103 protein-coding genes, 8 tRNA genes and 2 pseudogenes (2 of these 113 only partly in view) are annotated in these 115,343 nt (G+C 54.2%); 30 read left to right on the forward strand and 83 right to left on the reverse strand.

Features of this window, described 5'->3' with window-relative positions; translation table 11 throughout:
* The 17 genes from gshA to mltB all read right to left on the reverse strand — a co-directional run.
* On the reverse strand, positions 1-339 hold the 5' end (the start) of the coding sequence (gene gshA / locus E2L00_RS13615; RefSeq protein WP_167612514.1) for a glutamate--cysteine ligase. It extends 1,218 nt beyond the left edge of the window; only the first 339 of its 1,557 coding nucleotides appear in the window; it begins with the start codon at positions 337-339; the stop codon falls past the left edge of the window.
* 76 nt (positions 340-415) lie between these two features.
* A complete protein-coding gene (locus E2L00_RS13620) occupies positions 416-844 on the reverse strand; it encodes a YqaA family protein (RefSeq protein ID WP_167612516.1) in 429 nt (142 codons plus the stop codon).
* Positions 841-1,407: a fructose-1-phosphate/6-phosphogluconate phosphatase gene (gene yqaB, locus E2L00_RS13625; protein WP_167612518.1), complete on the reverse strand. Its 567-nt coding sequence runs from the start codon at positions 1,405-1,407 to the stop codon at positions 841-843. Before yqaB ends, E2L00_RS13620 begins: the two co-directional genes overlap by 4 nt.
* A gap of 299 nt (positions 1,408-1,706) precedes the next feature.
* A tRNA-Arg gene (locus E2L00_RS13630) sits at positions 1,707-1,783 on the reverse strand.
* 196 nt (positions 1,784-1,979) lie between these two features.
* A tRNA-Arg gene (locus E2L00_RS13635) sits at positions 1,980-2,056 on the reverse strand.
* Positions 2,057-2,251: 195 nt separating this feature from the next.
* Positions 2,252-2,328, reverse strand: a tRNA-Arg gene (locus E2L00_RS13640).
* Positions 2,329-2,524: 196 nt separating this feature from the next.
* Positions 2,525-2,601: transfer RNA gene (locus E2L00_RS13645), tRNA-Arg, on the reverse strand.
* Between the two features lie 4 nt (positions 2,602-2,605).
* Positions 2,606-2,698, reverse strand: a tRNA-Ser gene (locus tag E2L00_RS13650).
* 324 nt (positions 2,699-3,022) lie between these two features.
* Positions 3,023-3,208, reverse strand: coding sequence for a carbon storage regulator CsrA (gene csrA / locus E2L00_RS13655; RefSeq protein ID WP_013574027.1), 186 nt, complete (start codon positions 3,206-3,208; stop codon positions 3,023-3,025).
* Positions 3,209-3,456: 248 nt separating this feature from the next.
* Positions 3,457-6,084, reverse strand: coding sequence for an alanine--tRNA ligase (gene alaS, locus E2L00_RS13660; RefSeq protein WP_167612520.1), 2,628 nt, complete (start codon positions 6,082-6,084; stop codon positions 3,457-3,459).
* A 139-nt stretch (positions 6,085-6,223) separates the two neighbouring features.
* Positions 6,224-6,736: a recombination regulator RecX gene (recX, locus tag E2L00_RS13665; protein WP_167612522.1), complete on the reverse strand. Its 513-nt coding sequence runs from the start codon at positions 6,734-6,736 to the stop codon at positions 6,224-6,226.
* Positions 6,737-6,819: 83 nt separating this feature from the next.
* The gene (gene recA, locus E2L00_RS13670; RefSeq protein WP_167612524.1) at positions 6,820-7,884 is read right to left on the reverse strand and encodes a recombinase RecA; all 1,065 of its coding nucleotides are present in this window, start codon (positions 7,882-7,884) and stop codon (positions 6,820-6,822) included.
* 83 nt (positions 7,885-7,967) lie between these two features.
* Positions 7,968-8,477 (reverse strand): nicotinamide-nucleotide amidase, encoded by a 510-nt coding sequence (gene pncC / locus E2L00_RS13675; protein WP_167612526.1) that lies wholly within the window; start codon positions 8,475-8,477, stop codon positions 7,968-7,970.
* 130 nt (positions 8,478-8,607) lie between these two features.
* Positions 8,608-9,486 (reverse strand): metal ABC transporter substrate-binding protein, encoded by an 879-nt coding sequence (locus E2L00_RS13680; protein WP_167612528.1) that lies wholly within the window; start codon positions 9,484-9,486, stop codon positions 8,608-8,610.
* Positions 9,483-10,367, reverse strand: coding sequence for a metal ABC transporter permease (locus E2L00_RS13685; protein ID WP_167612529.1), 885 nt, complete (start codon positions 10,365-10,367; stop codon positions 9,483-9,485). The genes E2L00_RS13680 and E2L00_RS13685 overlap by 4 nt, the downstream gene beginning before the upstream one ends.
* Positions 10,364-11,059, reverse strand: coding sequence for a metal ABC transporter ATP-binding protein (locus E2L00_RS13690; protein ID WP_167612530.1), 696 nt, complete (start codon positions 11,057-11,059; stop codon positions 10,364-10,366). The genes E2L00_RS13685 and E2L00_RS13690 overlap by 4 nt, the downstream gene beginning before the upstream one ends.
* Before the next feature lie 247 nt (positions 11,060-11,306).
* Positions 11,307-12,371 carry a lytic murein transglycosylase B gene (gene mltB / locus E2L00_RS13695; protein ID WP_167612531.1) on the reverse strand — a complete coding sequence of 355 codons (1,065 nt, stop codon included), beginning with the start codon at positions 12,369-12,371 and terminating at the stop codon, positions 11,307-11,309.
* Between the two features lie 271 nt (positions 12,372-12,642).
* Between mltB and E2L00_RS13700 the strand changes: the two genes are divergently transcribed.
* Positions 12,643-13,047, forward strand: coding sequence for a hypothetical protein (locus E2L00_RS13700; protein WP_236127748.1), 405 nt, complete (start codon positions 12,643-12,645; stop codon positions 13,045-13,047).
* Here the strand turns inward: E2L00_RS13700 and E2L00_RS21985 are convergent.
* Genes E2L00_RS21985 through E2L00_RS13730 form a run of 6 tightly spaced genes read right to left on the reverse strand, consistent with a single transcriptional unit; the run spans position 13,039 to position 17,613 of the window.
* Entirely contained in the window at positions 13,039-13,344 is a 306-nt protein-coding gene (locus E2L00_RS21985; protein ID WP_420808852.1) for a glutathione S-transferase N-terminal domain-containing protein, read from the reverse strand. The two genes, E2L00_RS13700 and E2L00_RS21985, sit on opposite strands and share 9 nt — an antisense overlap.
* Entirely contained in the window at positions 13,290-14,807 is a 1,518-nt protein-coding gene (locus tag E2L00_RS13710) for an FAD/NAD(P)-binding protein (RefSeq protein WP_167612533.1), read from the reverse strand. The genes E2L00_RS21985 and E2L00_RS13710 overlap by 55 nt, the downstream gene beginning before the upstream one ends.
* 22 nt (positions 14,808-14,829) lie before the next feature.
* On the reverse strand, positions 14,830-16,248 hold the full coding sequence (locus tag E2L00_RS13715; protein WP_167612534.1) for a CoA-transferase: 1,419 nt from the start codon (positions 16,246-16,248) through the stop codon (positions 14,830-14,832).
* Positions 16,249-16,254: 6 nt separating this feature from the next.
* Positions 16,255-16,653 (reverse strand): cupin domain-containing protein, encoded by a 399-nt coding sequence (locus E2L00_RS13720; protein ID WP_167612535.1) that lies wholly within the window; start codon positions 16,651-16,653, stop codon positions 16,255-16,257.
* A gap of 12 nt (positions 16,654-16,665) precedes the next feature.
* Entirely contained in the window at positions 16,666-17,058 is a 393-nt protein-coding gene (locus tag E2L00_RS13725; RefSeq protein WP_167612537.1) for a hypothetical protein, read from the reverse strand.
* Positions 17,059-17,613: an HPP family protein gene (locus tag E2L00_RS13730; RefSeq protein WP_167612539.1), complete on the reverse strand. Its 555-nt coding sequence runs from the start codon at positions 17,611-17,613 to the stop codon at positions 17,059-17,061.
* Between the two features lie 149 nt (positions 17,614-17,762).
* Between E2L00_RS13730 and E2L00_RS13735 the strand changes: the two genes are divergently transcribed.
* The gene (locus E2L00_RS13735; RefSeq protein WP_167612541.1) at positions 17,763-18,323 is read left to right on the forward strand and encodes a TetR/AcrR family transcriptional regulator; all 561 of its coding nucleotides are present in this window, start codon (positions 17,763-17,765) and stop codon (positions 18,321-18,323) included.
* Here the strand turns inward: E2L00_RS13735 and E2L00_RS13740 are convergent.
* Positions 18,314-18,412: pseudogene (locus E2L00_RS13740) on the reverse strand (hypothetical protein); the annotation flags it as partial. The gene E2L00_RS13735 and the pseudogene E2L00_RS13740 sit on opposite strands and share 10 nt — an antisense overlap.
* 86 nt (positions 18,413-18,498) lie before the next feature.
* Here E2L00_RS13740 and E2L00_RS13745 point away from each other — a divergent pair.
* Positions 18,499-18,686 (forward strand): annotated as a pseudogene (locus E2L00_RS13745) (hypothetical protein); the annotation flags it as partial.
* Between the two features lie 71 nt (positions 18,687-18,757).
* Here the strand turns inward: E2L00_RS13745 and E2L00_RS21655 are convergent.
* A complete protein-coding gene (locus E2L00_RS21655) occupies positions 18,758-18,952 on the reverse strand; it encodes an integrase arm-type DNA-binding domain-containing protein (protein ID WP_338031933.1) in 195 nt (64 codons plus the stop codon).
* Between the two features lie 300 nt (positions 18,953-19,252).
* On the opposite strand from E2L00_RS21655, the gene mutS reads away from it, so the two are divergent.
* Positions 19,253-21,820, forward strand: a complete 2,568-nt coding sequence (gene mutS, locus E2L00_RS13755; protein ID WP_167612543.1) for a DNA mismatch repair protein MutS — start codon at positions 19,253-19,255, stop codon at positions 21,818-21,820.
* A gap of 61 nt (positions 21,821-21,881) precedes the next feature.
* On the opposite strand, the gene rpoS is transcribed toward mutS, so the two are convergent.
* From rpoS to cysD, 12 genes are all read right to left on the reverse strand, one after another.
* The gene (rpoS, locus tag E2L00_RS13760; protein ID WP_167612545.1) at positions 21,882-22,874 is read right to left on the reverse strand and encodes an RNA polymerase sigma factor RpoS; all 993 of its coding nucleotides are present in this window, start codon (positions 22,872-22,874) and stop codon (positions 21,882-21,884) included.
* 58 nt (positions 22,875-22,932) lie between these two features.
* A complete protein-coding gene (nlpD, locus tag E2L00_RS13765) occupies positions 22,933-24,078 on the reverse strand; it encodes a murein hydrolase activator NlpD (RefSeq protein WP_167612547.1) in 1,146 nt (381 codons plus the stop codon).
* A 104-nt stretch (positions 24,079-24,182) separates the two neighbouring features.
* Positions 24,183-24,812, reverse strand: coding sequence for a protein-L-isoaspartate(D-aspartate) O-methyltransferase (locus E2L00_RS13770; protein WP_167612549.1), 630 nt, complete (start codon positions 24,810-24,812; stop codon positions 24,183-24,185).
* A complete protein-coding gene (gene surE, locus E2L00_RS13775; protein WP_167612551.1) occupies positions 24,806-25,567 on the reverse strand; it encodes a 5'/3'-nucleotidase SurE in 762 nt (253 codons plus the stop codon). Before surE ends, E2L00_RS13770 begins: the two co-directional genes overlap by 7 nt.
* Entirely contained in the window at positions 25,548-26,594 is a 1,047-nt protein-coding gene (gene truD / locus E2L00_RS13780; RefSeq protein ID WP_167612553.1) for a tRNA pseudouridine(13) synthase TruD, read from the reverse strand. The genes surE and truD overlap by 20 nt, the downstream gene beginning before the upstream one ends.
* A complete protein-coding gene (gene ispF, locus E2L00_RS13785; protein ID WP_167612555.1) occupies positions 26,594-27,073 on the reverse strand; it encodes a 2-C-methyl-D-erythritol 2,4-cyclodiphosphate synthase in 480 nt (159 codons plus the stop codon). Before ispF ends, truD begins: the two co-directional genes overlap by 1 nt.
* Positions 27,073-27,783 carry a 2-C-methyl-D-erythritol 4-phosphate cytidylyltransferase gene (ispD, locus tag E2L00_RS13790; protein WP_167612557.1) on the reverse strand — a complete coding sequence of 237 codons (711 nt, stop codon included), beginning with the start codon at positions 27,781-27,783 and terminating at the stop codon, positions 27,073-27,075. The genes ispF and ispD overlap by 1 nt, the downstream gene beginning before the upstream one ends.
* Before the next feature lie 20 nt (positions 27,784-27,803).
* Complete coding sequence (ftsB, locus tag E2L00_RS13795) at positions 27,804-28,118, reverse strand: cell division protein FtsB (protein WP_167612559.1); 315 nt, start codon at positions 28,116-28,118, stop codon at positions 27,804-27,806.
* A gap of 181 nt (positions 28,119-28,299) precedes the next feature.
* The gene (locus E2L00_RS13800) at positions 28,300-28,623 is read right to left on the reverse strand and encodes a DUF3561 family protein (protein ID WP_167612561.1); all 324 of its coding nucleotides are present in this window, start codon (positions 28,621-28,623) and stop codon (positions 28,300-28,302) included.
* A gap of 53 nt (positions 28,624-28,676) precedes the next feature.
* Complete coding sequence (gene cysC / locus E2L00_RS13805; protein WP_167612563.1) at positions 28,677-29,282, reverse strand: adenylyl-sulfate kinase; 606 nt, start codon at positions 29,280-29,282, stop codon at positions 28,677-28,679.
* The gene (gene cysN, locus E2L00_RS13810) at positions 29,282-30,709 is read right to left on the reverse strand and encodes a sulfate adenylyltransferase subunit CysN (RefSeq protein ID WP_167612565.1); all 1,428 of its coding nucleotides are present in this window, start codon (positions 30,707-30,709) and stop codon (positions 29,282-29,284) included. Before cysN ends, cysC begins: the two co-directional genes overlap by 1 nt.
* A 10-nt stretch (positions 30,710-30,719) precedes the next feature.
* Positions 30,720-31,628 (reverse strand): sulfate adenylyltransferase subunit CysD, encoded by a 909-nt coding sequence (gene cysD, locus E2L00_RS13815; protein ID WP_167612567.1) that lies wholly within the window; start codon positions 31,626-31,628, stop codon positions 30,720-30,722.
* Between the two features lie 272 nt (positions 31,629-31,900).
* Here cysD and E2L00_RS13820 point away from each other — a divergent pair, with 272 nt between their 5' ends.
* A complete protein-coding gene (locus E2L00_RS13820; RefSeq protein ID WP_167612569.1) occupies positions 31,901-32,941 on the forward strand; it encodes an aminopeptidase in 1,041 nt (346 codons plus the stop codon).
* 34 nt (positions 32,942-32,975) lie between these two features.
* On the opposite strand, the gene cysH is transcribed toward E2L00_RS13820, so the two are convergent.
* The 3 genes from cysH to cysJ all read right to left on the reverse strand — a co-directional run bounded on the left by cysH (position 32,976) and on the right by cysJ (position 37,331).
* Positions 32,976-33,707, reverse strand: coding sequence for a phosphoadenosine phosphosulfate reductase (gene cysH / locus E2L00_RS13825; RefSeq protein ID WP_167612571.1), 732 nt, complete (start codon positions 33,705-33,707; stop codon positions 32,976-32,978).
* Positions 33,708-33,813: 106 nt separating this feature from the next.
* Positions 33,814-35,526, reverse strand: coding sequence for an assimilatory sulfite reductase (NADPH) hemoprotein subunit (gene cysI, locus E2L00_RS13830; RefSeq protein WP_167612573.1), 1,713 nt, complete (start codon positions 35,524-35,526; stop codon positions 33,814-33,816).
* Positions 35,526-37,331, reverse strand: coding sequence for an NADPH-dependent assimilatory sulfite reductase flavoprotein subunit (gene cysJ / locus E2L00_RS13835; protein ID WP_167612575.1), 1,806 nt, complete (start codon positions 37,329-37,331; stop codon positions 35,526-35,528). The genes cysI and cysJ overlap by 1 nt, the downstream gene beginning before the upstream one ends.
* A 316-nt stretch (positions 37,332-37,647) precedes the next feature.
* On the opposite strand from cysJ, the gene queD reads away from it, so the two are divergent.
* Complete coding sequence (gene queD, locus E2L00_RS13840) at positions 37,648-38,007, forward strand: 6-carboxytetrahydropterin synthase QueD (RefSeq protein ID WP_167612577.1); 360 nt, start codon at positions 37,648-37,650, stop codon at positions 38,005-38,007.
* A gap of 32 nt (positions 38,008-38,039) precedes the next feature.
* Here queD and queE read toward each other — a convergent pair whose 3' ends face one another.
* The 3 genes from queE to E2L00_RS13855 all read right to left on the reverse strand — a co-directional run bounded on the left by queE (position 38,040) and on the right by E2L00_RS13855 (position 41,077).
* A complete protein-coding gene (queE, locus tag E2L00_RS13845) occupies positions 38,040-38,711 on the reverse strand; it encodes a 7-carboxy-7-deazaguanine synthase QueE (protein ID WP_167612579.1) in 672 nt (223 codons plus the stop codon).
* A gap of 114 nt (positions 38,712-38,825) precedes the next feature.
* Positions 38,826-39,524, reverse strand: coding sequence for an N-acetylmannosamine-6-phosphate 2-epimerase (locus tag E2L00_RS13850; RefSeq protein WP_167612581.1), 699 nt, complete (start codon positions 39,522-39,524; stop codon positions 38,826-38,828).
* On the reverse strand, positions 39,521-41,077 hold the full coding sequence (locus tag E2L00_RS13855; RefSeq protein ID WP_167612583.1) for a PTS transporter subunit EIIC: 1,557 nt from the start codon (positions 41,075-41,077) through the stop codon (positions 39,521-39,523). Before E2L00_RS13855 ends, E2L00_RS13850 begins: the two co-directional genes overlap by 4 nt.
* Positions 41,078-41,251: 174 nt before the next feature.
* On the opposite strand from E2L00_RS13855, the gene E2L00_RS13860 reads away from it, so the two are divergent.
* Positions 41,252-42,079: a MurR/RpiR family transcriptional regulator gene (locus tag E2L00_RS13860; protein WP_167612585.1), complete on the forward strand. Its 828-nt coding sequence runs from the start codon at positions 41,252-41,254 to the stop codon at positions 42,077-42,079.
* A 44-nt stretch (positions 42,080-42,123) separates the two neighbouring features.
* Here the strand turns inward: E2L00_RS13860 and adhP are convergent, their stop codons facing one another.
* The 6 genes from adhP to rlmD all read right to left on the reverse strand — a co-directional run bounded on the left by adhP (position 42,124) and on the right by rlmD (position 51,029).
* Positions 42,124-43,140: an alcohol dehydrogenase AdhP gene (gene adhP / locus E2L00_RS13865; protein ID WP_167612587.1), complete on the reverse strand. Its 1,017-nt coding sequence runs from the start codon at positions 43,138-43,140 to the stop codon at positions 42,124-42,126.
* Between the two features lie 155 nt (positions 43,141-43,295).
* Positions 43,296-44,591: a phosphopyruvate hydratase gene (eno, locus tag E2L00_RS13870; protein WP_167612589.1), complete on the reverse strand. Its 1,296-nt coding sequence runs from the start codon at positions 44,589-44,591 to the stop codon at positions 43,296-43,298.
* A gap of 83 nt (positions 44,592-44,674) precedes the next feature.
* Positions 44,675-46,312 carry a glutamine hydrolyzing CTP synthase gene (gene pyrG, locus E2L00_RS13875; protein ID WP_167612591.1) on the reverse strand — a complete coding sequence of 546 codons (1,638 nt, stop codon included), beginning with the start codon at positions 46,310-46,312 and terminating at the stop codon, positions 44,675-44,677.
* 225 nt (positions 46,313-46,537) lie between these two features.
* The gene (gene mazG, locus E2L00_RS13880) at positions 46,538-47,329 is read right to left on the reverse strand and encodes a nucleoside triphosphate pyrophosphohydrolase (RefSeq protein ID WP_167612593.1); all 792 of its coding nucleotides are present in this window, start codon (positions 47,327-47,329) and stop codon (positions 46,538-46,540) included.
* Positions 47,330-47,438: 109 nt separating this feature from the next.
* Positions 47,439-49,667: a GTP diphosphokinase gene (gene relA, locus E2L00_RS13885; protein WP_167612595.1), complete on the reverse strand. Its 2,229-nt coding sequence runs from the start codon at positions 49,665-49,667 to the stop codon at positions 47,439-47,441.
* Positions 49,668-49,715: 48 nt separating this feature from the next.
* Positions 49,716-51,029, reverse strand: a complete 1,314-nt coding sequence (rlmD, locus tag E2L00_RS13890) for a 23S rRNA (uracil(1939)-C(5))-methyltransferase RlmD (protein ID WP_167612845.1) — start codon at positions 51,027-51,029, stop codon at positions 49,716-49,718.
* Between the two features lie 59 nt (positions 51,030-51,088).
* Between rlmD and barA the strand changes: the two genes are divergently transcribed.
* Positions 51,089-53,845: a two-component sensor histidine kinase BarA gene (gene barA / locus E2L00_RS13895; RefSeq protein WP_167612597.1), complete on the forward strand. Its 2,757-nt coding sequence runs from the start codon at positions 51,089-51,091 to the stop codon at positions 53,843-53,845.
* A gap of 59 nt (positions 53,846-53,904) precedes the next feature.
* Here the strand turns inward: barA and E2L00_RS13900 are convergent, their stop codons facing one another.
* The gene (locus tag E2L00_RS13900) at positions 53,905-54,477 is read right to left on the reverse strand and encodes a TetR family transcriptional regulator (protein WP_167612599.1); all 573 of its coding nucleotides are present in this window, start codon (positions 54,475-54,477) and stop codon (positions 53,905-53,907) included.
* 240 nt (positions 54,478-54,717) lie between these two features.
* On the opposite strand from E2L00_RS13900, the gene E2L00_RS13905 reads away from it, so the two are divergent.
* The gene (locus E2L00_RS13905) at positions 54,718-55,800 is read left to right on the forward strand and encodes an MBL fold metallo-hydrolase (RefSeq protein WP_236127750.1); all 1,083 of its coding nucleotides are present in this window, start codon (positions 54,718-54,720) and stop codon (positions 55,798-55,800) included.
* A 31-nt stretch (positions 55,801-55,831) separates the two neighbouring features.
* Positions 55,832-56,173: a helix-turn-helix domain-containing protein gene (locus E2L00_RS13910; protein ID WP_167612601.1), complete on the forward strand. Its 342-nt coding sequence runs from the start codon at positions 55,832-55,834 to the stop codon at positions 56,171-56,173.
* A 49-nt stretch (positions 56,174-56,222) separates the two neighbouring features.
* Here E2L00_RS13910 and E2L00_RS13915 read toward each other — a convergent pair whose 3' ends face one another.
* The 8 genes from E2L00_RS13915 to syd all read right to left on the reverse strand — a co-directional run bounded on the left by E2L00_RS13915 (position 56,223) and on the right by syd (position 64,654).
* A complete protein-coding gene (locus E2L00_RS13915; protein ID WP_167612603.1) occupies positions 56,223-57,371 on the reverse strand; it encodes a glycerate kinase in 1,149 nt (382 codons plus the stop codon).
* Between the two features lie 63 nt (positions 57,372-57,434).
* On the reverse strand, positions 57,435-58,775 hold the full coding sequence (gene gudD / locus E2L00_RS13920) for a glucarate dehydratase (RefSeq protein ID WP_167612605.1): 1,341 nt from the start codon (positions 58,773-58,775) through the stop codon (positions 57,435-57,437).
* A 27-nt stretch (positions 58,776-58,802) separates the two neighbouring features.
* A complete protein-coding gene (locus E2L00_RS13925; RefSeq protein WP_167612849.1) occupies positions 58,803-60,143 on the reverse strand; it encodes an enolase C-terminal domain-like protein in 1,341 nt (446 codons plus the stop codon).
* Positions 60,144-60,148: 5 nt separating this feature from the next.
* Entirely contained in the window at positions 60,149-61,501 is a 1,353-nt protein-coding gene (locus E2L00_RS13930) for an MFS transporter (RefSeq protein WP_167612607.1), read from the reverse strand.
* Positions 61,502-61,874: 373 nt separating this feature from the next.
* Positions 61,875-62,324, reverse strand: a complete 450-nt coding sequence (locus E2L00_RS13935; protein ID WP_167612851.1) for a flavodoxin — start codon at positions 62,322-62,324, stop codon at positions 61,875-61,877.
* Between the two features lie 16 nt (positions 62,325-62,340).
* Complete coding sequence (truC, locus tag E2L00_RS13940) at positions 62,341-63,123, reverse strand: tRNA pseudouridine(65) synthase TruC (protein WP_167612609.1); 783 nt, start codon at positions 63,121-63,123, stop codon at positions 62,341-62,343.
* Complete coding sequence (locus E2L00_RS13945; protein WP_167612853.1) at positions 63,123-63,452, reverse strand: YqcC family protein; 330 nt, start codon at positions 63,450-63,452, stop codon at positions 63,123-63,125. The genes truC and E2L00_RS13945 overlap by 1 nt, the downstream gene beginning before the upstream one ends.
* Before the next feature lie 653 nt (positions 63,453-64,105).
* Positions 64,106-64,654 (reverse strand): SecY-interacting protein, encoded by a 549-nt coding sequence (gene syd, locus E2L00_RS13950; RefSeq protein WP_167612855.1) that lies wholly within the window; start codon positions 64,652-64,654, stop codon positions 64,106-64,108.
* 68 nt (positions 64,655-64,722) lie between these two features.
* Here syd and queF point away from each other — a divergent pair, with 68 nt between their 5' ends.
* The 4 genes from queF to E2L00_RS13970 all read left to right on the forward strand — a co-directional run bounded on the left by queF (position 64,723) and on the right by E2L00_RS13970 (position 70,250).
* Positions 64,723-65,565 (forward strand): NADPH-dependent 7-cyano-7-deazaguanine reductase QueF, encoded by an 843-nt coding sequence (gene queF, locus E2L00_RS13955; RefSeq protein WP_167612611.1) that lies wholly within the window; start codon positions 64,723-64,725, stop codon positions 65,563-65,565.
* Positions 65,566-65,679: 114 nt separating this feature from the next.
* The gene (gene ppnN / locus E2L00_RS13960; protein ID WP_167612613.1) at positions 65,680-67,044 is read left to right on the forward strand and encodes a nucleotide 5'-monophosphate nucleosidase PpnN; all 1,365 of its coding nucleotides are present in this window, start codon (positions 65,680-65,682) and stop codon (positions 67,042-67,044) included.
* A gap of 467 nt (positions 67,045-67,511) precedes the next feature.
* Complete coding sequence (locus E2L00_RS13965) at positions 67,512-68,801, forward strand: HAAAP family serine/threonine permease (RefSeq protein ID WP_167612615.1); 1,290 nt, start codon at positions 67,512-67,514, stop codon at positions 68,799-68,801.
* An 84-nt stretch (positions 68,802-68,885) separates the two neighbouring features.
* Positions 68,886-70,250, forward strand: a complete 1,365-nt coding sequence (locus E2L00_RS13970) for an L-serine ammonia-lyase (protein WP_167612617.1) — start codon at positions 68,886-68,888, stop codon at positions 70,248-70,250.
* 151 nt (positions 70,251-70,401) lie between these two features.
* Here E2L00_RS13970 and kduI read toward each other — a convergent pair whose 3' ends face one another.
* Both kduI and E2L00_RS13980 read right to left on the reverse strand, forming a co-directional pair.
* Positions 70,402-71,238 carry a 5-dehydro-4-deoxy-D-glucuronate isomerase gene (gene kduI, locus E2L00_RS13975; RefSeq protein WP_167612619.1) on the reverse strand — a complete coding sequence of 279 codons (837 nt, stop codon included), beginning with the start codon at positions 71,236-71,238 and terminating at the stop codon, positions 70,402-70,404.
* Positions 71,239-71,438: 200 nt separating this feature from the next.
* Positions 71,439-72,623, reverse strand: a complete 1,185-nt coding sequence (locus E2L00_RS13980; protein ID WP_167612621.1) for an aminotransferase-like domain-containing protein — start codon at positions 72,621-72,623, stop codon at positions 71,439-71,441.
* Positions 72,624-72,805: 182 nt separating this feature from the next.
* On the opposite strand from E2L00_RS13980, the gene xni reads away from it, so the two are divergent.
* The gene (gene xni, locus E2L00_RS13985; protein WP_167612623.1) at positions 72,806-73,579 is read left to right on the forward strand and encodes a flap endonuclease Xni; all 774 of its coding nucleotides are present in this window, start codon (positions 72,806-72,808) and stop codon (positions 73,577-73,579) included.
* 30 nt (positions 73,580-73,609) lie between these two features.
* On the opposite strand, the gene rlmM is transcribed toward xni, so the two are convergent.
* From rlmM to E2L00_RS14005, 4 genes are all read right to left on the reverse strand, one after another.
* A complete protein-coding gene (gene rlmM, locus E2L00_RS13990) occupies positions 73,610-74,713 on the reverse strand; it encodes a 23S rRNA (cytidine(2498)-2'-O)-methyltransferase RlmM (protein WP_167612625.1) in 1,104 nt (367 codons plus the stop codon).
* Positions 74,706-75,101, reverse strand: a complete 396-nt coding sequence (locus E2L00_RS13995) for a DUF423 domain-containing protein (protein ID WP_167612627.1) — start codon at positions 75,099-75,101, stop codon at positions 74,706-74,708. The genes rlmM and E2L00_RS13995 overlap by 8 nt, the downstream gene beginning before the upstream one ends.
* A 48-nt stretch (positions 75,102-75,149) precedes the next feature.
* Positions 75,150-76,067: a glycine cleavage system transcriptional regulator GcvA gene (gene gcvA, locus E2L00_RS14000; protein WP_167612629.1), complete on the reverse strand. Its 918-nt coding sequence runs from the start codon at positions 76,065-76,067 to the stop codon at positions 75,150-75,152.
* A 343-nt stretch (positions 76,068-76,410) separates the two neighbouring features.
* On the reverse strand, positions 76,411-76,638 hold the full coding sequence (locus E2L00_RS14005; protein ID WP_167612631.1) for a YgdI/YgdR family lipoprotein: 228 nt from the start codon (positions 76,636-76,638) through the stop codon (positions 76,411-76,413).
* Positions 76,639-76,834: 196 nt separating this feature from the next.
* Here E2L00_RS14005 and csdA point away from each other — a divergent pair, with 196 nt between their 5' ends.
* Positions 76,835-78,040, forward strand: coding sequence for a cysteine desulfurase CsdA (csdA, locus tag E2L00_RS14010; RefSeq protein ID WP_167612633.1), 1,206 nt, complete (start codon positions 76,835-76,837; stop codon positions 78,038-78,040).
* On the forward strand, positions 78,041-78,484 hold the full coding sequence (gene csdE / locus E2L00_RS14015; RefSeq protein ID WP_167612635.1) for a cysteine desulfurase sulfur acceptor subunit CsdE: 444 nt from the start codon (positions 78,041-78,043) through the stop codon (positions 78,482-78,484).
* Here the strand turns inward: csdE and tcdA are convergent, their stop codons facing one another.
* Positions 78,485-79,291: a tRNA cyclic N6-threonylcarbamoyladenosine(37) synthase TcdA gene (tcdA, locus tag E2L00_RS14020; protein WP_167612637.1), complete on the reverse strand. Its 807-nt coding sequence runs from the start codon at positions 79,289-79,291 to the stop codon at positions 78,485-78,487.
* 223 nt (positions 79,292-79,514) lie between these two features.
* Complete coding sequence (gene mltA, locus E2L00_RS14025) at positions 79,515-80,621, reverse strand: murein transglycosylase A (RefSeq protein WP_167612857.1); 1,107 nt, start codon at positions 80,619-80,621, stop codon at positions 79,515-79,517.
* A gap of 208 nt (positions 80,622-80,829) precedes the next feature.
* On the opposite strand from mltA, the gene E2L00_RS14030 reads away from it, so the two are divergent.
* The 3 genes from E2L00_RS14030 (at position 80,830) to E2L00_RS14040 (ending at position 81,182) form a co-directional block, all read left to right on the forward strand.
* Positions 80,830-80,906, forward strand: a tRNA-Met gene (locus tag E2L00_RS14030).
* A gap of 61 nt (positions 80,907-80,967) precedes the next feature.
* Positions 80,968-81,044 (forward strand) — tRNA-Met (locus E2L00_RS14035).
* 61 nt (positions 81,045-81,105) lie between these two features.
* Positions 81,106-81,182, forward strand: a tRNA-Met gene (locus E2L00_RS14040).
* Positions 81,183-81,259: 77 nt separating this feature from the next.
* Here the strand turns inward: E2L00_RS14040 and amiC are convergent.
* Positions 81,260-82,510 carry an N-acetylmuramoyl-L-alanine amidase AmiC gene (amiC, locus tag E2L00_RS14045; RefSeq protein WP_167612639.1) on the reverse strand — a complete coding sequence of 417 codons (1,251 nt, stop codon included), beginning with the start codon at positions 82,508-82,510 and terminating at the stop codon, positions 81,260-81,262.
* Positions 82,511-82,745: 235 nt separating this feature from the next.
* Between amiC and argA the strand changes: the two genes are divergently transcribed.
* On the forward strand, positions 82,746-84,077 hold the full coding sequence (argA, locus tag E2L00_RS14050; RefSeq protein WP_167612641.1) for an amino-acid N-acetyltransferase: 1,332 nt from the start codon (positions 82,746-82,748) through the stop codon (positions 84,075-84,077).
* A gap of 36 nt (positions 84,078-84,113) precedes the next feature.
* On the opposite strand, the gene recD is transcribed toward argA, so the two are convergent.
* The 12 genes from recD to rppH all read right to left on the reverse strand — a co-directional run bounded on the left by recD (position 84,114) and on the right by rppH (position 102,525).
* Complete coding sequence (gene recD / locus E2L00_RS14055; RefSeq protein ID WP_167612643.1) at positions 84,114-85,949, reverse strand: exodeoxyribonuclease V subunit alpha; 1,836 nt, start codon at positions 85,947-85,949, stop codon at positions 84,114-84,116.
* A complete protein-coding gene (gene recB, locus E2L00_RS14060; protein WP_167612645.1) occupies positions 85,946-89,488 on the reverse strand; it encodes an exodeoxyribonuclease V subunit beta in 3,543 nt (1,180 codons plus the stop codon). The genes recD and recB overlap by 4 nt, the downstream gene beginning before the upstream one ends.
* A 15-nt stretch (positions 89,489-89,503) precedes the next feature.
* Positions 89,504-92,392 (reverse strand): pitrilysin, encoded by a 2,889-nt coding sequence (gene ptrA / locus E2L00_RS14065; RefSeq protein WP_167612647.1) that lies wholly within the window; start codon positions 92,390-92,392, stop codon positions 89,504-89,506.
* A 155-nt stretch (positions 92,393-92,547) separates the two neighbouring features.
* Entirely contained in the window at positions 92,548-95,922 is a 3,375-nt protein-coding gene (gene recC / locus E2L00_RS14070; protein WP_167612649.1) for an exodeoxyribonuclease V subunit gamma, read from the reverse strand.
* A 7-nt stretch (positions 95,923-95,929) separates the two neighbouring features.
* Entirely contained in the window at positions 95,930-96,271 is a 342-nt protein-coding gene (locus E2L00_RS14075) for a prepilin-type N-terminal cleavage/methylation domain-containing protein (RefSeq protein WP_167612651.1), read from the reverse strand.
* The gene (locus E2L00_RS14080) at positions 96,253-96,681 is read right to left on the reverse strand and encodes a DUF2509 family protein (RefSeq protein WP_167612653.1); all 429 of its coding nucleotides are present in this window, start codon (positions 96,679-96,681) and stop codon (positions 96,253-96,255) included. The genes E2L00_RS14075 and E2L00_RS14080 overlap by 19 nt, the downstream gene beginning before the upstream one ends.
* Positions 96,678-97,238, reverse strand: a complete 561-nt coding sequence (locus tag E2L00_RS14085; RefSeq protein ID WP_167612655.1) for a prepilin peptidase-dependent protein — start codon at positions 97,236-97,238, stop codon at positions 96,678-96,680. The genes E2L00_RS14080 and E2L00_RS14085 overlap by 4 nt, the downstream gene beginning before the upstream one ends.
* Positions 97,229-97,702, reverse strand: coding sequence for a prepilin peptidase-dependent protein (locus tag E2L00_RS14090; protein ID WP_167612657.1), 474 nt, complete (start codon positions 97,700-97,702; stop codon positions 97,229-97,231). Before E2L00_RS14090 ends, E2L00_RS14085 begins: the two co-directional genes overlap by 10 nt.
* Positions 97,703-97,887: 185 nt before the next feature.
* Entirely contained in the window at positions 97,888-98,682 is a 795-nt protein-coding gene (gene thyA, locus E2L00_RS14095; protein WP_167612659.1) for a thymidylate synthase, read from the reverse strand.
* A gap of 6 nt (positions 98,683-98,688) precedes the next feature.
* A complete protein-coding gene (gene lgt / locus E2L00_RS14100) occupies positions 98,689-99,564 on the reverse strand; it encodes a prolipoprotein diacylglyceryl transferase (protein WP_167612859.1) in 876 nt (291 codons plus the stop codon).
* A gap of 171 nt (positions 99,565-99,735) precedes the next feature.
* Positions 99,736-101,982: a phosphoenolpyruvate--protein phosphotransferase gene (gene ptsP, locus E2L00_RS14105; protein WP_167612661.1), complete on the reverse strand. Its 2,247-nt coding sequence runs from the start codon at positions 101,980-101,982 to the stop codon at positions 99,736-99,738.
* 12 nt (positions 101,983-101,994) lie between these two features.
* Positions 101,995-102,525, reverse strand: a complete 531-nt coding sequence (rppH, locus tag E2L00_RS14110; protein WP_167612663.1) for an RNA pyrophosphohydrolase — start codon at positions 102,523-102,525, stop codon at positions 101,995-101,997.
* 453 nt (positions 102,526-102,978) lie between these two features.
* Here rppH and E2L00_RS21990 point away from each other — a divergent pair, with 453 nt between their 5' ends.
* From E2L00_RS21990 to E2L00_RS14130, 5 genes are all read left to right on the forward strand, one after another.
* On the forward strand, positions 102,979-103,113 hold the full coding sequence (locus E2L00_RS21990) for a hypothetical protein (RefSeq protein WP_420808853.1): 135 nt from the start codon (positions 102,979-102,981) through the stop codon (positions 103,111-103,113).
* A gap of 97 nt (positions 103,114-103,210) precedes the next feature.
* Positions 103,211-103,897: a DNA mismatch repair endonuclease MutH gene (gene mutH / locus E2L00_RS14115; RefSeq protein WP_167612665.1), complete on the forward strand. Its 687-nt coding sequence runs from the start codon at positions 103,211-103,213 to the stop codon at positions 103,895-103,897.
* Between the two features lie 71 nt (positions 103,898-103,968).
* Positions 103,969-104,682, forward strand: a complete 714-nt coding sequence (locus E2L00_RS14120) for a TerC family protein (RefSeq protein WP_167612667.1) — start codon at positions 103,969-103,971, stop codon at positions 104,680-104,682.
* A 126-nt stretch (positions 104,683-104,808) separates the two neighbouring features.
* Positions 104,809-105,027, forward strand: coding sequence for a YgdI/YgdR family lipoprotein (locus E2L00_RS14125; protein WP_167612669.1), 219 nt, complete (start codon positions 104,809-104,811; stop codon positions 105,025-105,027).
* Between the two features lie 144 nt (positions 105,028-105,171).
* Positions 105,172-106,212 carry an NADP(H)-dependent aldo-keto reductase gene (locus E2L00_RS14130; protein WP_167612671.1) on the forward strand — a complete coding sequence of 347 codons (1,041 nt, stop codon included), beginning with the start codon at positions 105,172-105,174 and terminating at the stop codon, positions 106,210-106,212.
* Positions 106,213-106,255: 43 nt separating this feature from the next.
* Here E2L00_RS14130 and lplT read toward each other — a convergent pair whose 3' ends face one another.
* Together lplT and aas are read right to left on the reverse strand one after the other, a co-directional pair.
* Entirely contained in the window at positions 106,256-107,452 is a 1,197-nt protein-coding gene (gene lplT, locus E2L00_RS14135; protein ID WP_167612673.1) for a lysophospholipid transporter LplT, read from the reverse strand.
* Entirely contained in the window at positions 107,445-109,595 is a 2,151-nt protein-coding gene (gene aas, locus E2L00_RS14140; protein ID WP_167612675.1) for a bifunctional acyl-ACP--phospholipid O-acyltransferase/long-chain-fatty-acid--ACP ligase, read from the reverse strand. The genes lplT and aas overlap by 8 nt, the downstream gene beginning before the upstream one ends.
* A 58-nt stretch (positions 109,596-109,653) precedes the next feature.
* On the opposite strand from aas, the gene E2L00_RS14145 reads away from it, so the two are divergent.
* The 3 genes from E2L00_RS14145 (at position 109,654) to E2L00_RS14155 (ending at position 112,278) form a co-directional block, all read left to right on the forward strand.
* Positions 109,654-109,821: a hypothetical protein gene (locus tag E2L00_RS14145; RefSeq protein WP_167612677.1), complete on the forward strand. Its 168-nt coding sequence runs from the start codon at positions 109,654-109,656 to the stop codon at positions 109,819-109,821.
* Positions 109,822-110,081: 260 nt separating this feature from the next.
* Positions 110,082-111,089 carry an HTH-type transcriptional regulator GalR gene (galR, locus tag E2L00_RS14150; RefSeq protein ID WP_167612679.1) on the forward strand — a complete coding sequence of 336 codons (1,008 nt, stop codon included), beginning with the start codon at positions 110,082-110,084 and terminating at the stop codon, positions 111,087-111,089.
* A 157-nt stretch (positions 111,090-111,246) separates the two neighbouring features.
* Positions 111,247-112,278 (forward strand): LacI family DNA-binding transcriptional regulator, encoded by a 1,032-nt coding sequence (locus E2L00_RS14155; RefSeq protein ID WP_167612861.1) that lies wholly within the window; start codon positions 111,247-111,249, stop codon positions 112,276-112,278.
* Here E2L00_RS14155 and lysA read toward each other — a convergent pair.
* Positions 112,270-113,532, reverse strand: a complete 1,263-nt coding sequence (gene lysA, locus E2L00_RS14160; protein WP_167612681.1) for a diaminopimelate decarboxylase — start codon at positions 113,530-113,532, stop codon at positions 112,270-112,272. The genes E2L00_RS14155 and lysA overlap by 9 nt on opposite strands.
* A 142-nt stretch (positions 113,533-113,674) precedes the next feature.
* On the opposite strand from lysA, the gene E2L00_RS14165 reads away from it, so the two are divergent.
* Complete coding sequence (locus tag E2L00_RS14165; RefSeq protein ID WP_167612683.1) at positions 113,675-114,598, forward strand: LysR family transcriptional regulator; 924 nt, start codon at positions 113,675-113,677, stop codon at positions 114,596-114,598.
* Between the two features lies 1 nt (position 114,599).
* Here the strand turns inward: E2L00_RS14165 and E2L00_RS14170 are convergent, their stop codons facing one another.
* Positions 114,600-115,343, reverse strand: partial view of an MFS transporter gene (locus tag E2L00_RS14170; protein WP_167612685.1) — the 3' portion only. 423 nt of this gene lie beyond the right edge of the window; only the last 744 of its 1,167 coding nucleotides appear in the window; its start codon lies off the right edge, out of view; it ends in the stop codon at positions 114,600-114,602.

A 115,343-nucleotide genomic window follows, 5' to 3' on the forward strand; every position in this document is an offset into this window, starting at 1 on the left:
ATTCTGACCGTCGTCGATATAGCACGGCATACTCAGCGGCCACATGCGCTCTTCACCCAACTCGCGGGCTACATGGCGATGGATATCGCGCATAAAAGTCAGCATATGGTCGATATCACCATCCACCGGGGTAATAAATTCCAGCAGGGCTTCGGCGAAGTCTGTTGTGATCCAATTATGTGTCAGCGCTGAGCCGAGGCTTTCCGGGTGCCCTGTCGTTGCCAGTTCGCCCGTTGGCGTAACCCGCAATGTTTCGCGTTCAAGTCCGCGACGAATGCCTTTGACTACCTGAGGATGCTTTTCCAGCCAGGCCAGCGCCTGTGATACGTCCGGGATCAAATTGACCTCCCGCCTGTCGAATTCATTTTTATTAAGCATAATTGTAAAAGCGGACGATGAATGCGCCCGCCCTCAATTATTGCCACCACGCCATGCCTTGTACCGTTGCAGCCGCAACAACGATGTAGCGAATCGCTTTGCCAAGACATACAAAAAAAATTACTGGCCCCCACGCCAGACGTAACCATCCGGCAAGCAGGCACAAAAGATCGCCAATCAACGGCAACCAACTCAGTAATAAAGTCGCCGGGCCAAATCGAGTCAGCCAGGCGATGGCTTTCCCCTGCCAACGAGAATGTTTACGCTGTGGGAAAAAACGCCCCAGAATAACGTTAGTTAACCCGCCCAGGCTATTACCCATTGTTGCTATTAAAATAAGTAGCCAGGCTGGACCAACGCCTGCCACCAGTAAAGCGACCAGAACAGCTTCTGAGCTGCCGGGAAGCAAGGTGGCACTGAGAAAACTACTGGTGAACAAAGAAGCCAGTGACAGTATGGCACTCACAGCAAGCGAACATCCACACCATACATGCCTGCCACGCGAGCCGCTTCCAGCCCAAAATCAGCGTCTTCAAATACTACGCACTTCTCAGGCGCAACGCCCATCAATTTGGCGCACAGCAGGAAAGTGTCGGGAAAGGGTTTGTGATTTTTGACATGATCGGCGGCAACAACCGCCGTAAAGTAGTGACGCAGGCCGAGATGGTTTAGCAGCGCTTCAGCGATATCGCTCTCGCTGCCCGTGCCGACGGCCATCGGACGGCGGCCATGCCAGGACTTAACCACGTCAATCAACGGCAATGGACGTACCGTATCAAGAAGCATAGCCCTGACCGCCTGCGTTTTTTCCTGGGCCAGTTGATGCGGATCGAGACTGGCCTGATGAGATTCGATAATAGCCTGCGCAATACGCCAGGTCGGGGAACCGTTCAACGCTATGATAGCCTGTTCATCAAACTGCATGCCGTAACGAGACAATGTCTCATGCCACGCCTTGCGATGCGTTGGTTCGGTATCGAGGATGGTTCCGTCCATATCGAAAATCAGCCCGTCGTAACGTTCGTACATCTCATCCCTCACCTCGCCAAATGTCGAGGCGTTACTTTAGCGTAAACAGGTAAAGTTGTCGCTTATTGTGACGGAGTTAGTGCAGGAGGTGATTATTTTATATGCCGGTAAATTTTAAGAGTAGTAACGCAAGGAGGTAAAAATAGCATGTTTTAAAGGGGAAAAGATGGTGTATCCAGGAGGGTGACTCGCCGATGCTCGCCCTGTGGGCCGTTACGTGAGCAACGTTATCTCCCCTCGTGCTGGCTGAGAAATTACCTTTCTCTGCAACACTATCATCGCTGATAGCCAGGGGAAGATGGTGCATCCGGGAGGATTCGAACCTCCGACCGCTCGGTTCGTAGCCGAGTACTCTATCCAGCTGAGCTACGGATGCATCTGGGGGTACTGCTTTCACTTCTGCATCAATGCCGCTTAACCTGCCGCAACATCGAAGAAGAATGGCGCATGCGGGAGATGACTCGCCGATGCTTGCCCTGCGGGCCGTTGCGTGAGCAACCTTATCTTCCCTCGTGCTGGCTGAGAAATTACCTTTCTCTGCAACACCATCATCGCTGATAGCCAGGGGAAGATGGTGCATCCGGGAGGATTCGAACCTCCGACCGCTCGGTTCGTAGCCGAGTACTCTATCCAGCTGAGCTACGGATGCATCTGGGGGTACTGCTTTCACTTCTGAATCAATGCTGCTTAACCTGCCGCAACATCGAAGAAGAATGGTGCATGCGGGAGATGACTCGCCGATGCTTGCCCTGCGGAACGTTGCGTGAGCAATGTTACCTTCCCTCGTGCTGGCTGAGAAATTACTTTCTCTGCAACGCTATCATCGCTGATAGCCAGGGGAAGATGGTGCATCCGGGAGGATTCGAACCTCCGACCGCTCGGTTCGTAGCCGAGTACTCTATCCAGCTGAGCTACGGATGCATCAGGGGGTACTGCTTTGACTTCTGAATCAATGCCGCTCAACCTGCCGCAACATCGAAGAAGATGGCGCATTCGGGAGGATGACTCGCCGATGCTCGCCCTACGGGCCGTTGCGTGAGCAACGTTATCCTCCCTGGCGTTCGCTGAAAACTTAACGTTTTCCGGAACGCTACCATTGCTGATGGTAGGGGGAAGATGGTGCATCCGGGAGGATTCGAACCTCCGACCGCTCGGTTCGTAGCCGAGTACTCTATCCAGCTGAGCTACGGATGCAAAATGGCGGTGAGGCGGGGATTCGAACCCCGGATGCAGCTTTTGACCGCATACTCCCTTAGCAGGGGAGCGCCTTCAGCCTCTCGGCCACCTCACCACACGCCTCTTTCGAGTCGCACCGCTGAACTTGTTTCTGCTCATCGGCACTGCGTGGCGCACATATTACTTTCCCGCACTTATAAGTCAAACAATTTTTCCCGACCCGGTATCAATTGCACAAATCACATGCAATTCGCGTAATTTGGAAACAAAAAGAGTGTTTTATCAACAGGCCGGATCGTGATTCCAGAAAAAAAGCGGGCAAGGTTTTTCGAAGTTAATTGAGCGTTGAGGATGATGCAGGAAAGATAACAGAGGCAAAACTGAAAAAAGCGGGCAATGAAAGGAGCGTCTCGCCAGTAACTGGCGAGACGCAGTAACTTTAGTAACTCGTTTGTTGCGATTTTTCAGCCTGGATACGTTGGTAGATCTCTTCACGGTGCACAGAGACTTCTTTCGGGGCGTTCACACCAATACGAACCTGGTTACCTTTCACCCCAAGCACTGTCACGGTCACCTCATCCCCAATCATGAGGGTCTCACCAACTCGACGAGTCAGAATAAGCATTCTTTGCTCCTTGAAAGATTAAAAGAGTCGGGTCTCTGGTGTATCCCGGCATTATCCATCATATAACGCCAAAAAGTAAGCGATGACAAACACATAAAGTGTAAGCAGTCACGGCATTACATTCTGTTATGAGTAAGTTTAGCCGATATACTCAACTTCAACCTGACTTTATCATTATCGATAGTATGCAAATGTTCGGGTGCCGTTTCACAAAATGATACCGGCACCCGCTTGCACTTTATTTTTACTTAGAGTTTAGTCGCGACCCATGCTTCCACGCCGGACAGCGCGCCAGGCAACGCAGCCGCATCTGTGCCTCCCGCCTGAGCCATGTCCGGACGACCGCCACCCTTGCCTCCAACCTGCTGTGCAACCATCCCCACCAGTTCCCCCGCCTTAACGCGGTCAGTTACATCTTTGGAGACGCCAGCAATCAGAGAAACCTTACCTTCCGACACGGTGGCCAGAACTATTACCGCTGAGCCAAGCTGGTTTTTCAGATCGTCAACCATAGTGCGCAACATCTTCGGTTCAACGTTGCCCAGCTCGCTTACCAACAGTTTTACGCCTTTTACTTCTACTGCCCTGCTGGAAAGGTTTGCGCTCTCCTGCGAAGCTTGTTGCTCTTTTAACTGCTGCAGCTCTTTCTCCAGCTGACGGGTACGCTCCAGTACGGAACGCACTTTATCGTTGAGGTTCTGGCTGTCGCCTTTGAGCAGTTGAGCAATATCATGCAGCTGGTCGCTTTGCGTATGCAGATTAGCCAGAGCGCCTTCGCCCGTAACCGCCTCAATACGACGAACGCCAGCAGCAGTTCCTGATTCCGCTACGATGCGGAACAGGCCGATATCACCGGTACGGCTGGCGTGAGTACCGCCACACAGCTCGGTTGAGAAATCGCCCATGCTTAATACACGCACATGGTCATCATATTTCTCGCCAAACAGCGCCATGGCCCCCTTCGCTTTCGCCGCTTCGAGATCCATGACGTTGGTTTCGATTGGCAGATTACGACGAATTTGGGCGTTAACGATATCCTCAACCGCGCGAACGTCACCCGGCTTCATCGCTTCGAAATGGGAGAAGTCGAAGCGCAGACCTTTATCGTTAACCAGAGAGCCTTTCTGAGCCACATGCGTGCCCAGAACCTGACGCAGCGCTGCATGCAGCAGGTGCGTTGCGGAGTGGTTCAGGCGAATGCGCGCGCGGCGCCCTTCATCCACTTCAGCCTTCACGTTATCGCCAACTTTCAGCACGCCGCAGGCGAGCTTGCCCAGATGACCAATTGCCTGACCGTATTTTTGCGTATCGCTGACGGCGAAGTCGATACCGTTACCTTTAATTGCGCCTTTATCGCCAACCTGGCCACCGGATTCGCCGTAGAACGGCGTCTCGTTCAGCACCACTACCGCTTCCTGACCGGCCGCTACCTGCTCAACGGCTTTGCCGTCAACGAACAGCGCGGTCACTTTTGCGTTCAGATCGAGGTGGTCATAGCCTTTAAAAGCTGAAGCAGAATCCACGCGGATCATGCTGTTGTAGTCGGCGCCGAAACCGCTGGACTCGCGTGCACGACGGCGTTGCTCTTCCATTGCAGCTTCAAAACCGGCTTCGTCTACCTTCAGGTTTCGCTCGCGGCAAACGTCAGCCGTCAGGTCAACCGGGAAACCGTAAGTGTCATACAGGCGGAAAGCGGTTTCGCCATCCAGCGTATCACCTTTCAGATTTGCTAACTCTTCATCCAGCAACGCCAGGCCGCGTTCCAGGGTACGGGCAAACTGCTCTTCTTCCGTTTTCAGCACCTGCTCAACAAGCGCCTGCTGGCTTTTCAGTTCATCACCGGCAGAACCCATCACATCAACCAGCGGGCCAACCAGCTTATAGAAGAATGTCTCTTTCGCGCCCAGCATGTTGCCGTGGCGGACTGCACGACGAATGATACGACGCAGAACGTAACCGCGGCCTTCGTTAGACGGCGTAACGCCATCCGCAACGAGGAAGGCGCAAGAGCGAATATGATCGGCAATAACGCGCAGGGACTTGCTGGTCAAATCCGTAGCGCCGGTCACGCTGGCAACGGACTGGATCAGCTTGCTGAACAGATCGATTTCATAGTTGGAATTAACGTGCTGCAGAACGGCAGCAATACGCTCCAGACCCATACCGGTATCAACCGACGGTTTCGGCAGCGGCAGCATGGTGCCATCCTGCTGACGGTTGAACTGCATGAAGACGATATTCCAGATTTCGATATAACGGTCGCCATCTTCTTCGGCGCTGCCCGGAGGGCCGCCCCAGATGTGATCGCCATGATCGAAGAAAATCTCGGTGCACGGACCGCAAGGACCGGTATCGCCCATCTGCCAGAAGTTATCAGACGCGTAGGCCGCACCTTTGTTGTCGCCGATGCGAATAATGCGCTCACGCGGAACGCCAACTTCTTTTTCCCAGATTTCAAAGGCTTCGTCGTCGGTTTCGTATACGGTCACCCACAAACGATCTTTTGGCAGATTGAACCATTGTTCGCCGGTCAGTAACTCCCAGGCGAAGTTGATAGCGTCGTGTTTGAAGTAGTCACCGAAGCTGAAGTTACCCAGCATTTCGAAGAACGTATGATGACGTGCGGTGTAACCGACATTTTCCAGATCGTTGTGTTTACCACCCGCACGCACGCAACGTTGCGACGTTGTGGCACGGGAGTAATTACGCTTATCGAGGCCCAGGAAAACATCCTTGAACTGGTTCATCCCGGCGTTGGTAAACAGCAAAGTCGGATCGTTATTCGGAACCAGGGAACTGCTCGCTACAACCTGGTGACCTTTACTATGGAAAAAATCGAGAAACGCCTGACGGATCTCAGCGGTGCTCTTGCTCATAATTATCCTGAAATCAAGCTAACGAGGAGTTGTAAACCAGACATCCCTCGCAGCGATGCTGAAGAGATGACCAGTTTACCTGGAAAAAAGTGGGAATAAGATAAGTTTTCTTACCGGGGAAGTAAAATCCCGTATGGGCCTAATCGGCAAAATTCCGATAGATGCCCTGGATATCTTCCATAAAGAAGCCACGATACAGAAGAAAACGCTGCACCTTAGCACGCTCTTTCCACTCCGTTGGCAGCGGCTCGCCGAACTTTCTTTCCGCGATTTCCCGTGCTATTGCCTGCCACTCTATTTCGCAATCCATCATGGCCGCTTCACCCGTGGCCCGGTCGATGCCTTTTTGCTGTAGCTCCTGGCGAATACGCTGCGGTCCGTAACCTTTACGGCTGCGGCTGGCGATGAAACGTGCGGCAAACTGGGCGTCATCCAGCCAGCGATGCTCATAGCACCAGGCAATTACCTTTTCGATATCTTCCGGGGTAAAGCCAGGCTGGTCGTTATTGTTGCTGCCAGGAAAAGTGGGTGCTGCGGTAAGCTTGCGACGGAGCTCATGTTCGCTGTGATCGCGCATAGCGAGGATACGGGTGGCTTTATCCAGTAAACGGGCATAGGCGCTTCGGCGGGGATTTGGGTTTGATTCGGACATAACAGATGACCTGTTAAGAAGGCTGAGATAAATACGTTAAAACAGAAATAAACAGGGGCTGCCGTGGCAACCCCTGTTGAAAATCAGAACTCTTCGTTGGTTTCAGCGGTGTCTTTGTCGTGATCGTCAACGGTGAAGTCTGGTGTAGCGTCCTGGTTATTGAGCAGCATTTCGCGTAGTTTCTTCTCGATTTCTACGGACATTGGCTTGTTCTCTTTCAGGAAGTTACTGGCGTTGGCTTTGCCCTGGCCAATTTTCTCACCGTTATAGCTGTACCATGCACCTGCTTTTTCAATCAGCTTGTGCTTCACGCCCAGGTCAACCAGCTCACCGTAGAAGTTGATACCTTCACCGTACATGATCTGGAACTCAGCCTGTTTGAATGGCGCAGCAATTTTGTTTTTGACCACTTTGACGCGAGTTTCGCTACCTACAACGTTATCGCCATCTTTCACCGCACCGATACGACGAATATCAAGACGTACAGACGCGTAGAACTTCAGCGCGTTACCACCGGTGGTGGTTTCCGGGTTACCGAACATCACCCCGATCTTCATTCGGATCTGGTTGATGAAGATAAGCAGCGTGTTGGACTGCTTCAGGTTACCGGCCAGCTTACGCATCGCCTGGCTCATCATACGTGCCGCAAGGCCCATGTGAGAGTCACCGATTTCGCCTTCGATTTCCGCTTTCGGCGTCAGTGCCGCAACGGAGTCAACGATAATAACGTCTACTGCGCCAGAGCGCGCCAGCGCGTCACAGATTTCCAGGGCCTGTTCGCCGGTATCTGGCTGGGAACACAGCAGGTTGTCGATATCAACGCCAAGTTTCTTGGCATAGACCGGGTCCAGCGCGTGCTCAGCATCGATAAACGCACAGGTTTTACCTTCACGTTGTGCAGCACCGATAACCTGCAGAGTTAAGGTCGTTTTACCTGATGATTCTGGTCCATAGATTTCAACGATACGGCCCATTGGCAGGCCACCGGCCCCCAGAGCGATATCCAGCGACAGTGAACCGGTGGAGATCGTTTCGACATCCATGGTACGGTCTTCACCCAGGCGCATGATGGAGCCTTTGCCGAATTGTTTTTCAATCTGGCCCAGTGCTGCCGCTAACGCCTTCTGTTTGTTTTCGTCGATAGCCATTTTTACTCCTGTCATGCAGGTGAATCACGAATGCGTCACGCTGCGTTCTTAATACGATTTGTTGAGCCAATTATACTGTATAGTCATACAGTATCAAGCTTATTTTTTAGAAATTCTTCCCACAGGGTTTGCAGCGCATATTCAGTGGATTTGCGCCTGATTGCCTCGCGGTCGCCTTCGAAATACTGATGATGCGCAACGGTGCCATCCTGCTTTGAAGCAAAGCCGAACCACACGGTGCCGACGGGTTTTTCTTCGCTGCCGCCGTTCGGCCCGGCTATGCCGCTAACTGAAATAGCATAGTCGGCACCCGCCGCGTAGAGCGCGCCTTGCGCCATTTCCCGCACCACCGCTTCGCTCACCGCGCCATGCGTTTCCAGCGTGTCGCTTCCGACGCCGATCATTTGATGTTTAGCATCATTACTGTAGGTAACAAAGCCGCGTTCAAACCAGGCGGAACTGCCCGAAACATCGGTAATAACTTTGGCTATCCACCCGCCCGTACAGGATTCTGCCGTGGTGACAGTAGCTCCCAGAAGTCCAAGCGCTTCACCCACCTGATGACTTAATTGACGCAAAGTGTTGTCTGCCATGGCTTGCTCCGATTGTAGACGCATCACAAAACATTACGATAGCACTTTACCGCGCTTTCAGGGGCTTACATCGCGAACCTCGAGGTGGATTCCAGGAATGAAAAAGGCCAGCTAATGCTGGCCGAAGGGATTACTTCATGCTGTTGGCGATCGTTTCCACGTTATGCTTAAACGCCATTTCATAGGTGCTGGCCGGGCCGCCAGCAGGTGACAAGGCTTCAGGATAAAGCTCCCCTCCGGGCTGTGCGCCGCTGGCTTTAGCAATCTGCTGCACGAGGCGCGGATCGGTCTGGTTCTCAATAAAATAGGTTTTAATGTGCTGCACCTTAAGCTGCTTAATTAAAGCCGCGACATCAGCGGCGCTGGCTTCTGCTTCAGTAGAAAACCCCACAGGCGCAAGGAAGGTTACGCCATAAGCCTTACCAAAGTATCCGAAGGCATCGTGGCTGGTCAGCACGTGGCGGCGAGCTTTGGGAACAGCTGCAAAACGGGTTTTAGCCCAGCTATCGAGCAGCTTTAAGCGCGTAACGTACTCATTCCCTGCCTCACGAATCGCCGGCGCGTCTTCCGGGTCGACGGCCATTAGCGCCTGCATAATATTGCCGGCATAGATTGCCCCATTTTCAGCGCTGTTCCATGCGTGGGGATCGGTTATCGTTTTGCCATCTTCATTCATGCTGCGCGTATCAACGCCCTGCGAGGCCACAATCACTTTACCTTTGTAGCCAGAGGCACTCACCAGCCGGTCCATCCACCCTTCCATACCCAGCCCGCTGACTATCACCACATCGGCATGGCTCAGTGCCACGCTGTCCTTCGGCGAAGGCTCAAAGCTGTGCGGGTCGCCGTCCGGGCCGACCAGGCTTGTGACGGTAACATGCTCGCCACCCACCTGCTTTGCCATATCCGCCAGCACGGTAAAACTGGTTACTACATGCAAATTTTTCGCCAGTACCGCCTGGCTGAAAAGTACCAGCATCAAAGACAGCGTTATTGCAGAACGTTTCATTTAATCCCCCTATTGATTAATAACCTGGCCCGGTACAAATTCCGGGTTAATCCACTGCGTGGACCGAAAAGAATCGAGATAAAAAATGCCCCGCTGGCGGTCAGAACGATGGCCGGACCGGCAGGAAGCGTGGCGTAAAACGACCACGCCAGCCCGAGCCATGCGCAAAACAGGCCGCAAAGCACAGCAATGACCATCGTGCCCGGTAAGGTTTTTGCCCAGCAGCGGGCGGATACGGCAGGCAGTATCATTAAGCCTACGGACATCAACGTGCCGAGAATCTGAAAACCCGCCACCAGATTCAGCACCAGCAGCGCGAGGAAAATACCGTGCAGGAGATGAGGCGTCAGGCGGCTATTGACGCGCAGGTAAACGCGATCGAACGTTTCCATCACCAGGCCGCGATAAAACAAGGCAAGCAGAATCAACGTGGCGCTGGCAATAATGCCCACGAAAACCGTCGCCTGGCTGTCTATGGCGAGGATAGAACCAAAGAGCAAATGCAGCAGATCGACACTGGAGCCACGCAGTGAAATCAGCGTCACGCCCAGCGCCAGCGAGCCGAGATAGAACCCGGCAAAGCTCGCATCTTCTTTGAGGTTGGTGCGGGCGCTTACCAGGCCCGAAGCCAGCGCAACCACGGCTCCCGCCACAAATCCGCCGATCCCCATTGCCAGCAGCGACATTCCGGCCAGCAAATAGCCCACCGCTACGCCTGGCAAAATGGCGTGCGACAGCGCATCTCCAACCAGGCTCATGCGCCGCAGCAAAAGAAAAATACCCAACGGAGCGGTACTTAGCGACAGAGCCAGGCACGCCACCAGCGCACGGCGCATAAAGCCGTAATCGACAAAGGGTGCAATTAAGAAGTGATAAATCATGCGGATAACGCCAGATTCAGGCTTGTGGATGGATAATGAGGCAGGATCTCTGCGGCCCTTCCCCAGCGACAGGCTTCCGGGCTGAGCAGCAAAACCTGTGGGAAATGGCATTTCACTAACGCATTGTCATGCAGCACCGCGATAATCGTTCTCCCGGCATCATGCATCTGGCAGATCAGCTTCATCAGGAAACCGCTTGTTTGCGCATCAATACCGCTGAAGGGTTCATCCAGCAGAACCAGCGGCGCATTCTGCACCAGCAAGCGCGCAAAAAGCATGCGCTGAAACTGTCCGCCGGAAAGCGTTTCAATGGGTTGCCGATGTAGTTCACTCAGCCCGACACGCTCGAGGGCTTCATAAACATGCTGGCGATGCTGGCGATGAAACCCGGAAAACAGGCCGCGATCGGGCCAGTTTCCCATGCACGCCACATCATAAACCGTCGCAGGGAACTGGCGATCCATCTCGGCAAGCTGTGGCAGCCAGGCAGCGCGGGGCGCAGAACCACCCGCAAAAGAGATATGCCCGGATACCGGCGGTTGCAATCGCAGCAGCGTCTTAAGGAGCGTGGACTTTCCTGTACCATTTGCCCCAATAATCGCCGTCATGCTGCCCGCGGCAAACGTACCGTTCAGAGGCCGGGTTACCGCTTTGTCGTGGTAGCCTGCAACCAGGTGTTCAAGGGTAATCATGGCAGTGCTATCGCCCAGAGGATCGTTACCCACAGAAGCGATAACAGAAGCAGAACGACACCAAAACGCAGCGGGGCTGACGCGGTGAATAATGTGCGATCGGGAAAGTTTGGCATAGCAGGCGCTCAAATTGATTTGTTATAACATAACATAAATCACGTTGAGCGCATTGTAAATTGCTGATTTACACTTCGCCTGAAACGAAGCGTAGCGCACAAAAATAGCGGGCTGTTAACCCGCCGTTCTTTTACTGTACGCGGGCCAGCGCGACGGCCTGGCCCAACTGCCAGACCGCCATCGCATAATGGGTGCTGTGGTTATAGCGGGTAATGGCATAGAAGTTTGGCAAGCCGTACCAGTACTGATAGCGGTCGCCCATATCCAGACGCAGCAGGCTGGCCTCCTGATGATCACCCAGCGAGCCTTGCGGACTTAAGCCAGACTGTTGCAGCGCAGAGACGGAATATTTTGTATTGAAGCCGTTTGCCAGCCCCGGCACCTGGCCGGTTGCCGGTACCGCCACCAAATCCTCTTTCACCCAGCCATGTCCTTTAAAGTAATTCGCCACGCTGCCAATGGCGTCTTCCGGGTCCCATAGATTGACGTGGCCATCGCCGTTGAAATCAACCGCGTATTCCTTAAAGGAGGATGGCATAAACTGGCCGTAGCCCATCGCGCCTGCGAACGAGCCCTTCAGCGCCAGCGGGTCGTCGCCTTCGTTGCGCGCCATTAACAGGAAGGTTTCCAGCTCCCCGGAGAAATACTGGGCCCGGCGCGGATAAGCAAAGGAGAGCGTAGCCAGCGCATCAACAATCCTTGTTTTGCCCATTACGCGGCCCCAGCGGGTTTCTACGCCAATAATGCCTACGATAATTTCCGGCGGCACGCCGTAAACCTGGAAAGCACGCCTGAGCGCGTCGTCATATTGATTCCAGAACGCTACGCCGTTTTGCACGTTATCCGGCGTGATGAATTTACCGCGATAGCGTAACCATGCGCCGTTAGGCCCCGGTGGTGGAGCGGTGGTCGGCGCCTGCTGATCCATCAGTCGCAGCACGTAATTGAGTTTTTTAGCCTGCGACAGCACTTCATGCAGCTGCTGGCGGTCAAAGCCGTGCTCGCTCACCATCTTATCGATAAATTTTTCGGCCTCCGGGTTATAGGCAAAATCACCCGTCTGCATAAACACATTATGCTGCGGCTGGAGCAGGAAGCCGCCGGACTTTTGCTGAGTCTGCGGCTCGGTTTTCGGCTTACTGCTACAGGCGGATAACAAAACAAGCAGGGGAAGTAAGGCGGCTGAATAACGCATGTGCTGGGATATCCGTGTGTCTGGCTGAAAGAGTATTACTTATGGTAAATCAAAACCGCAGCGCGGAGTATGGATCTGGCGATTTATAACGCCCAGGGCGCGCCCAGGACTCTTATCAAAAATACACCAGCTACCTGCCAAACGACGTCAGCACCCGTTCGGTAAGCGCGCTGGCCGAAGCCGCCGCTCTGTCTGCGGTGTCCGACCTGCATAAAGCTGCGGGCGACACAGGCGTTGTAACGGCAAATAATCCTTAATAGCAGGAACAGGTATGAACAATGTGAACAAAGGCTGGCGCAACGCTTGCGTGCTGACGGCGCTACCGGGAGTGACGCTGAGCACGCGCATCTTTGCCGCTGTCCCTGCGCCAGACGCAGCGGTGTCAGCTGTCACGGCGGCCCCGGAAGTAGCCGCTGCGCCTGAGGCTACTGCCGAAAGCGCTGCCGCACCGGTGCGTTTTCTGGTGATGGCGAACCAGGAAAGCCCGCTTTCCAGCGTGGTAGCTGGCCGCGTGGCACGCATTTATGTTAAGGAAGGTCAGGGGATCGGCGCTGGCGCTCAGGTTATCGATCTGGTGAGCAACGGCACCCGTAAGGCGCGCTTGAACTCCCATGACATCAATACCAGTGATTCCAGCGCCCCAGAGACTACGATTAACATAATTTCATCATTCTGACAGCCTGGGAGAAAGCTCTCTCAGGCCATACCGTTCGTTAAAACGTCCGACAATGTGAATGGTGTCGATCAGCGTATCCCCATCTTCACAGATGGGGATCTTTCCCAAGGAACTCAACGAATACGCGTAATCGGGATTATCCCAGGGTTTGAGTTCACTCGTCTCATAATCCGCCCCCATCGCTGTGAGAGCCGCCGCCAGGATCCTCACGTATGGGCTACCCCGCGCGCCAAACAGCGTGTTTATGCCACCCCCATTGACGATTCGTCGATCGCCTGCGAGCAACTCCGAGCGCACTTCGCCGCCTGGGTGCAAATAATGTCCATCGCGCTGGTGAAGAGATTGACGCCGCAGGTGACTTCTCCCGTGGCAAACAAGCGAGAAGACGCTCTTCCCCGGTCGTCGAGAACCCTGTTATCGTGCGTGACGTTGATTCCCCCATACTTATGCTGCTCGACGATCCCTTTGGAAAGGAGGTTCTTGAATAGAGCGGAATCTGTTTGTGCCAAACGTCGCGGGCTTCCCATAGCCTTCACAATATAATCCACATCAAAGGTCTCACCCGCGCACTCGATGAAATGTCTTCCATCACGTGCCGTCATCACCGCATCGCCGACGATGAATGCAACCTTGCCGCTGTTGACCAGCTCCAGGATTTTCACCGCGTTCTCCCGGGGGATTGAAACCCTCATAGAGATCGCCGGAGATAAATATTCATTGAAGAACATATCCTTTTCACTTTCATCAAGGGAGTTCCAGATGAGACTCAGCATCGAGTTGGTATTGTAAATGATCGCCTGCCACCCTCTCGGCCCCAACGACAAGGACAACTCGTTTGACAAATGCTCAGCCAGACAAGTGATAGGCGGAGGAGGAAACGACAGGGGCTCAAGCTGATCTTCGTTATTTCCACGGTAATACTCAAGTTCTCGGACGAAGAGGTGGCCAATATCTGACAAGCGGAGGGGACGATCCAACCCGTCGATAAGCTCCTGTATTATGGCAGGATTGAGGTACCGACACTCATACCGCCCTTGCGTGCCACGCACCCACGGAAAGTAGCCACTCCTCGAGAAAATGGATATTTTCCCTTGATGCCCCGCCTCGGCCAAGCCGATCACGGTGTCAATAGCCCCCAGCCTCGATCCGATGATTCCCACGCTCGCCTCTCTCTGGATGGCGTTCACCACTTTCTTCACGGGATAGGGGTCATTGAATATAGTGTCATCAGCTACCTGATCCTTGTCTGCTTTCAGCGTCCCACACGCGAGGACCACGCAGTCCACAGCGTAACTCCCGCCACAGCGCGTCTTGACCTGGAACACATCGCCGTCAGGCTCCAGATCAACGACCTCCGCGTGTATGTTAACGACCTGAATGCCATTCAACAGCGCGTACTTGCTTCTGTCTCTGAAGCTGTATTTCATGTATTTACCAAACAGTGCACGGGGTACGTAATCGTCCGGGCCGTACAGCCGGGGGAACTCAACGAGCAGATCGCCTTGATTATCGAGGTACCACGCGTAAAAATCCCCCGGCTTACCGTTTATTGCAGTAATATATCCGGCTTTGGTATTCAGGATATTTGACTCAACATCTCTCGGGCCATAAGCATTTCCTGGACCAAGGTAATCACTTTTATCGAATACATAAATGACGATCTGCTTCCCCGGTGCTTTTTCCATTTTAGTGAACTCGTTAATAAACGAAATAGCAGAAGCGCCACCGCCAACAAGTCCAATATATTTCCTTTCCTGCATCTGATGATATCCCTTTCAATTGTCATCCAAATATATTTTGTAAATCGCCCATGGTGCATCCAGGATATATTTCCCTGACGATGATACGTCCATCTTTTACCAGTTCGAAAACTGCGCGCTCAGTAATAATCAGCACCTCCTGAACGTTGGAGGCCTCTGTGCGCTTTCGGTCATAAGTTACTTGCCTCACTTCATCGACAAACTTCCTTATTCTTCCCTCTTCAAGGATTCTGATCTCTTCACCGTCTTTCTCGACCCGCAGCCCTCCCGTACTGGAAGTACCGCAGAAGACAATCTTCCTGGCCGTCTGGGTTATATTGATGAATCCCCCAGCCCCGGTGAGTCGGGAACCAAACCGACTGGCGTTGACGCAGCCAGATCGGTCTATTTCTGCGAAACCGAGGAACGCGGTATCGATACCCCCGCCATCATAGAAAGTGAATAATGCAGACTGTTCCATGATTGCCGTCGGTGAGTCGGCATACCCGAATGACTGCCCGTGCCATGGAGTCCCGCCAATAGCCCCAGATTCAATAGTCGTACTCATCGCCCCTGGGTCATTGATGAATCGACTGATGAGCGCCGGGATTCCAATCCCGAAGTTGACGACCCCATGAACCGGAACCTCCCTACTGGCGCGTTCTGCGATTATCAGGTCATGCAACTCAGGCTCGGGCATAAGTTCCTGCATGCCCAGGTGTCCATACGATGGATAGTGGCGTCCCTCACCTTCGACGACGATATAATCGACAAGGAAACCAGGGATCCTTACGTCACGGGGGAGTATGCCCTGCGCCGCGATACTCTCTACCTGGACGATCACCTTTCCGCCACATTTTCTCACTGCCATGGCCTGGGCACAGGCGTCGTGGAATGCGGCTTCACCGCCCATGTCGATATTACCCATACGATCGGCTCTGGTCCCGCGCAGCAGGGCAAAATCCACCGACAGAGACGGATACATCAGATACTCCTTACCATCCAGTTCCCTGAGGGAAACAAGGCTCTCTCCCTCGTATATGACGCCACCCTCCAGACGGGGATCCACGAAGGTTCCCAGTCCGATTCTGGTCAGCACACCAGGGCTTCCGGATGCTATTTCCGTAAAAAGTTTGCTGACCACCCCTTGCGGCCAGTTATGCCCCTCGATTTTACCCTCCAGCACTTTTCCGGTGAGTTTCGGACAAAGCCCCCAGTATCCCCCGACTGCGAAACTTACCATACCGTCGTGAGAAAACCGATTTAGCCCCTCGCTACACGACTCTCCGGCCCCTGACGCGAACAGCAGACCAAGGTCGCGTGGGTGGCCGGTTTCGAGGAATCTTTTCTCAATAGCCTGCGTCAGCTCATCCGGGTGACCACAACTTCCGAATCCCCCAGGGATTATGGTCGCTCCACTACGAATTAGCGCCGCCGCCCGCTCCCTGCTTACGATCTCCATTTCGCATCACTCTTTAAGCTGTTTCACAGGGACATAACGGGAAGCAAGGATCACACATCCCCCCATGGAGGCCATGCTGTGGCAGGTTCCCGGGGCACGGACAATCAGAGAGCCGGGCAGGAACGTCTGCCCGTTCTCGATATAGTCCCCTTGGATCACCAAAACGGATTCGAACCCCATGTGTACATGCCCTGGCACATAGGCTCCGGCCTGGTACCGCAAGAACGCCATATCGGCCCCCTTCGGGTCCTCTTTCGTATTATCAAAGATGACGGCAATATCCACCCCCTCTCTCAACCCCACCTGATAAGGCTCAAATATAAGTCCTTCAGGTAAGGGGATATCTCCACCAAAGTCGAACTTGGTGATAAAATCTCTGGTTTCCGGGGGAGTTTTAAATTCCATTTTATATTCTTCCTATTTCTGGTTAGCGAGAGTCCTGTTGTATTGCGTGATACCGTTGAACCCCCAATTATTTCCTTCAACTTCGATTATCGAGATATAACAGGGGAAGCTATCTCCGGTCTTAAAATAGTTGTTCATGACTTTCCATGTACTTTCTATCCATTCAACTTTCTCGCTCTCGTTATTGGTACCGGTGGTGATTTTTATTTCAACATCGAAAGGGAATGTTCCCTTCGGCCGTTTTCCCAGATTAAAAAAGTCAGCATGGCCAGCCACGAATTTGACGACGGTGACTTGTTCCCTTTTATTCAGTAACCTGGATGTTAAGTTGACAATCTCTTCTGAGATACTCGCCTTCGCGCTATCGGAAATCTGCTCCGGCAAGGTGACAGTGACTATTGGCACTTAGCCTCCCCGTGCTTTCTGCTGTTCAATTGCCACAGGCTTTGTCGGACATGAACCAACCCAGTACGAAGGGTACCTGTCACCACTTCGGAGGTTATTCAAAATAAGGGCCACGGCAACCAAGGTCACGGCGCCAATCAGCACCGGCGCAATCAAGAAATCCCAGTTGTAGATCCCAGACATGAATATTACCAAGGGGTTAGCACCGGCCGGTGCATGCGTGACCCTCAGGACCTGCATCGCGGCAATGGCGCAACCAACAGACAGCGCCATTACCATGGTTGAGTCACCAAACAGGTTGATGAAAACCAGCCCCGATAACGCCGAAACGAGGTGACCTAACACGACACTCCTTGGCTGGGCCAACGGGGAGCCAGGCAGGGCAAAAAGCAGAACACAGGTCGCACCGAAAGGCGCGATTATCCATGGGGTGCCGCTCCATATTCCCAGCGACGCGACTGCGAATATACCCAAAGTACCACCGATAAATCCCCTAACCACTTCGTATATCCCCGCGGGGGGAGTCAGTTTGCCGCCCCCTGATAACTTTCCCATATCAACATCCTTGGTTAAAAAATATTTACCAAAGCAGTATTTAAACTGCCATCGATTCGGTTTACATTATATGTCTAGGTTTACAGATCTGTAAACCCACGTAAAGTAGACGTTAACGAAAACACTTTGTCAATAGATTGGTTACGAAAATGTCAGAAAAAAGCGCGAAAGTCAGGATCCTTGATGCTGCAGAGAATCTGTTCAATACCTATGGTTTTCATGCGGTAGGGATAGATAGAATTCGAGATATTTCAGGGATTTCTAAAGTTACTATGTACAAGCATTTCAGCAGCAAAAATGATCTCATCCTGGCCGTGTTGAACAGAAGGGACGAGAGGTTCCAACAGTCACTATCGCACCGTGTCTCTGAGTTTTCCTCGTTGAAGGAGAAGCTCAATGCGATCGTCGACTGGCACTTTGAATGGTTCAAGTCTCCCGAATTCAACGGGTGCATGTTTGTCTCAGCTGATAAGGAGTTCGGAAAAACTGACAGCGACATTAAAGCCGTTACCAGGCTCCATAAATCTCGGATATATGATTTTGTAAAAGGTATCCTCGATGGGGAGGGCGCTGAAAATTCTGCGCTGCAGGCGAGCATTCTTTTTCTTTTTTTGGAAGGCGCGATCACTGAGGCTGCCGTCATGGGCAGTACAAATCACTTTGTGAATGGCTGGCAATGCGTGTTAAATTCTCTCACTCTACCGTCCTGAAACGGCCCGATAGCATCAATGCCCGACTGCCCGTCGATGCTGAAATGATTGATCGCCCATTTGGTATGGTTGATGGCCTTCATGGTGCCCCGATGGCAAGAGGGCTCATTCCCGCCATCGGGCATATTTCCCAAAGCAGTGACTGTAATTAAAATTGTGTAATTGCCTGATTTTGATATGTTCACTCCAACAACGGAGACCGGCGAATTATGGACGAAAAAAACTTAAATCACCGGCGGCTGAACTGGCTAAGGGCCTGAAAACCGAAGCCGACTCAACCAGTTTTCCCGCATGCTCACGAAGCTAAATGCTGAGCTAAAGGACTACCTCGGGCATAAGAAAAACGCCCCCAGAACAGGCTCGAGGTACAGCTCAACCAATCCTTCAAACGTCAACTCTACCGCTTTCGGTTTTTGACTCTTTTCTAATAACCGTTATTTCTCATCTTTCAGCCCAGACGCCGGGCAGCGCCCTTCACTTCTGATTAGCTTGAGTACTTGCAACTTCATACGAGCCATTGCAAGCGAGGTTTGCGGGAAGCTTCCAATTTTTACCTGTGACAGCTTATTACTCACTGGGCTAGTATAGCGGTAGAAAAAGGTCTTGATATCCAAAGCGCCGCAAGTCACATGCAAGCCCTGGTTTTCACCCGTATCGATCTCTTTTTCCCTGTAGGCTTCAGCCTTTCGATAGCTTTGGATGACAACGGTTTACCTGCTGGTTTATGCGTCATATAAGTCTCATTTTATGGCTAACCGGTTGATTTACGCACTTTTATTGCCAAATGTAGGTTGGGCGTTTATTCAGCGCGATGACATAATAACCTGCACTTACAGGCGGGCTTTGGCGATTATTTATGAAACAACGTGATACTTAATGATAATAACTAAAATCACAATTCACTTTAAATTCAATGGAATAAGCAAATCATGTCTATGATTGACAATAAGAACCTGGACTCCCACACGCCGATGATGCAGCAGTACCTGCGCCTGAAAGCGCAGCACCCTGACATCCTGCTTTTTTACCGCATGGGAGACTTTTACGAGCTGTTTTATGACGATGCGAAACGCGCATCGCAACTGCTGGATATCTCCCTGACCAAACGCGGCGCCTCGGCAGGTGAACCTATCCCGATGGCGGGCGTGCCGCATCATGCCGTAGAAAACTATCTGGCGAAGCTGGTTAATCTCGGCGAGTCCGCCGCCATTTGCGAGCAGATTGGCGATCCGGCGACCAGCAAAGGGCCGGTTGAGCGAAAAGTGGTGCGCATCGTTACGCCCGGCACCATCAGCGATGAAGCGTTATTGCAGGAGCGTCAGGATAACCTGCTGGCTGCCATCTGGCAGGACGGTAAAGGTTTTGGCTACGCGACGCTGGATATCAGCTCTGGCCGTTTCCGCCTGAGCGAGCCGGAAGATGCAGAAACCATGGCGGCTGAGCTACAGCGCACCAATCCAGCCGAACTGCTGTATGCCGAAGACTTTGCCGAAATGCGCCTGATTGAAGGCCGCCGTGGCCTGCGCCGCCGCCCGCTGTGGGAGTTCGAAATTGAAACGGCGCGCCAGCAGTTAAATATGCAGTTTGGCACGCGGGATCTCACCGGCTTTGGCGTCGAAAAGGCTCATCATGCCTTATGCGCTGCGGGTTGCCTGTTGCAATACGTGAAGGACACGCAGCGCACGTCCCTGCCCCATATTCGCTCCGTCACGATGGACAAGCAGCAGGACAGCATCATTATGGATGCCGCCACGCGCCGTAACCTGGAAATTACGCAGAACCTGGCGGGTGGATTTGAAAATACGCTGGCCTCGGTGCTCGACTGCACCGTTACGCCAATGGGCAGCCGCATGCTCAAACGCTGGCTGCATATGCCGGTACGTAGCATCGACGTGCTGCAAAAACGTCAGCGTACCATCGCAGCCCTGCAGGATCGTACCGCTGAGATCCAGCCGGTTTTACGTCAGGTTGGCGATCTGGAACGCATTCTGGCCCGGCTTGCGTTACGTACTGCGCGTCCCCGTGATCTGGCCCGTATGCGTTACGCCTTCCAGCAACTGCCTGAATTACGCGAGCTGCTGGCCGATGTGCCAACGGACTATGTACAAACGCTGCGTGAAAACATGGGCGAGTTTACTGAATTACGTGAGCTGCTTGAGCGCGCGGTTATTGAATCCCCACCCGTTCTGGTCCGCGACGGCGGCGTAATCGCCCCTGGCTACAACGAAGAGCTGGACGAGTGGCGTGCGCTGGCGGATGGCGCAACGGATTATCTTGATAAGCTGGAAATTCGCGAACGTGAGAAGCTGGGGCTGGATACGCTGAAAGTCGGCTTTAACGCTGTACATGGCTACTATATCCAGATCAGCCGCGGGCAGAGCCACCATGCGCCGATTCACTACGTTCGCCGCCAGACGCTGAAAAATGCCGAACGCTACATCATTCCTGAGCTTAAAGAGTACGAGGACAAAGTCCTGACCTCGAAAGGCAAAGCGCTGGCGCTTGAGAAACAGCTTTACGAGCAACTGTTCGACACGCTGCTGCCGCACCTTGAAGCGCTGCAAACCAGCGCCACTGCGCTGGCGGAACTCGACGTGCTGGTGAATCTGGCAGAACGCGCCTGGAGCCTGAATTACACCTGCCCACAGCTTACCGACAAGCCCGGTCTTAAAGTGGTTGGCGGCCGGCATCCGGTAGTTGAGAAAGTGCTGAGCGAGCCGTTTATCGCCAACCCGCTGACTCTTGCCCCGCAGCGCCGTATGCTGATTATTACCGGCCCGAACATGGGCGGTAAAAGCACCTATATGCGTCAGTCTGCGCTGATCGTGCTGCTCGCCTATATAGGAAGCTTTGTTCCGGCGCAGCAGGCGGAAATTGGCCCAATCGATCGTATCTTCACCCGCGTAGGCGCGGCGGACGATCTGGCTTCTGGCCGCTCCACCTTTATGGTGGAGATGACCGAAACGGCCAATATCCTGCATAACGCCACGGAAAATAGCCTGGTGCTGATGGATGAGATCGGGCGCGGCACATCAACCTATGACGGCCTGTCGCTGGCCTGGGCCTGCGCCGAAAGCCTGGCCAACCGCATCAAAGCCCTGACGCTGTTTGCCACGCACTACTTTGAGTTGACTACGCTGCCGGAAAAAATGGAAGGCGTTGCAAACGTGCATCTGGACGCGCTTGAGCATGGCGACACCATCGCCTTTATGCACACCGTGCAGGAAGGCGCGGCAAGCAAAAGTTACGGTCTGGCCGTTGCCGCGCTGGCGGGCGTGCCGAAAGATGTGATCAAGCGTGCGCGCCAAAAGCTGCGGGAGCTTGAAACGCTTTCCAGCAACACGGCGGCAACCCAGGTGGACGGTACTCAGATGTCTTTGCTGTCGGTTGCCGAGGAGGCTTCGCCTGCGCTGGAAGCGCTGGAAGCGTTAGATGCGGATTCGCTGTCGCCACGTCAGGCGCTGGAGTGGATCTATCGTCTGAAAAGCCTGGTGTAGCAGCTTTCGGGCATAAAAAAAGCGGTGATTTTCATCACCGCTTTTTTATATGAAACATCGATTATTCGCGGAACAGCGCTTCGATATTCAGCCCCTGTGTCTGCAGAATTTCACGCAGACGGCGCAGGCCTTCAACCTGAATCTGGCGGACACGTTCACGAGTCAGACCGATTTCACGACCCACGTCTTCAAGCGTTGCCGCTTCATAACCCAGCAGACCAAAACGACGAGCCAGCACTTCACGCTGCTTAGCGTTTAGTTCAAACAGCCACTTCACGATGCTTTGCTTCATATCATCGTCCTGCGTGGTGTCTTCCGGACCGTTGTCTTTTTCATCCGCAAGGATGTCGAGCAGCGCTTTCTCAGAGTCACCACCCAGCGGGGTGTCTACTGAGGTGATGCGTTCGTTGAGACGCAGCATACGGCTGACATCATCAACCGGCCTATCCAGTTGCTCTGCGATCTCTTCCGCACTTGGCTCATGATCCAGCTTGTGGGAGAGTTCTCGAGCGGTACGCAGATAAACGTTCAGCTCTTTCACAATATGAATCGGCAGGCGAATCGTACGGGTTTGGTTCATGATTGCCCGTTCGATGGTCTGACGAATCCACCAGGTGGCATAGGTTGAGAAACGGAACCCGCGTTCCGGGTCAAACTTCTCTACCGCGCGAATCAGCCCCAGGTTACCTTCTTCAATCAGATCCAGCAGCGCCAGACCACGATTGCTGTAACGACGGGCGATTTTCACCACCAGGCGCAGGTTACTTTCAATCATGCGTCGGCGGGAAGCGACATCACCACGCAGAGCGCGGCGAGCAAAATAGACTTCTTCTTCGGCTGTTAATAATGGGGAATAGCCGATCTCCCCAAGATAAAGCTGAGTCGCATCCAGCACACGCTGTGTGGCGCCCTGTGACAACAGCTCCTCTTCGGCAATGTCGTTATCACTGGGCTCCTCTTCTACAAGGGCTTTTTCATCAAAAGCCTCAACTCCGTTCTCATCAAATTCCGCATCTTCGGTTAACTCATTAACTTTCAGCGTATTCTGACTCATAAGGTGGCTCCTACCCGTGATCCCTGGGCAAAACACTTATAAGGCGTGTCTTGCCGGTTTATCGCTGCGGTAAGTAACGCAGCGGGTTTACGGATTTCCCCTTGTAACGAATTTCAAAATGCAATCTTGTTGAACTGGTTCCGGTGCTACCCATGGTAGCTATCTTCTGCCCCGCCTTGATTTCTTCTTGTTCCCGGACCAGCATTGTATCGTTATGGGCGTAGGCACTCAGGTAATCATCGTTGTGTTTAATGATGATTAGATTACCGTAACCGCGCAGTGCGTTACCGGCATATACCACGCGGCCTGAAGCGGTCGCGACGATAGCCTGTCCTTTACTGCCTGAAATATCGATCCCTTTATTGCCACCCTCAGTAGCAGAGAAGTTCTCGATAATGTTGCCATCAGTCGGCCATCGCCAGGTCGAAATTGGCGCGCTGTCTGACGTGCTGCTGACAGTCGGTACGGTAGTCGTAGAGCTAACCACAGGTGCCGTAACCGGTGCTGTGACAACGGTCGCAGTACCTTTATTATTCGGCAACATTTTGTTAGCACTCTCTTCACCTGAGTCTTCAGAATACGTAATTGTTGGTTTAGAAGCAACCACGGTGCTTGAGTTTTGTGCAGCAGGATTGGTTATTCCTTGCGCGCTGGCATCAGCGGCGGTGACCGCATTTCCACCGGTAATTGGCGTGCCGGACGCGTTGCCAACCTGAAGCGTTTGCCCAACTTCGAGGCTGTACGGGGCCGCTACGTTGTTTCGTTGCGCAAGATCGCGGAAATCGTTCCCGGTAATCCAGGCAATATAGAACAGCGTATCACCGCGTTTCACCGTGTAAGTACTGCCGCCCGCATAGCTGCCTTTCGGAATGTTCCCATACTTGCGATTATAAACGATACGTCCATTTTGAGTTTGTACGGGTTCAGACTGAATAACCGGTTGCGTTTGAACAGGTTGAGTTTGCACTGGCTGAATCGCCTGCTGCTGTACCGGCTGAATCTGTGGGGTCTGGGCCGGAGCGGACATTTTTGGCGGCTGCGTTATCAGCATCCCGCCAGAAGCGCTGCCGCCCGCGCCGTTATTGCCACCGACCGAGCTGATGGGTGCCTGTGAATCATTGCTGCTACAGCCGGTCAGCCACAGGCTTACCAGCGATAACGCCGCCATCCGGCGTAAAGTAAAATGTGGGCTTCCCGCGCTCATGTATCCCCCGAAATTGAAAACAATTGCATGCTTATGAAATACGGCAGAATTTGCGCTGGCTAGGTTACGCCAATATTCTGATAAAAAAACCGGAAACGTCCAGGTTATGCCAGTTCGCCCTTCACCAGCGGAACGAAACGAACGGCTTCTACCGTGTCAATAATAAATTCGCCACCGTGACGACGAACGCGCTTTAAAAGCTGCCGATCGTCCCCCACCGGAAGCACCAGAATCCCGCCTTCATCCAGCTGGGCCAGTAGCGCCGTCGGGATTTCAGGCGGAGCCGCCGTAACAATGATAGCGTCGAATGGCGCACGGGCATGCCAGCCCAGCCAGCCATCGCCGTGGCGGGTAGAAATGTTATGCAGATCGAGCTGTTTCAAGCGGCGTCTTGCGTGCCACTGAAGCCCTTTAATACGCTCAACTGAACAAACGTGATGCACCAGATGGGCAAGAATCGCCGTCTGGTAGCCTGAACCGGTGCCGATTTCCAGCACTCTGGATTCCGGCGTCAGCTCAAGCAGTTCGGTCATGCGCGCAACCATATAAGGCTGCGAAATAGTCTGGCCTGAGCCAATTGGCAGCGCGGTATTTTCCCATGCCTTGTGTTCAAACGCTTCGTCGACAAATTTTTCCCGCGGCACCTGCGCAATCGCATCAAGAACCTGTTCGTCCTTGATGCCCTGGGCACGAAGCTGTGTGAGAAGAGCTTCTACGCGTTTGCTCACTACCATTGCTCAGCGACTCCCGCTTTGGTTAACCACGAGTTCACCACGTCATGCGCACCGTGCGCGGTTAAATCGACGTGCAACGGCGTCACCGAAACATAGCCTTCATCCACAGCCGCAAAATCGGTATCCGGGCCGGCATCGAACTTGTCGCCAGGAGGGCCAATCCAGTACAGCGTGTTGCCACGCGGATCTTCCTGTGGAATGACTTTATCTGCCGGATGGCGACTGCCACAGCGCGTTACCCGAATGCCCTTGATTTCATCAAGCGGCAAATCAGGCACGTTAATATTGAGGATGCGCCCCGTGCGCAGCGGTTCGCGCGATAAGGCGCGCAGGATTGAACAGGTTATAACGGCGGCCGTATCGTAATGCGTATAGCCGTTTAACGAAACGGCCAGCGCCGGAAACCCTAAATGCCGCCCTTCCATCGCCGCAGCAACGGTGCCGGAATAGATAACGTCGTCGCCCAGATTAGGCCCGGCATTGATACCCGCGACGACGACGTCAGGGCGTGGACGCATCAGAGCGTTAACGCCAAGATAAACGCAGTCTGTCGGCGTACCCATTTGCACGGAGATGTCGCCGTTTGGCAGGGTAAAAGTACGCAGGGAGGATTCGAGCGTCAGCGAGTTCGATGCGCCACTGCGATTACGATCGGGGGCCACAACCTGCACTTCAGCAAATTCTCGTAGCCGCTTAGCCAGCGCCTGAATGCCCGGCGCCTGGATCCCGTCATCGTTACTCAGCAATATTCGCATAGTCACCCGGCGTATTCATAAGTTCCCTTACAACGCTGGTGGCGAAACTGCCGGCAGGCAGCCAAAAGCTCACCTCAACCGTCACATCATCCCACCAGTCCCAACGTAATTCTGCTGGTTTTACCAACATGGCGCGGCGAGCGGCTTCAACGCGCTCACGGGCCAGTAATGCCTGCAAATCCGTCTCCTGTTCGACACAACGCTGTTCAAATTCCAGCGCGGCATTGAGCGTGCCCCACGCGCCATCGCCCGGTAACGGCGCCGTAATCAGCAGCTCACCGGTATCCACACGTTGTTGTAAAACAGAGAGTTCTTCGTTTGTTGCCACAAACCAGCTACCGCGTCCTGCCAATTGTAGCGCATCGCCATCAACAACTTGATTAAAGTCTGGTTTTTTCAGTCTAAGGCTAACAATTTGATTAAACAACGCGCTGCGGGCCGCCGACAAATAAAAACTGCGTTTATTGCGATCGCGCAACGGAGAATTATTCTGCGCCCAGCGCAGCGCCTGATTAAGGTTGTTACCGCCAATGCCGAAACGCTGGCTGCCGAAATAGTTAGGCACGCCGTCTTTTAAAATCGTCTTTAAACGCTGTTCCAGCTCTTCGCGGTGGCTTACCTCACGCAGCACGAGGGTAAAGTCATTCCCCTTCAGCGCGCCGAGACGCAGCTTGCGCCGATGGCGGGCATATTCCAGCACTTCACAACCTTCCAGACTGAAGGCGCTCATATCCGGCATCTCTTTTCCCGGCAGACGCACGCAGAACCACTGTTCGGTGACCGCGTGTTTGTCCTTCTGCCCGGCAAAACTTACCTCACGGGCATGCACTTTCAGGAACTTAGCCAGCGCATCCGCTACAAAACGTGTATTACAGCCCTTTTTCAGGATGCGCAGCAGCAGATGCTCGCCGTCGCCGTCCGGCCCGAAGCCGAGGTCTTCAGTCACCAGGAAGTCTTCCGGGCTGGCTTTTATCAATCCGGTTCCGTCTGGCTTACCGTGCAGCCAGGTCAGATTTTGCATATCCATTACGCGTTAGCCTTATGCAGTAACGCTACCGCCTCACAGGCGATACCTTCGCCACGCCCGGTAAAGCCGAGTTTTTCGGTCGTTGTGGCCTTAACGTTTACGTCGTCCATATGGCAGCCGAGGTCTTCGGCAATAAAAACGCGCATTTGTGGGATATGAGGCGCCATTTTTGGCGCCTGGGCGATTATCGTTACGTCCACATTGCCAAGCGTATAGCCTTTAGCCTGAATACGGCGCCAGGCTTCGCGCAGCAGCTCGCGGCTGTCCGCACCTTTCCAGGCCGCGTCGGTATCCGGGAAGAGCTTGCCGATGTCGCCAAGCGCTGCGGCGCCGAGCAGGGCGTCGGTTAATGCGTGCAGCGCAACATCACCATCAGAATGGGCCAGTAACCCTTTTTCGAACGGAACACGCACGCCGCCAATGATAATCGGGCCAGCGCCGCCAAAAGCGTGTACATCAAAACCATGTCCGATACGCATTATAAATTCTCCGTTTGGGTTAACCGCGTGAGGTAAAACGCCGCCAGTGCCAGGTCTTCAGGACGAGTAACTTTTATATTATCAGCACGGGCGCTAATTAATTCTGGATGGAAACCACAATATTCGAGCGCAGAGGCTTCATCGGTGATCGTTGCTCCCTCGTTCAGGGCGCGAAGCAGACAGCTACGCAGCAATTCGAGCGGGAACAGCTGCGGGGTTAACGCGTGCCAAAGCTCTTCGCGCTCGACGGTATGGGCAATAAGAGGCTTGCCCGGCTCGCCGCGCTTCATCGTATCGCGCACCGGCGCGGCCAGGATGCCGCCCACTTTGCTGCTGTGCATGATAGCCAGCAGACGCGCTAAATCATCCTGATGCAGGCAAGGACGAGCCGCATCGTGCACCAGCACCCATTTAGCGTGCCCCGCAGCCTGCAGGCCTGCCAGAACTGAATCGGCGCGCACTCCTCCTCCGGTCACCACGGTGACCTGTGGGTTTGCGGCCAGCGGCAATGAAGCGAACCAGGAATCTGTAGGGCTGATTGCGATGATGACATGACTGATTCGCGGATGAGCCAGCAGGCTCGCAACAGCATGTTCAAGAATAGTTTTATCGCCGATTTGCAGGTATTGCTTTGGACATTCCGTTTGCATACGGCTGCCGATCCCGGCCGCCGGCACCACGGCAATTACGTCCGGGGAGGAGTCTGCCATGTGTTATCACTTATACTGATTTATCGATTGTTCTGCGCGGCATTATTGCCTGCGCGCTTAGAGGTATCAGGCACCAGACGGTAGAAGGTTTCACCGGGTTTAGTCATGCTCAGCTCGTTGCGCGCGCGCTCTTCGATGGCCTCCTGGCCGCCGTTAAGATCGTCAATTTCAGCAAAAAGCTGATCGTTGCGCGCCTTAAGCTTAGCGTTGGTTGCCTGTTGTGCAGCCACGTCTTCATTGACGCGCGTGTAATCATGCACGCCGTTTTTTCCAAACCACAGCGAATACTGCAGCCAGACCAACAAGGCCAGCAATAGCAGCGTTAGTTTACCCATCCAGCCCCCTGAAAAACGGCACAATCATCCCACAACTTTATGTCGGACTCCACTCATCTGCCCTGGCGAGTCGTCGAATTTGCGGCAGAATTTATCACAAATTGCGCCGACATGCGCGCCTGCGGGAGGTTTCGCTTCAATCGGGACGGATAAATATGTTCAGTTTCATCCGCTGACAGCGTTAACCCATAAGCCACATAAATAAAGCACCGAACATCAGCGCCACGCTCAGCAAGGTTGCCACACAGCTATAATGCAGCCGCCCGCGTGCCAGCGAGTGTAGCGCAATGCCCACGACGACGGCGACAGGCATCAGCGCCAGGAAGAAAGGCCAGGTATAAAGGAAGAAAAATAGCGTATTAGGGCCGTACATCAGGAAGGGAATACCCAGCGCCAGCAGCCACGACAAGAAGCCGATGAACGCCCCTGGCAAAGACCAGGCGGTATCTTCGGCTGACGGGCTGGTTTCAGCCTGTGTGATAACTATGTTCGAGCTGTTGCGCATAACGAATCCGTTGACCTGAGTGACCAGACGCGGTTATGCGTCTGGTACTGTCTTTAGGATTTGATAATATCGTCACGGCGCAGCAGGTCTAATAATTGCGCAATCAAATTTGTTACCAATTGTTCGCCGTCTAAGTGAATTTCTGGCTTATGCGGTGACTCATACACCGAATCAATACCGGTGAAATTGCGCAGCTCGCCGGCGCGGGCTTTTTTGTATAAGCCTTTGGGATCGCGCGCTTCACAAATCTCAAGAGGCGTATCAACAAAGACTTCGATAAAACGCCCCTCACCCATTCGCTCGCGTACCATTTGCCGTTCTGCACGATGCGGGGAGATAAAAGCTGTCAGCACGACCAGCCCGGCATCCACCATCAGGCTGGCGACTTCCCCCACGCGACGGATGTTCTCTTTACGATCTTCATCGCTGAAGCCCAGGTCGCTGCACAGGCCGTGGCGCACGTTATCGCCATCAAGCAAATAGGTGCTTACGCCAAGCTTATGCAGCGCTTCTTCCAGCGCGCCGGCCACGGTAGATTTACCGGAGCCGGACAAGCCGGTGAACCACAGCACCGCCCCACGATGCTGATGGAGCTGTTCACGCTGCTGCTGCGTAACAGGATGAGGATGCCAGACGACGTTTTCGTCGTGCTCAGCCATCACTTGCCTCCCAGCAAATCACGGGCGCCCCAGTGCGGGAAGTGACGACGCACCAGCGCATTCAGTTCCAGCTCAAACGCGCTCCAGGCTGAAGGCTCCTGATAAATCTCTTCCTGCGGCTCGCGCACCATACCGGCACCAACGGTTACGTTGGTCAGCCGATCGATGAAAATCAGCCCGCCGGTAACCGGATTTTCCTGGTATTTATCCAGCACCAGAGGTTCATCGAAAGTTAAATCAACCAGGCCAATCCCGTTTAGCGGCAGGCTTTCTACCACGCGCTGCGTCAGGGTATTAATCTCCACCTGATGGTGAATATTATCAACGCGCGCGCGGGTTTTCTTGCCGGCAACTTTAATGTCATAGCTTTGGCCCGGCACCAGCGGCTGTTCCGCCATCCACACCACGTCAACTTTCGCGCTTTGCACCGCCGGGTGCGCGTCGTCTGCGTCCACAAGCAAATCACCACGGCTGATGTCGATTTCATCTTTCAGCACTACAGTAATAGCTTCGCCCGCAGCAGCTTGTTGCAAATCTCCATCAAACGTTACGATTCGCGCAACGGTAGATTCGACGCCGGAAGGTAAAACCTTCACCCGCTGCCCGACGTTTACCGAACCGGAGGCGAGCGTGCCAGCGTAACCACGGAAATCCAGGTTTGGACGATTCACATACTGAACGGGGAAACGCATCGGCTGCTGTTCAACCAGGCGTTTCACCTCTACCGTTTCCAGAAGCTCCAGCAGCGTCGGCCCCGTATACCAGGCCATATTTGCGCTTTGCGTAGCGACGTTATCGCCTTCAAGAGCGGACAACGGCACAAAGCGAATATCCAGATCTGATGGCAGCTGTTCGGCAAACGTCAGGTAATCCTGCTTGATCTGCTCGAATCTCTCTTCATCAAAACCAACGAGATCCATTTTGTTGACGGCCACAACCAGATGCTTGATCCCCAGCAGCGTGGAGATAAAGCTGTGGCGGCGAGTCTGATCCAGCACGCTCTTACGCGCATCGATCAGCAGGATCGCCAGCTCGCAGGTTGACGCGCCGGTCGCCATATTGCGGGTGTACTGCTCGTGGCCCGGCGTATCGGCAATAATAAATTTACGTTTCTCGGTGGAGAAATAACGGTACGCCACGTCGATGGTAATACCCTGCTCGCGTTCGGCCTGCAGGCCGTCCACCAGCAAAGCCAGGTCAAGCTTCTCGCCCTGGGTGCCGTGACGCTTGCTGTCGGTATGCAGGGAAGAAAGCTGGTCTTCATAAATCTGCCGCGTATCGTGCAGCAGACGGCCAATGAGCGTACTTTTACCGTCATCGACGCTGCCGCAGGTCAAAAAGCGCAGCAGGCTTTTATGTTGCTGAGCGTGCAGATAAGCTTCGACGCCGCCCTGCTCCGCGATTTGTTGTGCAATTGCGTTATTCATTATGCGGTCCTCAGAAATACCCTTGACGCTTTTTCAGTTCCATCGAACCGGCCTGATCGCGGTCGATTGCCCGTCCCTGACGCTCGCTGGTGGTGGAAACCAGCATCTCTTCAATGATTTCCGGCAGCGTTTGCGCTTCGGATTCAACCGCACCGGTCAACGGCCAGCAGCCCAGCGTGCGGAAACGTACCATTTTCTGAGCGATAACTTCGCCCGGCTGCACGTCAATGCGGTCGTCATCGACCATCAGCAGCATGCCGTCGCGCTCCAGCACCGGACGCGGCGCCGCAAGGTACAGAGGAACGATCTCGATATTTTCCAGATAGATATACTGCCAGATATCCAGCTCGGTCCAGTTGGAGAGCGGGAACACGCGAATGCTTTCGCCCTTGTTAATCTGACCGTTGTAGTTATGCCACAGTTCAGGACGCTGGTTTTTCGGGTCCCAGCGGTGGAAGCGGTCACGGAACGAATAAATTCGCTCCTTGGCGCGCGATTTTTCTTCATCACGACGCGCGCCGCCGAAAGCCGCATCAAAACCGTATTTGCTCAACGCCTGTTTCAGGCCTTCGGTTTTCATGATGTCCGTGTGCTTAGCGCTGCCGTGGACAAACGGATTGATGCCCATTGCCACGCCTTCCGGATTTTTATGCACCAGCAGTTCAAAACCGTAGTTTTTCGCGGTGCGGTCGCGGAATTCGTACATTTCACGGAATTTCCAGCCGGTATCCACATGCAGCAGCGGGAACGGCAGCGTGCCCGGATAGAAGGCCTTACGAGCCAAATGCAACATCACCGAGGAATCTTTGCCGATCGAGTACATCATCACCGGATTGGAAAATTCGGCTGCGACCTCGCGGATGATATGGATGCTTTCAGCCTCCAGTTGCCGCAGGTGAGTGAGTCGTTTTTGGTCCATAACCTTCCCTTAAAGCTGCGAGTATCACGGCGGGATCTGATCCTGCCGTTTAAATGAAATTAAAAGGGACTATAAGTCGCGGTTATATTTCTTATGAAATTACGAATTGGAATGACTAGTTCCGTAAAGGAATAACGCCGTGGTTTTGCAAATCACAAAATGTGCTGAACGGCCTGTTTATTGGGAGTTTAGGACGATTTGGAATTGTGTAACCCCGATCACAGTTTCATACTACGCAGGCAAAAAATTACTGAAAATAAAAAGGACTCACTATGTTTTCCGCATTGCGCCACTGTGCCGTTTGCCTGGCGCTGGGCGTAGGTTTCACGTTTTCTGCTTATGCCGCTTCCGCGCATTTGGGTGAAACCGCTAATTTGCAGACTCGCCACATCGCCACCGTTTTTCCAGGACGAATGACCGGCAGCCCGGCCGAAATGTTAGCCGCGGATTATCTTCAACAGCAGTTCGCGCTTTACGGCTACCAGAGCGATATTCGCCGCTTTAATACGCGCTATCTTTACACCACCAAAGACGGCCATCAGAACTGGCATAACGTCAGTGGAAGCCAGGTAATCGCCGCGCGCGAGGGTAAAGTCCCGCAGCAGATTATTATCATGGCGCATCTGGACACCTACACGCCATTAACCGACAACGACGTAAACGACAACCTCGGCGGATTGACGCTACAGGGCGTGGATGACAATGCTTCCGGCCTTGGCGTAATGCTGGAGCTGGCTCAGCGTCTGAAAGCAGTGCCGACGCGCTACGGCCTTCGTTTTATCGCCACCAGCGGCGAAGAGATTGGCTCACTCGGTGCGGAAAATATTCTTCAGCGCATGAGCGAGAAAGAAAAGAAAAACACCCTGCTGGTGATTAATCTCGATAACCTGATTACCGGCGATAAGCTCTATTTTAACAGCGGCAAATCCACCCCAGCGGCGGTGCGTAAGCTCACCCGCGATCGGGCGCTGAAGCTCGCTCATCAGTTGGGCATTCAGGCCGCGATAAATCCCGGGCTGAATACAAAATACCCGAAAGGCACCGGCTGCTGTAATGACATCGAACCTTTTGACAAAGCGGGTATTCCGGTGCTGTCGGTGGAAGCTACCAACTGGTCACTGGGCGCGAAAGATGGTTTTCAGCAGCGCGCAAAAAGCAAAGCGTTCCCGAACGGGAAAAGCTGGCATCAGGCTATGGTCGACAATCAGCCGTATCTGGATAAATGGCTACCGGGACGCATTGAGAAACGCAGCCACGACGTGGTGCGTGTGATGTTGCCCCTGGTGAAAGAGCTGGCTAAAGCGGGGAAATAAACTGTTCCCCACCGTAATGGGGACCAGATTAACCTTACTCGTGCAGGCCGCACTCGCGCTTCAGACCGAAGAAGCGCGTCTCTTCTTCTGCCATACCCGGTTCCCACTTGCGCGTGGTATGGGTATCGCCAACCGACAGATAGCCCTGATCCCACAGCGGGTGGTATTTCAGACCATGTTCGGTGAGATACTGGTAAACCGTGCGGTTGTCCCAGTCGATGATCGGCAGGATCTTAAACACGCCGCGCTGAATCGCCAGCACCGGTAAATTCGCCCGGCTGCCGGATTGCTCGCGCCGCAGACCGGCAAACCAGGTTTGCCCGCCCAGCTCCTGCAACGCGCGGTTCATCGGCTCAACTTTATTGATCGCATTGTATTTCTCAATGCCTTCAACGCCCTGCTCCCACAGCTTGCCGTAGCGCGCCTCCTGCCATGCCGCGCTTTCCTTCGCGCTAAACACTTTCAGATTCAGCTTCAGCTTGTCCGTCAGCTCGTCGATGAACCGATAGGTTTCAGGAAACAGATACCCGGTATCGGTAAGGATCACCGGAATATCCGGGCGCAGCTGCGTAACCAGATGCAGGCTCACCGCCGCCTGGATACCAAAACTCGAGGACAACACAAACTCGCCGGGCAGGTTTTCCAGCGCCCAGCCCACGCGCGCTTGCGCGCTGAGCTTTTCGAGCTCGGCGTTTACCTCGGCCAGCGCCATCACGCGCTCGACTTTCGGTAATTCATTCAATGCCTTTAAATCGAGTACGGCCATACGTGCCTCGCTTGTTGGTGAACAAGTGGTGGATGGCGCTAACGCTTATCCACCCTACAGGTTTGCCGTAGGGCGGGTAAGCAAAGCGCCACCCGCCGTTATATCGCTATTCCCAAAAATCCCTGGCCGGGTCGAGCACCGGGCGGATAATCCCGGCGCGGATGGTGAAATCACCGAAGCCTTCGTCAGCTTCACGTTCTTTCGCCCAGCGCCCCACCAGCTCATCTATCGATGCCAGAATCTCTGGTTCGGTGATATTTTCACGGTACATACGCGGAATACGCGTGCCGATGCGGTTACCGCCGATATGCAGGTTGTAACGCCCTGGCGCTTTACCCACCAGGCCGATTTCCGCCAGCATCGAGCGGCCGCAGCCGTTCGGGCAGCCGGTTACGCGCAGGACAATATGTTCGTCGCCCACGTGATGCTTTTCCATCACCTCTTCAACTTTAGTCACAAACTGCGGCAGGAAGCGTTCCGCTTCGGCCATCGCCAGCGGACAGGTCGGGAATGACACGCAGGCCATGGAGTTTTCACGCTGCGGTTTCACCGCGTGCATCAGCCCATGATCTTTAGCGATCTTCTCGATTTTAGCCTTTTCGCTTGCCGGTACGCCCGCCACGATCAGATTCTGGTTAGCGGTCAGGCGGAAATCGCCTTTGTGGATCTTCGCAATTTCCAGCAGCCCGGTTTTCAACGGACGGCCCGGGTAGTCCAGAATACGCCCGTTTTCGATAAACAGCGTCAGGTGCCATTTGTCGTCAATACCGTTGACCCAGCCGATACGATCGCCGCGACCGGTGAATTCGTAAGGACGAATCGGCTCGAATGTAATGCCCGCGCGACGTTCCACTTCCGCCTTGAATACGTCGACGCCAACGCGCTCAAGGGTGTATTTAGTCTTGGCGTTTTTACGATCGGTACGGTTGCCCCAGTCGCGCTGCGTGGTCACCACGGCTTCCGCTACGGCTAGCGTATGCTCAAGCGGGATATAGCCAAATTCGCTGGCGGTACGGGCGTAGGTTGCTTTGTTGCCGTGCTCAATGGACAAGCCACCGCCCACCAGCAGGTTGAAGCCCACCAGCCTACCGTCTTTGGCAATCGCGATGAAGTTCATGTCGTTGGCATGCAGATCGACGTCGTTTTGCGGCGGCACCACAACCGTGGTTTTAAATTTACGCGGCAGGTAGGTCGCGCCCAGGATCGGCTCTTCGTCGGTGGTCGCGACTTTTTCCTGATCCCACCAGATTTCGGCGTAGGCACGAGTGCGCGGCAGCAAATGCTCGGAGAGCTTTTTCGCCCACTCGTAAGCTTCCAGGTGCAGCTCGGACTCAACCGGGTTTGAAGTGCACAGCACGTTACGGTTCATATCGTTGGCGGTCGCCAGCGCGTCCAGGCCCACCTCATGCAGCATCTCATGGGCCGGCTTGACGTTCTTTTTCAGCAGGCCGTGGAACTGGAATGTCTGGCGGTTAGTCAGACGAATACTGCCGTAAATCGTTTTATCTTCGGCGAACTTATCAATGGCGCGCCACTGTTTTGTGGTGATGATGCCGCCCGGCAGGCGGCAGCGCAGCATCATGGCATGACGCGGCTCCAGCTTCTGCGCGGCGCGCTCGGCGCGGATATCGCGATCGTCCTGCTGATACATGCCGTGGAAGCGGATAAGCAGGAAATTGTCGCCCTTAAAGCCACCGGACAGCCCGTCGCGTAAATCTTCTTTAATGGTGCCGCGCAGGAAATTACTTTCACGCTTCATGCGCTCGGCATCAGACAGTTTTCCTTCAACCACTAACGGTCCAGGGTGTTTTTCGCTCATTAGTAGACATCTCGCTGATAACGGCGCTCAATGCGCAGCTCACTTAAAAATTCATCTGCCGATTCGAGGTCCATACCACCGAACTCGGCTACCACTTCCAGTAATGCCTGCTCAACGTCTTTCGCCATGCGATTGGCGTCGCCGCAGACATAAATGTGGGCACCTTCGTTAATCCAGTTCCACAGTTCCGCGCCTTTTTCGCGCAGCTTATCTTGTACGTATATTTTATGTTGCTGGTCGCGAGACCAGGCGAGGTCGATATTCGTCAGCAGGCCCTCTTTGACGTAGCGCTGCCATTCCACCTGATAGAGGAAATCTTCAGTAAAGTGTGGATTGCCGAAGAACAGCCAGTTTTTCCCCGTTGCGCCATCGTTTTCACGCTGCTGCATGAAGGCGCGGAAAGGTGCGATGCCGGTGCCAGGCCCAATCATAATCACCGGCGTTTCCGGGTTAGCCGGCAGGCGGAAGTTGTCGTTATGTTCGATAAAGACGCGTACTTCGCCATCTTCTTCAAGCCTGTCGGCCAGGAAGCCTGAAGCGCCGCCGGTGCGGGCACGGCCTTCTATGTCGTAGCGCACGACGCCAACGGTAATATGCACTTCGCTTTCGGCCTCAGCCTGCGAAGACGCGATGGAATACAGGCGCGGCGTAAGCGGACGCAGCAGTTCGGTCAGCTGCTCTGCGGTCAGTTCAGCCGGGGCATAACGCACCATATCAACAATCGGCGTGTTCTGAGCAAAATGCTGGAGTTTGGTTTTATCGCCCGCCAGATCCAGCAGCGCCGCGTTGCGGGTAAGCTGGGCATATTTCTCGACGATATTTGTGGTATTAACCGTCAGTTCGAAATGCCATTCCAGCGCTTCACTTAGCGGTAGCGTTTTGCCGTCGACCGTCACGCTTTCATCGCCCTTCAGCCACAGCAGTTCCACCAGCTCTGTTACCAAAGCAGAATCGTTCTGATACCAGACGCCAAGCGCATCGCCCGGCTGGTAACGCAGGCCGGAATCGCCAAGGTCGATTTCGAAATGGCGCACGTCTTTTTCAGAATCGCGACCGGTGATTTTCTGATTAACCGCAAGCGTCGCCGTCAGCGGCGCCTCTTTGGTGTACGGGCTGGTGAAGACTTCGTTTACCACGCCGGTTGCGGTGACCGCCGCCTGGGCTGGCGTTTCCGCCGGTACGCGCGATTTCAGCAGCTCAACGATTTTACCGCGCCACTGTTGGGCCGCGGGCTGAAACTCCACGTCGGAATCTACGCGATCCAGCAGGCGAACGCCGCCCAGCTCCGCGAGTTTAGCATCGAAATCTTTACCGGACTGGCAGAAAAATTCGTAGGACGTATCGCCAAGGCTAAATACGGCAAACGCCGTATCGGTAAGTTTTGGCGCTTTTTTCGAGAACAGGAACTTATGCAGCGCCACCGCCTCTTCCGGCGGCTCGCCTTCACCCTGGGTGGAGGTCACGACAATCAGCAGTTTTTCCTGCGCGATCTGTTTGAATTTATAGTCGCCCGCGTTGACCAGATTGACGTTCAGCTTTGCCGCCAGCAGATCGTCACGCAGTTGCTCGCTAACGCGACGCGCATTGCCGGTCTGGGATGCGGAAATCAAAGTAATAACCGGTACTTCAGCCGCTGGCGGCTGCGCCGTAGCCACCGCGCCCGGGTGTTGATTAATCATTCCCCAGAAATAGCCGGACAGCCAGGCCAGTTGAGTCTGTGAGAAGTCGGTAGTTGCCGCCTGGAGGCGTGCCAGTTGCTCCGGGGTGAGCGGCAGCAAAGCGGTCGGTGGGGCCTGAGTTGTCATGCTTGATTGGATTCCAGTAGCAAAGGGTGCCGTTTTCAACGTTTAACGGTAAAAAGCATTCATAGGGTAAGGTTAACCAGCTGGATAATAACAATTAAAGAAGGGATGGAAATAACAAATAACCAAAACGACTAACCGTTTTTTCGGGTAAACTATAACATCAAAAGAGATTAATTAACCTATTGATATAAAACAAATTAATTTCAAAAAATCGCCAGACACTGACAATTGGACAAAGATGGCCGCTTTAGTTAATGCGCAAAATAATGGATTCCGGTACTATGCGGCGGTTTTTCGCCCTACTGAGACTGCAATAATGGCAACCACCCTGTTTAAAGATTTCACCTTCGAAGCCGCTCACCGCCTGCCGCACGTGCCGGAAGGCCATAAGTGCGGTCGCCTGCATGGCCACTCGTTTATGGTGCGCCTGGAAATTACCGGCGAGGTCGATCCCCATACCGGCTGGATTATTGATTTCTCTGAGCTGAAAGCGGCGTTCAAGCCAACCTACGATATGCTGGATCACTACTATCTGAACGATATTCCGGGCCTTGAGAATCCGACCAGTGAAGTGCTGGCCGCCTGGATCTGGGACAGAATGAAGCCGATTCTGCCGCTCCTTAGCGCGGTAATGGTAAAAGAGACCTGTACCGCCGGATGCGTATATAAAGGCTAAGTAAAAAAGGCACCGAAAGGTGCCTTTTTTACTTACGCGATATTCAGGTACTTATGCGTCTGCATCGAAAGCCGCCAGTTGCGGGCGATACAGGTTTCAATACACAGGCGGGTCGCATCTTCTTTTTGGCTGATAGGTTGCAGCGCGATAATGCGATTTTTGTCATCGGTAAGCGTCCTTAGCAACTCATCTAACGCCTCGATGTCGCGCATACGCCCAACGGGATGTTTGATTTCGTCCGCTCGTTCCAGCGCCTGAGGAAGCACATCGTAACCGCCGCGCATATTCACCTTCGGCGACACCGTTACCCACGTCGTCGCCGTGCAGCGGACATCGTGCGTGCCGCTGGTTTCAATCTGGCAACTAAAGCCGTGATGTTCCAGCAAAGAGGTTAAGGGATGCAGATCGTGGATACAGGGCTCACCGCCGGTAATCACCACGTGGCGAGCGGTATAGCCCTGGCGCTGCATCACGGCCAGCAAATCTTCCGCGCTTGCCGCGCCCCATTTATCGCTCTCTTTGGTTTTGGCGAGAATGCTGAACAGAGACACTTCACGATCCGCGAGTTTATCCCAGGTGTGTTTGGTATCGCACCATGCGCAGCCCACCGGGCAGCCCTGCAGGCGGATAAAGATGGCGGGCACACCGGTAAAATAGCCCTCCCCTTGCAGGGTCTGGAACATCTCGTTAATCGGGTACTGCATAATCATCTCTGTAATAGTCGTAAAAACTAATTATCGCAGAACTATTGCTTGAGATCATGCTTAAAGGGTGTGACCGGCTCAATCGGGGGGCGACTGAACCGGCCACGGCTACGGTTACAGCGGCGCAACCATAGCGTTTACGAAGCGGCGGGTGATCTGCTGCGGACGAGTTATCGCCCCGCCTACCACCACCGCATGCGCGCCCAGCGCCAGGCAACGTGCCGCCATTGCAGGCGTTTCCACATTACCTTCCGCAATCACCGGCACGTTAACCGCAGCCAGCACATCGCGCAGGAACTGACAATCGTTGTTCGCCAGTATTTGCCCTTCTGTTTCCGTCGTGTAGCCGTGCAGCGTGGTGCCAACGCAGTCAAAGCCGATTTCTGCGGCATAGCGCGCTTCATCAACCGTGGCGATATCCGCCATCAGCAGCAGTTCTGGATAACGGCTGCGAACCGCCTCAACCAGCGCGCGCAAATCTAAATCACCCGGCCGCTCATGGCCCGTAGCATCCATCGCGATCATCGCTGGTTTTACCGCCATCAGCTCATCCACCTCTTTAAGCGTTGGCGTGATGTAGACATCGCTGCCCGGATAGTCGCGCTTAATGATGGCGATAACGGGTAAATCAACGAGTTCCATAATGGTTTTTACATCTATCAGGCTGTTGGCACGAATAGCCGACGCGCCTCCCTGGGCGGCGGCCAGCGCCATTCGCGACATAATAAACGGGCTGTGCAGCGGTTCGTTATCCAGCGCCTGGCAGGAGACGATGAGTTTTCCCTCAATCAGCGACAACATGGATGGTTTCATGGGGCAAGAATCTCCTCTACTTCATTTTTGATGATGGTCACGTGCGGACCGTAAATCACCTGCACGCCGTTCCCACGGCGGATAACCGCCCGCGCGCCGGTTTCTTTCAATAAAGCTTCATCGATAAGCGTGCCGTCATGCAGCGTGACGCGCAGCCGTGTGGCACAGCAGTCCAGCTCAACAATATTCTCTTTACCGCCAAGCGCGACGATGACCTGCAAAGGGCGTTCGCCCGCAGCAACCTGCACGCTTTCGGTAGTAACGTCTTCACGACCGGGCGTTTTAAAGTTGAAGCGCGTAATAACAAAGCGGAAGGTGAAGTAATAAAGAAAGAACCACGGAATACCGACCAGCGGCACAAACATCCAGTTGGTTTTCGCTTCGCCCTGCAGCACGCCAAACAGAATGAAGTCGATAAAGCCGCCGGAAAACGTCTGGCCGATGGTGATGTGCAGAATATGCGCCAGCATAAAGGCCAGCCCGTCGAACACGGCGTGGATCACATACAGAACCGGGGCGATAAACAGGAACGAGAACTCGATAGGTTCAGTGATGCCGGTGAGAAAAGATGTCAGCGCCGCAGAGATTAACAGCCCGGCCACGCGCCTGCGGTTTTCCGGCTTAGCCGTGTGATACATCGCAAGGCAGGCGCCAATCAGACCAAACATCATGGTGATAAAGCGTCCGGACATAAAGCGCGCGGTGCCGATATAAAACTGCTGAGTATTCGGATCGCCAAGCTGGGCGAAGAAAATACGCTGTGTGCCTTCCACCAGCTGGCCGTTAATCATTTCGGAGCCGCCAAGCGCGGTGGTCCAGAAAGGCAGATAGAAGATATGGTGCAGGCCGAACGGGCCAAGCATGCGCAGCACAAATCCATAAATAAAGGTGCCGAAGTAACCGGTGGCATCCACCAGACCGCCCATGCCGAAAATTAGCTTCTGGAAATGCGGCCAGACGATGGTCATTATCGCCCCGACCAGAATCGCCGCCAGCGAACTGACGATCGGCACAAAGCGCGATCCGCCAAAGAAACCAAGGAACTGCGGCAGCGCGATTTTGTTGTAGCGGTTATGCAAAAGCGACGTGACCAGACCGATGACAACCCCGCCAAACACGCCGGTTTCAAGCGTCTGCGTTCCAAGCGCCATGCCCTGTCCCACCGCACCGGGATTGGTTGTCGCCAGCGCTCCGCTCAGCGTCAGCAGCGCGTTGATGGTTGCGTTCATCACCAGATAAGCCAGCAGCGAGGCGAGCCCTGCGGTGCCTTTATCGCCCTTCGCAAGCCCTACCGCGACGCCAACCGCAAACAAGACCGCCAGGTTGGCAAATACAATAGACCCGGCGCTTGCCATGATGGTGAAAATGCCCTGAAGCCATCCCAGATCCAGAAACGGATAAGCCGTAACGGTATTGGGATTGGACAGTGCGCCACCGATACCCAACAGCAAGCCTGCCGCAGGCAGAACCGCGACCGGCAGCATAAAGGATTTTCCAAATCGCTGGGCCTTCTCGAACCAGCCTCCTGATGACGCTCCGCTAAATACTGACATAAATTTTCTCCCCGCCGCTTTATTATGATGAAAATTTTTACCACAATAAACGCATGATGCAGAAAATTTCCGTCATCATTACGATCGCCATCACATTTAATCGAATCTGCTGGCACAGCACGGGGGCTTTCCGCCACACTAGGCGCAGTTTGAACAGCAAGCGGGATGGGTTCGATGACGGAAAATGAAAATATATTGCTGCACCTGCGCCAGGGCCTGCCGGGCTACAGCCCAACGCTGCAAAAGCTGGGGGATTTCATCCTTACCCAGCCGCAGAAGGTGCTGTACCTGACGATTACCGAACTGGCGCGGGAAAGCGAAACCAGCGAGGCAAGCGTTACTCGCCTGTGCCGTCATTTAAGCTGCAAAGGCTACACGGAGTTCAAAATGGCGGTGGCGCTGGATATTCAGCAAAACCAGTCCGCTGCTACGGTCAGCGAAGACAGCATAGATGAGCTGGTTGAAGAATCCGTACAGGCGCTGCGGGATACCGGAAAACTCATCAATCGCGATGTGCTTAAGCAGGCGGGGCTTACGCTCCACGAGGCGACGTCCGTGCAGATTTACGGCGTTGCCGCCAGCGCAATCATAGGGGATTACCTGCACTACAAGCTGCTGCGCCTGGGTAAATCAGCCCAGCTTTTCAGCGACATGCACCGTGCCGCAATGAATGCCGCTACGCTTGGCGAGCGCGATTTAGTGGTGGCGATTTCCAGTTCCGGATCGACAAAGGATCTGCTGCATGTGGTGAAGCTGGCCAAAAAGCGCAACGCGCGCGTGCTGCTGCTGAGCAATACGCTTCGCAGTCCGCTGGCCGATCTTGCCGACCTTCTGCTGGTAGCGGCAAAACCGGAAGGCCCGCTCAGCGCAGGCTCGCTGAACGCCAAAGTTGGCGCGATGTTGCTGGTTGAAGTGCTGATCGGGGCGTTAGTCTCCCACGATAGCCGCTATGCCTCAGCAAGCCAGCAAACCGCGAGCGCGACCTTACCGCTGCTTATCTGAAAATGGCCGGGAACGTCCGGCCACTCTCGGTTGCTCAAAGCAGGCTATTTTTTCGCTTTAAAATCAATGACCATCCGGCCTTTGATTTTGCCGCTTTCCATTTCATGGAAGATATCGTTGATATCCTCAAGCGGGCGCATAGTCACTTTCGGCGTAACTTTGCCTTCTGCTGCAAACTGGAAGGCTTCGGCCAGATCCTGACGCGTACCGACCAGCGAGCCGACGACTTCGATACCGTCCAACACCAGGCGTGGGATATTCAGGCTCATCGACTCTGACGGCAGACCGACCGCGACAATACGTGCTCCGGCACGCACGGCGTCAACGGCTGAGTTAAATGCAGCTTTCGCTACCGCCGTAACTACCGCAGCATGAGCGCCACCGGTTTTTTCCTGGATAACTTTCGCCGCATCTTCATTACGCGAGTTAATCACCAGATCCGCCCCGCTCTCTTTAGCGAAGTCGAGCTGGGCATCGTTAACGTCGATAGCGATAACTTTGGCATTAAAGACGTTTTTAGCATACTGCAACGCAAGGTTGCCAAGCCCGCCCAGACCATAGATGGCAATCCACTGGCCCGGTTTGATATTGGAAACTTTTACTGCTTTGTACGTTGTGACGCCCGCACAGGTCACGCTGCTGGCCGCGGCGGATTCAAGACCATCCGGGACTTTTACCGCGTAATCGGCAACCACAATACACTCTTCCGCCATGCCGCCGTCTACGGTGTAACCAGCGTTAGTCACGCTGCGGCACAAGGTTTCGTTGCCGCTGTTACAGTATTCGCAGTGGCCGCAGCCGCGGAAAAACCAGGCCACGCTTGCGCGGTCACCCACTTTTAGCGATGTCACGCCCGGCCCAATCGATGTAACGACACCGATACCTTCATGCCCAAGCGTAGTCCCTGTTACATCGCCAAAATCGCCGTTTTTCACGTGTAAATCGGTGTGGCAAACGCCACAACATTCCATCGCCAGCAGCGCTTCACCGTATTCCAGCGCACGCATGGGTTTATCAACGATCTCAACGGAATGATTTTTTGTAACAACTGCAGCTTTCATAGCGGTCTCCTGTCCTGTGAATGAAATGCCCCATTAATACTGGACGGGGGAGGCACAACCTGCAAATGAGAAGCCATTTTTAGTGCGGAAGGTAACAAAAAAGATGTAAAAAAACCCGCCGAAGCGGGTTTGAGAAGCGTAAGCGGCAGTAATAATTACTGGCCTTTAACTTCTTTCAGACCGTTGAACGGTGCTGCATCACCCAGCGCTTCTTCGATACGAATCAGCTGGTTGTATTTAGCAACACGGTCAGAGCGGCTCATGGAGCCAGTTTTGATCTGGCCTGCAGCGGTGCCAACAGCCAGGTCAGCGATGGTAGCGTCTTCAGTTTCGCCAGAACGGTGGGAGATAACCGCAGTGTAGCCAGCGTCTTTCGCCATTTTGATCGCAGCCAGAGTTTCGGTCAGAGAACCGATCTGGTTGAATTTGATCAGGATGGAGTTAGCGATACCTTTTTCGATACCTTCTTTCAGGATCTTGGTGTTGGTTACGAACAGGTCATCACCAACCAGCTGCAGTTTGTCGCCCAGTACTTTGGTCTGGTAGGCGAAACCATCCCAGTCAGACTCGTCCAGACCGTCTTCGATAGAAACGATTGGGTACTGTTTGGTCAGATCTTCCAGGAAGTGGGTGAATTCTTCAGAGGTGAACGCTTTGTTGCCTTCGCCAGCCAGAACGTATTTACCGTCTTTGTAGAATTCAGAAGCCGCGCAGTCCATAGCCAGAGTAACGTCTTTACCCAGCTCGTAGCCTGCGGCTTTAACCGCTTCAGCGATAACAGCCAGCGCTTCTGCGTTGGAGCCCAGGTTAGGCGCGTAGCCGCCTTCGTCACCAACAGCAGTGCTCATGCCTTTAGATTTCAGAACTTTAGCCAGGTTGTGGAATACTTCAGAACCGATACGAACGGCTTCTTTCAGCGTTTTAGCGCCCACTGGCTGAATCATGAACTCTTGAATATCAACGTTGTTATCAGCGTGCTCGCCACCGTTGATGATGTTCATCATCGGCAGAGGCATGGAGTATTTGCCCGGGGTGCCGTTCAGTTCAGCAATGTGTGCGTACAGCGGCAGGCCTTTAGAGGCGGCGGCAGCTTTAGCAGCAGCCAGAGAAACGGCCAGGATGGCGTTCGCACCGAAGTTAGATTTGTTTTCAGTACCGTCAAGATCGATCATGATCTTATCGATGTTGGCCTGGTCCTTCGCATCTTTACCCATTACCGCCTGAGCGATTGGGCCGTTTACAGCGGCAACGGCTTTAGTTACGCCTTTACCCATGAAACGAGATTTGTCGCCATCACGCAGTTCCAGCGCTTCGCGGGAACCTGTAGAAGCGCCTGATGGTGCCGCAGCCATACCTACGAAACCGCCTTCCAGATGAACTTCAGCTTCAACAGTCGGGTTACCACGGGAGTCGATGATTTCACGACCGATGACTTTAACAATTTTGGACATATAGGTTTTCCTCAAGTCACACGTTAACTAAAACTCCAGACAAACAACGCGCGAAATATCGCGCGTTGCCGTTCTAACTCTGCTTACTTCTCCTGACGCTTCAGGTATTCACCCGCAGCTTTCACAAAGCCTGCAAACAGCGGATGCCCATCACGCGGGGTGGAAGTAAATTCCGGGTGGAACTGGCAGGCGACAAACCATGGATGATTTGGCACCTCGATGATTTCTACCAGCTGATCGTCACCGGAGCGGCCCGCAACTTTCAGACCCGCTGCTTCAATCTGCTTCAATAGCATATTGTTGACTTCATAGCGGTGACGATGACGCTCAACGATTTGCGGCTCACCGTACATCTGGCGCACCAGAGTATCGTCGGTCAGCTGACACTGTTGGCCACCAAGGCGCATGGTGCCGCCCAGATCGCTTTTTTCGGTACGTACTTCGACGTTACCTTCTTCGTCACGCCACTCGGTGATTAAGGCGACCACCGGGTATTTACAGTCTGGCACAAATTCCGTTGAGTTGGCGTCAGCCATACCCGCCACGTTACGCGCAAATTCGATCAGCGCAACCTGCATACCTAAGCAAATACCCAGGTACGGAATATTGTTTTCACGGGCATAGCGCGCGGTGGCAATTTTGCCTTCCACGCCACGATAACCGAAGCCGCCTGGGATCAGGATAGCGTCCAGACCTTTAAGCATCTCTTCGCCGCGCGTTTCAACATCCTGCGAATCAATCAGCTTAATGTTGACGGTCAGACGGTTTTTCAGGCCACCGTGTTTCAGCGCTTCAATCACAGATTTGTAGGCGTCCGGCAGTTCAATGTACTTGCCGACCATACCAATGGTGACTTCGCCCGTTGGATTCGCTTCTTCGTAGATAACCTGTTCCCATTCGCCAAGGTTGGCTTCAGGAACGTTTAAGCTGAATCGTTTACAAATATAATCGTCCAGCCCCTGTGATTTCAACAGGCCTGGAATTTTATAGATGGAATCGACGTCTTTCAGAGAAATAACCGCTTTCTCCGGGACGTTGCAGAATAATGCAATTTTTGCACGTTCGTTCGCCGGGACCACGCGGTCAGAGCGGCAGATCAGCACATCTGGCTGAATACCAATGGAAAGCAGTTCTTTAACGGAGTGCTGCGTCGGTTTAGTTTTCACCTCACCGGCGGCGGCCATGTACGGCACCAGAGTCAGGTGCATATACAGCGTGTGTTCGCGGCCCACTTCTACCGCCATCTGGCGAATCGCTTCGAGGAACGGCAGGGATTCGATATCGCCTACGGTACCGCCGATTTCAACCAGCACGACATCGTAGCCTTCGCCACCTTCAAGGATACGTTCTTTGATAGCGTTGGTGATGTGCGGAATAACCTGCACGGTGGCACCCAGATAGTCGCCACGGCGTTCTTTACGCAGGACTTCGGAGTAGATACGACCCGTGGTGAAGTTGTTACGACGCGTCATTTTATTACGGATGAAGCGCTCGTAGTGACCCAAATCCAGATCGGTTTCAGCGCCGTCTTCGGTAACGAACACTTCCCCATGTTGAATAGGGCTCATGGTACCCGGATCGACGTTGATATACGGATCGAGCTTCATGATGGATACGTTGAGGCCACGGGCTTCGAGAATAGCTGCGAGGGAGGCTGCGGCAATGCCTTTACCCAGAGAGGAAACGACCCCGCCGGTCACAAAAATATAGTTCGTTGTCATGCTGAACCTGAGAAGTTAGGTTTAAAGACGATGGAATAACCAGGACGGGAAAGCAGTATACCCGAACAGTATGGGCGCCACAAACTTTCATTCTTCACCCGCCAGCCTGACCTCGCGCGTTGTCAGGCCTGAGAAAATAGCGGGTCTGATATAAATGTTTTTGACGCAAATCAAGCGCTTGTTAATTTGAAACCGTCATAAAATGCGCTTGATCGCAAAAACGCGTTAGATTTCAGTTTCCTGGCGTTTAACCTGCTGCCAGGCTTTTTCCATCTGTTCGAGGGTGGCCTGCGGCATTTCCAGGCCCTGCGCCGCGATAATGCTTTCTACTTCGCGAAAACGACGCTCAAATTTTCGGTTAGCTTTTTGTAGCGCGACTTCAGCTTTAGTGCCTAAATGACGTGCCAGGTTTACCGTGGCAAACAGCAGATCGCCCACTTCTTCTTCAAGCTTCGCCTCATCAACAACGGCCTGTTGCGCCTCGTGCATCACCTCGTCGATTTCTTCATGCACTTTATCCAGTACCGGGCCGAGAGAATCCCAGTCGAAGCCGACGGACGAACAGCGTTTCTGAATTTTTTGCGCGCGCATTAAAGCGGGCAGCGCCTCGGGGATATCATCCAGCGCCGAATGCTGCTCTTTTTCGGCACGTTCAGCGGTTTTGATACTTTCCCATTTTTCGAGCACTTCCGCGCTGTTGCCAGCAGTGGCATCGCCAAAAATATGCGGGTGGCGGCGTTCCAGCTTGTCGCTGATGGCCGCGCAGATATCATCGAAGTTAAAACGCCCTTCTTCCTGCGCCATCTGCGCGTAAAACACCACCTGGAAAAGTAAATCGCCCAGCTCGCCGCGCAAATCATCGAAATCTTCACGGTTGATAGCGTCCAGCACTTCGTAGGTTTCTTCCAGCGTGTAGGGGGCGATGGTGGCAAAGGTTTGCTCCCGATCCCACGGGCAGCCGTTTTCCGGATCGCGCAGGCGCTTCATGATGCCCAGAAGGCGAGTAATTTGGTTCAATGTCGATCCTATACGTTTTGCGTAGGGTGGATAAGCGAAGCGCCATCCACCAAATAATGTCGGATGACGCTCGCGCTTATCCGACCTGGAAGGTCACAGGCCGTAAAAATCAGCCGTGCAGCCGCTTCGCATCGATAATATCCGGCACCTGATGCAGCTTACCGAGCACGCGGCCCAGCACCTGCAGGTTATAGATTTCAATATTCATGTCGATGGTGGCCAGCTGCTGTTTGGTATCACTGCGACTCGCCACGCCCAGCACGTTCACCTTCTCGTTCGCCAGAATGGTGGTGATATCGCGCAGCAGCCCGCTGCGATCGTTTGCCGTCACGCGTACCACCAGCGAGTAACCGCTGGAGTAGCTTTCACCCCAGACGGCGTCGACGATACGTTCTGGCGCGTGGGATTGCAGATCGGCTAGCTGGTCGCAGTCCGCCCGGTGAATAGAGATCCCGCGCCCCTGGGTAATAAAACCGATGATTTCATCTCCCGGAATCGGCTGGCAGCAGCGCGCAATGTGGTGCATCAGATTACCCACGCCTTCAACCACCACGCGGCCGTTGTCTTTGCTGCGCGACTGCGGCGCGTAGGTTTTCTGTTTTAACTGGCGCAGCGCCTGTTCGTCCTGTTCGGCGGCAGTCGGTTTGTTAAACTGTGCCTGCAGGAAGTTGCTCATCTGGTTTAGACGAATATCGCCGCCGCCTATCGCCGCCAGTAGCTCGTCGATTTCATTGAAGTTATAGCGCGGCAGCAGGTGTTTTTCCGCCTCTTTCAGGCTGATACCCAGACGTTCGATTTCATCATCCAGAATCTGACGCCCCGCGAGGATGTTTTTATCGCGATCCTGTTTGCGGAACCAATTGTGGATTTTGGCGCGTCCGCGGCTGGTGGTAACGTAACCGAGGTTCGGGTTCAGCCAGTCGCGGCTTGGGTTCGGCTGCTTCTGAGTGATGATGTCAACCTGATCGCCCATCTGCAACTGGTAGGTAAACGGCACGATACGGCCGCCAATCTTAGCGCCGATGCAGCGGTGCCCAACATCGCTGTGGATGTGGTAGGCAAAATCGAGCGGCGTGGAGCCCGCAGGTAAATCCACCACGTCGCCTTTTGGCGTAAACACGTACACGCGGTCGTCGAAGACCTGGCTGCGCACTTCGTCGAGCAGCTCGCCGGAGTCCGCCATCTCTTCCTGCCAGGCAATCAGCTTACGCAGCCAGGCGATACGATCTTCATGGCCCGTGTTGCCGCTACGCGCGTTGCCCTCTTTGTATTTCCAGTGGGCCGCAACCCCCAGCTCCGACTCTTCGTGCATCTGCTTTGTGCGGATCTGGATTTCGATGGTTTTACCGTTCGGCCCCAGCACCACCGTATGAATTGACTGATAGCCGTTGGGTTTCGGGTTAGCGACGTAATCGTCGAACTCGTCCGGCATGTGGCGGAAATGAGTATGCACGATGCCCAACGCGGCGTAGCAATCCTGCAGGCGTTCCGCAACGATACGCACGGCGCGCACATCGAACAGCTCATCGAAGGCGAGAGATTTTTTCTGCATTTTGCGCCAGATGCTGTAGATGTGTTTCGGGCGACCGTACACTTCGGCTTTGACGCCCTCTTCTTTCATCGACTTGCGCAGCGACCCGACAAACTCATCGATATAATGTTCGCGGTCAATCCGGCGTTCATGCAGCAGTTTGGCGATGCGCTTATATTCCGCCGGATGCAGGTAGCGGAAGCAGTAATCCTCCATCTCCCACTTCAGTTGCCCAATGCCAAGGCGGTTGGCGAGCGGCGCGTAGATATTGGTACATTCTTTCGCGGCGAGGACGCGTTCATCTTCCGGCGCATCTTTAACCTCGCGCAGATGGGCGATGCGTTCGGCAAGCTTGATGACCACGCAGCGGAAATCATCCACCATCGCCAGCAGCATACGACGAACGTTATCCACCTGCTCGGCAGAGACAGAATCGGTATGAGCGGCTTTCAGCTGGCGAATAGCGGCCATGTCGCGCACGCCGTGAATCAGCGTGACGACCTGGTTATCAATGCTCTCTCGCATGACCTCTTCGCTGACCACGCCCGCGTCGGCAAGCGGGAACAGCAGCGCCGCCCGCAGCGTATCGTTGTCCATACTGAGCATGGAGAGGATCTCTACCATCTCGACGCCGCGCCACAGCAATAGCTCCGCATCCGGATGGCCTTTGGTCTGCTGTTCGCAATAACGCCTGGTTTCGGCTAAGCGTTCACATGACTGCTGGTTGGTAATCCCGAGACTTTCAATCCATTTATCGGGCGCAAATTCGCCAGCTTTATTGAGATGTGCACTTCTTACCGCAACCATTGTCCTCTCCTGTCGGATACTCGCATCAGGCCGCTCCTGATTAACCGCTTAAATACGCTCAAAGAGCGCCATTGACTCCAGGTGCCCAGTGTGGGGAAACATGTCGAGCATTGCCAGCCGCCGAATCTGGTAACCCGCGCTTAATAACGCTTCGCTGTCACGCGCAAGCGTGGTGGGGTTACAGGAAACGTAGACTACCCGCCGTGGCGCAAGTTTAATCACATGTTGCATCACGCCGGGCGCACCTGCTCGTGCAGGGTCGAGTAATATTTTATCAAACCCCAACGCAGCCCAGGGATGACGCGTGACCTCCTCTTCCAGATTCTCATGAAAGAAAGTGACGTTTTTCAGCGAATTATACCGGGCATTATATTCACCTTTCGCCACCAGCGCAGCAACGCCTTCCACGCCGACAACGCACGCAGCCCGTTTTGCCAGCGGCAACGTAAAGTTCCCCATGCCGCAAAACAGATCTAATACCCGGTCTGTTGGCTGTACATCGAGCCAGTCGATCGCGCGGGCAACCATTTGCTGATTCACCGCGTCATTTACCTGGATGAAATCACGCGGGCTAAAGCTTAAGCGTAGCCCGTCTGAATCATACCAGGGAACAACATCTCCGGGCGCTTCCAGCGTTTCACTGTCCGGGGCAAGAAACAGCGCTACGCCGGTCATTTGCGAAAACTGTTCCAGTTTTTGCCGGTCGCCGTTTTCAAGCGGGCTGAGATGGCGCAACACCATCAACGGGCCGCTATCCGCAAGCACCAGCTCCACATGCCCTAAACGACGGACGGCTTTTAATGCAGACAAACATTGGCGCAAAGGTTCCAGCAATGCTTCAAGTTGGGGCGCTAAAACGGGGCACTGATAAATATTTACCAGCTCTTTATCGCTCGCTTTGCGAAAGCCCATTTGTAAGGTCTGTGACTTCAGATGGAAATTCAGGCTTAACCGGGCGCGGCGGCGATAGCCCCAGGGTTGGCCGGCAATGATATCATCGACCTTCCGCGGTGCGTCTCGCGTTCCCATCATTCGCGCCAGAGCATGAGATTTTGCCTGCTGTTGCAGCGCAACGCTTGCATGCTGCTGCTGGCAGCCGCCGCAGACGCCAAAATGCCTGCAGCGAGGCGCCACGCGTTCCGGGCTATCGTTCAGACGCCGCTTCACCACTGCCTGCGCAAAGTTGCGTTTATCATCGGTGATAGTGACGTCGACCTGCTCGCCTGGCAGAGCGCCCGCGATAAATAGCGCCTTTCCGTTGTGGCGCGCTACGCCCTGGCCAAACGGGTCCAGATCGTTAACCGTCACGGTTATTAACTGACGAGTCGTAACCCGCCGCTTTGCAGAGTAGAATTGCGCCATAAGTGAAGTTGAACTCTTAACTATTAACCGTTGCTTTAATTGTCCCATATCGGAACCCCATGACCAACTACAGCCTGCGGGCACGCATGATGATCCTGATTCTGGCTCCGACGATGATGATCGGTTTGCTGCTCAGTACTTTTTTTGTTGTTCATCGTTACAACGACTTACAGCAACAGCTGGAAGATGCCGGCGCCAGCATCATTGAGCCGCTTGCGGTGGCAAGTGAATATGGCATGAGCTTCCACAGCCGCGAATCTATCCGCCAGCTCGTCAGTGTTCTGCACCGTCGTCACTCGGACATTGTGCGAGCCGTCTCCGTTTTTGATGAAAAAAATAAGCTATTTGTTACGTCCAATTTTCAACTTAGCCCTTCGACGCTGCAGCTGCCTGACGGGCAGAAACCGCCGAAAAGCTTAAGCGTGGCGCGCAAAGGCGACGTTATTATCCTGCGCACGCCAATCATTTCTGAAAGCTATTCTCCGGATGAATCAGCCGTTACCGAGGCTAAGCCTGCCGGAAATACGCTTGGCTATGTCGCCGTGGAGTTAGATCTTAAATCCGTGCGCCTGCAGCAGTATCGGGAAATTTTTATCTCGACGATGATGATGCTGTTCTGCATAGGCATTGCGATGCTGTTCGCTTACCGGCTGATGCGCGACGTTACAGGCCCGATTCGCAATATGGTGAATACCGTTGACCGCATCCGTCGCGGGCAGCTTGATAGCCGCGTCGAAGGTTTTATGCTGGGCGAGCTGGATATGCTGAAGAACGGCATTAACTCAATGGCCATGTCGCTCACCGCCTATCACGAAGAGATGCAGCATAATGTTGACCAGGCGACGTCCGACCTGCGCGAAACGCTGGAGCAGATGGAAATCCAGAACGTTGAGCTGGATTTAGCGAAGAAACGCGCCCAGGAAGCCGCGCGCATCAAGTCTGAATTCCTGGCCAATATGTCCCACGAACTGCGCACCCCGCTCAACGGCGTCATTGGCTTTACGCGCCTGACCTTAAAAACCGATCTCAATCAGACCCAGCGCGACCATCTGTATACCATCGAGCGCTCGGCGAACAATTTGCTGACCATCATCAACGACGTGCTGGACTTCTCGAAGCTCGAAGCGGGCAAGCTGATTCTCGAAAGCATTCCCTTCCCGCTGCGCAGTACGCTTGATGAAGTAGTGATTTTACTGGCCCATTCGGCTCACGACAAAGGTCTGGAGCTGACGCTGAATATCAAAAATGACGTGCCGGATAATGTGATTGGCGACCCGCTGCGTCTGCAGCAGATAATCACTAACCTGGTCGGCAACGCGATTAAATTTACCGAAAGCGGCAATATCGATCTGCTGGTTGAGAAGCGCTCGCAGGGCAATAACAAAGTTCAAATCGAGATGCAGATCCACGACACCGGCATCGGCATTCCGGCACGCGAACAGTCCCGGTTGTTCCAGGCGTTTCGCCAGGCGGATGCCAGTATTTCACGCCGCCACGGCGGAACCGGCCTTGGCCTCGTTATCACGCAAAAACTGGTTAATGAAATGGGAGGCGATATCTCCTTCCACAGCCAGCCTAACCGCGGCTCTACCTTCTGGTTCCACGTTAATCTCGATTTAAACCCGAATGCCATGCTGGACGGGCATGCCACCGAAAACCTGGCCGGAAAGCGTATCGCCTACGTCGAACAGAACGCCTCCGCGGCCCAAAGCACCCTGAATTTGCTGGCCGGGACACCGTTAACCGTAGTCTATAGCCCGTCCTTTTCGATGCTGCCCGACGAACACTACGACATTCTGCTTATCGGTATCCCGGTGAACGCCACCGATACGCTGAATATGGATAATCCGAAGATGGTGCGGGCAACCTCCATGACGGACTGCCTGATTCTGGCGCTGCCGTGCCATACCTACGTCAGCGCGGAATCGCTAAAAAAACAGGGCGTTACCGCCTGCCTGCTCAAACCCATCACCTCAACGCGCCTGCTGCCAATGCTGGCAAACCGCTCATTCAGCCGGATACCCGAGCTTTCCGAAGGCGTGAGCAGCGGCAAATTCCCGATGACGGTAATGGCCGTGGACGACAACCCGGCCAACCTGAAGCTGATCGGCGCCTTGCTTGAAGACCATGTCCAGAACGTTGTGCTGTGTGAAAGCGGTCTACAGGCCATCGACCGCGCCAAACAGATGCAGATAGATATTATTTTGATGGATATCCAGATGCCGGGCATGGACGGTATCCGCGCCTGCGAGCTGATCCGCCAGCTGCCGCATCATCAGCAAACGCCGATTGTTGCCGTGACGGCACACGCCATGGCGGGGCAAAAAGAGAAGCTGCTTAGCGCCGGGATGAATGACTATCTCGCCAAGCCTATCGAAGAGCAGAAGCTGCATAACCTGCTGGTACGCTATCAGCCAGGCAACATCCCTGCCGCGCTTCCGGTGCCGCCGGATGCCGTATCGCCAACGGATAATAAAAACCAGACGCTCAACTGGACGCTGGCTCTGCACCAGGCTGCGAACAAGCCCGATCTGGCGCGGGATATGCTGCAAATGCTGCTGGCCTTCCTGCCTGAGGTACGTAATACCGTCGAAGAACAGCTGGTAGGCGAGGATCCGCCAGGGCTGGCGGATATTATCCATAAGCTGCACGGTAGCTGTAGCTACAGCGGCGTACCGCGGCTGAAAAACCTCTGTCAGCAGCTTGAACATGAAATGCGCAACGGCGTCACGCCGCAGGAGCTGGAACCCGAGCTGCTTGAACTGCTTGATGAGATGGATAACGTTTCCAGAGAGGCTCAGAAGACGCTGGGTTAACGGATGCAGAGGGAATCAACGCGACAACATGGTGTCGGGTGGCGCTGCGCTTACCCGACCTACCCTTTTGTCATTGCCCGCCACATCACCTCAAAGCCCGCCGTTTTATAGTTCCCGGCCTCAAGAGGATCACGCGAGGCGAATTCCATGGTGGTTTCGGCCAGGGAGAAAAATATCGCATCGGCAAAAGCGGATTGCCCGCAGGAGAAAAACTCGCTCGTCACGCAGGCATTGGCCAGTTCGTGCAGCTCAGGGTAAAGCTGTGCGACCTTCTGCAGCGTTTCTTCAGTGACTTTGTCAGAAACCGCAAGCTGGCGCATCGCTTTGCTGCCGGTGGGAGATATCAATCCCCAGTCAATAAAACCGCTCCACACGGTGCGAACGCGCTCTTTTACCGAAGCATCGGGATGATAATTCTCCATCATCATTTTGCCCAGACCAGTCTTGAGATGGAGATAGAGCGCATTGAGCAGCTCATCTTTGGTGGCGAAATAGCGAAACAGCGTGCCCTCAGCGACCCCAGCCTTTTTTGCGATAAGCGACGTTGCAGCACCCAATCCTGACTCAGCCACCGCCTCTTTTGCCGCTTCGAGAAGCGCTAATCGTTTGTCTTCACTTTTTGGACGAGCCACATTTCCTCACAGATCTTGCGATTTTCCACAAAATTAAACCATGTTAGTCCGCGCCTGAGCAACCATGACTAGCGGCCTGCGGTATTTTCATTTTACCGGCATCAGGCTGACAAAAATGTGATTGACGGCGGGCAAACGTTTTTTATAATGAGTGCCCACTCACTCAATAACAAGTTCGTTTTTATGACGCCGCACAAGCCCCGTCGCCTCTATAGCAAAACGTTCATTTCGGTGGTTACCATGTTAGCAGGCAGTATCGCTGGTTTTGCCAGGCTCTTCTCCATGATTGAATTTGGTAAATTGCCGGACGGAGAGCGTCTTGCAAGAATTCAGGCCTCGCCAAACTGGCGTGACGGTAAGTTTCATAACGAAACGGCGACGCCGATGTACACCAACGGCAAAGGCTTTTTATCCGTGTTATGGGAATATCTGTTCGTAAAACATAGCGAAACCAAACCTGAACGCGCGCTGCCGGTGGTTAAAACCGATTTAAAGACGTTGAAAAGCGACGAGGATGTGGTTATCTGGCTCGGCCATTCCTCGTGGTTCATGCAAATGAACGGCCATAAAATTCTTATCGATCCGGTGTTCAGTAGCTATGCCGCGCCCTTTTCCTTCATGAATAAGGCGTTTAACGGTCATTACCCGTGGCAAGCGGCTGATATGCCAGAGATCGATTATTTGGTTATCTCCCACGATCACTGGGATCATCTGGATTACCCGACGCTTACGGCGCTGAAACCTAAAGTGAAGCAGATAGTCACGGCGCTCGGCGTTGGATCGCATCTGGAAGCCTGGGGTTTTGCGCCGCAAATCATTCACGAGCTGGACTGGCACGAAAAGGTGATTGTGGCGGACGATCTGACTATCCATGTTCTGCCGGCACGGCATTTCTCCGGGCGCGGTTTAACCGCTAACAAAACGCTGTGGGCCAGTTTTATGTTTGTCGCGCCTCGCCATAAAGTCTTCTACAGCGGAGACAGCGGCTACGGCCCACATTTTAGAACTATTGGCGAACAGTTTGGCCCGCTCGATTTCGCTATCCTGGAAAACGGCCAGTACGACCCGGCCTGGCAAAATATTCATATGCTGCCGGAAGAAACCGCCGTTGCCGCCGCTGATTTGCACGCAAAGGTAATGTTACCGGGGCACGCCGGACGTTTTTCTATGTCGAATCATAGCTGGTACGATCCCTGGAAAAGGATTGCGGCGGCAAGCAAAGCCAAACTTTACAAGCTGCTGACGCCAGAAATGGGAGAAGTGGTGAAAATGAACGACCCGCAACAACGGTTTCTTTCCTGGTGGGAAGCAAAAGCCGATTAACGATCGACATCTGCATAAAAAAGGAGGATTTATGTCCATGCCAGCGCACTTCATGGAATCCCTGATCGAATGGATTGAAGACAATATGGATAAGCCGCTCAGAATTGAGGATGTGGCAAAACATTCCGGCTATTCAAAATGGTATCTGCAACGAATGTTTACCAGTACCACGGGAAAAAGCATGGGAACCTGGATCCGGGACAGAAAGCTAATGCTGGCCGCTGACGATCTGGTAAACACCAGCGACAGAATCGTTGATATTTCAGAGCGCTACGGTTTTGACTCCCAGCAATCTTTTACGCGCATCTTTGGCAAGAAGTACAATGTTTCTCCCTCGGCCTACCGCAAAAATAATATCAGACAGGTAGCCTGATGAAGCTAAACTCCCGCCTGATAACGTCATCGTTCGGGAGTTTCTTTTATCATGGTTTAAGCAGCGAACGTCCTACCGCAAGCGTTGCGGCAATATTTCTGGCCGCCCGGCAAAGGTTATCTCCGGCGTTTTCCAGCGCCTCTTCAAGCGTGCAAACGGTATATAACACGCTGAATACGGCATCCAGCCCGTGTTCATGTACCACTTCAACATCTTTAGTCAGGCTGCCCGCAATGCCGATGACCGGCTTGTTGTAGCGTTTTGCCACTTTTGCCACGCCAACCGGCACCTTGCCGTGAATGCTCTGGCTATCGATGCGGCCTTCGCCGGTGATAACCAGGTCCGCGTCACGCACCAGCTCATCCAGGTTAAGCGCCTCGGTAACAATATTGATACCCTGCCGCAGTTCGGCGCCACAAAAGGCGTAAAGGGCGGCTCCCATCCCTCCAGCGGCACCGCCGCCCGCCAGCGTCAGCACGTCGATATCCAGATCGCGGGCGATGATTTTTGCATAATGCCCGAGCGCCGCGTCCAGCTGCTTCACCATTGCCGGCGATGCCCCTTTCTGCGGGCCGAAAATAGCCGAAGCGCCCTCGTCGCCGGTTAAGGGATTGGTAACGTCACAGGCCACGTCGATGCGGCAATCCCGCAGGCGTTTATCCAGCCCGCTGATATCGACAGAGGCCAGCTTTGCAAGCTCGCCGCCGCCATACCCCAGCTGCTCGCCCTTCTCGTTCAGCAGCCTGGCGCCGAGCGCCTGCGTCATGCCAATGCCGCCATCGTTTGTTGCGCTACCGCCAATGCCGATAATAATGTGCTTAACGCCGCGATCCAGCGCATGGCTAATGAGCTCGCCCGTTCCCCATGACGTAGTAATAAGGGGATTACGCTCCGCAGCCGGAACCAGCTCCAGCCCGCTGGCCGCCGCCATTTCGATAAAAGCGCACTCGCTATCGCCGGAGAGCCCGTAAAAGGCTGTGACGGGCTTACCAAGCGGCCCCGTTACCTCAACTTCGACAACGCTGCCTTCCGTTGCGGCGACCATTGCTTCCACGGTTCCTTCGCCCCCATCTGCGACCGGCAGTTTCACATAGCTGGCATCGGGAAATATCTCCCTGAAGCCTGCTTCTATCTGTGTCGCCACCTCCAGAGCGCTGAGGCTCTCTTTCCAGGAGTCTGGTGCGATTACAATTTTCATATGCCATCCGTCGCGATGTGGAAGTTGTCATACTGTCCGGTGCCCGTGGACACCGGTGGCCGCTTAACGCACCATGCAAGGGCGTTTGTTATCAAAAGACCATTCAGGGATAAGGTACTGCATTGCCATAGCGTCATCACGTGCGCCAAGCCCGTGTTTTTGATACAGCTCATGGGCTTTCATCAGCGCATCCATATCCAGCTCCACGCCCAGGCCCGGCGTCGTCGGCACCTGCACCATGCCGCCTTTAATTTCAAACGGCCGTTTAGTCAGGCGCTGGTTGCCTTCCTGCCAGATCCAGTGGGTATCGATGGCGGTGATTTTACCCGGTGCGGCTGCCGCCACGTGGGTGAACATCGCCAGCGAAATATCGAAGTGGTTATTGGAGTGGGAACCCCAGGTCAGGCCAAAATCATTGCACATTTGCGCTACGCGCACCGAACCCTGCATGGTCCAGAAATGCGGATCGGCCAGCGGAATATCCACGGATTGCAGCGAAAGCGTATGGCCCATCTGACGCCAGTCGGTGGCAATCATATTCGTCGCCGTCGGCAGGCCCGTAGCACGACGGAATTCCGCCATCACTTCACGTCCTGAGTAACCCTGCTCAGCGCCGCAGGGATCTTCGGCATACGCCAGCACGCCGCGCAGCTGTTTACCCAGATTAATCGCTTCGTTGAGCGACCATGCGCCATTTGGATCGAGCGTAACGCGCGCCTGAGGGAAACGTTTTGCCAGCGCGGTTACCGCTTCGGCTTCCTCGCTTCCCGCCAGCACGCCGCCCTTGAGCTTGAAGTCGTTAAAGCCATATTTTTCGTAAGCGGCTTCTGCCAGGCGCACCACGGTATCCGGCGTCATCGCCTCTTCGTGGCGCAGACGATACCAGTCGCATTTTTCATCCGGCTGGCTTTGATAAGGCAGCGGCGTGGCCTTGCGGTTGCCTACAAAGAACAGATAGCCCAGCATTTCCACTTCGCTGCGCTGCTGCCCGTCGCCCAGCAGACTCGCGACGTTCACGCCAAGATGCTGACCCAGCAGATCAAGCATCGCCGCTTCAATACCCGTGACGACATGGATCGTGGTGCGCAAATCAAACGTCTGCGTGCCGCGGCCGCCAGCATCACGATCGGCAAATTTCTGGCGCACATCGTTGAGAATATTTTTGTACTCGCCGAGGGTTTTCCCCACGACCAGCGCAGCCGCATCTTCCAGCGTTTGGCGGATTTTCTCTCCGCCCGGAATTTCACCCACGCCGGTATGGCCGTCGTTATCTTTAACGACCACAATATTACGGGTGAAGAACGGTGCATGTGCGCCGCTCAGGTTCATCAGCATGCTGTCATGCCCGGCGACGGGAACTACCTGCATGGAAGTCACTACTGGAGTCGAAGTTGATGTATTCATTATTCGTTCCTTGTTCTCAAAAAATGTCTATCCGCGGCCAAAAGCCGGACGCTTACGATCGAATTGCCAGCCGGGCACCAGGTACTGCATGGCGGCGGCATCGTTACGCGACCCGCCGGGCAGCGACTTGTAGATTTCGTGCGCTTTCAGCACCCGCTCCCAATCCAGCTCCACGCCAAGCCCTGGCGCATCAGGAACGGCGATTTTGCCATTGACGATTTGTAACGGGGACGTTGTCAGGCGCTGCTCGCCTTCCTGCCAGATCCAGTGAGTGTCGATTGCGGTCGGCTTGCCCGGCGCTGCCGCACCGACATGGGTAAACATCGCCAGCGAAATATCGAAATGATTATTCGAATGGCAGCCCCAGGTCAGTCCCCAGTCGTCACACAGCTGCGCTACACGCACGGCACCGCTCAGCGTCCAGAAATGCGGATCGGCCAGCGGAATATCTACCGCGTTGACCATTACAGCATGGTTCATTTCGCGCCAGTTGGTGGCTATCATATTGGTGGCGACAGGCAGGCCGGTCGCACGACGGAATTCCGCCATCACTTCACGCCCGGAATAGCCCTGCTCCGCACCGCAGGGATCTTCGGCATACGTCAGCACATCGCCCATGCCTTTGCATAACTCGATGGCTTCATCGAGCAGCCACGCGCCGTTAGGATCCACGGTGATACGCGCATCCGGGAAGCGTTTTTTCAGTTCGCGGGCAGCGTCCAGCTCCTGCTCGCCCGGCAGCACGCCGCCTTTCAGCTTGAAATCTTTAAAACCGTAGCGGTCCTGCGCGGCTTCCGCCAGGCGCACTATCGACTGACTGTTCAGCGCTTCCTGATGGCGCAGCTCATACCAGGCGTGGCTGGCGTTTTTGCCGTCCAGATAAGGCAGATCGGTTTTGTTGCGATCGCCGATATAGAACAGATAGCCCAGCACGGTAACCTCATCGCGCTGCTTTCCTGGGCCAAGCAGCTCGCAAACCGGCACGTTCAACGCTTTGCCCAGTAAATCCAGCAGGGCAGCTTCCAGCGCCGCCACCGCGTTAACGCGCAGCTCAAAGGTCCAGGCGCCTTTGCCGAAAGTGTCAAAATCGGCTGACTGATTGCCTTTGTGGACGTTCTGCACTACGCGATTCATACGCGCGACTTCTTGCCCGACAACCTGCGGAATTGCAGCGACCAGAGTCTGGTAAATCACTTCGCCGCCAGGCGCTTCACCCACGCCGGTGTTGCCGGCGTTATCGGTAAGCACCACAATGTTGCGGGTAAAAAAGGCACCGTGCGCCCCGCCGATGTTGAGCAGCATGCTGTCATGGCCGGCCACCGGGATAACCTTCATTTCAGTGATAATCGGACTTGCTTGAGTATTCATCATTATCATCCTGTGACGGCGGGTTTCAGTTCTACGCGTTTGATATCGCCAACGATGACCAGATAGCTAAGCACCGCGACAAGGGCGTGGATCCCTACGTAAATCAGCGCACCGTTAAACGAGCCGGATACGCCGACAATGTAGCCGATAGCGATTGGCGTCACGATGCCGGAAACGTTGCCGAACATGTTAAACAGGCCGCCGCTCAGGCCGCTGATCTCTTTTGGCGCGGTGTCGGCCATCACGGCCCAGCCCAATGCGCCAATGCCTTTGCCGAAGAAGGCCATCGCCATAAAGCCCACCACCATCCATTCAGCCTGCACATAGTTACAGAACACCATACTGACCGAGAGCAACATCCCCAGTACGATGGGTGCCTTACGAGCAATATTTAGCGAACCGGTACGACGCAGCAGCCAGTCAGAAATAACTCCGCCCAGCACGCCGCCCATAAATCCGCAAACCGCCGGCACCGAGGCTATAAAACCCGCCTTGAGAATCGACATGCCTTTTTCCTGTACCAGATAAACGGGGAACCAGGTAATAAAGAAGTAGGTTAAGGCATTAATACAATACTGGCCGATATAGATACCAATCATCATCCGCGAGCCAATCAACTGTTTGATCTGCCCCCATTTCTGTGCGAACGGAACATGCCCTTTGGTTTTATTCTGATCCATATTGATCAGCGCGCCACCGGCTTCAATGTATGCAAGTTCTTGCTTGTTAACGCCCGGATGGCTATTTGGCTCGTGGATAACCTTCAGCCAGATAAAACTAATGATGATGCCCAGCCCGCCCATAAAGAAGAAAACATGCGACCAGCCGACCGTTTGCGTCAACCAGCCCATGATCGGAGCAAAGATAACGGTGGCAAAATATTGCGCAGAGTTAAAAATAGCGACTGCGGTGCCGCGCTCTTGTGCCGGGAACCACGCTGCCACGATTCTACTGTTGCCGGGGAAGGACGGCGCTTCGGCCAGGCCTACCAGAAAACGCAGCGTAAACAGCGCGATGATAATGCCAAAACCGTTAAAGATGTCGACGAAACCTTGTAGCAAGGTAAACATTGACCAGATAAAGATGGAGCAGAAATAGACGCGCTTCGAACCGAAACGGTCAAGCAACCAGCCGCCGGGAATCTGGCCGATGACATAGGCCCAGGAGAACGCGGAAAAAACGTATCCCATGCCAATAGGGTCAAGGCCAATCTCTTTTGCCATCTCAGAACCGGCAATCGACAGGGTGGCACGGTCGCCGTAGTTAAATGAAGTGACGATAAACAGCATCACCACTATCCAGTAGCGGGCGTTGGTCCTTTTTTCGACCACGCTCGCCGTTTGGCTAATTGTGTTCATGGTGGACTCCTGAACTAAACAATATTTGTAGGGTAACGGGAATGGTGCTTTGTTTTTGCACGATATTTTTATTAGCGAACGAGCTACTACGCTTGGTTTGCGCGGTTTTATTACTTAACCGGGAGAAAGTATAGGGAGGGAACCGTTCGGCCTCATCGTGCAAAGACACAAGTTTGAGGCGCGCCGTTTGAGCAGTTTGTGGCATTCGTCCATAAAGCCGAGGGATGGTTCACGCTTTTTGCAACAAATTTGAAAATCGAGGAGAAATTGGGGTGGGCCGGGAGGCAGCGTGCAGGACAGATAAACGCAGGTGCCATGCCCCGCAAAAATAAGGCGGGTAGCGCTATCGCTTACCCGCCTGGACAGGATTAACTCAATTTAGCAAGTTCGCCCACTGCTCAATCCAGGGATTGGCTACCGTTTCAGGCTCAGGATGATCGTTGGCATCGATAGCCAGCACGCTCCCGATTCGCGTTGCGCCCTGCTCCTGTAGCAGCGCATCAAACTTTTTACCGCCGCCGCAGAAATGGTCGTAGTTGCTGTCGCCCAGGGCAATGAGTCCGTAGCGTAACTCCGGCTGATAACCCACTTCGTCTTTTATGGCCTGAAACAGTGGAACGATACCGTCGGGTAAATCGCCCTGGCCGGTGGTCGAGGTCACCACCAGCACGTAGTGTTGGCGATAGCGTTGCCAGTCTGACAGCGCCGGGTCTTCAAACACCGTCGCTTGATGTCCCTGCTTCTTCAAAATCGCTTCGGCTTCTTCTGCCACCAGCAGCGAGTTTCCATACATGGTGCCAACAAAAATACCCACTTCGGCCATAGGTTTACTCCCTGGATTAAGGTTTCTGCTTTTCATCCTGACGGTTGCCTGCTGCAAACTCAACCTTTTCGATCTCGCTGAGCATTCCACGCCAGCCAAACTGTGACATCATCTGCATCCACGTATCGTCGAGTGGCGCGCGCAGGGTGAGCGGCTCGCCGGTAACCGGATGAGTAAGCTCAAGCTGGCTTGCATGCAGCATTAAGCGCTGGCAGCCAAAATGTTCTGCGGCGGCGCGATTCTGGCGCAAATCACCGTGCTTCGAATCGCCAATAATAGGATGGCGCAGATGCGAAAGATGACGACGCAACTGGTGCTTGCGGCCGGTCTGCGGTTCCAGCTCTACCAGACTGTAACGCGCCGTTGGGTAACGCCCAACCGGCACTGCCATTTCAACCGTCGCCATGCCACGATAATGCGTTACCGCAGGCTGCGGGCCTTTATCCTGGCTGGCATGCTTATCAGCAATTTTATCCAGCTCTTCGGTAAGCGGATAATCCAGCACCGCCTCATCCTCAAGCCAGCCGCGCGTGACCGCGTGATAACGCTTCTGAATTTGGTGGTTTTCGAACTGCCGGGACAATAGCCGCCCCACCTCGCCTGAAAGCCCCATCAGCAGCACGCCGGAAGTCGGCCTGTCCAGTCGGTGAACGGTAAACACATGCTGGCCGATTTGATCGCGCACGGTTTGCATCACGAAAACCTTTTCGTGCCTGTCCAGCCAGCTACGGTGCACCAGCCAGCCCGACGGTTTATTCACCGCAACCAGCCATTCGTCCTGATAGATGATTTCCAGCATCAGTCGGCAGCGCCGGCAAACAGAACGTCCAGCTCCTGCAGAGCGGCCAGCAGCGGCTCGCGTCCGATATGGGCGGCATCAAGCGCCATTTCGTAATAAGGGGCAATGGCAAAGGAAGAGGGAAGCGGCTGTTTACTGTCGATAAGCGCATGCATACGCGGGATCAGAACCCACTGTAGCCACTCATGCGGCTCCAGCGTATCCATACAAAACGGCTGCGTGCTTTCAAAGGCGGCAGGCTGGGGGGCGATGCTCTGCCACAGTTGATGATCGCGTAATACCTGTTCGATTGCTTGTAAATGCTGGCGTACCAGCGCATGGCGTTCCATGTAAACCTCATACGTCAGGACAATAAAGCGGGCAAGCATATCACTTCTTAAGCCCTGCGAAAAAATGCATAAAAAAAGGGAGCACTGTATAAACAGTGCTCCCGGTTCGTTTCGCAGCTAATCCGGCTACTTTTAGTGCTCCCTGCTCGTCCGTGACAACTTTGTCCTGCGGTCTCCTGACCTACAATCCATCGTACATGCATCCTGCAACCAGCGTCCTGCTGGTGTCCTGCAACATCCTGATGCGAGATCCTTTAGTCTTCCAGACCCGCCGATCGTCCTGATTCGGCTCTCATTCTCCGTCCTGGAGGTGTCCCTTACTCATCCTGAGCGGTTCCATGCTTCTTCCAGAAGCCTTCCCTGTAACGCCTTCCTGGCGTGTTCCGCTTCCTCATGAAGTGACATCATCCTGATATCGCCTTCACTATTCGACCTCCTGTCGATGAATACAGGATCTCTTATTTGGCCCATCCTGACAAGGGACCCGGCAGGAAAGCCCCGGTAAACTTTCATTCGAAAGCCAAGCGGAAACAGCACAACCGGTTGATAAAAAAAGGAATGATACGATCGCAGTCAGCCAATGCTCGCTAAAAAGTTAGCGATCTCTTACAGCATTTGTAAGAGATCTCTCACACGCATTCACCGCGAACGGGCTAAATTACCTGCGGCTGGAGCGATTCCAGGAACGCCACCAGCGATGGCGCCAGCGTCGTGCGCTGCCTGGTGCCGATTTTTTCCAGCACCACTTCGCCGCTTAAGTTACACAGCGACACCACTTCCGTTTCGTCCGGCGTGGTCGCCAGAAAAAGGGTGGGCGAGAGTTTCAGGCGTTTCTGAGTCACCAGATGGCCGATTAAATTTTCCTGGACGCGCTGAAAATCGTCCTCGCTCCAGGCCTGGAGAAGCGTCAAAATCACGCTGCCGGATAGCGCGGGCATATCGCCTGCGAACTGCGTGGTATAAAACTGATGAGCCGCAGGCTGGAGCGAGATATCCAGCGCGCGCTCTACTGCGCTTAAATCTTCCTCAAGGGAAAAGGGTTGCGGCTGCCAGCGCACATCGCTACCGGTTGTCGTGACAATACAGGGGGACGGAATACCGTATAGCTCTTCACTTGCAGGCCAGCCACCGGTTTGCTCACGCCACCGCGTACAAAAACGTTCCGTGAATGCTTCCAGCGCCTGGCGCACATCGTTATCCATCAATTTCTCACTCACCTAAGGCTGCGGTACAATAGAGGTCAATTGTACCTGTATTCTATCGGTGACACATGTCTTATGAAAAACACCAGGCGCTAAGCGGCCTGACGCTGGGTAAGCCAACCGCTTACCAGGACACCTACGAACCCGCCCTCCTTCAGGCTGTTCCGCGCAGTCTGAACCGCGATCCGTTAGGCCTGCAGGCGGATAATCTGCCCTTTAACGGGGGCGATATCTGGACGCTGTACGAACTGTCCTGGCTGAACGATAACGGCCTGCCGCAGGTTGCCGTCGGGCATGTCCAGCTTGATGCTAACAGCGTCAACCTGGTGGAATCCAAAAGCTTTAAGCTCTATCTGAACAGTTTTAACCAGACGCGCTTTAGCGACTGGGAAAGCGTACAGGAAACGTTGAAACGTGATTTGAGCGCCTGCGCGCAGGGCGACGTCAGCGTGGTGCTGTTCCGTTTGCATGAGCTGGAAGGCCAGGAAATTGCCGCTTTCAACGGCGAGTGCATCGACGAGCAGAACATCGTCATTGATAGCTACGAATTCAGTGCCGATTATCTCGCGGATGCCGCCGGAGACGAAATCGTAGAAGAGACGCTGGTCAGCCATCTTCTGAAATCCAACTGCCTGATCACCCATCAGCCAGACTGGGGTTCAGTGCAGATTCGTTATCGCGGCCCGCGTATCGACCGTGAAAAGCTGCTGCGTTATCTCGTGTCATTCCGCCACCACAACGAATTCCACGAGCAGTGCGTCGAACGTATTTTCAACGACCTTCAGCGTTACTGCGGGCCGCAGGCGCTGAGCGTCTATGCGCGTTACACCCGCCGTGGCGGGCTGGATATCAACCCGTGGCGCAGCAATACCGATTTCCATCCGGCATTTGGCCGCCTCGTTCGCCAATAAATGCGAGACGCCTCGCAGGCCATAAGGGATTGCTGGTTTTCGGGTTGTTAAATTCGGCGCGGCAGGGCTATTGTAATCATTGGGAGCGGCACACTCGTTCCGTAAGGAGTTAACTTGATTACACATATTAGCCCTCTTGGCTCAATGGATATGCTGTCGCAGCTGGAAGTCGACATGCTTAAACGCACGGCCAGCAGCGATATTTACCAACTTTTCCGCAACTGTTCACTTGCCGTCCTTAACTCAGGAAGCCAGACCGATAGCAGCAAAGAACTTCTCTCGCGATACGAGAGCTTTGATATCAACGTGTTGCGCCGGGAGCGCGGCGTCAAACTGGAGCTTATCAATCCGCCGGAAGAAGCCTTTGTTGATGGGCGCATTATCCGCGCCCTGCAGGCTAACCTGTTCGCGGTATTGCGCGATATTCTGTTCGTTAATGGCCAGCTCGCAAACGTTGGCCGCTTCCAGAATCTTGATTTAGAAGATGCTTCGCACATCACCAATATGGTGTTTTCAATTCTACGTAACGCCCGCGCGCTGCACGTCGGTGAGGCACCAAACCTCGTCGTCTGCTGGGGAGGGCACTCCATTAACGAAAATGAATATCTGTACGCCCGTCGCGTAGGCACCCAGCTCGGCCTGCGTGAATTAAACATCTGCACCGGCTGTGGGCCAGGTGCGATGGAAGCGCCAATGAAAGGCGCGGCCGTAGGCCAGGCGCAGCAGCGCTATCGAGAAGGCCGCTTTATTGGCCTGACAGAACCGTCGATCATTGCCGCTGAGCCGCCCAATCCGCTAGTCAACGAACTGATTATCATGCCGGATATCGAAAAGCGTCTGGAAGCCTTTGTCCGTATCGCCCACGGCATTATCATCTTCCCGGGCGGCGTGGGCACGGCAGAAGAACTGCTGTATCTGCTGGGCATTCTGATGAATCCGCACAACCACGACCAGGTGCTACCGCTGATTCTGACCGGTCCGAAAGAGAGCGAGGATTATTTCCGGGTGCTGGACGAATTTATCGTCAGCACCGTCGGCGAACAGGCGCGCCGCCACTATAAAATTATTATTGATGACGCGCCGGAAGTGGCCCGCCTGATGAAAAAGGCCATGCCGCAGGTGAAAGAGAACCGCCGCGAAACAGGCGATGCCTATAGCTTTAACTGGTCGATTCGTATCGCGCAGGATCTGCAGATGCCGTTTGAGCCAACCCATGAAAATATGGCGAACCTTAATCTGTATCCGAATCAGCCAGCGGAAAAACTGGCGGCCTCTTTGCGTCGGGCTTTTTCGGGCATTGTGGCAGGGAACGTAAAAGAGGGCGGCATTCGCGCCATCGAACAATACGGTCCGTACAAAATTCACGGCGATGCCCGGATGATGAAACGCATGGACGACCTGCTACAGGGATTTGTGGCTCAGCATCGTATGAAACTCCCCGGCAGCGCCTATATTCCCTGTTACGAAATCTGTAGCTGATTCTGTTCACTCCAGGCGGCAGCAATGTCGCCTTTTATTTTGCTTTTACCTTACAAGCCAAACGCTTGCCCTTCCTTCTGCCTCCCGCCCGCAAAACACCATGCTTTTTGCGCCATCGCATAATGAAAATGCTGCCTGAATCCCTTTATACAGGCAAAAATCAAACAGTTAACCGTTATTAATTTATTGCATCTTTCAAAAACTCTCACCTTTACGCGCAAAAATATGGCACGCAAGATCGCCAGCAGTTTGAAATATCGCCAATAACGCCATAGATGGTGGATTCTTGCATTTGGGATCGCGATCACTGATACATTGATTACATAAATGTATCTTTCCGCCCGCCGATAGTTACGGGTCAAAATTACTAGAAAAAAGGCCTGACACAGAATTTAGTTTCATCGGTCAAGCGATAAGTATCGTTATTGACTGAAATTTTGCAAAAATCATTCTTTCTGGAGAAGTTGATGGATACTACACAAACCGGCAGTATTGCTTCTGTCGAAACAAAAAGTTCCTGGCGTAAATCTGACACCATGTGGATGCTCGGCCTGTATGGCACCGCCATCGGCGCTGGCGTGCTGTTCCTGCCGATTAACGCAGGCGTGGGCGGCCTTATTCCGCTGTTTATCATGGCCATTCTTGCCTTCCCGATGACCTTCTTTGCACACCGTGGCTTAACCCGCTTTGTGCTGTCCGGTAAAAATCCTGGCGAAGACATCACTGAAGTTGTAGAGGAACATTTTGGCGTTGGCGCAGGTAAGGTCATTACCCTGCTCTATTTCTTCGCCATTTACCCGATCCTGCTGGTTTACAGCGTGGCAATCACCAACACCGTGGACAGCTTCATTACTCACCAGCTGGGTATGGTTTCTCCGCCGCGTGCCATTCTGTCCCTGATTCTGATCGTTGGTCTGATGACCATCGTGCGTTTCGGCGAGCAAATGATCGTTAAAGCAATGAGCGTCCTGGTGTTCCCGTTTGTTGCGGCGCTGATGATGCTGGCCCTGTACCTGATACCTAACTGGAGCGGCGCGGCATTCGAAACTATGTCTTTCAGCGCGACGCCGGCAACCGGCAGCGGCCTGTGGATGACGTTGTGGCTGGCAATCCCGGTAATGGTGTTCTCCTTTAACCACTCGCCGATCATCTCTGCATTCGCGGTAGCAAAACGTAACGAATACGGCGAAGGCGCTGAGAAAAAATGCTCCCGCATCCTCTCCTGTGCACACATCATGATGGTGCTGACGGTGATGTTCTTCGTGTTCAGTTGCGTACTGAGCCTTTCTCCTGCGGATCTGGCTGAAGCTAAAGCGCAGAACCTCTCTATTCTGTCTTATCTGGCCAACCATTTTAACGCACCGGTTATCGCCTGGATGGCGCCGATCATTGCGATTGTTGCCATCACCAAATCCTTCCTCGGCCACTACTTAGGCGCCCGTGAAGGCTTCAACGGTATGGTGATCAAATCGTTGCGTGGCAAAGGCAAAAGCATCGAAACCAACAAGCTGAACCGCATCACCGCTATCTTTATGCTGGTCACTACCTGGATTGTGGCTACCCTGAACCCAAGCATTCTGGGCATGATTGAAACCCTGGGCGGCCCGGTTATCGCGATGATCCTGTTCCTGATGCCGATGTACGCAATCCAGAAAGTACCTGCTATGCGTAAATACAGCGGCCATATCAGCAACGTATTTGTTGTTGTGATGGGCCTGATTGCTATCTCCGCTATCTCTTACTCTCTGTTCGGCTAATTCAGCACAACGAATAGCGTTAAACCGCCTGCTTTCTGCGGGCGGTTCTCCCCTCTTCAAAGTCACTCACGCAATGGAAGTATCATGATTAGCGTATTCGACATTTTTAAAATCGGTATCGGGCCTTCCAGCTCTCATACCGTCGGCCCAATGAAGGCTGGCAAACAGTTCGCAGATGACTTAATCGCACAAGGAATATTGCATGATGTCACTCGCGTAATTGTTGATGTTTATGGCTCGCTCTCCCTGACCGGTAAAGGTCACCATACCGATATCGCAATTGTTATGGGCCTCGCAGGTAATCTGCCGGATAGCGTGGACATCGATTCCATTCCGCATTTTATTCAGGATGTGAATACTCATGGCCGGCTGATGCTGGCTAATGGCGCGCATGAAGTAGAGTTCCCGGTAGATTGCTGCATGAATTTCCACACGGATAATCTGTCGCTGCATGAAAACGGTATGCGCATCACCGCGCTGGCGGGCGATAAGGTCTTGTACAGCCAGACTTATTATTCCATCGGCGGCGGGTTTATCGTCGATGAAGCGCATTTTGGCCAGGAGAATACTCAGCAGGTTACCGTGCCTTATCCGTATAAGAACGCGGCCGACTTGCGCAAACACTGCGATGAAACCGGCCTGTCTCTTTCCGGATTAATGATGCAAAACGAACGTGCGATGCATACTCAGGCGGAAATCGACGCGCATTTCGCCAACGTCTGGGCAGTTATGCGCAGCGGCATTGAACGCGGCATCACCACTGAAGGCGTTCTGCCGGGCAAAATGCGTGTCCCGCGCCGTGCGGCAGCGTTACGCAGAATGCTGGTGAGCAGTGATAAGCACAATTCGGACCCAATGGCCGTTGTAGACTGGATCAATATGTTTGCGCTGGCGGTTAACGAAGAGAACGCTGCGGGCGGTCGTGTGGTAACCGCGCCAACAAACGGCGCATGCGGCATCGTCCCTGCGGTGCTGGCTTACTACGACAAATTTATCCGCGAAGTAAATACTAACTCCTGCGCGCGCTACTTCCTGGCTGCGGGAGCAATAGGTTCGCTGTATAAAATGAACGCTTCAATTTCTGGCGCGGAAGTCGGCTGCCAGGGTGAAGTTGGCGTAGCCTGTTCTATGGCTGCGGCAGGCCTTGCGGAACTGCTGGGCGGCAGCCCGGCGCAGGTTTGTATCGCTGCGGAAATCGGCATGGAGCATAACCTGGGTCTGACCTGCGACCCGGTTGCGGGCCAGGTTCAGGTGCCGTGTATCGAGCGTAACGCGATTGCGGCGGTAAAAGCTGTGAATGCGGCTCGCATGGCGCTGCGCCGGACCAGCGAACCACGCGTTTGCCTCGACAAGGTTATTGAAACTATGTACGAAACCGGCAAGGACATGAACGCCAAATACCGTGAAACCTCACGCGGTGGGCTGGCGATGAAAGTCTCCTGCGATTAAGCCTGCCCCTTACCCTATCCCCAACGGGGCGAGGGAATAAATTCCAGGCGGCTACGGTTTCTCCTCCTTAAAAGGGTGAGGGAATAGATTCCAGGCGGCTATGGTTTCTCCCTCTTCCTTTCAGGGAGAGGGCCGGGGTGAGGATAAATCCTTAGCGCAAATCTCCCACTTTGACATGGTCCATATCGTCAAACACCTGATTCTCACCCACCATGCCCCAGATAAAGGTATAAGCTCGCGTGCCTACGCCCGAGTGAATTGACCAGCTCGGTGAAATTACCGCCTGTTCATTCTGCACCACGATATGACGCGTTTCCTGCGGCTGACCCATCATATGAAACACACAGCTCTCCTCTTCCAGGCCAAAGTAGAAGTAAACTTCCATGCGGCGTTCATGGGTATGGCACGGCATGGTGTTCCACAGGTTGCCAGGCGCAAGTTCAGTCAGCCCCATGCTCAACTGGCAGGTTTCCAGCACGTCCGGGACGAAATATTTGTTGATAGTGCGACGGTTACTGGTGATGTCTTCGCCCAGCGTGACCGGTGCCACATCCGCAGGTGTAACGCGCTTAGTTGGATAAGTTGTATGGGCCGGCGCGCAGTTATAGTAGAAGCGAGCAGGTTTCGCCGCATCAACACTTTCAAACACGACTTCTCTTGCACCTTTCCCCACATACAACGCATCGCGATGACCAATTTCATAGCAGGTGCCATCTACCGTGATGGTTCCTGCTCCACCGATGTTGATCACGCCCAGCTCGCGGCGCTCAAGGAAGTAACTCACGCCCAGTTGCTTGCCCACTTCACCGCCCACGCTTACTGAACGCGTCACTGGCATCACGCCGCCGACAATAATGCGGTCAATATGGCTGTAGGTCATGGTGTATTGGTCGGCGGTAAAAATCGTCTCAATCAAAAACGTTTTGCGCAGGCCAGCCGTATCAAGCGTTTTTGCATGGTCGCTGTGAATGCTTTGACGAATCTCCATTGCTTATCCTCACTGGCATATGCGCACGGGTACGCTAAACACGCCCGTTACTGTTAATGAAAACGGCAAGATAAAGAGCATAGCAGCGGCGCCATAAAAATAATGCGATCTAAATTGAAATATTATTTCATTATTATTGAATAAAAGTTCCCATGGTGGATAACAGCACAAAAAAAGGAGCCAGCTGGCCCCTTTTCGCTTTACAGCGCCGACTTCAGCCGCTGCACCGCCTCATGGAGCTGTTCTTCCGTGGCTGTTGCATAAGAGAAACGCAGCGTCTTTTTATCCGCGTTGTCGCTGAAGAAGAACTCGCCTGGTACGTAGACCACGCCTTTCTCCAGCGTCTGTTGCAGCCACTTCGTGGTATCAAACTCGTAGCGGAATTTCGCCCACAGGAACATCCCGCCCTGCGGCTGGTTAAAGCTGATGTGCTCGCCCAGCTCTTCCTGCAGATAGCGCGACAGGCTCAGGCATTTTTGCTTATAAGCATCCCGAATCAGCGCAATCTGTGGATTCAGCCGGCCCAGCGTCAGGTAAGCCGCCACTAACGACTGTGAGAAAGAGTTTGCATGCAGATCGGTAGCCTGCTTGATGATGGCCACTTTCTGCTTCATCCATTCCGGCAGGATTAACCAGCCTACACGCAGGCCCGGCGCCAGAATTTTAGAGAAGGTTGAGGTATAAACCACGTTCTCGTGATTACCCATTTCCGCCGCGATCTGGAAGAGCGTTTTCTCGCGGCGATCGGTAAAGCTGATGGCACCGTACGGATCGTCTTCAATAATGATGAAATCATGCTCAACGGCCAGTTTTACCAGCTTCTCACGGCGCTCAGCGCTCAGCGTTGTGCCGCTCGGGTTACCAAACGTAGGCACCAGATAAACGCACTTAATGCGGGTCGTTTTAAGCAAGGATTCCAGTTCATCAACTATCATACCGTGCTCGTCGCTACCTACGGATTTCACCGTAGCTTCCGTGAGGCTCAGAATTTGCAGCGTAGCAAGGTAAGTAGGGCTTTCAACGATAAAGACATCGCCCGGGTTTGCCAGCGCGCGAATTAACAGATCCAGCGCCTGCTGAGAACCTGAGGTGATAAGAAGCTGGTCAGGGTTAGTGGTGATGCCGCGCTCCCGGCAAAGGCTAACAAGCTGCTGGCGAAGCTCAACGTTCCCTTCCGTTAAACCGTACTGAAAAGCATCGTTAAAGCTCTCGCCCACTACCATTTGCGTAGCTTGTGCCAGGCCTTCTGTATCGAAAAGTTCATGGGAAGGAATACCGCCCGCAAGCGAAATCACGCCCGGCATTTTGCTGTGTTTTAAAAGTTCACGGATGGCTGAAGGTTGCAGGTTCTGGATACGATGTGCGAGGTGCGTGCTGTTACTCATATTGTTATCTCTGATTTTTCTGTTCGTTTAAAATATACATAGCAAACAAATTAATTAGCAATCCTTTGCTGAAGTAAAAGCGATGATTTTTGCGAGGCGCTTTCCCAAATCGCTTTCTCAGGTTCGCCCCCCGCACGGGGAGATGTTAAAGTAGGCGGAGTCGTTACAGAAAGTGAAAAACAATGAACATTCATCTACTTATCGTCGATGCTCTGAATCTTATCCGCCGTATCCATGCGGTTCAGGGCTCGCCGTGCGCCGATACCTGCCTGCACGCCCTTGAGCTGCTGATAGCCCATAGCCAGCCAACCCATGCCGTTGCGGTGTTTGACGATGAAGACCGGCGCGAAGGCTGGCGGCATCAGGTATTGCCGGACTATAAAGCCGGACGTGCGCCGATGCCAGAAACCCTACAGCATGAAATGCCCTCTATCCGGGAAGCCTTCACCCGTCGCGGCGTTACCTGCTGGCATTCGCCAGGGAACGAGGCGGACGATTTGGCTGCGACCCTTGCCGTTAAGCTCGCGGCGGGCGGCCATCGCGCCACCATCATCTCCACAGATAAAGGTTTTTGCCAGCTGCTCGCTCCCACCATTGAGATTCGCGACTACTTTCAGAAGCGCTGGCTGGATGCGCCTTTTATTGCGCAAGAATACGGCGTGCTGCCTGAACAACTGCCCGACTTCTGGGGCCTGGCAGGGATCAGCAGCAGCAAAATTCCGGGCGTGGCGGGCATCGGGCCAAAAAGCGCTACGCAGTTGATAAACCAGTTCTCAACGCTTGAAGCGCTGTATCAGCGGCTGGATGAAGTACCAGAGAAATGGCGGAAAAAGCTGGCGTTGCATAAAGAAAGCGCCTTCACCTGTCGCCAGGTTGCGCGTTTGCAGCAGGATTTAAAGCTGGACGGAAATTTGCAGCAGTTACGATTAGCGGGTGACAGGATACAGGGCAAATAAACTTACGTCATTCGCCCTGCTATTTTGCGATTAACGCTCGTCGCGACGGCCACCCACGGCGGCCCACATACGGCGAACGTGTACGGTCACTTCTTCACGATCGTGATAAAGCTGGCGTGCCTGAATCTGCGCGCTGATTCCATTTTCTTCGAGCTTCTCACGCATCTGCGCAAGGTTTTGCGACACTTCCTCATAGCGCTTTTTCATTGGCAGCTTGAGGTTAAAAATAGTTTCACGGCACCAGCCGTTTACCAGCCAGGTTGTCATCAGGCTCGTCACTTTTGCTGGCTTCTCTACCATGTCGCACACCATCCAGGAGATATTGTTGCGCGTTGGCTTATATTTAAAACCGTCTTCACGCAGCCATGTCACCTGTCCGGTGTCCATCAGGCTTTGCGCCATCGGGCCATTATCAACGGAGGAGACCCACATGTTGCGTTTCACCAGCTGATAAGTCCAGCCGCCGGGGCACGCGCCCAGGTCCACCGCATACATTCCGTTTGCCAGGCGTTCGTCCCACTCGTCGGCAGGAATAAAGACGTGGAACGCCTCTTCAAGCTTGAGCGTGGAACGGCTTGGTGCATCCGCCGGGAATTTAAGCCGTGGAATGCCCATATAAAACGTTGAATTATTGCCGGGATACGAATAGCCGGTATAGCAGCAGCCGGGGGCGATAAAGAAGACGTGCACCACAGGACGCTTTGGCGTTTCATAATTAGTCAGCACGCCCACTTCACGCAGGCTGGCACGCAGCGGTACCGTCAGTTTGCGGCAGAACTTCAGCAGCTCTTTGCTTTCGTTGGTGTCGGCAACCTCAACGCGCAGATCGCCGCCCTTCTCAACCACGCCCTGTAGCATGCCGGCGATCGGCGTGATGCGATCCTCCGGCGGCAGATCTTTTAACAACTCACCGGCAACGATCATCTGACGAGCGAAGATCAGATCGCTGAACGGCAGCTCACGCGCCAGCTTGTCGGCATCTTCTGGCTGATAGCATTCAAAAATTACATAGCCGCTGCTCTCTTTTACGCGCGCAAAACCGTATACGCCGCGGCTTCCTGCTTTATCGGTAATTTCTGCCGCACACTCTTTTTCAAAGCCCTGGCGACAGTACAAAATAACTTTATTATTCATGGCTTGCGCCCTTACGTTTCAGGCGCATTGCACCGATCAACATCAAAATCCAGCCGGCGAGGAAACTTACCCCGCCGACGGGTGTAACAAACGCCCACAGGCGTAAATGTGACAGCGCCAGGCAATACAGACTGCCGCTGAATAAAACGGTACCGAGCGCCATAAACACGCTGCTCCAGTAAAACCAGATGCTGATACGGCGCTGCATAGCAACCGCAAGGCCAAAAATGGCCAGCGTATGAAACGCCTGATACTCAAGACCCGTCTGGATCCAGCCCATCTCAACGACACCGAGAGATTTGCTTAATACGTGTGCCCCAAAAGCCCCAAGGGCAACGAAAACAAAGCCGCTGATAGCGGTAAAAATCAGCATAAAACGGCTGGTCATGGTGTAACCCTAAATGTAAGGCGCAGCCCGGGCCGCGCGAAGATTTACTTATTGATCGTAGCGAAAGCGGAATTTTTCCTGTTCGCTGGCGGCCTTCGCCAGGATCCACTGCCGGAATGCGGCTATTTTACCGAGTTCTGCCTGACTGTCATGACAAACAAGATAAAAGGCATTTTTACTGACCAATACGTCGTTAAAAGGGCAAACCAGGCGGCCCGCTTCGATTTCGGACTGCGCCATGACGTTATTCGCCAGCGCAACACCCTGGCCGTGAATGGCGGCCTGTAGCACCATCGCGCTGTGGCTGAAAATAGGGCCCTGCTGCACATTAATGTGGCTGACGCCGAGCTGGCGCGTATAAGTTTGCCAGTCCCGCCTTGATGCATCGTGTAATAAAGTGTGCTGCGCGAGATCTTCCGGCGTTTTGATTGGCCTGTCGCCCGTCAGCAACATAGGCGAGCAGACCGGCAGCAGGTACTCAGCGTACAATTTTTCCACCCGCAAACCTGGCCAGTTCCCTCGGCCATAAAAAATAGCCACGTCAACATCGTCAGAAAGCTTATCTTCCTGACGGTCAACGGCTTGTATACGTACATCGATTCCCGGATAAGCTGAGTTAAAGCTGGTAAGGCGAGGCACCAGCCAGTGAATGGCAAAACTTGGCAGTAAACTTACCGTCAGCGCCCCTTTTGCGCTTCTGGCCTGGAGCTTGCGCGTCGCCTCGGTGAGCTGCGAAAAAATCTCTTTAATATCGAGGTAATAGCTCTGTCCTTCTTCAGTAAGCAGCAGCGAACGGTTGCGACGACGGAACAATTTTAGCCCTAAAAAGTCCTCCAGGGACTTAATCTGGTGGCTAACTGCCGCCTGCGTGACGAATAACTCTTCGGCCGCTTTAGTAAAGCTCAGGTGACGTGCAGCGGCATCAAAAACACGTAACGCATTAAGAGGGGGTAAACGCTTGGACATGGATAACAGGCTTAAATGTTAATGGTTATTAACAAACAGGTTATTTTAATTAACCTATTAGTTTTTTTTATCTGAGCCATTATAAATTGTCCGTTGAGGATGCACCAGCAAATACCTATAGTGGCGGCACTTCCTGAGCCGGAACGAAAAGCTATCTGGAATGCGTGTTCTGGAGGGCTTTTGGCTTACGGTTGTGATGTTGTGTTGTTGTGTTTGCAATTGGTCTGGCATTCCAGACCCCGGTAGCTAAGCTACCCCTTTTTCACTTCCTGTACATTTACCCTGTCTGTCCATAGTGATTAATGTAGCACCGCTTTTAGCGGTGCTTTTTTTTACCCACGTGTTAATGATCAAGCTCAACCATCTCTTTCACGTCAGTACGATTAATCTGCTGCTTGTTGCCGTTAGCATCTTTGTACGAAATCATCCCTGTCTCGTCATCGGTTTGCGGTTTACCGTCAGAAACAATGGTGCGACCGTCGTTCGTATGCATGACGTAATTCGGGCTGGAACATGCTGAGAGTGCAAAAGTCATCATACATGCAGATACAATAGCGGCTGCCTTATTCATAGTTCTTCTCCTTGTACGTAGAGTTTAATGCTAATTAAATCTCTTCTGCTTACAGGCTGAAACATTCGCCTAACAATTATTAGCATAACCCTCTTTGGTAACTTTGCCAGGTTAAGCAGACTAATCCGATGGTTACGGGCGCCTTGTGCGATCTAAAGAAATACGCCACGATCAACGGACTGAAACGAGGATAATTATGACAGCATTTAATCCCGCCCATTTTCGCAGCCAGTTCCCGGCGCTGGCGGACGCTGGCGTCTATCTGGACTCCGCGGCAACCGCATTAAAACCCCAGGCTGTGATTGACGCCAGCCAGCAATTCTATAGCCTCAGCGCAGGCAACGTTCACCGCAGCCAGTTCCCTACGGCGCAGCGTCTTACGGCCCGTTATGAGGCCGCGCGCGAAGCCGTGGCAACGTTGCTGAATGCCCCTTCCGGCAAAGATATCGTCTGGACGCGCGGCACCACCGAGGCCATCAATCTGGTTGCCCAATGTTACGCACGCCCGCGCCTGCAGCCGGGTGACGAAATCATCGTCAGCGAAGCCGAGCATCACGCTAACTTCGTGCCGTGGCTGATGGTCGCTGAGCAAACTGGCGCACGTATCGTTAAGCTGCCGATTGGTAAAGATCGCCTTGCCGATCTCAATCAGCTTCCTGATTTGCTGCACGCTCGCACTAAAATTCTGGCGCTGGGGCAGATGTCGAACGTCACCGGCGGCTGCCCGGATCTCGCAAAAGCTATTGGCCTTGCGCACGGCGTCGGGGCAATAGTTATGGTGGATGGCGCCCAGGGCGTGGTGCATTGCCCGCCGGATGTTCAGGCGCTGGATATCGACTTTTATGCTTTTTCCGGCCACAAGCTGTACGGGCCGACGGGCATCGGCGCGCTGTATGGCAAAACCGAACTGCTGGCAGCAATGTCGCCGTGGCTTGGCGGCGGTAAAATGATTACCCATGTCTCTTTTGAAGGCTTCAAAACACAGGCGGTGCCTTATCGCTTTGAAGCCGGTACGCCAAACGTTGCCGGAGTGATTGGCCTTAGCGCCGCGCTTGAATGGCTTGAAGATATAGACGTGGCTGAAGCAGAAACTTACAGCCGTGGTCTGGCGACGCTGGCGGAAGCAGAACTGGCAAAGCGCCCGGGTTTTCGCAGCTTCCGCTGCCAGGATTCGAGTCTGCTGGCGTTTGATTTCGCGGATGTTCATCACAACGACATGGTAACGCTGCTGGCAGAATCAGGCATTGCGCTACGAGCCGGACAACACTGTGCGCAACCCCTTCTTGCCGCGCTGGGTGTAAATGGCACGCTTCGCGCTTCTTTTGCTCCTTACAACACAAAAAGCGACGTGGATGCGCTGGTGAAAGCCATCGACCATGCGCTGGATATTCTGGTGGATTAAATGACGAGTGGATTTTTAGCCGGTCATCCGTTTGGCAACACAATTACCGCCGAGACGCTTCGCGCTACGTTCATACCCTTGCAGCAGTGGGAAGATAAGTATCGCCAGTTGATCATGCTGGGCAAACAGCTTCCCGCCCTGCCTGCAGATTTGAAGCGCGATGAGATTGAAATTGCCGGCTGTGAAAACCGCGTCTGGCTCGGCCATGAGCGAGAAGCAAACGGCACGCTGCATTTTTACGGCGACAGCGAAGGGCGCATCGTGCGGGGTTTGCTGGCGGTTTTGTTGACGGCGGTTGAAGGCAAAACGGCGCAGGAGCTACGAAGTACGGATCCGCTGGCGCTGTTTGACGAATTAGGTTTGCGCAATCAGCTCAGCGCTTCACGCAGCAGCGGCCTGACGGCGCTGGCTGAAGCCGTGCGCCAGGCCGTCAGAGAAGCATAGTCAGGCGCTTCTCGCCGCCTTCGCCATCATCTTCTTAAGCACATGGGAAACCGCCACGAAACCAAAGCTGGCGGTGACCATGGTTGCCGCCCCAAAACCTGAGGCGCAGTCCATACGCTTTGGCCCGTCGGCGGTACCTTTTGCCGCGCATACTGTGCCATCCGCCTGCGGATAAACCAGCGCTTCAGTGGAAAATACGCAGTCCACGCCCAGCTTGCCCTTGCTGTTCTTCACCACGCCAAAATCGCTTTTCAGCCTTTCCCGCAGCTTCGCCGCCAGCGGATCCTGGATAGTTTTCGCCAGATCCGCCACCTGGATCTGCGTCGGATCGATTTGCCCGCCTGCGCCGCCGGTGGTGACCAGCGGGATCTTATTTCGACGGCACCAGGCAATCAGCGCCGCTTTAGGACGCACGCTGTCGATAGCGTCTATGACATAGCTGTAACCCTGGCTAAGCAGCGCGGCGGCGTTATCGGCAGTAATAAAATCATCCACCACCGTTACGCGGCATTCCGGGTTTATTTCACGGATCCGCGCCGCCATCACTTCCGTTTTGGCCTGGCCGACATTATCGCGCAGCGCATGGATCTGACGGTTAGTGTTGGTCACACAGACATCGTCCATATCGATAAGCGTAATTGCCCCGATACCAGTACGAGCGAGCGCTTCTGCGGCCCACGAGCCGACGCCGCCAATCCCGATAACGCAAACGTGCGCCCCGGCAAACAGTTGCAGAGCATCACGTCCATAAAGACGAGCGGTGCCGCCAAAACGTTGCAGCCAGGCGTCGGAGAGAACTACAGGCATCGGGATATCCTCAGGGAATAAAAAACGGGCTGATTATACAGCCCGTCGGAGTGATGACAAACACCCGAAAAGCGTGGTTTTCGGGTGTTTGGGGGAAATCAGAAGATATAATCTTTTGCTTTTAAAAGTACCGACGAACCATTTTTAACACCTGAAAAGTTTGTCAGCCTTGGCTACGGGCCGATTATACAGCCCGTAGCCAGATGGTGAAAAGTTTGCAGCATTAACCGGTAAATACGTTGCCGCCAGAGCCTGTACCCGGCGCGTTTTTCAGCACCCAGACGCGGCCATAATGGTTATACCAGCCAGCGCGATGACCCGCTTCCGGGCCGATTCCCTGATAAATATCGAAGTGCTGTCCTTTAATCGCACCGCCCACGTCCAGCGCCACCATGACACGCAATTCGTATTGCCCGCTGAACTTACCGTTGTTATCCAGCAGCGGCACTTCTGCCAGCAGCGTTGTGCCCGCCGGAATAATAGAGCGGTCAGACGCCACCGATGCGCGGCCAATCAACGGAACCGCGCTTGCCCCTTTAACCGGTGCGTAGCTGGCTGGCTTAAAGAAGACGAAGGATGGGTTTTGCTCCAGCAGTTCCTGCACTGCAGCCTGGCTGTGAGTTTCGCCCCAGTGGCGAATCGCCTGCATCGACATATCTTCTTTTTTCACTTCACCGCGATCGATAAGCACTTTGCCGATACTGCGATAGGCATGGCCGTTTTTGCCCGCGTAGCCGAAGAAGGTCAACGGCTGCCCGTCACCAAAGTCGATATAGCCGCTGCCCTGTACGTCCATAATGAAGTTATCCATCAGGGAGTTGCTGTAGGCAAGTATATAGCTGTCGCTCAGCGCGCCGCTGTAAATCTCTGCACGCGACGGCAGACGTCCGCGTTTAGGCGGCATACGATAGATTGGATACTGGAATTCGCCCTGACGGGTATAACGCGCCTGTACCACCGGCGTATAGTAGCCGGTAAACTGCACGTTGCCGTAGTTATCCGCCCCTTCCATCTGCCAGGCGTCCAGGCCGTACTGGCTTAGCTGACGTGTATCACCGCCCGCCCGCAGCCACTGCTGCACAGAATTGTAGACGTCGCTCTTGCTGTTAAAAAGCCTTGGGGAGGCTGAGCGAATCTGGTTAACCTGCTCGGAGAAATCTCCACCATTAACAGGAGCGCCTACCGCGTCAGGCTGGTTAACTAGCGAAAAGGGCTGTGTAAACTTGCCGTCTTTATATTGCTGACCTTTGTCAGTCGGTTTAGATGAACAGGCCGCCAGTGCTGCTACCATCACACCTGTTACCACGTACTTAATCCAACTTCCTTTCATCACCGCCTCGCCCTGGTTTATGCCGCTAACCCCACGCGAAGATAGCAAACACGTCGGGATAATTAAATGCATTGCATACGCGCCGCGACAGATGTGTACACAAATTAATCCAAAAGCCGTTATTTTCAACAGCCTGTGGCAAATTAACTATTTTTTAAAAAAAGGGGTTGCATCAAAAAGCGAGCAGAGTATAGTGCGCATCCACGGACGCGGGGTGGAGCAGCCTGGTAGCTCGTCGGGCTCATAACCCGAAGGTCGTCAGTTCAAATCTGGCCCCCGCAACCAATTAAGCCGCTGTCACAGCGCCATGATGTAAATCATGTGGGAAGTAAAAGCAGGATACGGACGCGGGGTGGAGCAGCCTGGTAGCTCGTCGGGCTCATAACCCGAAGGTCGTCAGTTCAAATCTGGCCCCCGCAACCAACTAAGCCGCTGTCACAGCGCCGTGATGTAAATCATGTGGGAAGTAAAAGCAGGATACGGACGCGGGGTGGAGCAGCCTGGTAGCTCGTCGGGCTCATAACCCGAAGGTCGTCGGTTCAAATCCGGCCCCCGCAACCAACTTTTAAAACACCTTAACGGGTGTTTTTTTGTATCTGAAATCCGCTAAATCCTCGGCGGGATGCAAAAACGGCGCGTTATCCGCGCCGCGCAAGCGTTGCCCCATCGGCAAAATAAGCCTTGATCCCGGCCAGAATAGACTCCGCTACTTCCTGCTGAAATGAAGCCGTGCGCAGCTTACGCTCTTCCTTAACGTTGCTTAAAAACGCCGTCTCCACGAGGATGGATGGAATATCCGGCGCTTTCAGCACCGCAAAACCTGCCTGATCGACGCTGTTTTTATGCAGCTTGTTAACCCGGCCAAGCCTGGTAAGCACTTCGTTACCGAATTTCAGGCTGTCGTTGATGGTCAGCGACTGCACCATATCGAACATCGTGTGATCGACATAGCGATCGCCGCTCCTGCTTATCCCGCCGATTAAGTCCGAGGCATTCTGCGTTTGCGCCAGATACTTCGCCGCCGTACTGGTGGCGCCTTTGGTAGAAAGCGCAAAAACCGACGAGCCTTGCGCCGCGCCGGAGGTAAACGCATCCGCGTGAATCGAAATAAAAAGATCCGCACGCTGTTTCTGGGCTTTTGCCACGCGGACTTTCAACGGGATAAACACATCCTCGTTGCGCGTCATATACGCCTTCATATTCGTTTCTTTATCGATCAGCGCCTTCAGACGCCGCGCGATCTTCAATACGATATCCTTCTCGCGGGTTTTATGCGTCCCGATGGCTCCCGGATCTTCACCGCCGTGGCCGGGATCGAGCATAATAACGATCGGCCTGTCGCGCCCGGCCTTACCCGGCTTCGGCCCCTGCTCCACCGGCATTTTTTTATCCAGCTCGCCGTTGTTGTAATCTTCCAGCAGCGCAAGCAGCGGATCCTGCTCGTTATTCACATTTGCCGGATAAAGATCCATCACCAGACGTTCTTTAAATTCGGCAACCGGAGCCAGAGCGAACAGATGTGGCGTAACGTTTTGTTTCAGTTCGAAAACCATGCGCACGGTTTTGGGATCGAATTGCCCCACGCGCGCCGACTTAATAAAAGGATCGTCCGCGCGGATCTGTGCTCCGACACCTTTGAGCACCGAATTCAGATTAACCCCTTCGATATCCACCACAACACGTTCCGGATTGCTCAAAGCGAACTGCTTATATTTAAGCAGCTGCCTGGACTCCAGCGTCACACGGGTATAAGACGAGGCCGGCCAGACGCGTACGGCAATCACCTGGCTTACTGCCGCCAGGCTTACCTGGCTTACGCTTAACAACCACATGGCACCCGCGCCCTGAAGCAGACGGCGGCGGCTAATTAATGAACTGGAATCTGACATGGCTCTCCTGAGAGTCATCTTTATTGCCGGGTAAATACGGAAACTCTAATTTTTTAGCCGAAAACTTTAACGAATCACACTCTTACTGTCATCCCTAAAAGGGTAAACATTCTCAAACCTGATTAAGCAACACGCCAAGGGTAAATAACCTGATGACGAAATTGCTGCTTGCACCCGAGACAATAAAAGAATAAAAATACACAAATTACGAATAATCATGCAATGAGGGTTTGCCGTGGTGAAGGAACGTAGAACCGAACTGGTACAGGGATTCCGCCATTCTGTTCCCTATATAAATGCCCATCGGGGAAAAACGTTTGTCATTATGCTTGGCGGTGAAGCCATTGAGCATGAGAACTTCTCCAGTATCGTTAACGATATTGGTCTGCTGCACAGCCTGGGCATTCGCCTGGTGGTGGTATATGGCGCTCGTCCACAGATTGATGCCAATCTGGCCTCCCACAATCACGAGCCGGTATATCACAAATATACCCGCGTAACCGATGCCAAAACGCTGGAACTGGTAAAACAGGCGGCGGGTTTGCTGCAGTTGGATATCACCGCACGCCTTTCCATGAGCCTTGGCAACACGCCTTTGCAGGGTGCGCATATTAATGTGGTGAGCGGCAACTTTATTATTGCTCAACCGCTCGGCGTGGATGACGGCATCGACTACTGCCACAGCGGCCGTATTCGCCGTATTGACGAAGAGGCAATTCACCGCCAGCTTGATAACGGTGCCATTGTGCTGCTGGGGCCGGTGGCGGTTTCGGTAACGGGTGAAAGCTTTAATCTCACCTCCGAAGAAGTCGCCACCCAACTGGCGGTGAAGCTCAAAGCCGAGAAAATGATCGGTTTCTGCTCGTCCCAGGGCGTAAACGACGATAACGGCAATATTATCTCTGAGCTGTTTCCGAACGATGCCCAGCGCCGCATTGAAGAGCTGGAAAGCGCCGGGGATTATCATTCCGGCACGGTACGCTTCTTGCGCGGTGCGGTGAAAGCCTGTCGCAGCGGCGTGCGTCGCAGTCACCTGATTAGCTATCAGGAAGACGGCGCTTTGCTGCAGGAGCTGTTCTCCCGCGACGGTATCGGTACGCAAATCGTGATGGAAAGCGCCGAACAAATTCGCCGCGCAACCATCAACGATATCGGTGGCATCCTTGAGTTGATTCGTCCGCTGGAGCAGCAGGGCATCCTGGTGCGCCGTTCACGCGAGCAGCTGGAAATGGAGATCGATAAGTTTACGATCATCCAGCGCGATAACCTGACCATCGCCTGCGCCGCGCTTTATCCTTTCCAGGAAGAAGGGATCGGCGAAATGGCGTGCGTGGCGGTACACCCGGATTACCGAAGCTCGTCGCGAGGCGAAGTATTGTTGCAGCGCATAGCTACGCAGGCGCGGCAAATGGGGCTCAGCAAGCTGTTTGTGCTGACGACGCGCAGTATTCACTGGTTTCAGGAGCGTGGCTTCACGCCGGTGGATGTGGACCTGCTGCCGGAAAGCAAAAAAGAGATGTACAACTACCAGCGCCGTTCGAAGATCCTGATGGCGGATTTAGCCTGAACTGTGGCGGGTGGCGCAAACTCACCCGCCCGTAAACTAATTGAACACGTCAATTAAGCCGCTGCGTCTTTCTGTACGCGTCAGAATCGCTTTCTCAAGCACCCGGTCATCGGCATACAAAGATAACCGCCTGCGCGCGCGCGTAACGGCGGTATAAACCAGTTCGCGCGTCACAACCGGCGTGAACTGGTTCGGCAGCACCAGCGCCGCATGATCGAATTCAGAGCCCTGAGATTTGTGCACTGTCATAGCAAATGCGGTGTCATGTTCCGGCAAGCGGCTTGGCTGCACTGATTTCACTGAGCCATCTGGCAGTGAAAACCAGACGCGAAGCCCTTCTCCTCTTTCCAGCGCAATACCGATATCACCGTTGAACAGCCCCAGCGCGCTGTCGTTGCGGGCAATCATAATCGGGCGGCCGCTGTACCAGCGCGATGCAGCAGGCAGCGGCCTGGTAATCTGGCGCTTGTTAAACAACGCCTGTTCTATTCGTTCATTGAGTCCGCCAACGCCAAATGGCCCCTCCCGAAGCGCGCACAATAGCTGGTAGCGTCCAAACGCCTCCAGAATCTGCTCGGGCTCAGCCTGCCTGCGTATTAATTCAAGCCAGGAACGATAGCCTTCCAGCGCATCCGCAATCATTGCCGCATAGTCATCGCTCTCACGCAGCGGCTGTTTCTTGATATCAGCAAAGCCCTGGCTGAACGTGGCCTGCGCTTTACGCGCATCGCTGGCATTCACGGCAAAGGCGAGCTGGCCGATGCCGGACTGGCTGTCAAAGCGATAGCTTTTTTGCAGCAAACATAAGCCATCGCGTAACGCGCAGGCGTGTTCACTTTCTCCGGCAGGGATTAAATAATCGGTAATGCGGCTCAGCTCCTGCGCGCGAGCGCCAGAGTAGCCAAACGTCACGTAATGGCAGATATCTCCCAGCACAGCTCCGGCTTCAACGGACGCCAGTTGGTCACGATCGCCAAGAAAAATTACGCGTGCAGAGTCCGGCAGCGCATCAATTACTTTTGCCATCATCGGCAAATCCACCATCGAGGCTTCATCCACTACCAGCACGTCCAGATGGAGCCGGTTCCCGGCATGATAGCGCAGGCGCTGGCTGTTCGGCTGCACGCCCAGCAGGCGGTGCAGGGTACAGGCGTCATCCGGCAAAGCTTCTTTTTGTTTGTCGCTAAGCGGTAAACGGCGCAGCGCCGAACCGAGCGATTCGGTTAACCGAGCCGCCGCTTTCCCGGTGGGCGCAGCAAGCTGAATACGCAGCGGACTTTCGCCCGAAAGCTCAACCAGGGCAGCAAGAAGTTTGGCAACCGTTGTCGTTTTCCCGGTGCCGGGCCCGCCGGAAATCACGGAGATTCTTCTTGTCAGCGCTACCGCAGCCGCAACTTTCTGCCAGTCGATATCATTCGTTGGCTCAAAAAGCTGATTCAGCACAACGGCAAGCCGCTGTTCGTCCAGAGGCATCGGGCGATTCTGCGCACCAAAAAACTGCGCTACAGAGCGTTCATTTTGCCACATCCGGTTAAGGTAAATACGTTCGCCAATCAGCTTCAGCGGCGTTGGATCGTCGTTTTCGCTTACCGCCTCCGAGTCGAGTAACGTACTTTTCCAGTCACTCACCTCGCCCGCCGCGGCAAAGAGTTGCGCAGCCAGATCTGGCTGCCGCCCCACAAACCAGTATTCGGGCGTTAGCCGGGCAAGCGGCAGACAAACGTGCCCTTCGCCCGCGTCATGGCTCACCAGAGCGGCGGCCAGCATCACAGCCGGCTGCTCGTTACTGGCAACCATCATGGCAAACTGAACGTCCAGCGCACGCAGCAACTTCTGCTCGACCGCCTGCTGTAACCATTGCAACATCGTCATGGCATTACCTTTTCTTGAGCGCCAGCAAACAGAGCATCCATTTTTGTAATCAGTTCGGCATCAGGACGAGTAGAAAAAATACCCTGGGACGAACCGCTGCCTTCCACTCCACGCAGGAAGAGATAAATCACTCCGCCGAAATGGGTATCGTAATCATAATCGCGAATACGATGGCGCAGGTAGCGGTGCAGCGCCAGCGTGTACAACTGATACTGCAGATCGTAACGATGGGACTGCATAGCGCCCTCCATCGCCTGCCGGGTATAGGCGCTGCTGTCCTCGCCTAACCAGTTTGATTTGTAATCCAGCAGGTAATAACGCCCCTGCCAGCGGAACACCAGATCAATAAAGCCCTTGAGCATGCCTCGCACCTGCCGAAAATCCAGCGGCGGGCAACCTGCCGACAGCGGATCGTACTCGCGAATGAGTTTGTCCAGCTCCTCGGCCCGCAGGTCTGTGTCGATAGGCAGGTAAAACTCCAGCTCCACCTGTTTTTCTGTCGGTGAGAGTTTGTTAAGCGACACGCCTGTCTCGTTCAAGGGCGCCTGCAAAATTTCGCGTAGCCAGCCGCTAAGAACGGGCTGCCAGTGCTCGCCAAACCCCTGCGGGGTCAATAACCCGGCTAGCCATGCCTCGTCAAGCGGCTGGGTAAAATCGATGCCCTCAAACAGACTATGCAGAAAAGTACCGGGAGCCGCGCCGCGCGGGAAAGAGTGCGGCGTAAGTGATGACTCACTTTGCTCCTGCTCAGCGCCCGCGCCGTCCACGTCAAGACGTGGCAATAAATCCTGCGCCAGATGGTAGCCGCGCTGTTGCAGCCCGGAATAGCTGGTTACCCGCCAGTTATCGGTAATGCGCCGTTGCAGTTCGCGCGCGCTCAGTTCCGGTCGCTGAGCCACGATGGGTTGCCAGGGTTGCGGATCTTTTTGCCGCAGCGACTCTATGCTAATCGCCTCACAGGCCAATGCTTCAAGGCACGTCTGCAAACCCGCAGCATCCATGGCTTCACCCTTTTGCAGCAGATAGCCCAGCGCGCTGAGGTGCAGATCGCTGGCACCTTTTTTGGCGCGGCTGCCGCGAAACAGAGGGGCGACGCCAAGGCTGCAATGCCAGACAGAACGGGTCAACGCCACGTACAGCAGACGCAAATCTTCTGCAAGCCGTTCCTCTTCCGCAAGGCTCAGGCTTTCCTCGTTATCGCTTAAATCCAGTAACGAGGTGAACGTAGTGCGGTCATGATACAGGCCGCTGTTCTGCGTGCGGAAATTGGCGATAAACGGCAGCCAGACTAGCGGATATTCCAGCCCTTTGGATTTGTGAATAGTGACAACCTGTACCAGGTGTTTATCGCTTTCAAGACGCAGCTGCTGGCTGGAAGCATTGCTGTCAGGCTCCGCGATTTGCTGCGCAAGCCAGCGAACTAACGCAAATTCGCTGTCCGCCTGCGATGCAGCTTCCTGTAAAAGTTCGCTGATGTGCAAAATATCCGTCAGACGCCGTTCGCCGCCGGGCGTTGCCAGCAGGTTTTCCGCAACCTGGCGTGCCGCCATCAAAGTGCGCAGCATCGGCATAACGCCCCGACGGAGCCAGATTTGCCGATAGCCGGTAAACTCTTCCACCAGCCTGTCCCATGCCTCTTCGTCTTCGTTCAGCGCTTCAATACGCCGCGCATCCAGCCCTAATGCACTGGTCGCCATCGCGCTGCGCAGCGTAGATTCTATTTCAGGCGCCAGCACCGCCTGCAAAATCCACAGCAGTTCACGCGCTTCCGGCGTGGCAAATACGGAATCGCGATTTGAAAGATAAACCGAAGGAATATTCAGTGCGCTCAGCGCTTCGCGGACTATCGTCGCCTCACCCCTGCTGCGCACCAGAATCGTGATATCGGACGCCTGCACCGGGCGGGAGTTATCGCCTTCCCACAGCAGCGCGTCGCCGCGAAGGCCTGCGGCCAGCCAGTCACGAATCTGCTGCGCGCACTGCACCGCCATGGTTTGTTGGTAATCACTCACACCGCAGCCGTCGCCCGGCTGCAACCATAGCGACATCGCAGCCAGCGTCTCATCGCGAACGGTAAAGCGCAGACCGCTATTTTTAGGCGCGGACTTTACCGATAAGAAAGGTATCTGGCGGAATAAGAAGGGATTTTTAACCTGACTGAATAAAGCGTTTACGCTTGCTATCATCGAAGGAGACGAGCGCCAGTTTGTATCCAGCGTATAGAGATCGCTTACCTCATGGCGCGCTTTAATGTAGGTAAAAATATCCGCGCCGCGGAAAGCGTAAATCGCCTGCTTGGGATCGCCAATCAACAGCAACGCGGTTTCCGGCTGTTTAAGGTAAAGCCTGCGGAAAATACGATACTGCTGGGGATCGGTATCCTGGAATTCATCGATCATCGCCGCCGGGAAGCGGGCGCGAATCGCCTCGGCCAGGGCATCACCGCCCGGTTGATGCAGGGCCTCATCAAGGCGGCTAAGCATATCGTCAAAACCCAGCTCACCGCGGCGGTGTTTTTCCTGCTGCACGATATAACGAATCTCTGCCATCGCACGAGCGATAACCAGATCACGAAGCGTGAGGGGTTCCGCCAGCAGCGCCGTAATTTCGCTGAAAACGGGATGACGTGGCGGCTCGCCTTTTTTAGTTTTCTCATCAAGCGTCGCTTGCGAAAAGCGGCTTAACGCATCCGGCAATTGATAGCTGGTCGTTGCCGTCTGCGCCCACTCGCCAACGATGTTAAGCCAGTTGGGCAGGTTCTTGCTGCTGTAGCTGCGCCTGTCGACGCCAGACTGGTCAATAATGGCCGCAATCTCTTCTGCCGCTGCCTGCCATTGCGCCTTTACGCCATCAATAGCGGCAACAATCTTTTCGTGGCGCGCTATTAAGGTTTCATTATCTGCCGGAGGCTTTTTCAACGCGGGCTGTTCGCCCTGTAACCAGCTGTTGATATCGCGCAGCAAATCCTCGGGGCCGGTCCACTGTTCGCTCATCGCCTGCGCCACCGGCCTTGGCAGCGGATAACAATGACGGCGCCAGAAGTCAGCGCAGGCGTGACGGCGCAGCAGCGATTCATCTTCAATAAGCTGATGCTCAAACAGCATGCCTGACTCAAAAGCATTCAGGCTGAGCATCCGCTGGCAGAAGCCATGAATGGTGAAAATGGCGGCCTCGTCCATCTGCTGTTCTGCCAGACGTAAAATTTGCGCCGCCTGATGTCTGTCGGGAATTTGCGCCAGCAGGCGCGCAAGAAGAGGATTGTCGGTACGGTTGCGCACGCAGGCGATGAACAACTCGTGAATATTGGCGCGAATACGGCCACGCAGTTCTTCCGTGGCCGCTTCGGTAAACGTCACAACCAGCAGCTCTTCAACGCCTAGCGGGCGAGGAAAAGCTGCGCTTTCCCCAAGCCCCAGCAGAAGTCGTAAATAGAGTGCCGCTATGGTGAAGGTTTTTCCGGTTCCGGCAGAAGCTTCAATCAGCCGCTCGCCGATGAGCGGCAAGCTTAGTGGATCAAGGGGCTGAACGGTGTCGGTCATTATCTCTCACTTTATTTAGGGCACAGCGTCTATTAGCGGCAACGATTGTTGCAGGCTGCTGACCCCCTCCCAGGTTTTCCACCCTTTCGGCGAGGCATATTCCGCTTTGCCGTTATGACTACCGGAAACCTGCGACAGTATCGCCGCCCCCTGGGGCGCAACCACGGCCTGATGGAAGAAATCCGCAAGCTTAAGGGGCGTCAGCTTTTTAATTTCGGCGACTACTTTATCACGCGAATCAAAGGCCAGGTTTCCCCTGTCGAAATCTTTGCTCAGTTGCGAAGCTTCCTGAGATAAAGTTTGCGGCGCCTGCATCATTTCGCCGATCACGCCCTGCTGTATCTGGGCAAAATCTTCAGGACTCATGGAGCGCAGCCTTTGTTCTGCGGTCAGATAAAAAGCCCTGAAGCGTTTATAGAGATAGGCCGGTTGCTTATCGCTACTTTGCAGCAGGAAACCAACGCCCCACTGGCGCCCAACGGACATTGGGAAGGCAAATACCGCGTAACCAAGCTGTTCCTGGGTACGCAGCTGGTTGTAGAACCAGGGTTGAATGATTTGCCCAAGCATTGCGCTATAGGCCGTACTGACCGTCTCGTCGTAACCTTCAGGCACGTATACCGCCGCCAGGGCGGAATCCGTGCTGCTACCGGCTTTTTCAAATATCGCAAGCGTCTGTTTATTGACCAGCACGTCTTTATTGCGGCACCACTCGCTACCTTTGGTAGCCAACTGGCTTTGAACCCGATGCGCCAGCGCTTTAGCCCGGTCCGCAGGCATATTACCTAACACCAGGAATTCAGGCTTAGCATTATTTTTTAAAGTATCGCGATAGGCAAGCACGTCTTTCAACGTTATTTCCGGCAGCAGGGCACGGCGCACTTCCCGTTGGAAGTAAGGGACCTGAGAGACCATCTGGACAGGCATAATAGCCTGATCGTAGGCTTTGCCTTTATCCGCCGAGTCCATCATTTGCGCATACCAGGACTTCGCCTGATCGAGCTGTTCCTGGGTTGGAGTATAAGAGAAATACCCTTTTAACAGCGCTTCAAATAGCTGCGGCAGGCGTTGCGTATAACCGTTGGCATTGATCATTAATCCGCTGTTCGCATTGGTGGAGAAGCTGATGCCGCCAATGGCCGCCTGGTTACTTAACTCATCCAGCGCAATACCGGCCAGATAATCGTTTATCGCAAACAGCACCTGATTTTTCGCGCTGTTCATCGCCTGAGGGTTACGCAGCACCATCGTCACGTCGGCTTTTGGTTCGAGGCCGAAATATTTGCTTGGCATATAGAGCACGCGCAGACCCGGCTCCTTGACCAGCAATTCAGGATGAGCATAGGTTTTTTCCGGTTTGATAAGCGTGAAATCATCCGGAATGTACGGGTTCAGCTGCGGCAGGGTCAGATTAATGGCCGCCGCTTTTTGCTGCCAGTCGTTAAAGGTCTGTTCACTGATTTTGTCGACCTGGTACGGGGCATCAACAAAGTAAGCGGTTTTGTTATGCGGCTCTTTCGGGCTGATATACCAGACGCGCGCGTTTTGCGGCGTCATCATCTCCAGCCTCGCTTTGATGGCTGCGGGATCATACTGGTCGGCAATATTAACCGCGTCCAGGGTATGCTCAATGGGGACACGCAGCATGGTGTCTGCTAACCACTCAACGTAGTCCATATCGCGGGTGATGGAGGGATAACGAAAATCCAGATCCAGCACGTGAGACAATTCGTCGAAATAGCGTTTATCCACACCGTTCTGACGCAGGTTATTCAGGTAACTGAAGATGGCGGCAACTACTTCATCACGCTGGGTCAGACCTTTATCGGTTAAGGAGACGGAAATCGCAAATACCCCGCTGTTGCCGTTGATTAACGGATCGGAATCAGCGCGGATGCTGTCTGCCAGACCCTGTTTTTGCAGCCAGTCTGACAGGGTATTTTCGCTGCGATTGCCAATCAGATAGCCAATCAGCTCATCGGTTTTACTGCGGAATTTATCGCTGTTGTTATCGATACGGAATTCGACGCGCAGCACTTTGCGCGGCAGCGCCGGCACATAATGGATGATGATGCCCTTCTGAGCATCCGTTACCACAGGAACCGTGATAACCGGCTTTGCAATATTTTTATCCGGTACGCGTCCGTAGGTATCCACAGCGATCTTTGCCAGCTCAGGCAAAGGCTTATTGCTGTAGATAACGGCTTTCATCAGATTGGCGGAATAGTACTGGTTGCGAAACGCCACCAGCGCGTCCAGCAGTTTGCTGCCCGGCTTATCGCGCAACGTTTCGAGATTACCGCCTGAAAAACGCGAGCCGGGGTGCGCCGGATTAAGCGTTTCGGCGCTGACCTGCGCCATACGCATCCCATCACGGGCGCGCGCCAGGGTTAACTCTGCGTTAACCGCATTACGTTCACGGTCGGCATATTCCGGGGCCAGGTTAGGTTCAGCGATGGCATCGGCCAGGCGGTCTACCGCCCCCATCAGCGCATCGTTTTCAACTTCCATATAAAATGCGGTGCGGTAAGTCGCGGTACTGGCGTTATGGCTGCCGCCGTGCTTTTTAAGGAACTCCGACAGGCTGTCCGGCTGTGGGTATTTCTTTGAGCCCATCAGCGTCATATGTTCAAGATAGTGTGCAAGGCCCAGATGGTCGTCCGGGTCTTCAAGCGATCCGACAGGCACAACCAGCGCCGACAAGGATTTCACCGCCTGCGGGTCGGAAACCAGCAGGACCGTCATATTGTTATCCAGACGCACTGCCTGATACTGGCGCTTATCCTTATCGCTTTTACGAATGGTTTCCTGGAGGGGCTGCCAGCCCGTATCTGCCTGACTTAATGGTGCCCAAAGAGCAGCTAACAAGAAAAGCGGTTTGAACCAGGTGCTGCATTTAGGCATTCACGAACCTCATTATCACGAAACTTCCTAACCTACTCATCATTAACAACTTTTAACGTACTTCGCCATCGTCGCTGTTACTTTTTTCGCCAGCCCTGAGCAAATTGCGCATCATAGATGAAGTTACCGGGCCGTGCAATTTTTATACAGGTCGTTCAGGAGCGGTTAAACCGGAACAGCGGCAGCAGGTATCGTTCAGCCTCACGGATAATGGCATCGTAATAGTCATTATCCAGGGTGCGATATAGGCGTTGCAGCCAGACATCAGCGCCTTCACCTTCCACCATCAGATTACCTTCCCAGGCTGCCAGCAGTTTGTTTTTAGCTTTCTGCTGCGTTTGTTCGTCCCATAAAATGGCATCAATTGCCGGGTCATAACAGGCTTTTATCCACGCACCACCGCTATTTGGTAGCAGCAGAAGTGGCTGGTTTAAGCCTTCCCGATAACCTTCAATAAGTTGCAGCAAATAGCTTTTTGCCTGCTCAACCTCAAGCGCCGGGAAATGCCATGCTGAGGATTTCCGTCCGTACATCCGGCTGCTGCCCTCCCCACCCATTGCGCACCAGACCACGTGCTCCACCCACAGCTGCAAGCCATGCGCGACATTCAGGACGGAAGGACGCCAGCGCAGCAAACCGTCAGGCTGAACATCCGACAACCACCCTACCAGTCTTGTTCCCGCAAGCGTTAAATCAACCTCAACGCTTGCGCCGTTTTGCCGCTCAGCTATCACTTTTTCGGACAGCTCTTCCATTTCTGTTAACTGGTTTTCCCATGCAATTTCACCAAACGCCCCGTACGGCAGAGCGCCGGCGGCACGATAACGGCGGAAAAGCAGTTGCGGATCGCCACCGGCAATCAGGGTATTGAGCAACTGCTGATTCATCTGGAAACGTTCGAGGCTATCTAAGGCAAAAGGTTCAGTATCCGGCAGCTCTGTCTTATCCAGCCAGAAGTTGATTCCCAGCCTCATCTGGAAGAAGGCGCGCACCGGATGCCGCCAGAATCGCTGCAGTTGCTCTAACGTAATATCTTCCGCCGGTTTGTCCTGTAACCTCTGAATAAATGGCGCATGGACTTCACCTTGCTCGCAGGCCGCAGGAAGCCATTCACTGGCATAGCTTTGCCCGTGAGAGACGGGCATAAAATTGCCTGCGTCAAACGGAGTACGGCAGTGTTGATGGATGAGATGTGCTTTTGTCCCTTCTGCACTTTCATCGCAGGTACGCGAGGAGTCTTGCGGCAGGCAGTGGCTTTGGGCGATGTAGTTCAGCAACTCTTCAACCAACACGGACGGGTAACGCTTACTGTTATCCTGAATAGAACGCCCGATATAGCTGATATAAAAACGTTGCTGGGCTGAATTTAAGGCTTCCAGGAACAGGTAGCGGTCGTCGTCGCGACGGCTGCGGTCACCGCGCTGTGATTTTTGGCTCATCAGGTCAAAGCCAAGCGGCGCCAGCGTGCGGGGATAAACGCCATCGTTCATACCCAGCAGGCAAACAACCTTGAAGGGAATGGAGCGCATCGGCATCAGGGTGCAGAAATTTACCGGGCCGGCGAGAAAACGCGGGCTGATACGTTCCTGATCGAGCCGCAGCGCCAGCTCGTCATGCAATAACCTGAGCGGGACGGGTTGCTGATAATGCGCATCCAGGCCGTGTTTAATCATCTCCTGCCATTGCACTTCGATAAGCGCTAACGCCGCCTCGGTGTCCTGGTCCGGCAGGAAGAAACACTCAAGCATTTCGCGGCACACCGGCACCCATTCAGAGAGTAGCCTTTCAGCAGTAAGCGCCTGCCGCCAGCGGTTAAGCTGCATCAGCAGCTCGGCCAGCTGCCCCACAAGTTCAGCAATTAAACCGCTGGATTCGTCATAAGGCAGAACGGACTGCCATTCGCCCGCCTTACTGTCCATGGCATAGCCCAGGAGCATGCGGGTCAGGCCAAAACGCCAGGTGTGTTGCCCGGTGGCCGGCAGATCAAACTCAAGCACGTTGTCGTCATCAATGCCCCAGCGCACGCCCGATTCATTGACCCACAGGCGTAAATACCGCAGCCCTTCTTCATTGATGGCAAAGCGTGCGGCCAGGGCCGGCACTTCGAGCAAAGCCAGTACATCTTCTGCCATAAAGCGGCTGTTTGGCAGTGAAAGCAAAGTGGTAAATGCCTGCAGGGCAGGATGCGCCTGGCTTGCACGTCGGTCTGAAATAGCAAAGGGTAGCCAACGGTCCGATGCGGCATTGCCAAACACGGCCTGAATAAACGGGCTGTAGCTGTCGATATCTGCAACCATGACGATGATATCGCGCGGCGTAAGCGTTGGATCGGCATCGAGCATTGCCAGTAGCTGATCGTAGAGCACTTCCACTTCTCGCTGCGGGCTGTGACACTCGTGGAAAGTAATGGAGCGATCGTTGGGATCCAGCTTTTTTTTACCGTGGCTATGCAAATATTCCGCTTCCGTAAGCCCGGTAACCGCATTGTTTTGCAGCTCAAGCAGATCAAACTGCAGGCTATGCAGCAGGTTATCCGGCTCGATATCGACAAAGACGTCGATCTCTTCGAACTGTTCCAGCTCAGACAGCAAGAAGGTGTAATCACGGCCAAGCTTTCCCCACGAGGCCAGCATCGGGTTGCCGACATCCTGCTCTCCATCATCGTTAAAAAGTGATGAAGCCGTCTGGTTATCCTTAAACAAGGGCAGCATATTGCCAGCCTTATAGTGACTGCGACGGCGGCGGCTGATTAATCGCGCAAGGTATGCCGGATCTTTAATATCACCCCAGTAATAGCGGCAAGGGTTGGTAAATAAAAGATGGACTTCAATATGCTTACCCAGCGCCTGAAGAGCCTGGAGATAGACAGGCGGTAAAGCAGAAATACCGCAAATAAAGACACGCGGCGGCAGGCCTGCCGGGCATTCATCCCCCTTTTCCAGGCTGCTGATAAAACGCTGGTAAAGGTTCGCACGGTGCCATGCTGGCTGGCCTAGCTCACGGGTATGTTGCACAAGAGCGGCCCAAAGCGATGCCTGCCAGAGCTGACCCTCGCCCGCATCTTCCGCCAGCTCTCCCGCCTCCCATTTGCTTAACCAGCCGGGGCGATAGACAAGATACTGGTCATAGAGATCCGCAATGCGTGAAGCAAGCTGGAAGAGTTTGCGGCCGTTGTCGTCTTCGGTAAGGTAGTGCTGCAACAGGGCAAACTCAGGCCGTTCGAGCATGTCGGGGATAAGCTTCATGAGTTTCCAGCTCATGCTCTGTTTGCTAAACGCGCTCTGTTCAGGCACGTCCGGCAGGACGCGAACAAACATATCCCAGATAAAGCTCGCCGGAAGCGGAAAAGCGATGTTGGCGGCAATACCAAACTTTTGCGCCAGCGTCATCTGTAGCCATTGCGCCATCCCCGTGCTCTGCACAAGGACCACCTCCGGCTGGAACGGATCGGGAAGAGGCTGCCCTTCCACAATAAATTCCATGATGGCTTCCAGAACATCAAGGCGGTTGGAATGGTAAACACGCAACATAAAATCGCTACTCCTGACTTTTCTCTTCCTGTGCGCAATGCAGCCGCGACAGCTTTCCGGTGCGCCCCGCAGGGCTGGTAATATTAACGGCGATGCTGACACATCCTGCCGCAGATGTCTGCTGTCTGATAACTTTCCATTCCGGTGCCGGCGCCGGCGCCTGCGGTTCACTCATTTCAACGGCCAGACGCCACAGCTGGCGAAACTGCCATTGGGCCTGAAAACCCTGTTGTAATACGCGGTAGTAGCCGGGCAGAGCCACCATCACAATGGCAAAAAGTACCAGGGAACATAGCACTTCAGGCAGGCTAAACCCGCTTTGCTTCGCTTTCACTGGGGAAGCTGACACCGAACAGCCTCCCTGAATGGGCAGAAGTCGAGCCAGCTATGAGGCTCAGCATGCCAGCGAGAGTCTTCAAGGTTCCCCCAGCGCCATAGCGTAACCGGTTTTTTATCCGCTTCGGAAAGCTTTTGGGCCGCCATTAACATCTCTCCTTTGTCCGTCAATAACAGGCAGGCTCGCCATTCCTGTTCATGCTGCTGACACCGCCACTGCCTTGTTGCCTGCCAGCGCTGCTGGCCTCCCCAGGCAAGTGCAGACGCGGCACCGGCATATTGTTTTAGCAGGTTAATTTCGCTGGCAACGGATTTCTGCTGTTGATCGAGCTGCTGCTGTAACCCGTTGAGCATCAACATGCCTAAGGAAAAAAGCAGCAGGACGAAGGCCAGAGAACTGCTGCCTCGCTGGTGGCGCTTCATAAGTTGTATCCCACAACGATATGCCTTAACGAGACCGACTGCGCGCCGCCCTGTAACGAAGCGTCTAGCTTAATTTCCAGCAGCGGCTGTAAAGACTTACGAACTAACCGGGTTATCGAGAAATGATTTATCGCCATAATTTCCGGATCCGTTATTTTCTCCCAGCCGTTGCCTTCGCAGGCAGTTGCCCCTTTTAGCGTTTCCAGGCTGCCGTTTTGTAGCCGAAATCCAGTTGCCTCAGCCTCAGCATGCCCGGAGGGCTCCCACTGACCGTTGCTGTTTATGTCCCACTGCACCAGCGCACATTCTCCTCCTTTAAGGAGCGTTAAGCCTTTGCCTTTGCATATCCCGTGGCAGTAGCCCGCACGCTGCAAATGTTTTCCTATACCAAAAGCCAGTTGCCAGAGCGATTCCCGCAGGTTTTCTTTCTGATATTGCAGCAGCACGCCCCGCTGAAGCGCAGGGAAAAACCGCCCTGCGCTAAGCAAAACAATACTGCTCAACGCCATGGCAATCAGTGTTTCGAGTAAGGTGAATCCTCTTTGCTTCAACTGCATTTTTTAGCCTCGCCTGTTTTACAGGTGCGAATGCGTCCCCACGCGGAGAGTATGATCTGCCATTCCCCGGCAGCGCTTCGCAAAATCAGATGGCCGGGCCATGCCGTATTCCTTATACCGTAGAAACCAAAGCCTGCCGTCATTTCCACGATTTCCACCTCCGCAAAAGGTTGAGCCAGCTGCCAACGAGATGCGCTTTTACAGCGGGTATCTGGCGCAAGATGGCTCGACAGGCACCAGCGGGAGTCTGAATGGCTCAACCGGAGCAGGTGATCTACGTTTTTCCAGTTAGCATCGCTACGCAGTTGCTGCAGAAAGCCGCGCACCCATTGTACGGTTATCCACAACCGTTGCTGTTGCTGCCATTTTTGCCAGCCATATATGCCGCCCATGCTCAGCGTCACGATAATTCCCATGACCAGCATTACTTCTGTCAGGCTAAAACCACGCTGCTTTCTTTTCATGACGCTGAGTGTGCCCGGGGTGAAAAAAGGCTGCTACTCCGGGATTAAATTTCATCGAGATATGCCGAAGAAAATATGCGTATTTGCAGCGGCTTACATTGGGCCTGGAAAGGGTCTCGGAAGATTAAAAAGAGGGTAAAAAAAACCGGCGCACAAAGGCACCGGTTATGTCAGTCTGTCGGCAGTTAAATCGCAACGGGCGCTTTGATCGCTGGATGCGGGTCGTAACCTTCAATTTCGAAGTCTTCGAAGCGGTAATCGAAAAGCGATTCGGGCTTGCGTTTGATAACCAGTTTTGGCAGCGCACGCGGTTCGCGAGTTAACTGTAGGTTAGCCTGCTCAAGGTGATTGCTGTACAGGTGCGTGTCGCCGCCCGTCCAGACGAAATCACCGACTTCAAGCTCGCACTGCTGCGCCATCATATGTACCAGCAGCGCATAGCTGGCGATATTAAACGGCAGGCCGAGGAAGATATCACAGGAGCGCTGGTAGAGCTGGCAAGAGAGCTTGCCGTCGGCCACATAAAACTGGAAGAACGCGTGGCAAGGCGCCAGCGCCATTTTGTCCAGTTCCCCCACGTTCCAGGCAGAAACGATGATGCGGCGTGAATCCGGATCGTTTTTCAGCTGGTTAAGCACCGTGGCGAGCTGATCGATGTGGCGGCCGTCAGGCGTGGCCCATGAGCGCCACTGTTTGCCGTAAACCGGCCCAAGATCGCCGTTCTCATCTGCCCACTCGTCCCAGATAGTGACGTTATTTTCACGCAGATAAGCAACGTTAGTGTCACCTTTCAGGAACCACAGCAGTTCGTGGATGATGGAGCGCAAATGACAACGTTTCGTGGTAACCAGCGGGAAACCTTCCTGCAGATTAAAACGCATCTGATGCCCGAAAATCGACAGCGTGCCGGTGCCGGTACGGTCATTTTTTGGCGTGCCTTCCGCAAGCACGTTTTTCATCAAATCAAGATACTGTTGCATGTTACCTCACGAAAGCTGCTGCTGTGGACGACGGCGATACGCCCAAACCATCATAATTGCACCGGCCACAATCATCGGAATCGAGAGAATCTGCCCCATACTGATGTACTGCACCCATGCGCCGGTAAACTGGGCATCCGGCTGGCGGAAGAATTCTACGATGATGCGGAACGCGCCATAACCAATGAGGAACAGCCCAGAAACCGCCCCCATCGGGCGTGGTTTACGGATAAACAGATTCAAAATGATGAACAGCACGATACCTTCAAGCACCATTTCGTAAAGCTGCGAAGGGTGACGCGGCAATACGCCATAGGTGTTGAACAGCGACTGCCATTCAGGATGCGTTGCCAGCAGGCCGATATCTTCGCTGCGCGATCCCGGGAAGAGCATCGCCCATTTAAAGTCCGGATCGACCCGGCCCCAGAGTTCGCCGTTGATAAAATTGCCCAGGCGACCGGCGGCAAGGCCGAAAGGAATCAGCGGAGCAATAAAATCTGCCACCTGGAAGAAATGACGTTTAGTACGACGCGCGAACCAAATCATTACGCAGATGACACCGACCAGGCCGCCGTGGAAGGACATGCCGCCATCCCAGACTTTGAACAGGTATAGCGGATCGGCAAGGAAAGTGGGCAGATTGTAGAAAAAGACATAGCCGAGACGCCCGCCGAGGAAGACCCCAAGGAAGCCGGCATACAGCAGGTTTTCTACTTCATTTTTAGTCCAGCCGCTTCCTGGTTTGCTGGCGCGGCGTCCGGCCAGCCACATGGCAAAAACAAACCCAACCAGGTACATCATTCCGTACCAGTGCAGGGAGACCGGCCCGACGGAAAAGATCACCGGGTCAAATTCAGGGAATCGAAGATAGCCACTATTCATAGTCATCACAAACCATTGTTATCCCGCCGGTGAAGAAAGGCAGGTTGCAAATACGCACCGCTGCCGATGCGCTCCGAAAGCGGCGAATCATAGCATAAAGGGCACGCCGATTAAGTCCGCGAAGTTGTAAAAGATATGTAATGCCGGGCGTAAAACGAGGCAGCAGGCGCTTTAGCGCCCGCCGCGAATCAGCCCGCCTATGCCGCACTGTTCCATAAACAAAGAGACCTGATGACGGACTTCCGTTGCCAGCTGAGCTTCGAGGCTGCGCTCTGCCAGAAGCTGCGCTTCTTCAAGTTTTATATGGCGCAGCAGGTATTTGACGCGTGCTACCGAGCGACCATTCATAGAAAGATGCCGATAGCCCATGCCCACCAGCAACGCAACGCACATCGGGTCACCCGCCATTTCACCGCACAGGCACAGGTCAATCTCGTAACGTTCGGCTTCATTGGCTATCTGCTGCAGCACGCGCAACATAGCCGGATGCAGGCTATCGTACAGGCTGGCGACGCGAGTATTATTGCGGTCGACGGCCAGCAGATATTGCGTTAAGTCGTTTGTGCCGACGGAAATAAAATCCACCCGCCCGGCGAGATGCCCCATCATAAAGACCATGGATGGCACTTCCACCATCACACCCAGACGGGGCTTCGGCAGCGTGTAGCCCAGCATCTCTTCCACTTCACGCCCTGCTCTGTCGATAAGGCGGCGCGCTTCGTCCACTTCATCCAGGCTCGTAATCATCGGCAGTAGAATATTTAAGTTGCCTGTCGCCGCGTTCGCTCGCAGCATGGCGCGAACCTGTACCAGGAAGATTTCTGGCTGATCGAGCGTTATACGGATCCCGCGCCAGCCGAGACAAGGGTTCTCTTCGCTGATCGGCATATACGGCAGTTGCTTATCAGCCCCCACGTCCAGCGTACGCAGCGTTACGGGCTTCTCGTTAAACATCTGCAACATGCCCTGGTACTGGGCAACCTGCTCTTCCTCAGAAGGGAAGCCGCTTTGCAGCATGAACGGAATTTCTGTGCGATACAGCCCGATGCCGTCGATGCGGCTGCCGAGCTTTTCTTCATGTTGCGGGCTAAGGCCTGCGTTGAGCATCACCTGGACACGCTCACCGCTTTTCAGTGCCGCAGGCATGTCTACGTCATCTTCCGCAAGGCGGCTTAGCTCGTTTTCTTCGCTGATCAGGCGCTGATATTCCTGCAGCAGAACCGGCTCAGGATCGACCAATAGCTCGCCGCGGTAGCCGTCCACCACCAGCGTACGACGATGCAGCACTGAGGGCTGGATATCAGCCCCCATTACCGTCGGAATGCCCAATGCCCGCACCATAATGGCGGCGTGGGAGTTTGCTGCGCCATCGCGCACTACCACGCCGGCAAGGCGGCTTTGCGGCAGTTCCGCAAGGGTGGTCGCTGAAAGCTCATCAGCAACCAGAATAAAACGCTCCGGCCAGGTGTTTGGCCCCTGAATAGTGTCGTCAAGGTGGAAAAGCAGACGTTGCCCAAGCGTTCTCAGGTCGCCCGCGCGTTCTTTCAGGTAGCCGTCTGACAGGCTGGCAAACTGTTCGGCAAATTTTTCGACGACCTTTTTGACCGCCCATTCCGCCACCGAACCTTTATCCACCTCGCCGAACAGCTCACGGCGCAGCCGCGCGTCGGTCAGCAGGTGGGAGTAGAGGTCGAAAATAGCGGCTGTTTCTTTCTGGGCGCCCGCCGCAAAACGTTTGCTGTAACGACGAAACTCGTTGGCGGCTTCTTCAAGTGCTGCCGTCAGGCGCTCACGCTCAAGGGTGATATCGAGCGTTGATGCTTCCGTTACCTGCTCCATAAGCGGGAGCGTGGAGTCCATCCAGCCTTCGGCAATGGCAACGCCGGGCGATGCGGGAAGCGCCCGAATTCGCGTCTGGCGATATTGGCCAAACAGAGCGGCAAGCTGTGACTGGGAGAGAATGCCCGCCATTTGCGTGGCGAGGGTAACGAGGAAAGATTCTTCGCTTTCATCGTACTGACGGTGTTCGCGTTGCTGAACGACCAACACGCCCAGCAGCTGACGACGCTGGATGATCGGTACGCCAAGGAAAGCGCGGAAACGCTCTTCTTTTACCGCTGGTACGTATTTAAAGCTGGGGTGTTTCTGGGCATCCGCAAGGTTGATGGGTTCGGCAAGACGCCCAACCAGCCCGACGATGCCTTCATCAAATGCCAGGGTAACGGTGCGCCCGCGTGGTTTTTTCAGCCCTTTTGTTGCCATCAGGTAGTAGCAACGGCGGTCGCTGTCTGCGAGATAAACCGAGCAGACCTCGGTATCCATCGCAAGGCAGATGTCGGTAACTAAAATATCCAGCGCCTCATTGAGGCGCGGAGCGCTGGCTACCTTTTCAACAATTTCTCGCAAGCGGGTGAGCATTTTTTGCGTGACTTAACCTCTTTTACGTCGCCATGCAGGCGCGTTATTGCGTGGTGGCGTAACTTCCTGCAGCGGCATAACGACACTGGCAAACTCTTTCATCACCCGACGATAAACATCGCGTTTAAAGGAGACGACCTGACGCACCGGATACCAGTAACTCACCCACCGCCAGCCGTCAAACTCCGGCGTGCTGCTGGTTTGCATATTGATGTCGTTATCAGAGCTTACCAACTGTAAAAGAAACCATTTTTGTTTCTGGCCGATACAAACCGGCTTTGTGTCCCAACGCACCAAACGTTTCGGTAATTTGTAACGTAACCAGTTGCGGGTCGAGGCGAGGATGCGGACATCTTTTCGCTGTAAACCGACTTCTTCAAAAAGCTCACGGTACATCGCCTGCTCAGGAGACTCACCAGGGTTGATGCCGCCCTGAGGAAACTGCCAGGAGTGCTGACCAAAACGTCTGGCCCACATCACCTGCCCTTGCCGATTACAGATTACAATACCAACATTCGGGCGGTAGCCATCATCATCGATCACCGGACTACCTCAAATAAAACCTGGATTGCAGCGATTGTTTCATACAAGCCTCAGGCGGTAAACCACTCTTAACGGTGAACATTAGCGAATAAACGTTGAATAACTCACAAATTTAACCTGAGTTATAAACAGATAAGGTAAAGGCACTCCGGTTTTATTCACTTTTTCTGTGGATATCACTGTGAAAAACTAGCCCATACCTGCGGGACAACTTCTGATAACTTACATTAAGAACAATCCCACGGCTTATAAAAACCACTATTATTCATATAGATATAGAGATAAAATTGATTCACAGCATTCATAATGTGATGTGCATCACATACAAGGATCGCCAACTGCTGAAAGATCGAACAATGACGTTTTTATCCACAGATTGTGCCAACAAGTCAGGCCATATTCGTTGAAAAAATGTGTTTCATCCCTCAGTCAAGGCTGTAAATCGAACCAGTAGTGACAGTTTTACCCAGTTATCCCATTTTTCTGTGGATAACCTGGTGTAAGATCCTGTTCATTGTCGGTGACCAGAACTGGAAAAGATTTTTTCAAACCGTACAATATGCGCAAATCGTGAAAAAAAGATATTAAAAATCATGTAATTGATATCTTCTCTTCCGACACGCTAAACTATTTCCACGCTGTGGGTAAACCACAGTTATTTTTTAACCACATGGCAGCCCGGCTTATGCACTCACTACGCCCCTTGCTACATCCGCCGGAAAACGAACAGATTTTACTGGCTCAGGCTCAGCGTCTGGCAGGTTATACGCTGGGAGAACTGGCCGCGCTCGCAGGCCTTGCAATACCACCCGATCTGAAACGCGATAAGGGCTGGATCGGTATTTTGCTGGAGCTCTGGCTTGGCGCGAGCGCGGGAAGTAAACCGGAGCAGGACTTCGCCGCACTGGGTATTGAGCTAAAAACGATTCCGATAGACAGGCAGGGCCGCCCGCTGGAAACCACCTTTGTCTGCGTCGCCCCTCTCATCGGCAATACCGGCGTGGTGTGGGAGACCAGCCATGTGCGCCATAAGCTGAAACGGGTGCTTTGGATACCGGTAGAAGGTGAACGACAAATCCCCCTTGCCGAGCGTCGCGTGGGTGCACCGCTGCTATGGGAGCCGTCAGAAGAAGAGGAGCATCAGCTCAGGCTTGACTGGGAAGAACTGATGGATTTAATCGTGCTCGGTCAGGTAGAGCGTATTACCGCCCGGCATGGCGAAGTGTTACAGCTGCGTCCGAAAGCCGCTAACGGTAAAGCGCTCACCGAAGCCATAGGCACCGAAGGCGCGCGCATTCTTACGCTGCCGCGGGGCTTTTATCTGAAAAAGAACTTCACTGCGCGGCTTCTGGCGCGTCATTTCCATCTCTAGTATCAATTAACTTGTACGCCCTTTCCGGCACGCGCTTATAATTAGCGTTTTCATTTTTTGGCAGGAATTTTTTGATGTTTGCATGGCTCTCCGACCCCAATGCGTGGATGGCGTTAGGCACGCTAACGATTCTGGAAATCGTACTGGGTATCGACAATATTATTTTCCTCTCTCTGGTCGTTGCGAAGCTCCCTAAAGAGCAGCAGCAAAAAGCTCGTCATCTTGGTTTAGGCGCCGCCATGATTATGCGCCTGGCGCTACTGGCTTCCATCGCGTGGGTTATTCGCTTAACGACGCCGCTGTTTACGATAATGGGCAACGAGATCTCAGCGCGGGATTTAATCCTGCTGCTTGGGGGACTGTTCCTGATCTGGAAAGCCAGTAAAGAGATTCACGAATCCATTGAAGGGGAAGAAGAAGGGCTTAAAACTAACGTTCACTCATTTTTCGGCGCTATCCTGCAGATCATGCTGCTGGATATTATTTTCAGCCTGGATTCGGTGATCACCGCCGTCGGCCTGTCTGACCATTTGTTTATTATGATGGCCGCCGTGATTATTGCCGTTGGGGTAATGATGTTTGCCGCACGCGCAATTGGCGATTTCGTTGACCGTCACCCGTCGGTGAAAATGCTTGCCCTGGCGTTCCTGTTGCTGGTCGGCTTTACGCTTATCCTCGAAAGCTTCGATGTTCACGTGCCGAAGGGTTACGTTTACTTTGCGATGTTCTTCTCCATCGCGGTCGAAAGCCTCAACCTTATCCGCAACAAAAAAAATCCGCTCTAGCCCGCTCAGGGGAAAGTTTTACGCTTTCCCCTGATTTATTTTAAGAATTTCCTGCTTATCTGCGCGCCTTCAAAAAGTTATTACTAAACTATGTAGGGCATTCCATTCCTGACGAGGCGAATAAAAATGAAAAAATGGGCAGTTGTCATTTCAGCAATCGGGTTGGCATTCACAGTTTCTGGCTGTAGCAGCGACTACGTGATGGCAACCAAAGATGGCCGCATGATCCTTACCGACGGTAAGCCACAGATTGACGATGAAACCGGGCTGGTAAGCTATCGCGACCAGCAGGGTAACGAGATGCAAATCAATCGCGACGACGTTTCACAGATCATTGAACGCTAGCGCCTGAAGGTCAGCGCCTCGCTGGCCTGAATACTTTTCTTACCTCTCCCCCCTTTCGCTTTTGCTTCCCCTCTGCCATGTTATTAATCCATTTTGTCGGGCGCTTGCCTGATGTGGTCTGGTAGAAGAATAAGGAAGCCGGCAATGCACTATCATCGTATTCCCCATAGCTCACTTGAGATTAGTACGCTGGGGCTGGGAACCATGACGTTCGGTGAACAAAACAGCGAAGCCGATGCCCACGCTCAACTCGATTACGCCGTCAGCCAGGGCGTGAACCTGATTGATGTCGCCGAAATGTACCCCGTCCCGCCGCGCCCGGAAACCCAGGGCCTGACCGAAACCTACGTCGGCAACTGGCTTAAAAAAAGCGGCAATCGCGATAAGCTTATCGTCGCCTCCAAAGTCAGCGGGCCGAGCCGTAACAACGATGCGGGTATCCGTCCTAACCAGATTCTGGATCGCAGGAATATTCGCGACGCGCTGGACGCCAGCCTGAAACGCCTGCAAACCGATTACCTGGATCTTTATCAGATTCACTGGCCGCAGCGCGCCACCAACTGCTTCGGCAAACTAGGTTACACCTGGACGGATAACGCGGTTCCCGTTACGCTGCTGGAAACGCTGGAAGCCCTGGCGGAGTTTCAACGAGCCGGAAAGATTCGCTATATCGGCGTGTCGAACGAAACGCCATGGGGCGTGATGCGCTATCTACATCTGGCGGAAAAGCACGATCTGCCGCGCATTGTCACTATTCAGAATCCGTACAGCCTGGTGAATCGCAGCTTTGAAGTGGGCCTGGCGGAGATAACTCAGCGCGAAGGCGTTGAACTGCTTGCCTATTCCTGCCTGGCCTTCGGCACGCTAACGGGAAAATACCTGAACGGCGCGAAGCCTGTCGGCGCACGTAATACGCTCTTTAGCCGCTTTACCCGCTACAGCGGTGAACAGGCCCAGCTGGCGGTTGCCGCCTATGTGGATGTAGCTAAGCGCCACAATCTGGATCCGGCTCAGATGGCGCTGGCGTTTGTGCGCCGTCAACCGTTCGTCGCCAGCACGCTGCTGGGCGCAACGACGCTTGATCAGCTAAAAACAAATCTTGAAAGCCTGCATCTGGAATTAAGCGAAGAGGTTATTGAGGAGCTGGAAGCGGTGCATCGCGTTTACACCTATCCTGCCCCTTGATTTGACTATTCCCTCTCCTTATGGGGAGGGAATAAAACGACTTTTACTTCTGTCTTCTCTGCCAGACCCACAGCCCGCTAATCGCCAGCGCAAACACCGCGCCAAACCCGACGCCAATACCGACAATCGGCGCACCGGTTTTCACCGCCAGCGAATACAGGCCAAGCATCAGCAACATCGCGGTGTTTTCACCGAGGTTCTGTACCGCGATCGCATTGCCTGCCCCGACGGTTTGCTTACCCCGCTCCTGCAACAGCGCGTTAAGCGGCACCACGAAGAAGCCGCCGAGTACGCCAATCAGCATCAGCAATGCGTAAGATGGCAGCAGCGCATGCTGCAATGCGAAGAACAGCACGCCTGCGCCGATTAAAATCCCGGCAGGCATACAGCGCGCCACGGTTTCCAGCGTTACCAGCTTCGCCGCAGCGCCCGCACCCACGACTATCCCAACCGCAACCATCGCATTCAGATAAGTTGGCGTGGCGTTATCCGTTATTCCCAGCGCGACGGGCACCCACAGCACCAGCAGAAAACGCAGCGTCACGCCTGCGCCCCAGAACAAGCTGGTGCCGACGAGAGAGAAACGCGTTTCGCCGTTGTGCCACAGCGTGCGGCAGGCGGTAAAGAAACTATGGGTCATCGGCGTAAAGCGCCATGACTGTCCTGGCCGGGCCGGAGCAAGTTTCGGAATGTAAACGTTGGCAACCACCGCGCCCGCATAAACCATTACGCAAACGCCCAGCGCTGCCAGAACATGCCAGTCGGCCAGCACGCCGCCCGCCATTGAACCCAGTAAGATCGCGGCAATGGTAGAAGACTCCATAATGCCGTTAGCTTTTACCAGACGATCGCCGGTGGTTAATTCACCGAGGATGCCGTACTTCGCCGGCGAGTAGGCTGCCGCGCCGATGCCCACCAGCGTATAGCCAACAAAAGGATTCAGTCCCAGACAGATAACCGCGGCACCCGCGAGCTTTACGCTATTAGCAAACATCATCACTCGCCCTTTTGCGAAGCTGTCCGCAATCTGCCCCACGAAAGGAGCAAACAGGATATACGCGCCGACAAACACCATTTGCAGCACCGGCTGGCTCCAGTCCGGATAAAACTGCTGTTTAAGGAGCGCAAGCGTGGCAAACAGCAAAGCGTTATCGCCAAAGGCGGATAAGAACTGAGCCGCCGTGACTGCTTTCATCCCTTTTGACCACAGGACGGTATCGTCTAGCGCGTTGTTACGCATCCTCAGCCTCCAGCTGCGCCTTCAGGGTAACGAAGTCCGGTTTACCGCTGCCCAGCACCGGTAGCTGTTTCAGGAAGCGGATATCACGCGGCACGGCCAGCTCCGGTACGCCATGTTCACGAGCGTAACGCGTTAGTTTTTCACGGTTCAGCTCGCTGTCCGTGGTGAACAACACCAGCGCTTCCCCTTTTGAAGCATCATTCTTAATAACGGTAGCGTGCATTTTGTCCGGAGAAACCCCCAGCGCCACCTGCTCGACCATTTCCAGCGAGACCATCTCACCGGCAATCTTGGCAAAGCGCTTCGCACGGCCCTGGATAATGCAGAATCCTTGTTCGTCAAATTTCACGATATCGCCGGTGTCGTACCAGCCTGCTTCCAGCTCGCCCAACGCGTTTTCCGCCGTTGGCGCTTCAAGTACGCCCGGGTTTTCCACCCGCAGGTAACCGTTCATAATATTCGGCCCTTTTAGCTGCAGGCGGCCACCTTCTTCGATACCGGGGACGGCCAGCAGGCGCGCGTCCATGGCGGGCAAAATGCGCCCAACGGTGCCCGGTTTAGCGGCCATCGGAACGTTAATCGATACCACCGGCGCACATTCAGTTACGCCGTAGCCTTCCAGGATGCGCAGGCCGAATTTATCCTGCCACAGCTGCCTTGTGCTCTCCTGCAGTTTTTCAGCCCCGGCAACCACATAGCGCAGGCGGAAGAAATCATAAGGATTGGCAAAGCGCGCGTAGTTGCCAAGGAACGTAGACGTACCGAACAACACCGTACAGTTGCGGTCATAAACCAGTTCGGGCACCACGCGGTAATGCAGCGGGCTTGGATAAAGGAACACTTCCGCCCCGGTCAGCAGCGGCGTAAACAGGCCAACGGTCAGGCCGAAGGAGTGGAACAGTGGCAGCGCCGACATAAAACGATCGTTTGCGGTAAAGTCCGCAATAGTGCGGATCTGCTCGACGTTTGCCAGCAGGCTTTTATGGCTGTGCACCACGCCTTTTGGATTGCCTTCGGAGCCTGAGGTAAACAGCACCATCGCGGCATCCTCTGGCTTCTGCTTGACCTGCGCCAGATGCGGCACAAACAGATGCGCAAAGATCCACAGTTTGTCGGCGGCGGTAACGGCCCCTTTGAGATCTTCCAGAAAGACCCAGCGCACCTGGGCTAACTGCTCTGGCAGATGCCACAGCTTGCCTTTGTCGAGGAACTGGCGCGAGGTGAAGACCGTTTTAATTTGCGCGGCGGTAATGGCGCTGGTCAGTCCTTTCACGCCCGCCGTGTAGTTCATCATCGCCGGAATGCGGCCGCGGGAAGATGCGCCGAATATCACCGCCGCGCTGATTGCCGCGTTCGGCAGCATCAGGCCAATGGTTTCGCCGGGTTCGCTGTACTTATTGAGGATGCGCCCGACAAACAGCGTCTTAGTCAGCAGCGCACGGTAGGTGTCCGGCTTGAAGTTTATGTCTTCAATGCAGTTTTTTCGCGAGCCATAGCGGTACTGCGCGGCGAGCAAAGCCTCGTACAGCGTTTCACGCGGGCGCACCGCCATCCGCGCTTCCATCATAATCTGATGCAGCATTTCACCCGCCATCCTACGGCGGTCGCGGGCTCGCGGGGCAGCCGGCATCGGAACGGAAGTTGGCGGTAAGATATGCAGGCTGATACGTGGGAACAGACGTTGTTTTACCAGGCCTTTCAGCCGGCTAAAGAAGGTTAGCTCCGCGCCGTCAATACGCAGCGGGATCACCGTGGCATTCGCTTTAGCGGCCACAAAACCCGCACCTTCGTAGATTTTCATCAGCGAGCCGGTAACCGAAATACGCCCTTCCGGGAAGATAACCACCGGACGCCCCTGCTCTATCAGACGCACCAGATGTTTAATCGACATCGGCTTTGTCGGGTCGAGCGGTACAAAATCGATCAGGGGTTTCAGCCAGCGCATATACCACTGCTGGCTGATAGAAGAGTAGACGGCAAAGACCGGGCGAATCGGTAAAAACAGCGCCAGCAGGATGCCGTCAATAAAAGAGACATGGTTGGGAACAATCAGCACGCGCGGCAAAGTGAGCGCTCTGGTATCGCCCGTTAAGCGCACCCGAAACAGAATGCGAAACAGCGCGCGGAAAAAACCTAACAGCATATCAACTCCCTTTGTCGTTAATCGGCACAAAGACTTAATTGTAGTGGCTGAAGAGTACATGACTAACTTTGCAGGAGCGAGCGAAGGTAAACAGGCAAACCCGAAAAAAAACCAAAAAAAAACCTGCGCATCTGCGCAGGTCGGTGCAAGAAGAATTGTACGCACAGCGTACGAAGAATTCTCACCAATCAATACCTCTGGGATTACAAATGTAGCAGTGGCGTAGCCTCTTGCGCCATGTCGAAATCGCAACAGCGCACTGCAAACTGTAAGCAAAAATTTTGCCTGAAATTATTAAAAATCCGTCACATGTCAAATTTTGCCGCTGCGCCTGAACGCCGCTAAAACGGTCGTGTAACTATTACACATATAAGCGGATAGTTTTCACCAGTTTGCGAGTGCGGTGGCAATCGCATCCTTGAAGTGATGCGGCTTTTCCGTAACACTTAAGTTTGTGTAAACGCTTACCCAACCGGAATAAGACTTATGGCGACGATTAAGGATGTAGCACGGCTGGCAGGCGTTTCTGTCGCCACGGTGTCCCGTGTAATTAACGATTCGCCGAAGGCCAGCGATGCTTCGCGTCAGGCTGTAACCTGCGCAATGGAGGAGCTTAATTACCATCCAAACGCCAATGCCCGCGCGTTAGCCCAACAGACAACTGAAACAATTGGCCTGATTGTAGGCGATGTCTCCGACCCCTTCTTTGGCGCAATGGTGAAAGCCGTTGAACAGGTGGCCTACCGCACCGGCAACTTTCTGCTGATTGGCAACGGGTATCACAACGAACAAAAAGAGCGCCAGGCCATCGAACAACTGATTCGCCACCGCTGCGCCGCGCTGGTTGTGCATGCAAAAAAAATTCCCGACAGTGAACTGATTTCGCTAATGAAGCAGATGCCGGGCATGGTGCTTATCAATCGTACCCTGCCCGGTTTTGAGCAGCGCTGCGTGGCGCTGGATGACCGCTACGGCGCCTGGCTTGCCACGCGTCATTTGATTCAGCAGGGCCATAAAAAAATCGGCTATCTGTGTTCAAACCATCCGATCTCCGATGCGGAGGATCGCCTGCAGGGATATTACGACGCGCTAAAAGAGCACGGCATTCCGATTAACGATCGTCTGGTGACTTTTGGCGAGCCGGATGAAAGCGGCGGTGAACAAGCCATGACCGAACTGCTCGGCCGGGGTAAAAACTTTACTGCTATCGCCAGCTATAACGACTCGATGGCCGCCGGGGCAATGGGCGTGCTGAACGATAACGGTATTGACGTGCCGAAGGAAATTTCGCTGATTGGCTTTGATGACGTGCTGATTTCGCGCTATGTGCGCCCGCGTCTCACCACCGTGCGCTACCCGATTGTCACCATGGCGACTCAGGCCGCAGAACTGGCGATGGCGCTGGCAGAAAACCGTCCGCTTCCCGAAACCACACATATTTTTAGCCCTACGCTTGTACGCCGTCATTCGGTGATGGCGCCTGCGGGGGAGTAAATACCCTGCCGCTTCATGAGCATTGTTGAAAAGCGTGATCCTGGTTAGACATTTGCGTGGATGAAACCGCATGGCTGATCTTACCCTTCTGGCACCTGTGTTAGACTGCGGTCAGAACTGCGGTATCGCGACGGAAGACTTAATCAGGAATGAATCGATGGTAACAATGCTGGATGTTTCGCTACGCGCAGGCGTTTCAAAAGCAACGGTATCTCGCGTGTTGAACGGTACCGGGCAGGTGAAAGAGAGCACCCGCAAGCAGGTCTTTAAGGCCATGGAAGAGTTGGGATATCGTCCTAATTTCCTGGCACGCTCGCTTGCCAACCGCAGCAGTAACAGCGTGGGATTAGTGGTTTCAACCTTTGACGGCTTCTACTTTGGCCGCCTGTTGCAGCAGGCGTCCCGCCAGACCGAAGCCCATGGCAAGCAACTGATCGTCACCGACGGGCACGACACGCCACAAAAAGAGCTGGACGCAGTACAAATGCTGGTCGACAGACATTGTGACGCCATCGTGCTGTATACCCGCTTTATGTCAGAGCGGGCGTTAATCTCATTGATGGGTTCTATTCGCGTGCCGCTGGTGGTAATTAACCGCGATGTAACCCAGGCGCGGGAACGCTGCGTGTTCTTCGAACAGCAGGATGCGGCGTTTCAGGCTACCGAATATTTAATTCAGCAGGGCCATCGCGACATTGCCTGTATCACCGTGCCTATTTCTACCCCAACCGGCCAGGCCCGTTTGATGGGCTATCGCAAGGCTTTGCAAAAACACGGCATTCGCTTTAACGAAGAGCGGGTGAAAAACGGCGACTCCACCATGACGGTAGGGCACCAGCTGTGCCAGGAGCTGCTGGAAAGCCACGTCCCCTTTACGGCGCTGTTTGCCTGTAACGACGATATGGCGCTGGGCGCCTCAAAAGCTCTGCAACAGGCGGGGATTCGTATCCCGCAGGATATATCGCTGTTTGGTTTTGACGATGCACCAAGCGCGCAGTGGCTCCAGCCCGCGTTATCCACCGTCTATCTGCCAATCGATAATATGATAACCACCGCCATTGACCAGGCGATCAAGCTGGCAAACGGCGAAGATCTTGAACCGATCCCGCCATTCGTGGGTACGCTGGTGCTGCGTGAATCCGTTGCGCCCGGCCCTTACTTTCGCAGCGGGCGCAAATCCTCAAAATAGTTCCAGCGCGAGCAATGCCTCAATAGTCTGACGGCGGCGAATCAAACGCGCGGCTCCGTTATCAAACAGCACTTCCGGCAGCAGCGGGCGACTATTGTAGTTAGAAGACATAGACGCGCCGTAAGCCCCCGTATCGTGCAGGACCAGATAATCACCGACTTTAACCGGCGGCAGCGCGCGGGTTTCAACTTTGCCGCCTTCCTGCTGGGTAAAGACATCGCCGGACTCACACAATGGCCCGGCAACGACGGTTTCTACCAGCGGCTGCGTGGTTAAGTCGCGCCCGTCGCCAGCCATGGCTGAAATGTGATGATAGCTGCCGTACATAGACGGGCGCATCAGATCGTTAAAACCGGCGTCGATCAGCACGAAGTGGCGCGATCCCATATCCTTCACGGAACGCACCTGGGCTATCAGCACGCCAGATTCCGCCACGAGGAAACGCCCCGGCTCGATTTCAAGTTTTACCGCGTGACCAAGTCGCTGAGCGATTTGGTCACGTGCAGCACTCCACAAGCCAAAATAATGGCTGGTATCGATAGTCTCTTCGCCTTCACGGTAAGGGATTGACAGGCCACCGCCTGCGGAGATGGCCTCCAGATCTTGCCCAAAGTCGATAACCTGCTGCACCATCGCGCCACAAACGCGCTCAAGGTGGCCATAATCCACGCCCGATCCGATGTGCATATGAATGCCCACCAGGCGCAGTTTGTAGCGTTGGATAATCTCCAGCGCCTGCGGTAAATCCGCGTGCCAGATGCCGTGTTTGCTGTTTTCACCGCCGGTATTGGTTTTCTGGCTGTGGCCATGACCAAAGCCAGGATTGACGCGCAGCCAGACGCGATGGCCCGCGGAAATCTCGCCGAGCTGTTGCAGCATATCAACCGAACCGGCATTGACCGGGATGCGCTGCTCGGTCACCAGTCGAAGCGTGGCCTCATCGATCATATCGGCGGTAAACACGATATCGTCCGGGTTTTCCTGCGGATTGAAGCCCGCCGCCAGCGCTCGTTCAATTTCGCCCTGCGACACCGAATCCACCTTCACGCCCTGCTCGCGCATCAGACGCAGAATATGAATATTCGAACAGGCCTTCTGCGCGAAACGAATCACGTCGAACTGGCGCAGCTGGGCTATCTGCTGGCGGATAATTTCTGCGTCATAAGCCCATACCGGGCAGCCGAATTCAGCGGGCAGCGTCAGCAGGTTTTTCGCGTTCAGCGCGGTGTCGGTATTATTGAGCGGGCGTGGCATGGTTGGCTCCGGTATTAAATTATTTTGTCCATTACGCCATAGCCCAAAGCGAAGAAAAAATATCGATTTCTGGCAAGTCTATTCATATATGATATGGAAAGCCGCCCTCTTTTCAGAGGCGTCCGGGGAAAAGGAACCGACCATGCCATCCGTAACGCTGCGCCATATTGAAATTTTTCATGCGGTGATGACCGCCGGGAACCTCACCGAGGCGGCGGGGCTGCTGCACACCTCGCAGCCTACCGTCAGTCGCGAGCTGGCTCGCCTTGAGAAACTTATAGGTCTGCAATTATTTGAACGCAGCCGCGGAAGGCTGCACCCCACGGTTCAGGGGCTGCGGCTTTTCGAAGAAGTGCAGCGCTCGTGGTATGGGCTGGACAGAATCGTCAACGCTGCGGAAAGCCTGCGTGAGTTTCGCCAGGGCGAGCTGTCCATCGCCTGCCTGCCGGTATTCTCCCAGTCTTTCCTGCCGCTGCTGGTGCAGCCTTTTCTGGCGCGTTACCCGGAACTGAGCCTGAATATTGTGCCGCAGGAATCTCCGCTGCTTGAGGAGTGGCTTTCGGCGCAGCGCCACGATTTAGGCCTGACGGAAAATAGCGCCACGCCCGCGGGTACGGAGCGCCAGACGTTGCTGACGTTAAACGAAGTTTGCGTGTTGCCCGCCGGACATCGGCTGGCCCATAAAGATGCGCTGACGCCGCAGGATTTTGCCGGGGAAAACTACATTAGCCTGTCGCGCACCGACAGCTACCGACAGCTTCTGGATGCGCTTTTCCAGGAGCACGACGTTAAACGCAGGATGGTGGTGGAAACGCACAGCGCCGCTTCGGTTTGCGCGATGGTCCGGGCGGGTGCGGGCGTTTCAGTTGTTAATCCGCTCACGGCGCTGGATTACGCCTCAAGCGGCGTTGTCGCCCGGCGTTTCAGCGTGGCGGTGCCTTTTACCGTGAGCCTGATTCGCCCCCTGCACCGCCCCGCCTCCGCGCTGGTCAGCGCCTTTAGCGAGCATCTGCATAACAACATGCATATTTATAGCGATCCGCTAAATGCGCTGCTCGACGCCTGACTTATTGTTCGGTCGCCGGTTGATGATGGCCGGTGCCGTTGCTGAAGTTAATCAGGCAGATTAGCAGCCCAATTACCGCCAGGCCTGCGGCTGCCACCGGCACAGCGGTTAAACCATAACCGCGATCGATAACCGTACCGCCCACCCACGCGCCTAACGCGTTGCCCACGTTAAAGGCGGCAATATTCAGCGTGGAGACCAGGTTTGGCGCATCTTTGCCGTGCAGCACCACGTTGATTTGTAGCGCCGGAACGGTAGCAAACGTCGCCATCGCCCATAAAAACAACGTGATTTCAGCCAGCCACATGCCGTGGCTGGTCCAGCGGAACAGCAGCGAGAAAACGGCGATAAAGGTAAAGCTCAGCGTCAGGCTGACAGACACTTTCCAGTCGGCCAGACGTCCACCCAGAATATTCCCCACGGTAAGCCCCGCGCCCATCAGGAACAGCGTCCAGCTCACGCCCTGGTGCGTAATGCCCGTCACCTGCAACAGCATCGGCGCCACGTAGCTAAACAGCGCGAACATTGCTGCGGCAAAGAAGACCGTCATCGACAGCGAAAGCCACAGCTTGCCGTTGCCCAGCGCGCTTACCTCGCGTTTTAAATCCGTTGGCGCTTCATCTTTTTGCGCAGGCAGGCTGACAATCAGCGCGATAAACGCAATCACGCCAATCGCCGCCACGCCCCAGAAAGTAGAGCGCCAGCCGTACATTTGTCCAAACCAGGTGCCAATCGGCACGCCGAG

Source organism: Cedecea colo (assembly GCF_011808225.1).
Classification (GTDB): Bacteria; Pseudomonadota; Gammaproteobacteria; order Enterobacterales; family Enterobacteriaceae; genus Dryocola; species Dryocola colo.

Coding starts and splice junctions, on each gene's coding strand:
- yqaB (WP_167612518.1), bottom strand. CDS start 1,407: ATGTACGAACGTTACGACGGGCTGATTTTCGATATGGACGGAACCATC.
- csrA (WP_013574027.1), bottom strand. CDS start 3,208: ATGCTTATTCTGACTCGTCGAGTTGGTGAGACCCTCATGATTGGGGAT.
- alaS (WP_167612520.1), bottom strand. CDS start 6,084: ATGAGCAAGAGCACCGCTGAGATCCGTCAGGCGTTTCTCGATTTTTTC.
- recX (WP_167612522.1), bottom strand. CDS start 6,736: ATGTCCGAATCAAACCCAAATCCCCGCCGAAGCGCCTATGCCCGTTTA.
- recA (WP_167612524.1), bottom strand. CDS start 7,884: ATGGCTATCGACGAAAACAAACAGAAGGCGTTAGCGGCAGCACTGGGC.
- pncC (WP_167612526.1), bottom strand. CDS start 8,477: ATGGCAGACAACACTTTGCGTCAATTAAGTCATCAGGTGGGTGAAGCG.
- E2L00_RS13680 (WP_167612528.1), bottom strand. CDS start 9,486: ATGAAACGTTCTGCAATAACGCTGTCTTTGATGCTGGTACTTTTCAGC.
- E2L00_RS13685 (WP_167612529.1), bottom strand. CDS start 10,367: ATGATTTATCACTTCTTAATTGCACCCTTTGTCGATTACGGCTTTATG.
- E2L00_RS13690 (WP_167612530.1), bottom strand. CDS start 11,059: ATGATTACCCTTGAACACCTGGTTGCAGGCTACCACGACAAAGCGGTA.
- mltB (WP_167612531.1), bottom strand. CDS start 12,371: ATGCGTTATTCAGCCGCCTTACTTCCCCTGCTTGTTTTGTTATCCGCC.
- E2L00_RS13700 (WP_236127748.1), top strand. CDS start 12,643: ATGAACAATGTGAACAAAGGCTGGCGCAACGCTTGCGTGCTGACGGCG.
- E2L00_RS13710 (WP_167612533.1), bottom strand. CDS start 14,807: ATGCAGGAAAGGAAATATATTGGACTTGTTGGCGGTGGCGCTTCTGCT.
- E2L00_RS13715 (WP_167612534.1), bottom strand. CDS start 16,248: ATGGAGATCGTAAGCAGGGAGCGGGCGGCGGCGCTAATTCGTAGTGGA.
- E2L00_RS13720 (WP_167612535.1), bottom strand. CDS start 16,653: ATGGAATTTAAAACTCCCCCGGAAACCAGAGATTTTATCACCAAGTTC.
- E2L00_RS13730 (WP_167612539.1), bottom strand. CDS start 17,613: ATGGGAAAGTTATCAGGGGGCGGCAAACTGACTCCCCCCGCGGGGATA.
- E2L00_RS13735 (WP_167612541.1), top strand. CDS start 17,763: ATGTCAGAAAAAAGCGCGAAAGTCAGGATCCTTGATGCTGCAGAGAAT.
- mutS (WP_167612543.1), top strand. CDS start 19,253: ATGTCTATGATTGACAATAAGAACCTGGACTCCCACACGCCGATGATG.
- rpoS (WP_167612545.1), bottom strand. CDS start 22,874: ATGAGTCAGAATACGCTGAAAGTTAATGAGTTAACCGAAGATGCGGAA.
- nlpD (WP_167612547.1), bottom strand. CDS start 24,078: ATGAGCGCGGGAAGCCCACATTTTACTTTACGCCGGATGGCGGCGTTA.
- E2L00_RS13770 (WP_167612549.1), bottom strand. CDS start 24,812: ATGGTAGTGAGCAAACGCGTAGAAGCTCTTCTCACACAGCTTCGTGCC.
- surE (WP_167612551.1), bottom strand. CDS start 25,567: ATGCGAATATTGCTGAGTAACGATGACGGGATCCAGGCGCCGGGCATT.
- truD (WP_167612553.1), bottom strand. CDS start 26,594: ATGGATATGCAAAATCTGACCTGGCTGCACGGTAAGCCAGACGGAACC.
- ispF (WP_167612555.1), bottom strand. CDS start 27,073: ATGCGTATCGGACATGGTTTTGATGTACACGCTTTTGGCGGCGCTGGC.
- ispD (WP_167612557.1), bottom strand. CDS start 27,783: ATGGCAGACTCCTCCCCGGACGTAATTGCCGTGGTGCCGGCGGCCGGG.
- ftsB (WP_167612559.1), bottom strand. CDS start 28,118: ATGGGTAAACTAACGCTGCTATTGCTGGCCTTGTTGGTCTGGCTGCAG.
- E2L00_RS13800 (WP_167612561.1), bottom strand. CDS start 28,623: ATGCGCAACAGCTCGAACATAGTTATCACACAGGCTGAAACCAGCCCG.
- cysC (WP_167612563.1), bottom strand. CDS start 29,282: ATGGCTGAGCACGACGAAAACGTCGTCTGGCATCCTCATCCTGTTACG.
- cysN (WP_167612565.1), bottom strand. CDS start 30,709: ATGAATAACGCAATTGCACAACAAATCGCGGAGCAGGGCGGCGTCGAA.
- cysD (WP_167612567.1), bottom strand. CDS start 31,628: ATGGACCAAAAACGACTCACTCACCTGCGGCAACTGGAGGCTGAAAGC.
- E2L00_RS13820 (WP_167612569.1), top strand. CDS start 31,901: ATGTTTTCCGCATTGCGCCACTGTGCCGTTTGCCTGGCGCTGGGCGTA.
- cysH (WP_167612571.1), bottom strand. CDS start 33,707: ATGGCCGTACTCGATTTAAAGGCATTGAATGAATTACCGAAAGTCGAG.
- cysI (WP_167612573.1), bottom strand. CDS start 35,526: ATGAGCGAAAAACACCCTGGACCGTTAGTGGTTGAAGGAAAACTGTCT.
- cysJ (WP_167612575.1), bottom strand. CDS start 37,331: ATGACAACTCAGGCCCCACCGACCGCTTTGCTGCCGCTCACCCCGGAG.
- queD (WP_167612577.1), top strand. CDS start 37,648: ATGGCAACCACCCTGTTTAAAGATTTCACCTTCGAAGCCGCTCACCGC.
- queE (WP_167612579.1), bottom strand. CDS start 38,711: ATGCAGTACCCGATTAACGAGATGTTCCAGACCCTGCAAGGGGAGGGC.
- E2L00_RS13850 (WP_167612581.1), bottom strand. CDS start 39,524: ATGAAACCATCCATGTTGTCGCTGATTGAGGGAAAACTCATCGTCTCC.
- E2L00_RS13855 (WP_167612583.1), bottom strand. CDS start 41,077: ATGTCAGTATTTAGCGGAGCGTCATCAGGAGGCTGGTTCGAGAAGGCC.
- E2L00_RS13860 (WP_167612585.1), top strand. CDS start 41,252: ATGACGGAAAATGAAAATATATTGCTGCACCTGCGCCAGGGCCTGCCG.
- adhP (WP_167612587.1), bottom strand. CDS start 43,140: ATGAAAGCTGCAGTTGTTACAAAAAATCATTCCGTTGAGATCGTTGAT.
- eno (WP_167612589.1), bottom strand. CDS start 44,591: ATGTCCAAAATTGTTAAAGTCATCGGTCGTGAAATCATCGACTCCCGT.
- pyrG (WP_167612591.1), bottom strand. CDS start 46,312: ATGACAACGAACTATATTTTTGTGACCGGCGGGGTCGTTTCCTCTCTG.
- relA (WP_167612595.1), bottom strand. CDS start 49,667: ATGGTTGCGGTAAGAAGTGCACATCTCAATAAAGCTGGCGAATTTGCG.
- rlmD (WP_167612845.1), bottom strand. CDS start 51,029: ATGGCGCAATTCTACTCTGCAAAGCGGCGGGTTACGACTCGTCAGTTA.
- barA (WP_167612597.1), top strand. CDS start 51,089: ATGACCAACTACAGCCTGCGGGCACGCATGATGATCCTGATTCTGGCT.
- E2L00_RS13905 (WP_236127750.1), top strand. CDS start 54,718: ATGTTAGCAGGCAGTATCGCTGGTTTTGCCAGGCTCTTCTCCATGATT.
- E2L00_RS13910 (WP_167612601.1), top strand. CDS start 55,832: ATGTCCATGCCAGCGCACTTCATGGAATCCCTGATCGAATGGATTGAA.
- E2L00_RS13915 (WP_167612603.1), bottom strand. CDS start 57,371: ATGAAAATTGTAATCGCACCAGACTCCTGGAAAGAGAGCCTCAGCGCT.
- gudD (WP_167612605.1), bottom strand. CDS start 58,775: ATGAATACATCAACTTCGACTCCAGTAGTGACTTCCATGCAGGTAGTT.
- E2L00_RS13925 (WP_167612849.1), bottom strand. CDS start 60,143: ATGAATACTCAAGCAAGTCCGATTATCACTGAAATGAAGGTTATCCCG.
- E2L00_RS13930 (WP_167612607.1), bottom strand. CDS start 61,501: ATGAACACAATTAGCCAAACGGCGAGCGTGGTCGAAAAAAGGACCAAC.
- E2L00_RS13935 (WP_167612851.1), bottom strand. CDS start 62,324: ATGGCCGAAGTGGGTATTTTTGTTGGCACCATGTATGGAAACTCGCTG.
- truC (WP_167612609.1), bottom strand. CDS start 63,123: ATGCTGGAAATCATCTATCAGGACGAATGGCTGGTTGCGGTGAATAAA.
- E2L00_RS13945 (WP_167612853.1), bottom strand. CDS start 63,452: ATGGAACGCCATGCGCTGGTACGCCAGCATTTACAAGCAATCGAACAG.
- syd (WP_167612855.1), bottom strand. CDS start 64,654: ATGGATAACGATGTGCGCCAGGCGCTGGAAGCATTCACGGAACGTTTT.
- queF (WP_167612611.1), top strand. CDS start 64,723: ATGTCTTATGAAAAACACCAGGCGCTAAGCGGCCTGACGCTGGGTAAG.
- E2L00_RS13965 (WP_167612615.1), top strand. CDS start 67,512: ATGGATACTACACAAACCGGCAGTATTGCTTCTGTCGAAACAAAAAGT.
- E2L00_RS13970 (WP_167612617.1), top strand. CDS start 68,886: ATGATTAGCGTATTCGACATTTTTAAAATCGGTATCGGGCCTTCCAGC.
- kduI (WP_167612619.1), bottom strand. CDS start 71,238: ATGGAGATTCGTCAAAGCATTCACAGCGACCATGCAAAAACGCTTGAT.
- E2L00_RS13980 (WP_167612621.1), bottom strand. CDS start 72,623: ATGAGTAACAGCACGCACCTCGCACATCGTATCCAGAACCTGCAACCT.
- xni (WP_167612623.1), top strand. CDS start 72,806: ATGAACATTCATCTACTTATCGTCGATGCTCTGAATCTTATCCGCCGT.
- rlmM (WP_167612625.1), bottom strand. CDS start 74,713: ATGAATAATAAAGTTATTTTGTACTGTCGCCAGGGCTTTGAAAAAGAG.
- E2L00_RS13995 (WP_167612627.1), bottom strand. CDS start 75,101: ATGACCAGCCGTTTTATGCTGATTTTTACCGCTATCAGCGGCTTTGTT.
- gcvA (WP_167612629.1), bottom strand. CDS start 76,067: ATGTCCAAGCGTTTACCCCCTCTTAATGCGTTACGTGTTTTTGATGCC.
- E2L00_RS14005 (WP_167612631.1), bottom strand. CDS start 76,638: ATGAATAAGGCAGCCGCTATTGTATCTGCATGTATGATGACTTTTGCA.
- csdA (WP_167612633.1), top strand. CDS start 76,835: ATGACAGCATTTAATCCCGCCCATTTTCGCAGCCAGTTCCCGGCGCTG.
- csdE (WP_167612635.1), top strand. CDS start 78,041: ATGACGAGTGGATTTTTAGCCGGTCATCCGTTTGGCAACACAATTACC.
- tcdA (WP_167612637.1), bottom strand. CDS start 79,291: ATGCCTGTAGTTCTCTCCGACGCCTGGCTGCAACGTTTTGGCGGCACC.
- mltA (WP_167612857.1), bottom strand. CDS start 80,621: ATGAAAGGAAGTTGGATTAAGTACGTGGTAACAGGTGTGATGGTAGCA.
- amiC (WP_167612639.1), bottom strand. CDS start 82,510: ATGTCAGATTCCAGTTCATTAATTAGCCGCCGCCGTCTGCTTCAGGGC.
- recD (WP_167612643.1), bottom strand. CDS start 85,949: ATGACGATGTTGCAATGGTTACAGCAGGCGGTCGAGCAGAAGTTGCTG.
- recB (WP_167612645.1), bottom strand. CDS start 89,488: ATGACCGACACCGTTCAGCCCCTTGATCCACTAAGCTTGCCGCTCATC.
- ptrA (WP_167612647.1), bottom strand. CDS start 92,392: ATGCCTAAATGCAGCACCTGGTTCAAACCGCTTTTCTTGTTAGCTGCT.
- recC (WP_167612649.1), bottom strand. CDS start 95,922: ATGTTGCGTGTTTACCATTCCAACCGCCTTGATGTTCTGGAAGCCATC.
- E2L00_RS14080 (WP_167612653.1), bottom strand. CDS start 96,681: ATGAAGCGCCACCAGCGAGGCAGCAGTTCTCTGGCCTTCGTCCTGCTG.
- E2L00_RS14085 (WP_167612655.1), bottom strand. CDS start 97,238: ATGCAGTTGAAGCAAAGAGGATTCACCTTACTCGAAACACTGATTGCC.
- E2L00_RS14090 (WP_167612657.1), bottom strand. CDS start 97,702: ATGAAAAGAAAGCAGCGTGGTTTTAGCCTGACAGAAGTAATGCTGGTC.
- thyA (WP_167612659.1), bottom strand. CDS start 98,682: ATGCAACAGTATCTTGATTTGATGAAAAACGTGCTTGCGGAAGGCACG.
- lgt (WP_167612859.1), bottom strand. CDS start 99,564: ATGAATAGTGGCTATCTTCGATTCCCTGAATTTGACCCGGTGATCTTT.
- ptsP (WP_167612661.1), bottom strand. CDS start 101,982: ATGCTCACCCGCTTGCGAGAAATTGTTGAAAAGGTAGCCAGCGCTCCG.
- mutH (WP_167612665.1), top strand. CDS start 103,211: ATGCACTCACTACGCCCCTTGCTACATCCGCCGGAAAACGAACAGATT.
- E2L00_RS14125 (WP_167612669.1), top strand. CDS start 104,809: ATGAAAAAATGGGCAGTTGTCATTTCAGCAATCGGGTTGGCATTCACA.
- E2L00_RS14130 (WP_167612671.1), top strand. CDS start 105,172: ATGCACTATCATCGTATTCCCCATAGCTCACTTGAGATTAGTACGCTG.
- lplT (WP_167612673.1), bottom strand. CDS start 107,452: ATGCGTAACAACGCGCTAGACGATACCGTCCTGTGGTCAAAAGGGATG.
- aas (WP_167612675.1), bottom strand. CDS start 109,595: ATGCTGTTAGGTTTTTTCCGCGCGCTGTTTCGCATTCTGTTTCGGGTG.
- E2L00_RS14145 (WP_167612677.1), top strand. CDS start 109,654: ATGACTAACTTTGCAGGAGCGAGCGAAGGTAAACAGGCAAACCCGAAA.
- galR (WP_167612679.1), top strand. CDS start 110,082: ATGGCGACGATTAAGGATGTAGCACGGCTGGCAGGCGTTTCTGTCGCC.
- E2L00_RS14155 (WP_167612861.1), top strand. CDS start 111,247: ATGGTAACAATGCTGGATGTTTCGCTACGCGCAGGCGTTTCAAAAGCA.
- lysA (WP_167612681.1), bottom strand. CDS start 113,532: ATGCCACGCCCGCTCAATAATACCGACACCGCGCTGAACGCGAAAAAC.
- E2L00_RS14165 (WP_167612683.1), top strand. CDS start 113,675: ATGCCATCCGTAACGCTGCGCCATATTGAAATTTTTCATGCGGTGATG.